Genomic DNA, 113,241 nt, shown 5'->3' with positions numbered 1-113,241 from the left:
AACCCGCAGGGCTGGTCGCTGGTGTCCCCGCAGCTCTCCGAGTGGTCGCTGCCCGATTTTTCCTTGATCGGCCAGGTCAATATTTTTGGCGCGTTCAGCAAGCTCGGCGCCCTGGCAGCAGTGCTGCTGGCGTTCGTGATCCTGCTGAGCATCTTCTTCGACGCCATGGGCACCATGGTGGGCTTGGCGGCGGAGGCTGGTTCACTGCGCGAGGACGGCACCATCCCCAACGTTGACCGCGTGCTGCTTGTTGACGCTTTTGGCGCCATTGCCGGCGGCGGCGCCTCCGGTTCCTCAAACCAGATCTATGTGGAATCCGGTGCGGGCATCGGCGAAGGTGCGCGCACCGGGCTGGCGTCGATTGTGACGGGCGTGCTGCTACTGCTGGCCATGTTCGTCACCCCGTTGATCAAGCTGGTTCCCTTTGAAGCCGTCGCCCCCGCACTGGTCGTGGTCGGTTTCATGATGGTCTCCCAGGTGGGCAAGATCGACTGGTCCGACTGGGGCATCGGCATCCCGGCCTTCCTGACATTCACCCTGATGCCCTTCACCTACTCCATCGCCAACGGCCTCGGCGCCGGCTTCATCGCCTTCGTCCTGATCCGCGTATTCCAGCGCAGGGCGAAGGAAATCCACCCCTTGATGTGGGCTGTGGCCGCGGCATTCGTGCTGTTCTTCGGCATCGGCCCCGTGGAGGCGCTGTTCGGAATCGGCTAATCCCGTCATTCCGCTCCCCCCGCTCCAACGGGGAAATCGAAAGCTGAGCAGTCGGCAATGTTCGTCGAAAACATTGCCGACTGCTCAGCTTTCGATTTTTTTAGGGCGGGATCTGTGGTTTGAGACTGCCATCCATGACGGCGGGTGGCGCTCGGGCTGCCCGTGCTGTTGGCTGGATGCATGGACTTTTCCACGCTCGCCGTTGATACTCCCGCCACTGCCTGGACCGGAAGGAACGACGGCGAGGCGCCCGCCCACCGCCGATGGTGGCAGGCCGTGGACACCGGCACCCCGGCGGCACTTGGCCCGGCGCCCGACGCATCGCAGCCGAGGCCAGTCGCACTCCTGGGCTTTTGCTCCGACGCCGGTGTGGCCCGCAACCGAGGCCGCACGGGCGCTGCCACCGGCCCGGCTGCCATCCGCTCTGCCCTGGGATCGCTGGCCTTCCACGGCACGCGCAGCATCATCGATGCCGGGGACGTGGTGGTTTCAGGGGACTGCTTGGAGGACGGCCAGGCCCGAGCTGGCGCTGCCCTGGCCTGCATGCTCGACGCCGGGCACCTCACCGTTGTGCTGGGCGGAGGCCACGAGAGTGCGTATGCCAGCTACCTGGGTGTGGCTGCCACAGCGTCCGTGGCCAGTGGCGCCCGCTTGGGCGTGCTGAACCTTGACGCCCACTTTGACCTGCGCGAGGCCCCAACACCGAGCTCCGGCACCCCGTTCCTTCAGATGGCCCATGCTGAAGCCGCCGCAGGACGAAAACTGAACTACGCCGTCGTGGGCATCAGCGAGCAGAACAACACCCGTGCGCTCTTCGAGACCGCCCACGATTTGGAGGTGAAGTACCTGCTCGACGAGGATTGCACGGCGGAGCGGACCGCAGAGTTCGTGTCCTCGTTCTTGGAAACCGTTGGCATTGTGTACCTGACCATCGACCTGGACGTGCTGCCTGCCGCCACCGCCCCCGGTGTCAGCGCACCGGCAGCGTACGGCGTGCCGCTGCCGGTGATCGTCGCCGTGTGCCGCCAAGTTGCTGCCAGCGGCAAGCTGTTCCACGCCGACGTGGCCGAGCTGAACCCTGCCTACGACATCGACAACCGCACGGCGAAGGTCGCAGCCCGCCTGATCGATACGCTCCTGCGGTGACCGGGACCTCGAAGGGCTCGATCACCGGCGGGGCGCCACCGGCTCCCGGAGCGGGGATGGATTCTGAAGGTCGCCCCGCGACCGAGAGAATCTTACTGCCCGCAGGGGAGCTGGTGCCGCCCCAATCAGTGCACCTCCGCCGCCAGTTCTTCGTCCAGGTCGCGACCGCCCTTGAACTGCGTCTTGTAGAGCTTGTAGTAAGCCCCGCGGCGGGCCAGCAACTGCTCGTGGTTGCCGTGTTCAACGATGTCGCCGTCTTCCATGACCAGAATGGTGTGGGCGTCGCGGATGGTGGAAAGTCTGTGCGCAATGACGAATGATGTCCTGTCGGTGCGCAATGCTGCCATGGCGTGCTGGACCAGCAGCTCAGTCCGGGTGTCCACCGAGGAAGTCGCCTCGTCAAGGATCAGCAGCGAGGGGTTGGCAATGAACGCCCGGGCAATGGTCAGCAGCTGGCGCTCACCGGCGGACACTGTCCCGCCGTCGGCGTCGACCACCGTGTCATAGCCATGGGGGAGCTGGCGGACGAACCTGTCCACCATGGTGGCTTCCGCGGCCGCCACAATTTCCTCGTCCGTGGCCTCCAGCCGGCCGTAGCGGATATTCTCCCGGATGGTGCCTTCAAAGAGCCACGCATCCTGAAGCACCATGCCCACCTGGGACCTGACTTGTTCACGGGAGAGCTCGCGGGTGTCCACGCCGTCGAGCATGACCCGTCCTCCGGTGACCTCGTAAAAGCGCATGACGAGGTTGACAAGTGTTGTCTTGCCCGCGCCTGTGGGCCCCACGATGGCTACCGTCTGTCCGGGCTCCACCGTGAAGGACACGTCGTGGATCAGCGGCGTTTCCGGCGCATAGCTGAAGGACACGTTCTCGAAGCGCACATGGCCGTCGGTGCTTGCCGGCAAAAGGGCCGAGTCCTCTTCTTCGTCCTGCTCGTCGGCGTCGAGAATTTCAAAGGTCCGTTCGGCGGAGGCCACGCCGGACTGGATCATGTTGGCGATGCCCGCCATCTCACCGATGGGCTGGGAGAATTCGCGGGAGTACTGGATGAACGCCGTGGCGTCGCCGAGGGTCATCTGACCCGTTGCCACGCGAACACCGCCGACGACGGCGACCAGCACGTAGGAGAGGTAGGAGACAAATTGCATGGCTGGCATGATCATGCCGGAGACGAACTGGGCACCGAAGGAGGCTTTGAAGAGGTGCTCGTTGCGCTCGTCGAATTCCGCCAGCATTTCTTGGTCGCGGCCGTAGGCGCGGACAAGTTCGAGCCCGGAAAACGTCTCTTCCACATGCCCGTTGAGTGATCCGGTGTGCTTCCACTGGGCCGCAAAGAGCTTCTGCGAGCGCGAACCGATCACCCCGGCAATGACGGCCGAGAGCGGCAAGGCGATCAAGGCGATCAGCGCCAACTGCCAGGACACGATGAACATCATCACGCCGATGCCGATGACCGTCAGGGCCGATTGCACCAGTTGCGAGAATGCCTGTTGCAGTGCGGCCTGAATGTTGTCGACGTCGTTGGTCACCCTGGACATCAAGTCCCCGCGTTGGCGCGTGTCGAAGTAGCCGAGCGACAGGCGGTTGAGTTTGCGTTCGATGTCTTCACGGAGCTTGTAGACAACGCGCATGACGAGGGCGTTGAGCAGAAAGCCTTGCAACCAGATGAGGGTCGAGGCCACCATGTACAGGACCAGCACAATCGCGATGAGTCGGCTCAGCTCAACGAAGTCGATGCCGGCGCCGGGGACAAGGTTGGTCTTGGCGAGCATGTCGGCGAACTGTTCATTCCCGGCGGCCCGCTGTGCGGCGACGAGCGTATCCAGCGGCACGTCTTGGGGCAGCTGGGAGCCAATCACGCCATTGAAAATGACGTCCATGGCCGCACCCAGGATTTTGGGGGCAATGACAGTCATGACCACGGAAACAGCCACGAGCGCCACCACCAGGGAGAATTGGGTGCGTTCGGGGCGCAGCAGGCCCAGCAACCGCTTGACCGAGGGCCAAAAATGTTGTGCTTTTTTGGCAGGCGCTCCGCCAAACATGTCCCCGTCGGCTTCGGTGGGCGTGTATTCCGGGATGAGCCCGTCCAACGCCTCCTCTTCGGCGGCAAGCTCGGCAGCAGTGTTGTTGGCCAAGACTTTGTCCGTGCCTTTAGTCCTGCCCTTGCCGCTCTCCTTGTCCCTGCGCGCCATTATGCGACCCCCTCAACACTTAGCTGTGATTCAACGATTTCCTGGTAGGTGCCGTTGTCTTCGAGCAGTTCCTCGTGGGTTCCGGCGCCCACCACTTCACCGCAGTCCAGCACAATGATGTGGTCCGCGTCCCGGATGGTGGAGACGCGCTGGGCCACGATGATGACAGTTGCCCCCGCGGTGGCCTCGTGCAGGGATTCGCGCAGCCGCTCGTCGGTGGCGACATCAAGGGAGGAGAAGGAATCGTCAAACAAGTAGATGCGTGGGCGCGCTGCCAGGGCCCGGGCGATGCACAAACGCTGGCGCTGACCGCCGGAGACATTGGTGCCTCCCTGGGCGATGGGCGTGTTCAACTTTTTGGGTTTGTCCTCCACAAAGTCTTGGGCCTGGGCCACGCGCAGTGCCTCCCACAAGTCCTCATCGCCGGCGCCGGGACGGCCAAACTTCAAGTTGCTGGCCACGGTGCCGGAAAACAAGTACGGCTTTTGCGGCACGAGCCCCACCAGCTCCGCCGTTTGGGCGCGGCTCAGTTCGCTGACCTCCACCCCGCCTATGCGCACGGTTCCTGCCTGTGGATCGAAAAGCCGTGGAATCAGGTTCAACAGCGTCGACTTGCCCGAACCGGTGGAGCCGACAATCGCCGTCGTCTGTCCCTGGCGGGCTGTGAAGCTGACATTGTTCAGCACCGGCCGTTCTGCACCGGGATAACCGAAGGACACGTTCGAGAATTCAACCTCGTGGCGTTCAGGCTGCGACACTCCGGCGGGCACGGCCAGGCTGGGTTCCGCGCTGAGCACCTCGTCGAGGCGTTCGGCCGAGATCGCGGCACGAGGAATCATCATGACCATGAAAACACCCATCATGACGGCCACCAGGATCTGCAGCAGGTACTGCAGGAACGCTGTCAGCGAGCCGATCTGCATTTGACCGGCATCCACGCGGTGCCCGCCAAACCAGAGCACGGCGGCGGTGGCCAGGTGCAGGATCATCATGATCACGGGGAACATCAGCACAAACAGGTTTCCCACCTTGACCGAGACCTTCGTCAACGCCAAGTTGGCGTCGCGGTAGCGCCCGGCTTCGAAGCCTTCCCGCACAAACGCCCGAATGACGCGAATGCCGGTAATTTGTTCGCGCAGCACGCCATTGACGGTGTCGATCCGGTCCTGCATTTCGCGGAACAGCGGCAGCAACTTCACCACGAGGACCCCCACCACCGCAAACAGCAACGGCACCGACACCCAGACGAGCCACGACAACCCGACGTCTTCGCGCAAGGCCATGATGATCCCGCCAATGCACATGATGGGTGTGGACACCATGAAGTTCAACGCCATTAGCACCAGCATCTGCACTTGCTGGACATCGTTGGTGTTCCGGGTGATCAACGTCGCCGTGCCAAAACGGCTCACATCCAAGGTGCCCAAGGCGTTGACCCGGTAGTACACCTCACGGCGCAGGTCGCGCCCTATCGCCATGGAGGTGCGCGCGCCAAAGTAGATGCCGCCAATCGCGCTGGTCACCTGGACAAAGCACACCACCACCATGGTCAGCCCGGTTGACCAGATGAAATCAGTGTCTCCGCGGGCAATGCCCTCGTCGATGATCCTCGCGTTGAGGCTAGGCAAATACAGCGCTGCAATAGTGGATATCAGTTGCAATACAAGTACTGCTGCGACCCATGCTTTGTATGGCTGTGCATGGCTGATGGATAGCCGGAGGAGTTTCAATGCGAGATCCCATTCGAATATATCTTTGAAGGATGGCGTTCCGAACATTAAACATGCTCAGCCCACCATGCACAAGAAATACTTTCAACGGTTCAGGATCGACGCCCGGACAGCACCGTTCCCCCTCCCCCACAAATCGAATGTGCAGTAGTTGGCAATGTTTTCGTAAAACATTGCCAACTACTGCACATTCGATTCAGCCATGCGGGGCCTCAGCGGCCTGCCGGTTTCAGTTCAGCGGGCCTGTCGCCTTTTCAGCTGCCGCACGGATGGCACCGGAGCCCACCAGGGCGTCCGCCTCCGCCAGTTCGGGCGAGAGGAACCTGTCCGGCCCGGGACCAGGCACCGTCTGGCGAAGCAGCTCAAGCACTGCGGCGCCGGCCGGGCCCGGGACCAGCGCGCCGTCGGACAAAGACGAACGCATGTCGATGGCCCGGGCGGCCGTGACAAGCTCAATGGCCAACACCCGGCGCAGGTTTTCCACGGAGCGTCGCAGCTTGCGCGCGGCGTGCCAGCCCATGGAGACGTGGTCCTCCTGCATGGCGGAGCTGGGGATGGAGTCCACGGAGGCGGGGACGGCCAGGCGCTTGGCGTCCGAGACCAGCCCTGCCTGCGTGTACTGGGCAATCATCAGACCCGAATCCACCCCGGGATCCCCGGCCAGGAAGGCGGGGAGTCCGTGCGAACGGGCGGGATCGAGCATGCGGTCGGTGCGGCGCTCGGCCATCGAGGCGACGTCGGCGGACACGATGGCCAGGAAGTCCAGCACGTAGGCCACCGGGGCGCCGTGGAAGTTGCCATTGGAGGACACCCGGCCGTCCGGCAGCACCACGGGGTTGTCAATGGCGGCGGCGAGTTCGCGGGTGGCCACTGTCAGCGCGTGCTCCACGGTGTCGCGGGCGGCGCCGGCCACCTGCGGGGCGCAACGCAGCGAATAGGCGTCCTGGACGCGCGAATCCCCCACCCGGTGCGAGGCCACGATGGGCGAGTTCGCCAGCACGCGCAGCATGTTGTCGGCGCTGGCGGCCTGGCCGGGGTGCGGGCGCAGTTGCATGTGCAGCTCGGGCAGGAACACCTGGTCGGTGCCCAGCAGCCCCTCGACGCTGAGCGCCGCGGTGATATCCGCCGTCGTGAGCAGCATCTGCAAATCGGCGATGGCCATCAACAGCATGCCGAGCATCCCGTCGGTGCCGTTGACCAGCGCCAGGCCCTCCTTTTCGGCCAGCTCGACGGGCTCGATGCCTGCCGCGGTCAGCAGCTCCGGGACGGGACGGACGACGCCGTCGGGCCCGGCCGCCTCACCCTCGCCCATGAGCACCAGCGCGCAGTGCGAGAGCGGGGCAAGGTCTCCGGAGCAGCCGAGCGAACCGAATTCACGCACCACCGGGGTGATGCCGGCGTTGAGCACGTCCACCATGGTTTGCAGCACCACGGGGCGCACTCCGGTGCGGCCGGACGCGAGCGTCTTGGCGCGCAGGAACATCAGCGCACGCACCACTTCGCGCTCAACAGCCGGACCCATGCCGGCCGAGTGGCTGCGGATCAGCGACTTTTGCAGCTGCGTGCGCATGCCCTCGGGAATGTGCCGGTTGGCCAAGGCGCCGAAGCCGGTGGAAATGCCGTAGGCGGGGGTGTCGGAGTGCGCCAGCTTGTCAATGTGCGCCCTGACCCGTGCGACGTCGGCCAGCGCCTCCTCGCTGATCGACACCTTCGCGTCGTGGCGGGCGACGGCGAGAACGTCTGCGGGAGTGACGCCGGAGGAGGAGAGGACAACTGCGGGCATGGCGGATTCCTTTGTGGTGCTGACAACTTGGGGTGCTGCTGGTCTTAGTTGCCACTATCCCCTGTTCAAGCACCGTAATCTGTCCACGCGCGGCTGCTCTGTCCGGGATTTCAGACATGCCGGCGGCGGAGTGTCCACGGGGCCGGATTAGCCGTTGCGGCGGCCGTAAATTCTTCCGGAAAGTTCCCCGGCTGCCTTCTTGACCCGCTCGGCAAGGTTGGGCCATTGCTCGGCCGGCACCTTCTCGGCGAGGAACGTCACGGCCACGGCTGCAACCGGCCAGCCCAAGTGGTCCGGGACGGCTGCCGCAAGGGAGGCAAAACCGTCCGTCACCTCCCCGTTTTCGGTGGCGTATCCGCGCAGCCGCACCTGGTCGAGGTGGGCCGACAGGGTGGAGTACTTCACGATGGGGTCGGGAGTCTCGGTGCGCGAGGAAAACGCGGCCGCGTTCGGATACAGGGCACGAACCTGCGACTTGGGCAGTGCCGCCAAAATGGCCCGCCCACTAGCCGTGAGGTGGCTGGGCAGCCGCACGCCGACGTCGGTCACCAGGGACGGGCGGTTCTTGGCCCGCTCCTCCACTATGTAAAGGACGTCGCGGCCATGCAGCACAGCCAGGTGGGCACTTTCGCCAATTTTGTCCACGAGCGCGGCAAGCAGCGGCCGGCCCAGGCGGGACAGGGGCTCCTGCCGGGAGTAGGCGCTGCTCAGCTCAAAGGCCGCAACGCCCAATCCATAGCGCCGCTCCTCGTGCAGGTGCATGACGAAACCGCTTTGCTCCATGACGCCGAGCAGGTGGTAGACGCTGGAGCGCGGCAGGTCCAAGGTGGTGGCAATGGTCGACGCCGCCAACGGGCCCCTTTTGGAGGACAGCAGCTTCAAGATGCGCAGCGTGTTTTCAGCGGCCGGAACTTTGGACGGCGGGCGTTCGGTGTTTGTCATGGCTCCCTCGGCGTCGAACTGAAATCGCCTTCAGTCTTTGCACAATATAGAATATTGTCGTCTGAAATCCCAGATTTTGGATAAAGTATGGGCACTTTTCGTCCAAAACCAGGCGTTGGAGTGAGATCCGCCACGGAAATTGTACCGACGGTGGGCCATTCGCCGCCGCGCACCCTGTAAGAAAGCTCACGCATGAACTCCAAGGGATCCGTCCTGACCCGTGGCTTGAACGCCCGCCACATTCGCTTCATGGCCTTGGGCTCCGCCATCGGCACCGGCTTGTTTTATGGCTCTTCCAGCGCCATCCAAAAGGCCGGCCCCGCAGTTTTGCTCGCCTACATCATCGCCGGCGCAGCGGTCTTCATGGTGATGCGCGCCTTGGGTGAGCTGGCCGTCCGCCACCCCGTTTCGGGTTCCTTCGGCCAATACGCCAGCCGCTACCTTGGTCCGTTGGCGGGATTCGTCACCGGCTGGACCTACGTTTTTGAGATGGCGATTGTGGCCATCGCGGACGTGACGGCTTTCAGCATCTACATGGGCTTTTGGTTCCACGACGTCCCGCGCTGGATCTGGGTGCTGGCCATCATCTTCTTCCTGGCCGCCCTCAACCTGCTCAGTGTGAAGGTTTTTGGAGAACTGGAATTTTGGTTCTCCCTGGTCAAGGTTTCCGCCATCATCGCCATGATCGCCGGCGGTGCGGCCATCATTGTTTTCGGCTTCCATGTGGAAGGTGACGACGCTGTTCCGGGGCTGGGCAATCTCGTGGCGCACGGCGGCTTCATGCCCAACGGCTGGGCAGGGCTGCTGGCGGCCTTTGCCGTGGTGATGTTCGCCTTTGGCGGCATCGAGACCATCGGCGTCACGGCCGGCGAAGCGGCGGATCCCGGCAAGAGCATCCCGGCAGCCGTCAACACCGTCCCCGTGCGCATCCTGCTCTTCTACGTGCTGACCATTGGCGTGATCATGAGTCTTGTCCCGTGGCAGGACATCACCGGCGAGAGCAGCCCCTTTGTCCAGATTTTCGAATCCCTCGGCATCCCGCTGGCCGGTCACATCCTCAACGCTGTGGTCATCACCGCCGCCCTGTCCGCCGTCAACAGCGACATCTTTGGCGCCGGGCGAGTGCTGTTCGGCCTGTCCCAGCAAGGCCACGCACCGCAAATTTTCGGCAAGGTCTCCCGCTCCGGTGTGCCGTGGATGACAGTTGTCCTCATGACAGGCGTGCTGCTGCTTGGCGTGGTCCTCAACGCCACCATCCCCGAGGACGTGTTCTTCCTCATTGCCTCGATCGCCATCTTCGCCACCGTCTGGGTGTGGATCATGATCCTCGCCTCGCATGTGGCGATGAAGCGCGAGATTGCACGCAACGAGCTCGCCCCATCGCAGTTTCCCGTCCCGTTCTGGCCGCTCGCCTCCCTCCTGACAGCACTGTTCATGGCGGGCGTGCTGGTGCTGCTGGGCATTTACCCCGACACCCGCGTGGCCCTCTGGGTGGGCGGCGCCTGGCTGGTGCTGCTCGCCGTCGCGTACCGCCTGTGGGTTCGCGGGGATGGACGACGCCGGGCCGTCCTCCCCGACGAGACACCAGGTTCCGCCGCGGATGCCGAGCCCGAGGCGCCAGCGCCGGTGCTCACATAACCCGCTTTCGAAGCGCCCGCCCCGCCATCGAAAGCGGAGCAGATGGCAATGCGGAGCTTGAACATCCACAACAAATGCAGTCTCGATGCGGGAAACCGGTCCGAAGCATGGATACCGGCCAGGTTGGACGTCAGTGCGGCTCTTCATCGGTGAGGACTGTGGCGCTGCGGCCGAAGTGGCGGACCTTGGCGTCGTCCCACAGCTGGGCGGGCATGGCACCGCCGAGCAAAACCCGGGCCAGCCCGGCGCCGTCGCCCAGGGGCGCATCGCTTCCGGCAATAATGACGTTGCCTGAGCGTCTTCCCTTGAGCATGGGCGGATCGGCGATGATCACCGTGTGCTTGAATCCGGCGGAAATCGTGGCCGCTTCACGGCGGGCCAGGGCAAGCGCGGATGAGTCTCCGCAATTCACAACATATACGCCGCCAGGAATAAGTACCTTGCGTGCTGCCTCCGTGAACTCGGCCGTGGTGAGCGGGTGCGGAGTCTTGGCCCCGGCGAAAACGTCGCGGATGATCAAGTCGCGGCTTGATTCAGTGAGCGATTCGGTGACTTCGCGGGCTTCGCCCACCCGGATCTTCAACAACGGTGCCCGGGGCAGCTCGAACCAGTCGCGGACAAGGTTGGCCAGCTTGCCGTCAATTTCCACCACAACATTGCGGGAGTTGGGGTAGGCGGCGACGAGGTAGCGCGGCATGGAACAGGCGGCCCCACCCAGGCTCAGCGTGCGCAGCTTCTCCCCCGCGCCCCATCGATCGTGCACCAGGGCGATGATCCAGCGCATGTACTCGAACTCGAGCCGAAGCGGATCGGCAAGGTCCACGTGCGAGCTTTGCACGCCGTTGAGCATGAGCAGCCAGCCATGGGGGTTGTCGCCGTCGGGGATCAGCTCCGCCGTGCCCGTGTCGGTTTGAAAAGTGCCGGCGATGGGTCCTTTCCGTGCCGTTTCAGGTTCCACAACAACATTTTTGGGTGTGCGCTGGCGTCCCATCAGAGGCTCCTGCGGTGGAGTGGGAGGGCGGCAGGCAGCGGAATAGTCACCCTGCCAGCGTAGTGCAGCCGGTGCAGGACAGTGTCTGCCCAGCGTCAGCGCGGTGTCTGACAGTGTCGGCCCAAGGTCAGCCTAATGTCAGCGGACGTCGGCGATCGCGAACCCGTCCCAGCCCTTGGTCCCCACCGTTTGAATGGCGGTGGCGTCAAGGTCGGCGCTGCTGCCCATGAACTCGAGCGCCGCCCGTATCGCAGTGGCATCGGGGTCCTCGCCCGGCGCCAGGACGGCGCCCTCCCAAATCGCATTGTCCAGAACAACCACGGTCCCGGGCCGCCCCAGCTTCAGCGCCCATTTCAGGTATTCAACGTTGTTGCCTTTGTCCGCGTCAATGAAGACAAAGTCGTAGGGTTCCCCGCCGACGAGCGCGGGCAGTGTGTCGAGGGCCGCGCCGATCCGGATGTCCACTATGTCTGCAAAGCCGGCGGCAGCAATGTTCGCCTGCGCCACGGCGGCGTGCTCGGGGAGAAATTCGCAGGTGGTGATGTGTCCGTCGTCGGGCAGTCCGCGGACCAGCCAGAGGGTGCTGAAACCGGCCAGCGTGCCAATCTCCAGCACCCGCTTGGCGCCTTGGATGCGAACCAACAACATGAGCAGTTTCCCGGCCGTCGGTGCAACCTCAATGTGCGGCATCGCTGCGTTGTCGATGCTGCGCAGTACAGCGTCCATGCCGGCTCCGCCCTGGACCAGGGTGGCCGACAAGTAGTCCTCAACCTTGGCCCAGCCGGGCTGGCTGCGATGCTCAACCATGGGCCCAGCCTAGCCCTGATCCGGCGTTCCCAAGAGTGAAAACAGCTACGGAGATTCGGCCGGCAAGATCAGGTCGCGAGTTCAACGCCGGCAAGGGCAGGGCCCGGACCCGACGCAATGCCGGTTCCGGGCCCTGCCGTACGTGTTGATGGCGGGAACCTGAGCTTCCCTGCTCCCCGCCGCCTGTGCAAGTCCTCGACGTTAGAGCGTCACCAGTTCCTTCTGCTCTGCGGGCTGCGCCAGCGGCTCGGCGTCGGGCTCGGCAGGAGCCCCGCCATGCGGGACCGTCTCGTTGCCGCCCACAGGCTTGAACCTGTCAATGACGGCCACAACTCCCAGCGACACGGCGCCCCAGATGGCGAAGTTGAGCAGCGCACCGGCCACCACGTCGCCGCCAAAGTACAGGATTGAACGCGTCGCCTCCACGGCCGCGGGCATTGGCAGGATGTCGTGCAGCACCCGGAAGGCCTCCGGTTGCATGTAGATCGACAGTGCCCCGCCCGAGGACGGGACGCCCAGGAACATCAAGATGGCGACCACGGGGAGGATGGAAAGCATGCCAATGAGCCGTTCAAACACTGTGGCGACCATGGCTGCGGCGAAGATGGCCACCGCTCCGGTTCCAAACAGGGCCCAGAAATGCCCGTCGATGGCGCCCACCATGGGTCCGGCAATCAGGTACAGGACGGCGGACATGAATAGCGACCAAGCGGCCACGATCGGCAGGAGCTTGCGCAGCGGTCGGGAGGCCGGTGCTGCATTGGCGCCCACCACGATGATTAGGAACCCTGCCATCATCCAGCCCATGGCCATGTACAGGGCCACTGTCCCGGCGCTGTCGCTGCCGGGCAGCGGCGCCACATTTTCGGTCTCCAGTTCCATGTTTTCGCTGGCGGCCACTTGGCCGAAGAGGGTGCTGACGAGCTGTTGCGCGCTTGAGCTGCCGGCCTCGTTGGTCAGCAACAGGGCGGAGCTGTTCTGCTCCGAAGGCAGCACCAGTGCGGCGGTCACGGTTCTGTCGCCAACCAAGGTGCGGGCTTCCTGTTCCGAGTCGACCGCGCTCAGCTCAAAGAGCCCCTGCATGCCCGAATCCAACCTGTCCACCGCTTCCTGACCGGCATCCGCTGTGGCACCGACGACGGCGACAGGCATGTCGTGCGGGGTCGGCTCGAACATGGCCCCGAGCATGAAGGAGATCATCATGGCCACCATGGCAAACGGGAAGAACAACAGCGCGGCATAGCGCCAGAATCGCGTCTTGGGGCGGGGCCCGCCATGCAGCGACTGCACGGCCACCACGGGAGGTGCCGCGTTGGGGTTCTTACGGCGCTTGTTCGCGTCAAAGCCAAGCGTCAGCAGCAGTGCCAGTGCCGCACCGACGGCGAGAACCAGCAAGTACGGCCCTGTTCCGGCTCCGTCGAAGTACATGACGGAGCGCAGTGCCTCGCCCAGCGCAGGGGTGGGCAGGAAGGAGTGCAGGAACGCATAGAGATCCGGCATGGTGTAGACGGACATGCCCATGTTGGAGGCCGGAACACCCAGCACCATCAGCAGGAACATGGCAGCGATGATGGCCAGGGGACCCAGCAGGCGGGTCAGCAGCAACTGCACGGCTCCGACGGCAAACACGCCGAGCCAACAAATTCCCAGAACCGCCCAGGCAGGCCCCTGAACCACTCCGAGCACGGGACCTGTCACAGCCCACACAAGGCCGGCCGCGAGGGCCGCCCACCCTGCCAGCAATGGCACGGCCCGGCGGAAACGCAGCAATTCCGGGGAATTTGAAAGCGTCAGGCTGAACGGCAGATACCCGGCCATGATCAAGGCCGTGGTCATGAACATGGCTCCCAGCCCGGACTTGTCGCTCTCCGGGAGCGGGGCCAGGTCCTCGGCAGTCAGCTCATAGCCTTGAGCCATGATTTGCGGCGCCAGCAGGCCGGTGACAGCCCCGGCTTGCGAGGCACCGGCTGCCCCTGCGGTGTACAGCGAGGCGTTGCCCTCACCGAGCACCACCGCTCCTGCAACGTCGCGGTCCACGACGAGTCGCTGCGCTTCCTCGGCAGTGGCCACCGTGCGGACATCCACGGCGTCCGGGTCGGCCGGTTCCAGTGCCTGGGCGAACTCCGCGGCCGCAGCAGGGGCACCGGCCACCACGACGGGCATGTTGTTCGGCGTCGGCGAGTGCATGGCGGCCAAGTATCCGCCCACCATCATGCCGACCATGATCAGTGGCATCAGGAACATGGCGGTGTAGCGCCCGATCGTCTCCGCTTTGGCCCGCTTGCGTGCTGCTGCTTCGGCGACGGCGGGGTCCTCCGCGCCGGAAGCCTTGCCCGTGCTGGTTTTGTCCGTGCCAGCCTTCTCCGTTCCCGGCGCTGGATCCTTGCCGGGCTCATCGACCGTGCGGAGGTCCCCGCCGGGCGGGTGGGTGTTGGGATTTTCTTCGGTGCTGCTCAAGTTCATACTCCTGTTGCTGCTGTCCAAGGTTGCACGGTGTGCCGCATTGCAGGGAAAGCGGCGTTTAGAAACCCGAAATTTGTCGGGGTTACGGTGCAATTAGATCATTTTACGCCACGTGACGTAAAATTGCATATCAAGAGTGCAGTGCCAGGCTCGCTCCTGTCCGCGATACGGTGGGAAGCTGAAAGGGAAGGTGGGTTTCATGGGACATCATGGAGACATGGCGCGCGAGGCTCTGCTCGATGCCGCGGAAGAACTTTTCGCCCTGCATGGCGTGGATGCCGTTTCGAATCGCAGGATTGCCGAACACGTGGGAACCCACAATCATTCCGCCGTGGCCTATCACTTTGGCAACAGGGATGAACTCATCAGGGCCCTGCTCCAACGTCACTTGCGAAGCATGGAGGGGCGGCGGGCCGAACTTTTCGCGGATCTTCCCGAAGACGCAGGATTGAGCGCCGTGATCGCGTGCCGAATACTGCCGTGGGTGGAGCAGCTGGCGGCGATGCCCCAGCCAAGTTGGCGCGCCCGCTTCCTGTACCAGGTGCGCACCGTCCCCTCGGTCTCCGAGGTGCTGGCGTCGTCCTTCGAGTTGAACAACGATTTCGATGACCTGCTACTACGCATGCGCGAAGGGCTGCGCGAAATTCCGTTGGATATTTTGCGGGCACGGGCCGGTGTGCTCGGGCATATGGCGCTCGGCATTTGCGCCGAATTCGAGGCACAACTTCAGGCAGGCACCCAGAAGGGCAACTGGACGTCCGTGGGCTACTTTCTCATCGACGCCGGGGCGGGCATGCTGGCGGCGCCGGTCACCCACAGCGGGGACTTCCTGACGCCACCGACGATCCCCAGCCTGATCTAAATCCCCGCCCCTCCGGTCACTGACGGCCGGAGCACGGACGTCCGGGACAGGCAGCCAGGCACAGGCAGCCAGGCACAGGCAGCCGGGCATGGACGGCTACGTCGCGCTGCTAGCCGAGCTCCCCGAGAGCGCTTTGGAGCCGGTCGATCTTTCCGGTAATTTCTCCCGTGTGGCCGGGGCGGATGTCCGCTTTCAGGACCAGGGAAACACGAGAGCCATACTCCCCGGCGGCCTCGGTGGCACGCTTGACCACGTCCATGACCTCATCCCACTCACCCTCGATTTCGGTGAACATGGAACTTGTCCGGTTGGGGAGTCCCGATTCACGGACCACTTTGACGGCTGCGGCCACGGCCGTGTGAACCGATGCGTCGTCGCCTGTGCCGGCCGGCGCTCCGTTGGGGGTGCCGCTGGGTGCCACTGAAAATGCCACAATCATGATTTCTCCTTGCTTTGGCGGCCAATGTTTGCGATCGGCCAAGTGTCCGCTTCCATTATGGGCAGTTCACCCCATGGGTACGAACCTGTTGTGCGGATAAAGTTGCGCTCATGCTTGCCTCATTTCTTCCATTGCCGCTGGCCCCTGCCCCGGATCCCTATGACTACCAGTACGACGGCGGCGCCTCGGCCGCCGCCTCCTTGGGCCTCTTTGTGGTGGTCATGGGCTTTTACCTGCTGATCTTCGTCGTCTTCTGGCTGGCGAACGGCTTCGCTTGGGCCGGACTGTTCCACAAGGCCGGCCACCCCAAGTGGGCTGCCTTTGTGCCGTTCTACAATTCATGGGTCATGGTGAAGATTTCGGGGCGCCCCGAGTCCAGTTTCTGGCTGCAGTTCATTCCTTACGCAGGAATTTATTGGGCGATTCTCACCCTCAACGACCTCGCCAAGTCCTTCGGCAAGGATGCCGCGTACACGGTTGGTTTGGTTTTTGTTCCGGTGGTGTTCGCCGCCATTCTCTCCTACGGCGACGCCCGCTATTGGGGACCGGCCTACATCTCCCCGGCACAGAAGCAGTACTGGCAGCAGTATCCGCCGCAGCAACACGTGCAGCAGTCGGCATACTTCCCGCAGTCCCCCGAACAGCAGTATCCGCAACAGCAATACTCCGGCCAGCAGTATCAGCCTCAGCAGTACCCGGGCCAGGGGCAGCCAGAACACTCCGGCCAGGTCACGTACGGACAGCCTCAATATGGTCAGCAGGCAGCCCAACCGCAATACCCAGGGCAGCAGGATCCCCCAGCGCACTACCCGTACGGTTCAGGGCCAGCCCAGCAGCCGTAGTCCGGCGGCGGCCAGGGCGCCGACCAAGACCACCACAAGGAACGGTGCCTTGAACCAGAGGGCAATTGCCGCCGCGACCAAGGCGCCGATTCTGGCATCAAGCACCAGCGAGGTGCCGCTGGCCGCGGCGTTGACAACGGTCAGCGACGCCAGCAGACCAATGGTCAAGGTGCCGGCCACCCGGGACATCCTCGGATTGGCCAGGACCTTGGCCGGCACAAGATAGCCCAGCAGCTTGGTCAGATAGGACAAAACGGCGGCCACAAGCAGCCAAAACCACATGCTCACGGCTGTTCCCCCTCGACGATTTCCACAGTACGATCAGTATTTGCCACGGCGTGGTCAATGCCTGACTCGGCATGCTCAGTGCCTGATGGGGCGTGCAGAGGGTGCGCAACGGCGTCGTTCCCGTATGGATCCAGGGTGGGCTCCATGCCGTCGCCGACGTGCCCGGGCGCGTGGTCGGGGGTTCCGCCGCGACGGAACCAGCCGATCAGCCCGGCCACCAGGGCAGCCACCAGGATCGGCACGCCGGGCGGCACCAACGGCACGGCGAGCAATGTTGCCACGGCACACACCAGGGCGATCGCGGCTGGCTGGAAAGCCTTGATGCGCGGCCACAACAAGCCCAGGAACGCCGCCACTGCCGCGCCGTCAAGGCCCCACTGCTTGGGATCGCCCAAGGCGTCGCCCAGCACGGCCCCGGCAGCGGTCATGAGGTTCCACAACACAAAAGTGCCCACCCCGGCCACCCAGAAGCCGCGCTGTTGCTCCCCGGGATCCGCTTGGCCGGTGGCCGTGGCTGTCGATTCGTCGATGGTGACGTGGGCGGCGGCAAAGCGACGCCAGCCCGCGGGTAGCAACAGCGTGTTGAGCTGCATCCCGTAGACCCCGTTGCGGATGCCCAGCAACGCCGAGGCGCCCATGGCGGCAACCCCCGTGCCGCCGGCGGCCACCACGCCAATGAACGCAAATTGCGAGCCCCCGCTAAACAGCAGGAGGCTCAGCACCATGGTTTGCCAAAAGCTCAGGCCCGACGCCACCGAGAGCGCGCCAAAGGACAGCCCGTACAAGCCGGTGGCGACGGCGATCGAGGCGCCAATCTTCGCGGCCGGGGAATCCTTGAGTTTCATTCCCGCCATGCTGCCATGGTGGGCGCCCTCGTCAGCACCGGTCCGTCCCCCGGGGAGACCGGTTTAGGGCTGCAAGACGACAATGGGCGTGGTGTCGGTTTCGATGGGTTCGGTGGAAAGGCTCAGGTGCTCGGTGCCATGGAGTGCATCGGCGGCCCTGACCAACGCCAGGTGGGAGAAGGCCTGCGGGAAGTTCCCTGCCATCCGCTTCTGGTCCATGTCATATTCCTCGCTGAGCAGCCCCACTTCATTGGCCAGCCCCACCAGCTTGTCCATTAGTGCGACGGCATCGGTGCGGCGGCCAGTGTGCGCGTACTGTTCAACAAGCCAGAAGGAGCAGGCAAGGAAAGGGTGCTCTCCCGGCTCCAGCCCGTCCAGCCCCGCGGCGGTTTCGTAGCGCAAAATCAGTCCGTGCCCATCCACAAGTTCATGCTCGAGGGCCGCTACCGTACCCAGCATTTCCGGGGAAGAGTATGGCACAAATCCAACTTGTGGAATGACCAGCAGCGACGCGTCCGTGGCTGTTCCGCCGTACGTTTGGGTGAAGGTGTTCAGTTCCTTGTTGAAGCCGTGCTCAAGTATTTCCGCCTTCAGCTGCGTGCACACGCTTTCCCAGTGCTCCACCGGACCCGGCAGCCCGTGGTTGCGCACAGCACGCACGGCACAGTCGAAGGCCGCCCACATCATGACGCGCGAGTGCGTGAAGTACCGCGGCTCGCCGCGCATTTCCCAGATGCCGTTGTCCTTGTCCGTCAGGTGGTTGTCGATGAAGCGGAGCATGGCCAGTTGCAGCGGCCACGAGAAGTCGTCTTCGTGCCCGCCGGCGAGCCGCAACTTTTCCAGGGCCACCATGACCTCGCCCACCACATCCCCCTGATACTGCCCCACAGCGCCATTGCCGATCCGCACCGGCAGGGCCCCTTCGTAGCCGTTCAAATGATCAACCTCGCGCTCAACCAAGTTCCGTTCGCCGGCGAGCCCGTACATGATCTGCATGTCTTCGGGGTCTCCGGCCACGGCCCGCAGCAGCCAGTCCCGCCATTCCAGGGCTTCGTTCGCATAACCGTGGGTGAGCATGGCCTCCAGTGTCAACGCCGCATCCCGCAGCCAGCAAAAACGGTAGTCCCAGTTTCGCGCCCCGCCAAAATCCTCCGGCAGCGACGTGGTGGGGGCCGCCACAATGCCTCCCGTGTCCTCATGCGTCAGCGCCCGCAACACCAGCAGGGACCGTTCCACGATCTTCGCGTACTTGCCGTCTTTGTTGAACCGTGCCGCCCAGTCCTCCCAGTACTTGCAGGTTTGTTCCAGCGACTTCTCAGTGTCAATAGCCGCGGGGACCGGCCGATGGGAGGGGTACCAGGTCAGTTCCTGTTCCACCCGGTCGCCGGCTTGCACCGTGAACACGCCGCTGTGTTGACGGTCCACGGCGTGGGGCAGGTGGTCTCCGCGCAACACGACGGCGTCGGGTCCGGCGACGGCGACAATGGCTTCCGTGCCGTCGTCTTCCTGTACGCGTCGCACCCACGGCAGTATCTTGCCGTAACCTGGGCGGACGGTAATCTCTTGGCAGAATTCAATGCTCCCGCTCAGGCCGTCAACTCGGCGAACCACCGAGGCCCGGCGATCCCCCACAGGCATGAAATCTGTGACTTTCGCCGTGCCTTCGGGTGTTTCCCAGAGCGTTTCCAGCACAAACGTCCTGCCGCGGTAGGAGCGTTGGAGCACCACTGCATCGGCATGTGCAGGTCCCAGCAACCAGCGTCCGTTGTCATTGGTGCCCAGGAGGGCGGTGAAGATTGCCTCGGAATCAAAGCGCGGAAAACACAACCAGTCGATGCTGCCGTCCCTCCCCACGAGGGCACTGGTGTGCAGATCGGAAAGCAGTGCGTAGTCTTCAATTTTTGATGCCATGGTTCCATTTTTCCACATGGAACCGGGGACCCCCTACTTGGGCGGCGAAGCTGTGGGCAGCGATCGGATCTCTCCGGGGATGTTGCTTGTCACCTCTGCCGCCCCGTTGGCCAGGCACAGCTGCAAGTCCTCGGCCGTGTCCACTGTCCAGACCCGCAGGACACGGCCTGCCTCCAGCCACCGTGCGGCGTTTGCCGGGTTCTCGCGCAGGTAGTCGATGCCGGGACCGGCAAGGTGGGCAACGCCGTCGTCCAACAACTTTTCCCCGGCAGCCGTGACGCTGTGCCGGTCCGCCTCGACGATCTCCAGCAACTGGCACAGCAGCTCCCCCGGAATCCGTTCGGCCAAATATTCCACGGCCTCCGGGTGGAAGCTCATGAAGCTCACATGGATGTTTCCGGCTGCTGCGCCCGCGGCAGCCCAGCCGTGGCGGCGCAAAGCCCGCAACGCGGCGTCGACAAGGGCAGGATCAAAAAACTCACCGTACTTGAACTCGATGGCCAGCCCCACGGGCCTGCCGGCGCCCGCGAGGATGTGCAGGAGCTCGGGCAGGGTCAGCAGCTGTGTGGCAATGGTTCCGCAGGCGGGCGGGAGGTCAGCGCCGTGCCAGCTGCTGAAATCCAACTCCCGCAGCTGCGCGAGCGTCAGTTCTGCCACGGGGCCTGTGCCGCTGGAGGTCCTGTCCACGGTCTCGTCGTGGAGGAGGACCAGTTCGCCGTCGGCACTGAGCTGGACGTCGCACTCGACTCCGTCGGCGCCGTCCGTCAGGGCTTGCAGGTATGCCGCGCGGGTATGTTCGGCAAACGCGGCGCTGGAACCGCGGTGGGCGTAGATCTGAACGGTCATGACACCACGCTACGCTTGGTTCATGGCGCAAACACAACAGCTTGGCACGGCGGGCTCCGCAACGGCTTCGAAAACCGACGCGGAGAAGGCCGCAGCCCTGCGCTGGATGAAACGCTTCGCGCTGAGCCTGTTGATCTTCATGGCAGCGGTGTTTTGCGTGGCCTTCGCCTTGGAGCACCTATATCCTTGGCTGTCCTACGTCCGCGCCGCGGCCGAGGGGGGCATGGTGGGAGCCCTGGCCGACTGGTTTGCCGTCACGGCACTGTTCAAGTACCCCATGGGCATCAAAATCCCGCACACGGCCATCATCCCGAACCGCAAGGACGAGATCGGCGTATCGCTGGCCGACTTTGTGGAGAACAACTTCCTGTCTGAAGAGGTTGTTTCCGAAAAGCTTGCCAGCGTCGAAATCGCACAAAAGGTGGGCGCCTGGCTGTCCAAGCCGGCAGGTGCCCAGCGTGTGGCCACCGAGGGTGCGGCCGCCATCCGCGGCGCCATGGCTGTATTGAAGGATGAAGACGTGAAGGACGTCATCGAGGCCATGGTGCGCAAGCATCTGCTTGACCCGCCATGGGGACCGCCTATTGGGAAAGTCGCCGAAAGGCTCTTCGCCGACGGCCACCACCATGCACTGGTGGACCTCCTGGTTGACCGATCCACCACCTGGATCCGCAGCAACCACACCACCATCAGCTCCCTGGTGACCGACCGCTCCCCCGGATGGGTCCCACAGTTCGTGGACGGGCTGGTGGGCGACAAGATCTACACCGAGATTTACAAGTTTGCCCGTGCCGTGCAGGACGACCCACAGCACGAAGTGCGCCTGAAACTCGACGAGTACCTCAAGGACCTGGCCCAGGAGCTCCAGCACGACCCGGCCATGATCGCCAAGGCCGAATCCATCAAGGACCAAGTCCTGGGCGACCCCGAAGTCCGCGAACTTGCCGGGCGCACCTGGTCTGCCATCAAGGCTGCTATCACCGACGCCGTGGAGGATCCTGATTCCGAACTACGCCTGAAATTCACTTCCGTGGTCCAGGAGTTCGGCACCAGGCTCCTGGAAGACTCCGAGCTGGCCGACAAGGCCAACAAATGGATTTCCGACGCGGCCGCCTATCTTGTCGGCACCTACAAGCACGAGATCACCTCGCTCATCTCCGACACCGTGGGGCGCTGGGACGCTGTGGAAACCAGCCAAAAGATCGAGCTGCAGGTGGGACGGGACTTGCAGTTCATCCGCATCAACGGCACCGTCGTCGGGTCCTTGGCCGGGGTGGCCATCTTCACCGTCGCAACACTCGTGTTCGGCTAACTCCGCGCGGGAGAGCGGACGCCGGTGCAGGCGCCACTAATCCTCGCTAGGTTGAGGCGCCTGCGGGGGCTTTGGACCCATGAGTTGTTTAGCCTGCTTCGCTGCTTTGGTCGGCTTCGGGGGTTTGAGCGCCTTCGTTTCCTTGAGCACCTTGGGCGCTTTGGCTGCCTTGGGCTGTTTTCCGGTGGCGTCCAGTTCGGCCAAGAGCTGCGTTGGAATCATCATGGGTGCCGGACCGAAGGCGCGGTTTGCCGAGGCAACAACCGCCCTGCCCATCATGTAGTTGCCCGCTCCGCCAACGACGGCACCGATGCCAAACGGCAGCGCCCTGCCCACCACGGATGCGCCACCTTTGACGGCCATCTTTCGCAGGAACTTTTTCTGCATGGGCGCTACCAGGGCCCTGACGGTTGTCAGTGGAATGCTCATGCTGACGGTCTTGCCCCATGCCTGCATGGGAGTGGCACCGGTGCCTAGTGCGTGTCCGGTCAGGCCCTTCAACATGGCCAACCCTTCATCGCCCAAAATGATGGCCATGACGGTCAGCTGGGCACGCTCTGGATCCTGCAGGCGCACGCCGTGCAGTTCTGCCACCGATTGAGCGTAGAGCGCCGTCGCTTCCAAAAAGACGCCCGCCGCGGCGGCGGAGATGGTCAGCGCAGCAACTGTGCCGACGCCGGGAATGATGGCCGTGGCACCAATGGCTGCGCCCCCGGTTCCAACTCCTGAGAGGAAGTCGCGCTCCAGCCGCTGGCTGAGCTCAAACGCCGTCGCATTCGGATGGCGCCTGCGCAGTCGCCGCAAGTTCGCCAACACCAGCGGCCGCTGAACTTCAACAGCTTTCAGCAGCAAGCTGTGAACTGCAGGCGCTGGCATGCCCTTCTCGTCGAACGCCGCGCCTGCGGCGATTCCCACCGCCGGATTGACCTTGCCGGTAGTTTTGGCGAAACCGGGTCCGGGCTCCATCCCCACGTGCTTGAGCTTCTTGCGTGCCATGGTTCCCCTGCCTGTCTGCGGCTGCCTGCCTGCGGCTGCTTGCCTATGGTTGTGTTGTCTGTGCTCAACGTTAGCGGCACTTCCCCACTATCGCCCGGACGTTCGCTCCGGGAAAAACCAGGCCAACCACGCGGGGACGTCAGCCTGCGAGCGCTGCCTGGGTGTCGGCGTCGTGCGTCACGGCCGTGCCAAAGAGGCGGGTGCGCAGGGCAAGGAACAGCAGCACCATGCCGACGCTGAGCAGAATGTGTCCCAATCCGGCAATGCCGGGGATGGCGGCGGAGACGTCGGTGGCGCCGTCCACCTGCAGGATCCCGTGAACCACCATAATGGCCGCCGTCAGCACGAGCCCGGCGTTGTAGGTCCAGAAGAACCAGCTGAAGAGGCGCGAGCCGGACAGTGCGAAGACTTTTTCAAGAACCAGCACAATCAGCAGGACGATGAAGCCGAGGGTGAGCAGGTGTGTGTGGACCACTGCGAGTTGGGTGAAGCCGGTGAAGTCCTTTCCCTTGGTGAACTCGCGGTAAAACAACCCCGAAAGTACGCCGATGACCATGTAGGCGAACGCTGAATAGAGGAGCTTTTTCATGAGATGTCCTTGGCTCGGGGCCCCGTGCGGGCCTTTGCTTCCAGCCTATGAACACGCACGACGCCGGCCATCAACCTTTTGGTTGAACCGGCAGCAACACTTGGCCCATGTTTGTCCGCGCGGCCCGTTCCCATGTTTGCTTGCGCGACCGCTCAGGCCGCTTGTCCGCGCGGCCCGTTCGGCCCGCTTAGCGGCGCCACCCGCTTAGCGGCGCCACCCGCTTAGCGGCCCCACCCGCTTAGCTGCGCCGACCGCCGTTGCGCGGGTGGTTTTTAGCGGTGCGCTCGTTCCCGCGCTTGTAGTTCCCGGTCAGGCGGGCCATCAGTTCCTGGGGGTCGGCGGCTTCCACGTCTTCGCGGAACTTTCTGGCCGCGCCGCGGCGCAGCGTCGTCGCGCTGCGACCGTGGTGGCTGATGACGACGTCGCCGTTGTCCGCCGTCGTGTACGCAAAGCCGCTGGGTTGGCTGGACATGTTCCAAAGCCTATCCGCGCGGCACGAACGATCCCGCCACGTGGCCGGTCAGGAAGGACGACACGTCGGAGAGCTCGTCGGCGCCGATCTTGTGGCCCAGCCCGGCATAGCGGGCGTTGCTCAGCTCGGTGTTGGCGGCCAACCAGTCGGCAGTGAACGCCGTGGCGTCGGGATTGATGACCATGTCTGCAGTATCCCGAGCCCAGAGGAACGGGATCCTGGCGGCCAAGGGCTCCATGGCCCCGAGAAGTTCGTTGTGGAGGACGAAGCCGGAGAGCCCCACCCCCACGGAAAACTGCTCCGGGCGCAACCGCATCAGCGTCGTGGCCATGGCCATCCCCTGCGAGAACCCCAACAGCGAAACCGAAGTGAAGGCGTATTTCGCCATGACAGTGTCCAGCCAGGCCAGGACGGAGGTGGCAGCACCGAGAACTTCGGCGAAGTCGTTGACCAGGAAATAATCCAGCAGGAACCAGCCCCTGTCTCCGGCGATGTCCCTCGGTGCCCGCGGGGCCGCGCAGCTGAAGCCTCTGGGCATGTCCTCGAACATGGCCGCCATGCGCGCTTCATCCGATCCGTAGCCGTGCAACATCAGCAGGAGCGGCGTGCCGGCGCGCTGGTCCTCGGGGCGGGACCACAAAACGGTGTCCATGGGCCAACACTACCCATTGGAGGGGGTCCCGGCGGCATCTCGCAGCACGGGAAGCTCTCGGTGGCGAACTACGGGGAGCTGCAGGGGATCTTCGGGCGGCTTCGGGCGGTCTTGGGTTTCTTTGCCGCCCACACTTGTGGTGGTTTCCCGCTTGTACGCATCTTGTCTGCTTATTCGCAGGGCGCAGACACCGCATAAGTGGGCAAGCTGCATTTCCGCGCCAAACCGGCCTTGGCGCCGCCGTTTCAGCCGGGAAACGCAAACCACATTCCACAGACTGCGGATGCCTGTCCACACCACCCTCCACCATCCAATACCCGCATTTCTGGGTTTATGTGGGGAAAACCTTGACAAACAAAGATAAACACAGATAAAGTCACTTGAATCAACATCGTGACACCCGTCACGCGCACCGTTTCAAGCCCCACAGCCCTTGAAACGGTCCCAGCGAAAGGAATCCCATGTTTGCGGAGGAACGGCACCAAAAAATCGCCGAACTCGTTGGTGCCCAGGGCCGGGCTGGAGTGAATGAACTGGCCGGACTGTTCTCCATCACCCAGGAAACGGTCCGCCGCGACCTGGCCGTCCTCGAGGAATCCGGTCAACTACGCCGCGTTCACGGAGGCGCCGTGGCCCCCGATCAGCTCAGCCGCTCCGAGCTGAGTCTTGGAGAACGCCAGGGCCGGCACATGGATGAAAAACAGCGTATCGCCACGGCAGCCCTGGCACTCATCCCCCACACCCCGACAGCATCGATCCTGCTCGACTCTGGCACCACCACGGCCGCGCTGGCCGACCGACTCGCCGGATGGTCGCCCGCCAAGGCCGGCGATGAACTGCTTGTCATCACCAACTCACTGCCCATGGCAGTTTCGCTGGGCACCAACACCAAGTTGCTCCTTGACATTGTGGGCGGCCGCGTCCGGGGCCTGACAAGCGCCGTTGTGGGAGCTAGAGCCACCGAACAACTCGGCGGTCTCCGCCCCGATATCGCCTTCATCGGCGCCAACGGCATCCATGAAGACTTTGGCTTGAGCACCCCAGACCCCGTGGAGGCTGCCACCAAGACCGCCATGGTCAAGGCCGCCCGTCAGGTGGTGGTCCTTGCCGACGCCTCTAAGCTGGGCGCCGAGACGCTTGTTCGCTTCGCCACCCTCGAGGAGATCGACACCCTCGTCACCACCGCCGAACCTGCCCCTGACCTCGCCGCAGCGCTGGCCGCGGCCGGCGTCGAGGTGGTACTGGCATGATCATCACCCTGACACCCAACCCCAGCCTGGATCACACCATTGAGTTATCGGCCCCGCTGGAACGCGGCGAAGTCCAGCGCGCAACCGCCGCCTCCCTGCACCCCGGCGGCAAGGGCGTGAACATTGTCCGCGCACTGTCAGCTTCACAAGCACCCGCACTGGCACTGCTTCCCGGGGACCCGGGCGACGCCGTTGTCCGCGCCCTTGAGCTCGAAGGCATCCCCCACACGGCACTCGCCATCGGCGCACCTTTGCGCAGCAATGTGGCCATCACCGAGCCCGATGGAACCACCACAAAAGTCAACGAACCGGGCCCTGCGCTCTCCACGGCCCAGGTTGCGGCGCTGCTGAAAATGACCGTGGATCAGTCCGACGGCGCCTCCTGGCTCGTGCTCGCCGGCTCGCTTCCGCCGGGGGCGCCGAATGATTTTTACGCCCGAGTCATCGACGCCGTGCGTGCCGCCCACGGGAAGCGCGCCCCAAGAATTGCAGTTGACTCCTCCGGTGCACCGCTGCGCGAAAGCCTGCGGCACGCCCCCGACCTACTCAAGCCCAACGGCGAGGAATTGGCCGAGCTGACGGGCTGTGCAGACGGGCCCGCCCTCGAAGCCGACCCGACGCTGGCTGCGAGCGCAGCCGGGTTGTTGGTGCACCAGGGTGTTGGCGCGGTCCTTGCCACGCTGGGATCCAAGGGCGCAGTCCTGGTATCCCAACATGGCAGCTGGCACGGTTCCGGCCCTGCCATTGAAGCAAAAAGCACCGTCGGAGCGGGCGATTCCGCGCTCTCCGGGTATCTGCTGGGCACGCTTCGCGGAGATTCCCCCGAAGCGTGCCTGCAGCAAGCAGTGGCCCATGGGGCGGCCGCCGCTTCTCTGCCGGGAACCCTTGTTCCCTCCCTTGCACAAACCAACCCCGCCGCCGTTGTTGTGACGGCATTGGCCTCAATCGAAGAGATCTGACATGACCACTCTCATTAATACCGGCCTGGTGCTCCTTGATGCCGACCTCGGCGCGGACACCACCTCCGTCATCCGCCACCTTGCCGAACTCGTGGCTAAGACCGGCCGCGCCTCCGAAGTCGCAGGCCTGTTTGCCGACGCTCTGGCCCGTGAACAAAAAACGGCTACGGGCGTCCCCGGCGGCATCGCCATCCCACATTGCCGCTCCGAGGCCGTTCTCGAACCCACCCTGGCCATGGCCCGCCTCGCACCGGCAGTCGACTTTGGAGCCAAGGACGGCCCCGCAGACATCGTCTTCTTCATCGCAGCTCCGGCAGGCGCTGACAACGCCCACCTCAAGCTGCTCTCCAAACTGGCTCGCTCGCTCATCAAGAAGGACTTCACGGCGGCCCTCCGCGCAGCGAAGACCCCGGTTGAAATAGTCGCCTTGGTCGAGGATGCCCTCACAGACAAGCCCAAGCCGGCCGCAGCGACGGCGACCTCGTCGACGCAGGCCGCCCCCTCCCGCCAGCAGCGGCTGGTTGCCGTGACGGCTTGCCCCACTGGCATCGCCCACACGTACATGGCCGCCGACTCGCTGGTGCTGGCAGCGCAGGAAGTCGGCGTGGACCTTCAGGTTGAGACGCAGGGCTCCGGTGCCGTGACACCGCTGGACCCTGCGGTGATTGCGGCCGCTGATGCCGTAGTCTTTGCCGTCGATGTGGATGTGCGCGGCAAGGAACGTTTCGCTGGCAAGCCGCTGGTGAGCTCGCCCGTCAAGCGCGGTATTGACGAGCCGGCCAAGATGATCCAGGAAGCACTGGCGGCAGCCGAGAACCCCAACGCCCACCGGGTACCGCACTTCGGTGCCGAGGAAGCCGCTGACCAGAGGGCCGCGGCATCGGGCGAAAGTCTGGGCAGCAAGATCAAGAAGGTACTGCTGACCGGCGTCAGCTACATGATCCCCTTTGTGGCCGGTGGCGGTCTGCTGATTGCGCTGGGATTCTTGCTAGGCGGTTTCCAGATTACCGATTTCGCGGACAAGATCCTGACTTCCAACAGCCTGGCAAACCTGCCCGTGGACATTCCCGCGCAGGCGATGGGCCCGCTCGGAGCATATTTGGGTGCCGTCGCGTTCAAAATCGGCTCCCTGTCCATGGCCTTTTTGGTCCCGGCATTGGCCGGATACATTGCCTTCGGCATTGCTGACCGCCCCGGCATAGCACCCGGCTTCACAGCTGGTGCCATCGCCGTCTTCATGGGAGCGGGCTTCCTTGGCGGACTCGTGGGTGGAATCCTGGCCGGCTTGGCCGCCTACTGGATCGGCAGCTGGAAGGTCCCACGCTGGCTGCGGGGTCTGATGCCAGTGGTCATCATCCCGCTGCTGGGCTCCATCATTGCTTCAGGGGCCATGCTGTTGTTCCTCGGCGCACCCATCGCGGCACTCACTGTAGGACTGAACAGCTGGTTGACAGGCATGAGCGGGGCATCCGCCGTGGTCCTGGGCATCATTCTGGGCCTGATGATGTGCTTCGACCTGGGCGGTCCCGTGAATAAAGTGGCTTACGCCTTCGCCGTTGCCGGCCTGGGTGCCGGCAGCATCGCCAACCAGGCACCATGGGAGATCATGGCAACCGTCATGGCGGCCGGCATGGTTCCACCGCTTGCGATGGCGCTGGCCACGGTGATTGACAAGAAGCGTTTTTCCTTGGCAGAGCGTGAAAACGGCAAGGCCGCATGGCTGCTGGGTGCATCGTTTATTTCCGAAGGTGCCATCCCCTTCGCCGCGGCAGACCCACTACGCGTTATTCCCGCAGCCATGCTCGGCGGTGCCGCGACAGGGGCCATGACCATGGCCTTCCATGTCACCTCGCAGGCACCCCATGGTGGTTTTTTCGTGTTCTTCGCGATCGGCAACCTAGCCATGTTTGCCCTATCCATTGTGGTGGGGACAGTTATTGCCGCGTTCGCAGTAGTAGCCCTCAAACGCTGGGTCGTCCGCAAACCCATTGATACTCTTGCCCCACAGCAGCTCGTTGCACAGAACAGCTAGAAGTGACTTTCAAAGGAACAGTAATGCAAAACTTTGTTGGAGTTGGCGTTTCCCGTGGCCGCGTCATTGGCCCGGTCCGGCACATGCCCGCCGCCCTGGCCGAACCACCCGTGGGTGAAAAGTTGGCCAGCTCGACGACACCGGAAACGGCTGCTGCCGCGCTTAAGGAAGCCGGTGCGGCTGTCAAAGCCCAACTGCTAGCACGCGCCGGCGGGGCGGAGGGCACGGGCAAGGACGTTCTCGAGGCCACCGCACTGATGGCCACCGATCCCATGCTGATCAAAGCCGCCGTGAAGCTCATCAATTCAGGCTCATCGGCTGAACGGGCCATCTGGGAGGCCGGGGAATCCGTGGCAGCCATGCTCAAGGGCTTGGGCGGCTACATGGCAGAACGGTCCCACGACGTCCAAGACGTCAAGTCCCGCATCGTGGCGCAGCTGCGCGGTGTTCCTGCTCCTGAAATCCCCGACTCCGACGCACCTTTCATCTTGGTGGCCGAGGATCTTGCACCTGCCGACACGGCCACCCTTGATCCCAACAAGGTGGTTGCGCTGGTCACAGCAAGCGGCGGGCCGCAGTCGCATACGGCTATCATTGCCAGGGCTTTGGGCTTGCCGGCCGTGGTGGCCGCCACGGGCGTCGGCGGGCTGGCCGACAGCGGTCTTGTCTTCGTCGACGGCTCCACCGGCCAAGTCAGCACCGATCCCGGCGATGCCGAGCATGCAGCTGTGGCCCTCTGGCAGGAGCAGGCTTCGCTGCTGAGCGTCTTTGACGGTGAGGGCCGCCTAGCGGATGGCACGCTGCTGCCCTTGCTCGCCAATGTTGGTGGTGACAGCGATGCCCGGGAGGCCGCCGCTGCGAACGCGCAGGGTGTGGGTCTGCTGCGGACAGAATTCTGCTTCCTGGGCAATGACACCGAGCCATCCCATGCCGTCCAGGTGGCCGCCTATAGGGGCGTTTTCGATGCATTCCCCGGCCAGAAGGTGGTGGTCAGGACGCTCGACGCCGGCGCCGACAAGCCGCTGCCCTTCTTGACGGACACCAGCGAAGCGAATCCTGCCCTGGGCGTGCGCGGCTACCGCACCGACACCACCACCCCGGGTGTCCTGGCCCGGCAGCTTGCCGCCATAGCCGACGCCGCCAAGCAGTCGCAGGCCGTGGTGTGGGTCATGGCCCCCATGATCTCAACCGCTGCCGAGGCAGCCCACTTTGCCGCCCTGTGCACCGCCGAGGGGCTAAAAATCCCCGGCGTCATGGTGGAAGTTCCATCCGCTGCGCTGACCGCCCGGCACTTGTTCGACCACGTGGAATTTGCCAGCCTGGGCACCAACGACCTCACACAGTACGCCATGGCCGCCGACAGGCAACTGGGGACCTTGGCCGCCCTCAATGATCCGTGGCAGCCGGCCGTGCTGGCCCTCATCCGGGCCACTGTTGAAGGTGCGGCTTCCCAAGCCAGGTACTCGGCCGCACACGCCCTCGAGGACTCTGCGCCCAGGGACTCTGCGCCCAAGCCGGTGGGAGTGTGCGGGGAGTCGGCGGCGGATCCCGTCCTCGCCGTCGTGCTGGCAGGGTTGGGCGTCACATCACTGTCGATGACCCCGCGCGCACTGCCGGCCGTCAGCGCAGTCCTGCGCACGGTCACACTTCCCCAAGCCCGTGCGCTGGCAATGGAAGCCGTGGCCGCAGCATCGGCAGCCGAAGCTCTCGAGCTTGTCCGCGCCGGACTGCCTGCACTTGCCGAGCTGGGACTATAACTTCATCACCTGCACAGCACCACACACAACGAGTTGGAGAACACCATGATTGAACGATCAGCCACCATTGCCAGCACTGTTGGTCTGCACGCCCGCCCCGCCTCGATCTTTGCCGAAGCGGCCGGGGAGCTGGGCATTGAGGTGACCATTGCCCGCGCGTCGGACCCGGTGGATGAGGCCGTGGACGCCGACAGCATGCTGGCCTTGATGGGCCTGGGAGTGGAGCACGGCGAGCTTGTTGTCCTCCGTACGGAGGACGACACAGCTGCCGAAGCCCTGGAATCACTGGTGCGCATCCTGGAAACCAACCACGACGCCTGATTGGTTCCCGTGCGCCGGGCTGGACACGCTTCCACCAGGTTTTGCCGACCAGAGTTGCCGATGAGGGTTGCCAGCTGGCTAGCGGCCGCGGTTCCCCACTGCTGCCGCCACCTTGTCCGGCACCAGGCGGCTCAGCGCCATGAGGACGGTGTAACGCTTGGACGGGATGGAGACGGCCTTGCCTGCGGCATTGTCCGTCAGTCCTTCGCGCACCACCGGCTCGGCATTGAGCCACATCCACGGCTTGACCCCGCCCGTGTCCGCGCCCATGCGCTGGTGGAATTCGGTGTGTACGAATCCAGGACACACGGCCGTCACCTTCACGCCCTGGGGACCGTACCGCAGATTGGCGGAGCGGCTGAAGCTTGTCACCCACGCCTTGGCTGCCCCATAGCTGCCTCGAGGAATGAACGCCGACACGCTTGAAACGTTGATGATCCGGCCGTGGCCGCGGACAAGCATTCCGGGCAGCACTGCATGCATGAGCTCCATGGGTGTGCGGGCCAGGATACGCAGATGCGCCACCTCGTCCTCCACCGTGTTCTTTTCAAAAGCCTTGACCAAGCTGAAGCCGGCATTGTTCACCAGCACCGAGACAGGCTGGACAGGATCCGTCAGGCGCGCGCTGACAGCAGCAACGCCGTGGTCCGTGGTGAGGTCCGCGGGCAGCACCTCCACCGCCACGCCAAAGTCGCTGCGCAGCCGCACGGCCTTGGCTTCAAGACGTTCGACGTCCCGGGCCACCAGCACCAGGTCGTGCCGGGACCGACCCAGCTGCTGGGCGAATTCGGCGCCCAGCCCTGAGGTGGCCCCCGTAATCAAGGCAACCGGACGTTTCATCTAAACCTCCTGCGGGAAGTCGGTGTACTGCGTGTACAGGTCCTGGTGTTTTTCAATGAACCGCAGGACATAGCTGCAGTGCGGAATAATGCGTTTGCCCGCTGCCACCACATCGTCGAGCGCATATCTGGCCAGCACCTTTGCCAGTCCGCGCCCCTCAAACCCGGGTTGGGCTTCGGTGTGGAGGAGCTCCGTGTGGCCAGGGCGGTCCTTGAACGCAATGACCACGGCCAGCTCATCGGACGCAAAAAGTTCGTACCGGTGCCGGGCATCGTTGCGTACCGTCCGCACATTGGCGTCGAAGGGCTCTGTTTCCTGGCCTGCGTTCACTCTCATAAAGCGAGCTTGGCACACTGTGCAGGTGCTGGCAACAGTGTTCTTGAACCGCGGTCAGGCGCCGGCTCCACCCTGCCACAGTGCGGTGAACGGGGCGCCGGATGCCACGCGGTTCTTGATGCCCTCGGTGACGAAGGCCTTGGCCGTGCGGGCAGCCTCCAAGGCTGTGGCGCCCTTGGCCAGTTCGGCGGTCACGGCGGCAGCCAGCGAGCATCCTGCCCCGGAGACGGCCACTTCGCCCACCTTGGGTGCAGAGAGGACCTCCAAGGTTTCCCCGTCAAAGAAAACATCGACGGCGTCCAGGCCGGCCAGGCGCACCCCGCCCTTGGCCAGCACAGCGGCACCGCTGATTTCGTGGATCTTGCGAGCCGCTGCCTTCAGGTCCTCGACGTTGTTGATTTTCAGTCCGGAGAGCGACTCGGCTTCAAAGTGGTTGGGTGTGACGAAGGTGGCCAGCGGCAGGATGTGGGCTTTCAGCGCCTGGTCGGTGTCCAGGGCATGTCCGGGCTCCTGGCCCTTGCAGATCAAGACCGGATCCAGCACGACGTTCTTGAAGGCTGCCGCTTTGAGTGCAGTTTCCACCGTCTTGATGGTGGAGGGGCTTCCCAACATCCCGATTTTCACCGTCTCCAGCTGCGTAGGTGCCCCTGAAGCGGCACCGTAGGCCGCCGTCGTGGCTTCCAATTGGTCGGCAATGACCTGCTGGTCCACCGGCACGAAGCGGTGGTTCCAGTTATCCTTGGGGTCGAAGGAGACAATGCACGTCAGGTTCACGATCCCGAAGACGCCCAGCTCCTGGAACGTCTTGAGATCGGCCTGGGCGCCGGCACCGCCTGTCGCTTCGGATCCGGCGATGGTCAGGGCGAGCGCGGGGGCATTTGTTGTCATGGACACTATCTTGCCACTTTGGCGCCCTACCAATGTTGAACGGCCAGCGGTAGATTCACTCGTGTGTGAGAAATTCCACCTCAACGAATCCACTCAAACCAAGGAGAATGCCATGGACACCGACTCAACAGCTGTGGTTTTCATTGAATTCCAAAACGACTTCGCCTCTGAAGGCGGCGTGCTGCACGACGCCGTCAAGGATTCCATGGCGGCCAACGGCACCTTGGACAACGCTGAAAAGGTCCTGGCCGCGGCCCGCGAAGCCGGCGCCACCGTGATCCACTCCCCCATCAGTTTCGCCCCGGGGTACAACGAAATCACCCAGCACCCCTATGGCATCCTCAAGGGAGTGGTGGACGCGACAGCCTTCGTGAAAGGTGCTTGGGGCGCTGAAATCATGGACCGCTTTGCCCCTTCCGAGTCCGACATCGTCATTGAAGGCAAGCGCGGCCTAGACGCCTTTGGCAGCACAAACTTGGATTTTATCCTGCGCTCAAAGGGCATCAAGACGGTTGCGCTGGCCGGCTTCCTGACCAACTGCTGCGTAGAATCCACCATGCGCACCGCCTACGAGCGCGGCTACAACGTGGTGACGCTGACCGATGCGGTGGCGGCAACCAGCGTTGAAGAGGGCGAATCCGCCGTGAAGTTCAACTACCCCATGTTCTCCACCCCCACCACGTCGGCGGACTTCATCGGTGCCTTGGAGTCCGCCGGAGACATCGATGATACTTCCCGGGGGTACGAGGGGGTCTCCTGAAGATGCAAAAGATCCCCTGCACCGCAAACGGTGCAGGGGATCTTTTTCGCTCGGTGGGCCCTGCGGGGCTCGAACCCGCGACCCACGGATTAAAAGTCCGATGCTCTACCAACTGAGCTAAAGGCCCGAGCTAGCGCCAGCCCTGCAGCAGCGAATCCGCTGTGCAAAAGTTGACGCATATTAGACTACCGCACGCCATGCACCAGAATGCAATTGCGACCCCGCACAACCCGAGGGACCCGCCTGTCCATCCGTTCCCTCGACCCTGCACCACAGCGGGAGTAGGGTCATGTCATGAACGATCAACCAGCCAGCAGCGCTCCCCGACCGCACAAGCCGGTGCCCTTTGCTCCGGCCGACTTCGAGTCGTATGCCGGGGGCACCGATCCCGCGCGCGTGTCTGAGGCAGCACACCTGGCCGCCCGTGCCCTTGTCCACAGCGGACGGGCCAGCAACGACCCCGAAATCACCAAGCGGCTGGTCAAACTTGCCGACAAGCAGGGCCTTGAGGCTATTGCCGAAATGTGGGCGGCCAGCCCGGCCCGCTCGCTTCCCGGCGCCTTGTGGCGCCTCTACGCACTGCGGGCAGCCACGTTGCAGGACCCCGAGGGCATCAGCGTCTTCTTCCGGGCAGGCCAGGAGAAAGCCCAGGTTGCCAATGCCGTGGCTGGAGTTGCAGAGCCACCGGGAGCCGAGGAAATTACCGCCATGTCCAATGCAATACTTTCCGGGGCCTTCGACGGCGAATTCGATGTAGCCCTTGAACGATCGGCGGCTTTTTGCCGCGTCATTGCCTTGGGCCAGGCCACCCTCGCCGAGGAGCGCGTGAACGCCCATGCCGAACATTCGGCTGCATTGGCCAAGAAGGCCCGCCAATTGGTGCGCACGGCCGAGGATCTTGAAGGCGCGGCAAAGTCATGGCGACAGGGCGAACTGGACTAGTGAAAGCGGCTCCAGTTGACAGCCGGGTCCTGACGTAGAAGACTGAAAGCGGTGTCGAACCGTGGAACCCCCGGGCTCCATTTTATAGCCGCTACGAGCGGCCCAGTGCCGAGAGGCGCTCCCGGTTCGGCACCACTTTTATGCCCTGATCCACACCGGATTTTGCGCCGGGATCCACCACAATAAAGGTCTCACAGTGAAGCTTCGACTTTTTCCCCAGGAGACGGCCGGGCTTGAGGCGCTGGCCCGCATGGCAGAGCAGATTTCGGCCGGCACGCACACCCTTGCGGAACTGCTCGGGGCGGGTCCGGGCGACTTTCCGGCCCTCACTGAATCGCTGCGCAAGCAGGAAGCAGCTTCCACGGCCGACTTTGCCACGCTCCTGACGCGCATGCGCACCAGCTTCATCAACCCGCTCCCGCGCGAGGATCTTTATGCCTTGGGCAGGCTGCTGAATGAAACCAGTGAAATTCTCACCGGCGCCGGGGAAGTCATCGAGCTGTATGCCCTGGACCGGATGCCGGCGCGCATTAGCGACCAGCTCGAAATTCTCTCCCGCCAGGCGGAACTGACCACTGCCGCCATGAAGTCCCTCAACGACCTGGACAGTTTGGAGGACTACTGGCTGGAGGTCCTGCGACTGGCCAAGCGCGCCGACCAGACGCACCGGGTGCTGGACTCCGAGTTGCTGACGGCGCACAGCCCCGCGACCTTCACCAAATACAGCACGCTGGCCGGCCAGTTCGCCGCCGCCAGCCGGCAAATGCGCACAGTCGCCATCCAGGTGGGCAGCATCATCGTCAAGGAATCCTGAGCTTGCTGGTTTTCCTGCTCAGTGCCGTGGTCGTCGCGGCGGCGGTCTTCGCCTTCCTGAACGGTTTTCGCGATGCCTCGGCCGCCGTCGCACTTTCCGTTCGCAACCGCGCCCTGACACCCTCCATCGCCGTTCTTCTGGCGGCGGTGTTCAATGCCTTGGGGGCCCTTGCCAGCGTGGGCCTGGCGGCGACGTTCGCCGACAAGCTGTTCACGGTTCCGCCGGGTCGCAGCGGTCTGATCCTGCTGCTCGCCGCCCTGATCGGGGCCAGCCTGTGGGGCATTTACCTGTGGTGGCGCGGTTTCCCGTCCTCCTCCACGCACGCCCTCATCAGCGCGGTGGTGGGCGCCTCCCTCGGCTCGAGCGCCGTGGGGTATCCCCCGCTTGAAGGCATCAACATCACGCTGCTGACGCTCGTGCTCCTGCCCCTGCTGATCTCCCCCGTGCTGGCTTTTGTGCTGGGCTTTGTGGCCGTCTACCCCACCTCCTGGGCGGCCAGGAACACCGCTCCCAACATGGTCAACCGGCGCAGCCGCCAGCTGCAGTCTGTGGCCGGGGCCGCCGTCGCTTTTGGACACGGCCTCCAGGACGGCCAGCGCACCACGGCGGTTGTGCTCTTTGCCCTTGTGGCCGCCGGCGCCGCCGGGGTCGGGGAAGTGCCGCTGTGGGTGCCGCTGTTCACGGCCGCGATGCTCGCCGCAGGCACCTTGTTTGGCGGTTGGCGAATCTCCTACACGTTGGGACACCGCCTGGTCAGGATGGATCCCATGCGCGGTTTTGTGGCGCAGATGGTGGCTGCCCTGCTGCTGTTTTTCGGAGCCATTGGTCTGCACATGCCGCTGTCCACCACCCACACCGTCACGGCCGCCATTGTCGGGGCCGGGGCAAACCAGCGATTTTCCGCTGCGAACGGTCGGATGCTGCTGCGGATTGCCGGCGCGTGGGTTGCCACGCCCCTTGTCTGTGCAGCGCTGGGCGCGGTGTTTTTCCTGGCCCTCTCGCCGCTGGCCTGACACCTGAATCCACCGGAGCACCCGTTCGTTCTGCAGCTCATGCGGGTTGGCCCCGCCGCACGTACTCCATACTGCAGCTCATGTGGGTGTTCCCGACCGCCACCCGCATCAGCTGCAGTATGAACGGGGCTGGGTCGACCGCCACCCGCATCAGCTGCAGTATGAACGGGGCTGGATCGACCGCCACCCGCATCAGCTGCTGATTCAGCTCGGCCACCTTGCCACCCGTCGCCAGGGTGGTGTGGGCGCCGTCGGGAGGGGAAAGGGGGGCGGAACAGCCCACGACCTCAGGCATTTGCCGCCTCGATGATGTCCGCGTGCAGGCGCAGCAGGGGTGCCGTGCGCTCTGCGGGGCCGCGGCCAAAACCGCATTCCGTGGCGATGCCAAACTCCTCGATTCCCGCTCCGGCAAGTGCGGGGCGGGCTGCTGCCACGCGGCGCAGGCCGCCTTCGGTACCGTCTTCGTGGTGCACCAGGCCCAGGTACAGCGCTGTTTCAGGGTGCAGCTCCAAGCCTGCCAGCGGCGCGAAGTAGGCTTCGTCGTCGCGCTCGATCGGCACCGGCAGCTGCAGGAACCCGATGGGGCGGGCCACGCGTGCCGACAGTGCATTGGCGACAGCCGCGAGGTTTGTGGTGTCCGCCGGCTCGACGAAGTGCTTCTCGGCCACGTCGCCGTAGCAAAGGTGGAAGCCAAGCTGCACGTGCTCGGGAACGGTTGCAGCAGTCTCGGCGGCCATCGTGGCAACGGCATCGATGATGTTTTCGGCGGGAGCCTCGGCGTCCTCGGCCAGTCCGTCAATGAACCATGGGAACGGCCGACGGGCGCCCATGGCCACCTGCTCGATGTAAGAGAACTCGGTGGCCAGATCGATCTGGATGGCCAAGTCCTCGGCGGGGATGCCTGTCGCAATGTCCGCGGTCTCCTTGCGGATCGCCGCGGCGTAGGCGGGGTAGACGGCCGCGCGGTCCTCCGGGGCCACATAGACCGAAAGCGGGGCCAGCGAGGTGGGCAGGCAGACCTGGAAGCGGGCACCGGAGGGGATGGCGCCGGCGTCGCGCAGTGCCTTGAAGTCGCTGTATCCGGCGAGCGCAGCTTGGGCGTAGCCCAGCGACCCGAAGGCCAGTTCCTCGGCAGGGACTGTGCCGTCGAGCGTCAGCGGCCGCACGTCGAAGCCGGCGACCATGATCGGGGCCCGCACGACGCGCTCGAGCCCGGCCACGGCGTCGAACCTTGTGCCCTGGAACAGTATCCAGTGGAAGCGCTCACCCACTTCGCCGTCGGGGTAGCGCGCGACGTGCCCGCCAAGGTTTTCAGCAACAATGGCCAACGAATCAGCGGCCGTGGGCTGGTTGATGGATCCGACGAGGTGGGCGCCGTGGACGGCGGGAAGAGAAGTCATCTTTCAAGCCTAGCGCCGGGGCGTCCGGACGCCGTTTTCTCCCACCGCCACACCACATGCCCGCGTCTGGCCCGCGAAACCGCTGTTGGCCAGCAGCAGTTTCGCTGGCCAGACGCGGGCACGCGACTTGGACGCGGTTTCACGGACGCGCCGGCGGCTGACGTTGGGGAGGGATGGCTGGGCCCACGCGCCCGAGGGACCCAGTGGGAGCTTGCGAGCAGTGGGAGGGCGTGGATGGGCCCACAGGCGCGAGGGGCCGCAAAGCCAGACGCGCCGGCGGTTGTCTTTGGGGAGGGCCTAGGGACTAGCCGAAGCGGCCGGAGACGTAGTCTTCCGTGGACTTTTCGCTGGGATTGTTGAAAATGGTGGCCGTTTCGGCGAATTCGATCAGTTTCCCGGGCTTGCCGGTTCCTGCAATGTTGAAGAAGGCGGTCTTGTCGGAGACGCGGGCGGCCTGCTGCATGTTGTGGGTGACGATGACCACCGTGTATTCGTCCTTCAACTCATTGATGAGGTCTTCAATGGCCAGCGTGGAGATGGGGTCCAGTGCGGAGCATGGTTCGTCCATGAGGATCACGTCCGGGGCGACGGCGATGGCGCGGGCAATGCACAAGCGCTGCTGCTGCCCGCCGGAAAGCCCGGAACCCGGCTTCTCCAGGCGGTCCTTGACCTCATTCCACAGGTTGGCCCCGCGCAGTGAGCCTTCCACCAGATCGTCGGCGTCGCTGCGTGAAATGCGGCGGCTGTTTAGCTTCACGCCGGCCAGCACGTTGTCGCGGATGCTCATGGTGGGGAACGGGTTGGGCCGCTGAAACACCATTCCGATCTGGCTGCGGACCTGCACGGGGTCCACGCCGTCGCCATACAGGTTGTCCCCGTCAAGGAGGACCTTGCCCTCCACGCGCGCCCCGGGGATGACCTCGTGCATGCGGTTCAGCGTGCGCAGAAATGTCGACTTTCCGCAGCCGGACGGGCCGATGAAGGCCGTGACACTCTTGGCGTCAAGGGTGATGTTGACGTCCTCCACAGCACGGAAATCGCCGTAGTAAACATTCAAGTCACTGACATCAATACGTTTGGACATGGCTAAAGTTCTTCTTTCACAGTCAGTTATCGGCCGGTTTTCGGCGCAAAGATTCGGGCCACAAGACGGGCGCCAAGGTTCAGGAGCATGACAAGGATGATCAGCAACAGCGCCGCGGCCCAGGCGCGCTGCGTGGACGGGTCCGAGTTCGACGGGGACGTGGGCGTCATGATCTGCGTGTAAATGAGCGTGGGCAGCGAAGCCATCCAGCCGGAAAAGACGTTCATGTTGATGGTGGTCGCGAATCCTGCCGTGACCAGCAACGGTGCGGTCTCGCCAATGACCCGGGCGATGGCCAAGGTGACCCCGGAGGCGATACCTGAGATCGCCGTCGGAATTACCACCTTGATGATGGTGCGCCATTTGCGCACCCCCAGCGCGTACGACGCCTCACGGAGCTCGTTCGGAACAATTTTCAGCATTTCCTCGCTGGAGCGGACCACCACGGGAATCATGAGCACTGAAAGGGCCACTGCGGCCACGAATCCGGTTTTGGTTCCCGGCCCCAGAATCATGGCGAAGAAGGCCGCCGCAAAAAGACCCGCAACGATCGAGGGGATGCCCGTCATGACATCGACCAGGAAGGTGATGATCTTGGAGAACCGGTTCCGCGCACCGTATTCCACCAGGTAGATGGCTGTCAGCAGGCCTACCGGCACGGAGATGATGGTGGCCCACAACGTGATGAGGACCGAGCCGACCAGTGCGTGGTAGGCGCCGCCCAGCACGGGGGTGCCGTTTTCCACGGACGCATTGTCCACGGCACCTGTCACACCGTTCATGGACGTGTTCAGAAAGCCCGGTGTCAGCAGGCCGGGCACGCCGTTGACAAGGACCGTCCAGATCACTGAGACCAGCGGCAGCAGCGCCACAAGGAAGGCCCCGGCGACGACCGAGGTGGCCAGCTTGTCGGTGGCCTTGCGGCGGCCTTCAACGAGCGCCGTGCTAACCACGTTGGCGGTGGCAAAGAGGACGGCGGACAACACTGCCCAGCCAAAGATGTTGAAACCGACGAGGGACATCAGGGCTGCTGCCACGACAACCGCGCTGACGGCGATCACATGCGGAGTGTATTTGGGGAGGCGGCCGCGGGTCAGGGCGGAGCGCTTGCGTTCAGTCATGAGCGTGACCATTAGTTGGCTCCCGAGAATTCGCTGTGGCGGTTGATGATCCAACGGGCCACCATGTTGACGGCGAGCGTGATGAGGAACAACACCAGGCCGGCGGCGATGAGTTCATGCATGCGCAACCCGAACGCCTCGGGGAAGTCCAACGCGATCTCGGCGGCAATGGTTTGGTTGCCGGAGCGGATCAGCGAGGCGATCAGGGGCCCGGAGGAGAGCACAAGCGCCACTGCCATGGTCTCACCGAGGGCACGGCCAAGGCCCAGCATGACGGCGCTGATGATGCCGCCGCGGGCAAAGGGTAGAACAGCCATGCGGATCATTTCCCACCGGGTGGCACCCAACGCCAACGCCGCTTCTTGGTGCAGCATGGGGGCCTGGAGGAAAATCTCCCGTGTCAGTGAGGCGATGATGGGCAGTACCATGACGGCCAGGACGATTCCGGCTGTCAAAATGGTCTTTCCGGTGCCCGATGCCGGCCCGCCAAAAAGGGGAATCCAACCGAGGTTGTCAGCAAGCCATTGGTACGGACCCTTTAGCTGTGAGGCCAGGTAGCTGGCGCCCCATGCCCCGTAGACAACTGAAGGGATCGCTGCCAGAAGGTCCACCACATAGCCCAGCCCGCGGGCCAGTTTCCGCGGGGCGTAGTGGGACGTGAACAAGGCCACGGCCACACCGACGGGCGTGGCGATGAGCAAGGCGATGGTCGCTGCAATCAAGGTGCCGATGACAATCGGGAAGATGTAGGAGAAGAATCCCCTGCCTCCCGTGATGTCCGCCGCTGGCGCGCCAAAGGTCGGCAGGGCCTGGACAACAAGGAACAACGCCACGGCGAACAGGACGGCAACAATCAGTGCGCCGGCGCCTAGGGCCGCACCGGAGAACACTTTGTCTCCGAGGCGCCCTGTGCCGGGGCCGCTTGCCGGGGCCGGCCCTTTTTTGGCCGGCCCCGGCCCCGGCTGGGGTGCGAGCTTTGTGGTGGACAATCTAGTACCTTCTACTGACTACTGATGCTTACTTTGAGGCGACGCTGATGGAGTCGATCGCCGACTTGGCCTTGGCTGCCAGTTCAGCTGAAAGGGGCGCGCTCTTGGCTGCGTCCGCTGCCTGCTGCTGCCCCTTGTCGCTGAGGACGAAGGTGCCGAAGGACTTGACCAGGTCTGCCGTGGCTTCGTCCGGGTAGGACGCGCAGAACAGGCCGTAGGAGACCAGGACTGCGGGGTAGGCGCCGGCCTCGGTGGTGGTGCGGTCCAGCTTAAGGGCCAAGTCGTTGGCGGAGCGGCCTTCAACAACGGTGGCGGCGTCGACGGCCTTGGCGGCGGCTTCTGCAGTGACGGGAACGTAGTCCTCGCCCACCTTCAACGCCACCTTGCCCAGGGCGTCGGTGACGGCTGAGTCGTCGGCGTAGGTGATGGCGCCGGCCGTCTCGGTGACGGTTTTGACTACGCCGGAGGTGCCCTTGGCATTTTCACCTGGCAGCGAGGCGGGCCAGTCGCCGGACTTCTCATCCGTCCACACGTCCGAGGCAGCCGCAGCCAGGTAGTCGGTGAAGTTTTCCGTGGTTCCGGAGTTGTCCGAGCGGTGTACGGGCGTGATGGCCAAGTCCGGGAGCACGGCATCCGGGTTGGCTGCCTTGATGGCGGCATCGTTCCAGTTCTTGATGTCGCCGCGGAAGATCTTGGCGACCGTGCCGGCGTCGAGCTTGAGATCCTTCACGCCCTCCACGTTGAATGCCACGGCGATCGGCGAAATGTACCAGGGGATGTCGATGGCGCCGTCGGGCCCGCACTTTGCCTGGGCGGCCGTGAGTTCCTCGTCCTTCAGGAATGCGTCGGATCCGGCGAATTGCACGGCTCCGGCGATCAGCGCCTTGCGTCCGGCTCCGGAGCCTTCGGGCGAGTACTGGATTTTGGCGTCGGTGTTGGCGGACTCGAAGCCGGCCTTCCACGCGCCCATGGCTGCTGAGATCGAACTGGCGCCGGTGCCCGTCAATGTTCCGGCGGCGCCGGTGCCCGCTGCCGAGCTGCCGCCGTCGGCGGGGCTCACCACGTTGTCAGTTCCGCAGGCTGTCAGTGCCAGGGCGCCCACGGTGAGAACTGCTGCCACACGTCCAATGTGAAGTACCTTCACGCTTTTACCTCTTCTACGTCTTCGTTGCGTCGATTTCGATTCATTACTCTTTGACGGTATGAGTTCGAAGTGAAGCAAGGGCCCCACCCAAGTGAACGGAAGGTTAACGCTGCGCGGACTCTTGGGATCCATGCACGACGCCGACCATTCCCCCACGCTGCGGGCCCGCCTTCCGCCGCAGTTACCTGCCGCTCAGCAGGCGTTCGCCCGCGGCCCGCGCAGCCTGTGCCGTTCCCGCTGTCAGTGCCCGTTGTCGGTGCCCGGCGATAAGGTTGGATCATGGCAACAAAGAGCGCAAAGACCAACACAGGGCAGAATTTCCGCTGCACCGAATGCGGCTGGACGGCAGTGAAGTGGGTGGGGCGCTGCGGCGAATGCCAGGCATGGGGGACGCTGGAGGAAATCGGCACGGTCGTCATCAGGACCACGGCCGCCACCACTGTGGTCCGACCTGCCCAGCTGATCAGCGAAGTCGACGCCTCCAAGGCCGCCCACAACCTCACGGGGGTGCCCGAGCTTGACCGCGTCCTGGGCGGCGGCATGGTGCCGGGGGCCGTGATCCTGCTGGCGGGGGAACCCGGCGTTGGCAAGTCCACGCTGCTCCTTGATGTGGCGGCCAAGTTTGCCCGCAACGAACACGGCAGGGCGCCGCAAAAGGTCCTTTACCTCACGGGCGAGGAGTCGGCTGCCCAGGTGAAACTGCGCGCCGAGCGGATCGGCGCTGTCGCCGACACCTTGTATTTGGGTGCTGAAACCGATCTTGGAACGGCGCTGGGCCAAGTTGAAGCTGTCCAGCCCTCCTTGCTGATTGTGGACTCCGTGCAGACCTTCAGCAGCGCCATGGTCGACGGCAGCGCCGGCGGGGTGTCGCAGGTGCGCGAGGTGGCGGCGTCGCTCATTGCCGCGGCCAAGCGATTGGGCATGACCACGTTGTTGGTGGGACACGTGACAAAGGACGGTTCCATTGCCGGCCCGCGCCTGCTGGAGCATCTGGTGGACGTTGTGTGCCAGTTCGACGGCGAGCGCCATTCCAGGTTGCGACTGCTCCGGGCCGTCAAGAACAGGTACGGGCAGACGGACGAGGTTGGCTGCTTTGACCTGACCGAAGACGGCATCGAGGGCCTGGCCGATCCGAGCGGGCTATTCACTTCCCGCACCTCCCAGCCGGTGTCGGGGACGTGCATCACCGTGACCATGGAAGGACGCCGGCCCCTGCTGGCCGAGGTGCAGGCACTGTTGACCCCATCCATGGGGTCCCAGCCGCGCCGAACTGTCAGCGGCCTGGATTCCACCCGCATCGGCATGCTGCTGGCCGTCCTGCAGCAACGGGCCGGGCTGCGACTGGACGCCGACGACAGCTATGTGGCAACGGTGGGCGGCGCCAGGTTGAGCGAGCCCGCCATGGACCTGGCCGTGGCCTTGTCGATTGTTTCGGCAAAGACGAACAAGCCCGTCCATGGCAAGCTGGTGGCGTTTGGCGAGGTGGGCCTGGCCGGGGAAGTGCGTCCGGTGCCCGGGATCAACCAGCGCATCCACGAAGCCAGCCGGCTGGGTTACACGCATGCACTTGTGCCATCGAGCACCACCGGGCCCGGTCCCATCCCCCCGGACTTCACGGTCAAGGAGATCGAGCACATTGCTGAAGCCACCGAGGTCATCCTGCACGGAACCCCAGGGCCGCACCGAGCCCAAAAATCGTCGTAGCCCGGGAAATGGCCGGACACATTGTGGAAAACTGCGTAATGGACACGGTTCCATCAAGATACCCCGTCCATGTGGCCCGGCCGCCCATGGTAGCCGGTGTTTCCCAGTATTATGGGCAATGTGACTTGCGCGGATTCCCGTGCCTGAAAAGAAGGAACCGTCAATGCTTCGCAGTCCCGAAGACGCCCTGAAGGCCACTCTCGCCCGTGTCGCGCCGGGAACGCCGCTGCGTGACGGGCTGGAACGCATTCTTCGCGGACGCACGGGCGCGCTCATCGTGCTGGGTTCGGATAAGACCATTGACAGCCTCTGTTCCGGCGGTTTTGAAATCGGCATTGACTTCGCCCCCACACGACTGCGTGAACTGGCCAAGATGGACGGCGCCATTGTGTGCGACAAGGACGTCACGAAGATTCTGCGTGCGGCCGTCCAGCTGGTGCCTGACCCCAGCATTGAAACCCAGGAGTCGGGAACGCGCCACCGCACAGCCGAGCGCGTTGCCATCCAAACCGGTGTGCCGGTGGTTTCGGTCAGCCAGTCAATGCAGATCATCGCCTTGTATGTTGACGGCCTGCGGTACGTTTTGGAGGGTTCAGAAAAGGTGTTGGCCCGTGCCAACCAGGCCCTGGCCACCCTTGAACGCTACCGCGCCCGCCTCGATCAAGTGACGAGTTCCCTATCCGCCTTGGAGATAGAGGCGATGGTCACCGTCCGCGACGTTGCCGTCACCTTGCAGCGCCACGAGATGGTGCGCAGGATTTCAGAGGAAATTGCCCAGTATGTCCTTGAACTCGGCGTTGACGGGCGCCTGCTGTCCCTGCAGCTGGAGGAACTGTCCACCACCCGCGGCTCGGGCGCCGACATGGTCATTCGCGACTACACCAACCCTGAAACCACCCAGGTTGATAAAGCTGTGGCGGCCCTGCAGGAGATCGACCAAGCCGACTTGATCGACTTGAGCCTCATTGCCGGCTCGGTTGGCCTGACCACCGGCCACGACTCCCTTGAGGCCATGATCCAGCCACGCGGATATCGTTTGGTGTCGGGGCTGAAGGCTGTTCCCGGCGCCGTTGCGGCTCGTCTGGTGGACCACTTTGGCGGCTTGCAAAACTTGATGGCAGCCACCATCGACGAGCTCATGGTGGTCGATGGCATTGGCGAGCTGCGTGCTCGCAACGTCCGCGAAGGCCTGTCCCGCATTGCCGAAGCGAGTTTGCTGGACCGTTTCTTGTAGCGACTCGTGCGAAACCCCTAGTTCAGCGTGAAAAGCACCTTTTCACTGGACCACTTGCCCATGGTCGCCACCAGGGCATAGGTTGCCCCGCCACGTCCAGGCTCAGCCGCGACCTTAGCGCATTCAGGGGCACTACGCTTGACCTTCCACAGGAAATTGGCTGTCTCCGAGGCACCCGGCTTCAGGTTCTTCACCAAATCGGTTGAATCCAGCTGGCAGTCCCTGGAATTGAAAATCACGTCGTCTCCACTGGTGATTTGATACTCCATTTGGCTGGTGCCCACATTGATGTCGCAGGGGGCCTTGCCGGTGTTTGTCACCCGCAGCGTCAAGACCGGGGACTCCTCCGGCCCGTACGCCTCCTTGTCAGTCGCGGCGGCGACCTTGATCCCGGCCTCGTCGCACACGGCCGACGGCGGCGTACCCGGTTTTCCGCCAGGTTTGGGTTTGGCCGTGCTGCTGTTTCCTGCGGCTTCGCCACCTTGTCCGGAATCCGGTCCGTTGCCAAACAGTCCGACGATGAAGAACCCGCCTGCAACCAGGCCGCCAATGACAAGCAATGCAAGGATGAGCGCCACAAGCCTGCGCCGGCCGTACACCTTCGCTGAAACCTTGGGCGCGGGCTCGGCTGCAGCAGCCCTGCCTCGTCCTGAATTTCCTGTTGTGCCCACGTCTTCAGTTTATCGAAGGCAGGAGAACGCGGGCACAAACCACGCCGCCCTACGCCGCAGCAGATGCATGCACGGACGCATGCATTCCAACGCCTGGAAGATGTGGGCCGCGCGTTCCGCCAACCTGCGGGGTCTTGCGCTTCGCTCCTTTCACCGGGCCAGCGCCCTTGAACCCGGCGCGTGGATTGGCCAACTTCCATGCACGAACCCGATTCGGCAAGCCCTTGTCCCGTTACACTCCCGGGCGCCGAGCCGTGCGCAACTGTGCCGTCTCAGGGCTGGCCGGTGGTTTTTGTTGCGATGGCTTCCGGGCGGGACGGGCCGGTCAGTCCGAGGGTCTCCCTGCCGGCCCGTCCGATGCAGGCCCCAAACATGGAGGGAAATTTGTGGGGGAAAAGCCGGGTGACAGTGCCGTTGGAGAATTCAATGGCGGTCGCCAGCATGGCGTTGCGGCCCACGAGTTGGCCTGTCGCGGCGTGCAGTGCCATGTCTGGGTGTCGCTCCATGGCTTTGAGCCGGTCGGTTGTGTAGGAAATATCACGCGGCGTGTAGTTGGCCACCAAAGGACCAATCCAGTGTGCCACCGCTTGGCCGGCATGGGTGCCGGGGCCGCCCAGTGATTGGCTGACGCCGTTGATGAGGTCTCCCATCCATTGCGTGGCTGCCGGTCCTGACATGGAGACCAGCCGCATGGTGTCGGGATGTCCGTCTTCGCCGGTAAACTCCAGGACGGAGAAGAGTGCGTCGCCAAGAAGGTTGGAACGGGTGGTGCTGCTCATGCCCAATTGAGCGTTGGAGACTCCGTTGATGAAACCGCGCATGGCTGAAATATTGGCGGAGAACAGGTTGTCGCCTCCTGTCACATGGCCCAGGCTGATCCCGTTGGATTGGCCGAACATCCGCATGGAGTGGTTGAGGGTTCCCACAATGGCACCGGATGTGTCCTGGTCGAAGTGACGTTGGAGTTCGACGACATTTGCCGTGCGGACACTCAAGCAGGAGGCGTCCGCGCTGAAGGCCGTTTCGTGGGGAAGATTGGCCAATGCGGTCAGTTCTTCATGGATGCTGCGTGAGTAGGCGAAGTCAGTTTCGTTGAACGCGACTGCTTTGCGCCAGGCATTGATGCCGCTCAGCAGCAAAGGGACGCCGATGACGGCGAAGAGTACGGTGGGGAACATCCACCCTGCGCCTTCGCTGGCACTGAGATAGAGAAAAAGCATCGCCAGTGCCGTGAGAACGACTCCCCAAACTGTTCGAGTGGTGCGCAGCATGGTGCGTGCATGGTGGGAGAAGGGGGCTCTGACTGACATATTCGTGCTCCTTGTGCGACGTGACGTCACTGTCGGTGTTCGCTTTTGATGCTACGGGGTGCCTAGGACATGGTGCGGGACCTTTGCGCCCGTAGGGTTGAGTGGGACAGAATTTGAAATAGACCTATCCCTTCCTACCTGTTTGGCCGGGACGGCCAAACAGCACACCAGCACACTGCAAGGAGATCGGGTGTATCAAAAAATCAAGGCATGGTTCCTGCACGAGGCCAGGGATTTGCCTTGGCGCGGGGGCTGTTCGGCCTGGGGTATCCTCGTCAGCGAAATCATGCTCCAGCAGACCCCGGTGGTGCGGGTGCAACCCGTCTGGGAGGAATGGCTGCAACGCTGGCCCGCACCTGCCGACTTTGCCGCAGCCCCTGCCGCGGACGTGCTGCGGGCGTGGGGACGGCTGGGTTATCCGCGCCGGGCGCTTCGGCTGCACGCTGCTGCACAACAAATTGTCGATCAGCACGGCGGGGCTGTGCCTGACACCTATGAGGAGCTTCTTGCACTGCCTGGGGTTGGCACCTACACGGCCGCGGCAGTGGCGGCCTTTGCCTTCGGCCGCCGAACAACTGTGGTGGATACAAATATCCGCCGGGTCCATGCCCGCCTTGTCATCGGCCAGGCCTTGCCAGCGCCGGCGCTCACGGCCGCTGAAATGGCGTTGGCAACAGAGCTGCTTCCCCTTGACACGAACGAATCGGTGTTGTGGAACGCCGCCGTCATGGAATTGGGGGCGCTCGTTTGCACGGCCAGAAGCCCCAAGTGCGACTCTTGCCCGGTCATGGAAAACTGCGCCTGGATCGCCGCCGGCCAGCCCGAACCCACCTACATTCCGAAGGGCCAGCCGTGGGCAGGCACCGACAGGCAGGTCCGCGGCGCCGTCATGGCCGTGCTGCGTGCTGCAAGATCCCCAGTGCACGCCGACCTTTTATGGAACGTGGAAGCCGCGCAAACTCAGTCTGGTCCCATGGCACAGCTGGCACCCCCGCTAAGCAAGCTGCACGAGCTGAACACGCATGCACCCCAGCTTGAACGCGCGCTGGCCGGCTTGGTGGCCGACGGTCTGGCACAACTTTCCGACGCCGGCTACCAGCTCCCTGCCTGACCCCACCCCTGGACGCTCCTGCAGTTTCGGGTCATTTTTCAACAACGCTCCTGCAAGGGATGCGGGAGCGTTCCCTTTTTGGGCCCCGAATGTGCAGGAGCGTCTGTTGGGCGGGCGGGGCGGGCGCGGGCAGGTCAGGTCTCCCCGAAACCGGCCTCGACTTCGGAGCGCACCAGGTCAACGGCCCGCTGCGCATCCGGCCCCGTGGCCGACACCGCCAGTTCAGTGCCCTGTGCCGCGCCCAACGTCATGAGCATCATGACCGACTGCCCGTCCACGCCATTGATCTCAATCTCCACATCCATGGCGCCCAGCTTGCCCGCCAGCGCCGCAGCAGGCCGCGCATGCAGCCCCATGGGGTTGATCAGCGTGAGCACCGCAGCCACTTCGCCACCGGTGTCCGCCCCATCGCTTTCGCAGCCACCCACGACGTCGGTCCCCGCGCCTTTCGCTGCCGGGTCGCCGGCAGCGGGCGGCCCGTCTGCAGCAGCCCCGCTCGGGTCCAGTGCCGTTTCGGCGGCCTTGCACACCACGTCGACGGACGCACCCGCTTGGGCAGCAACGGCTGCGGCGACCGTCCCCTCCACCAGCGGCGCGTCGGCCAGGCACACCTTTTCCGGGTTGCCCAGGAATTCAAGGGCCGATTCGGCCGTCATGACAGCCGAGCCCAGGTCGGTCAAGACCACGGCGCCGTCTCCGGCGTCTGCCATCCCCAAAGCGGACATGACCTTCTCCAGTGAGGTTCCCAAACCGCCGTCGTCCATGCCGCCGGCGGGAACGAGCACCACGTCCGGGGCCATCTGCGCTGCCAGCTCAACGACGCCTGCGGCAAGCTGGGCGCTGTGGGAGACCACCACCAGCCCAACGCTCACGACTCACCCCCCGCTGCCAAAGCGGCAGCCCGCAGGATCATCGCCGAGGACACGGCGCCCGGGTCGCGATGCCCGATGGCCCGCTCTCCCAAATAGCTTGCCCTGCCCTTGTGCGCCACGAGCGGGTCGGTCGAGACGGCACCGGCCTCGGCAGCAGAGGCAGCCGCGGCCAGTACCGCGGCAGGCTCGGCACCGTCGGCCGCAGCGTTGGCCGCCGCGTCGACGGCGGGGGTCCACGTATCGATCATGGTCTTGTCGCCCACTTCGGCCTTGCCTCGGGCCGCCACCCCGTCACGGGCAGCCGCCAGCGCTGCAGCAAGCGTGGCCGAGTCAAGGACGGGCGCGTCGCCCACCGCCGTTGCCGCGCGCAGATAGGCCGTGCCGTACAAGGGCCCGGCTGCCCCTCCAACCTTGGACATCAGGGTCATGGCTGCCAGCTTGAAGGCGGCACCCGGGGTGGTCGGCAGTTCGGCGTCAAGCTTTTCCACGACGGCGCTGAAGCCGCGGTCCAAGTTTTCCCCGTGGTCGCCGTCGCCGATGGCCCTGTCCAGCTCACTCAACAGCACCCGGTTTTCAGCGACAACGGCGGCACTTCGGCGCAGCCAATCGATCGCCCAGGCAACATCCAATGCAGTGGTGTTGCTCATTTACATCCCCCATCGCAGTGCCGGCGTGTTCACTGGCGCGTCCCACAGCTCGGTCATTTCATCATCAAGGCGCAGCACGGAAATCGAGCAGCCCTGCATTTCAAGAGCCGTGATGTAGTTGCCCACAAGCGAGCGCTCAACCACCAGCCCGGCCTCTGCAAGCACCTTCGCTGCGTGCCTGTACACGATGTACAGTTCGCTGATTGGGGTGCCGCCCATGCCGTTGACAAACAGCAGCACCTTCTCTCCAGCGGCCGGTTTAAGGTCCGTCAGGATGGGTTCCAGCAGCCTGTCGGTGATGCCGTCGGCGTTTTCCATGGGTATCTTGTGCCGGCCCGGCTCCCCGTGGATGCCGATGCCAATCTCAATCTCGTCCTCGGCCAGTTCAAAGCTGGGCACACCTGCGTGCGGAACGGTGCAGGCGGCAAGGGCCACGCCCATGCTGCGCACATTCTCGTTGACCCGGTTGCCGATGGCTGCAACGGCGTCGAGGTCGTCCCCTCGCTCGGCGGCCGCCCCGGCGATCTTTTCCACCAGAACCGTGCCCGCCACGCCCCGGCGGCCGGCCGTGTACAGCGAGTCCTCCACGGCGACGTCGTCGTTCACCAGCACTGTGCGCACGTCCACGCCTTCAGCCTCGGCCATTTCGGCGGCTGTTTCAAAGTTGAGCACGTCGCCGGTGTAATTCTTGACGATATGCACCACGCCGGCACCGGCGTTCGCTGCGATGGTGGCGGGGATGATCGCATCGGGCGTGGGCGAGGTGAACATGGGCCCCGGGACCGCGGCATCCAGCATTCCGTAGCCGACGTATCCGGCGTGTAATGGTTCGTGGCCGCTGCCGCCGCCGGAAACCAGACCGACTTTTCCGGCGCGCGGGGCGTCCTTGCGGGTGACGAACAAGGGGTCGGGATTGACTTTCACATGCGCTGCGTGCGCCTGGCCAAACCCTTCAACCGATTCATCGACCACTGCTTTGGGATCATTGATGAGCTTTTTCATGACGATACTCTCCGATTCACTCAGCGAACTTTTAGGCACTCAGAAGCCCGGCGCCTGCCTTGAACACTACCCGGACGTCGTTGCCGTTGGTAGCCTTCGCGCTACAGGTTGCAGATCATCCTGGTGTTGCCCAGCGTGTTTGGCTTGACCCTGGCCAGGTCAAGGAACTCCGCAATGCCTTCATCGGCCGAACGCAGCAGCTCCGAGTAGACGGCCGGGTCCACAACGCTTTGGTCGGCCATGACAGTGAAGCCGTTGCCGAGGAAGAAGTCCACCTCGAACGTCAAGCAGAACAAGCGGCGGATGCCCAGCGCCTGGGCATTTTCCATCAGCTTCTCCACAAGCGTCCGGCCAACTCCCTTGCCCCGCCAGGCACCGTCTGTGGCAAGAGTGCGGATTTCCGCCAAGTCTTCCCACATGACGTGCAGCGCCCCACAGCCCACAATCTTCCCGTCCACCTCGGCAATGAGGAACTCTTGGATGGCCTCAAAATAGGTGACGGATTCCTTGGAAATCAGGATTCGTTTTTCAGCCAGCGGGGCAACCAAGGCCTTGATCGCGTGGACGTCGGAGGTGCGGGCAGGCCGGAGGACAACAGCAGAGGCAGCGGTATCAACAGTCACGGCTTCAGTCTATGACCCTCGCAGCGCCATGTCCCGACGCTGCCGCCGGCGCCGCCAACTGAAACCGGGGCCAGCTTGCCAGCTATTGGCCACCTGTTCCATCACCCATCGCCCGCACAAACTGCCTCATCCGCCACTTGCCCTGCACCACCGAAAGTGGCCAAATCAGTATCCATCCGTACATGGCCCACACAGGGTCCACAAACGCTACAGGAATTGAAAGCAAGAATATGACCCACACGGGATCGGTGCCGTGCAGCACCAGCCGGTACAGCGGCTCGTCCACCCACTCGTGCAACAGCCCCGCATTGTGGGCATGCTGCCAGGTCCAGCTGCCGGCCAGCATGAGACCGGCCACCGTGATCGCATACAGAATTGGCGGTCAGGGCGAATTCGCCGCTTCCTTGAAAAGAATCGAGGCGGGCACTGGCAGGAAGACCACGAAGAAAAGCAACAGCAAGTTGAGCACCTGCAGTTTGCCGTCGTAGGCCCTGATCCCGCTGAAACGGCGGTGGTGGGTCATCCATATGCGACCCACCAGGACAAAGCTCAGGATGAAGGCCGCGAGGGACGGAACCCTCGCAAGCAACGCTTGGTCGTATCCGTGCCGCGAGATCTCAGCCGGCAGCTCCGGCAGTTTAAGGACCAGGGCCAGCAGCGTCATGGCGATGGCAAACACGGCGTCACTGAAGAACACGGTCCGTTCCGTCTCGATGCCGTGCTGCATGCGGCGGGCATGCTCCAGCGACCCGGCAGCCGCCGGCACCTTGGAGTGTCGTCCGAAGATACCCACAGTTTCCAACATAGGCGCCCAAGCGCCTCCCCGCCAGCCCCTTGGACCGGGCCGTACTGGAAGGCCATCGCAGCAGTCCCCGCCACCTGACGGCGAAGATGCGTAGTTTTCGGCGATGACGGGGCCACGCTGCCAGCTGACGGACAAGAAACGCCGTTTTCGCCAGTTGGCCCCTTCATTGGCGAAACGGTGTGGCGTGGACCCGTTTTCGGCAGGTAAAAGGGCGCACAACCCGCTGGTTGTGCGCCCTTCATCGTGCTCCACTGCCAAATTTCGCTGCGTTACCGCAATGGTGCGGAAGGGCCTTAGGCGGAGGCGGTGATGGCCTCGGGTACGTGCGGCTTGGCCGCGCCCACAAACGTGAACTTGGCTTCGTCTCCCTCGCCTTCAACATCCACCGTGATCATGTCCCCATCCTTGAGCTCACCAAAGAGGATCTTCTCGGAAAGGTGGTCCTCGATCTCGCGCTGGATGGTGCGGCGCAGTGGCCGGGCCCCCATTGCGGGGTCGTAGCCCTTGGTGGCCAGCAGGACCTTCGCCGCGGCGGAGAGCTCAATGCCCATGCCCTTGTCGGCCAGCCGGGACTCGAGGCGGGCAACCATCAGGTCAACGATCTCGATGATCTCGTCCTGAGTCAGCTGCGGGAACACCACCACGTCGTCCACACGGTTGAGGAACTCGGGGCGGAAGTGCTGCTTGAGCTCTTCAGTGACCCGTGCCCGCATCCGGTTGTACCCGGTCTGTGTGTCCGCACCCGACTGGAAGCCGGTGGGGATCGCCTTGGAGATGTCCCGCGTTCCCAAGTTGGTGGTCATGATGATGATGGTGTTCTTGAAGTCCACCACCCGGCCCTGGCTGTCGGTCAGGCGGCCGTCTTCGAGGATCTGCAACAAAGAGTTGAACAGGTCGGCGTGCGCCTTTTCAACCTCGTCGAAGAGCACCACGGAGAACGGGCGACGACGAACCTTCTCGGTCAGCTGTCCGCCTTCTTCGTAGCCAACATATCCGGGAGGGGCACCAAACAAACGCGAAACGGTGTGCTTTTCCGAGTACTCGGACATGTCAAGGGTGATCAGCGCATCTTCATCGCCAAACAAGAACTCGGCAAGTGCCTTGGCCAGCTCGGTTTTACCAACACCCGTGGGTCCAGCAAAGATGAACGAGCCGCCGGGACGCTTGGGATCCTTCAGCCCGGAACGGGTCCGTCGAATGGCCTTCGAGATCGACTTGATGGCCTCATTCTGGCCAATCACGCGCTTGTGGATTTCATCTTCCATCTTCAGCAGACGCGTGGACTCGGCCTCGGTCAGCTTGAACACGGGGATGCCGGTGGAGTTGGCCAGCACTTCGGCGATGAGTTCCTCATCCACCTCGGAGATTTCATCCAGGCCGCCGGACTTCCACTTCCGCTCCTTCTCACCACGCGCGGTGATGAGCTTTTGCTCGTCGTCGCGCAGGGACGCGGCACCCTCGAAGTCTTGGGCGTCGATGGCGTCTTCCTTGCGCTTCTTTACCTCGGCAATTTCACCGTCCATGGCCTTGAGTTCCGGTGGTGCCGTCATGCGGCGGATGCGCAGGCGTGCACCTGCCTCATCGATCAAGTCAATGGCCTTGTCCGGCAGGAACCGGTCCGAGACGTACCGATCCGCCAGGGTCGCCGCCGCCGTGAGTGCGCCGTCGGTGATGGAGACACGGTGGTGGGCCTCGTAGCGGTCGCGCAGGCCCTTGAGGATTTCAATGGTCAGCGGAACCGTGGGTTCCTGCACCTGGATGGGCTGGAAACGGCGTTCCAGTGCGGCATCCTTCTCAATGTGCTTGCGGTACTCGTCCAAAGTGGTGGCACCGATGGTCTGCAACTCGCCGCGGGCCAGCATGGGCTTGAGGATGGACGCAGCATCGATGGCGCCCTCGGCGGCACCTGCACCAACGAGGGTGTGGATCTCGTCGATGAACAAGATGATGTCCCCGCGGGTGCGGATTTCCTTGAGCACCTTCTTCAGCCGCTCCTCGAAGTCGCCGCGGTAGCGCGATCCGGCCACGAGGGATCCGAGGTCAAGGGTGTAAAGCTGCTTGTCCTTGATGGTTTCGGGCACGTCGCCGCGCACGATGGCCTGGGCCAATCCTTCAACAACGGCCGTCTTGCCAACGCCAGGCTCACCAATGAGAACGGGGTTGTTCTTGGTGCGTCGGGAGAGGACCTGCATGACGCGTTCCATCTCATGCTCGCGCCCTATGACGGGGTCAAGCTTGTTTTCCCGGGCTGCCTGGGTCAGGTTCCGACCAAATTGGTCAAGCACCACGGAACCGGCCGGCTGGCCTTCAGGCTGTCCGCCACCGCTGGCTACAGGCTCTTTGCCCTGGTAGCCGGAGAGCAGCTGGATGACCTGCTGGCGCACACGGCCCAAGTCGGCGCCGAGCTTCACCAGCACCTGCGCGGCAACGCCTTCGCCTTCACGGATCAGCCCGAGCAGGATGTGCTCGGTGCCAATGTAGTTGTGGCCCAGCTGTAGCGCCTCGCGCAGCGAAAGTTCAAGCACTTTCTTGGCGCGCGGGGTGAAGGGGATGTGCCCGCTGGGAGCCTGCTGCCCCTGTCCGATGATCTCCTGGACCTGTTCGCGGACGCCGTCCAGCGAAATGTTCAAGGACTCCAGGGCCTTGGCGGCAACACCTTCACCCTCGTGGATGAGGCCGAGCAGGATGTGCTCGGTGCCAATGTAATTGTGGTTGAGCATGCGGGCCTCTTCTTGGGCCAGCACAACAACGCGTCGGGCTCGGTCGGTAAATCGCTCAAACATTTTCGCCACACTCCTCTTACTGCGTACTTTGATGCTACGCAGTACCAGCCCGTCATGGGGGCTTGTTCGCCACAGGGGAAATATCAACATCTTGCGCCGGCGCACATTTCGAGCATTAAAGTGCGACGGCGGGACCTCCCTTGCGTGGAGGTCCCGCCGTAGCGCCGGGCTGCTTTGGCCCTGGAAAGTGTTGCGTTGCTACCCCTGTGCTGCGTAGTAGGCGTCACGGATCTCGGCCTGGATGCGGCCGCGCTCTTGGACTGTGTAGCCGTTGTCGCGGGCCCAGGCACGAATTTGTGCAACATCGCTTTTGCCCTTGGGTGCGGCGGGGCCACGGCCGCGAACAGCCCTTCCACCGGCACGGCGGCCGGCACCAATGTACTTATTCAAGGACTCGCGCAATGCCTGGGCATTGTCTGCGGAAAGGTCAATCTCATAACTGATCCCATCAAGCCCAAAGATGACATTCTCATCTGCCGGGCTCTGATCAATATCGTCAACGAGCGTGACATGAATTTTCTGTGCCATGGGTGGGTATCGCCTCACATTGATTTGATGAATACAACTCATCAAATTATGGGTTGAAAATCCCTTCACGTCAAAGAAAGATTCACGGAAACTCTCTTATCCTCCATGTTCGGAGCTGGAATCTGCTTCATGTTCGGCTTTCGCCAAAGCATCGCGCTCGGACTTGTCGGCATTGAATATTGCTTTCATGGCGAAGTAAAAAAGAGCTCCGACGCCTACTGAAGGCAGGATAACTGCAACATATTCCATAACCTTGTCGCTCCTACTCGGGTTTCATCAAGGGGAAGAGAATGGCTTCACGAATTCCCACTCCCGTGAAAAGCATGACCAGGCGGTCAACGCCCAGTCCCAGGCCACCCATGGGAGGGGCACCGTATTCCAGGGCTCGCAGGAAGTCTTCATCCAATTGCATGGCCTCGGGGTCCCCTGCTGCCGCAGCCAGCGACTGTTGGGCAAGGCGGTCGCGCTGGATGACTGGATCAATCAGCTCCGAAAATGCCGTTCCGGTTTCCCGGCCGTCAATAACCAGGTCCCAAGCTTCGATCAGACTCGGCTTCTCCCGGTGCGGGCGCGCCAGCGGTTGGGCCGAGGGCGGGTAATCACAAACAAAGGTGGGCTGAATAAGCGTCGGTTCGACAATTTCACCAAAGAGTTCGGTGACCAGCTTCTCCGCATCCCACGCCGGGTCAATTCCAATCTCGTGCTTCCCCGCAATGTCACGCAATTCCTGCGCGGTGGTGTCGGGGGTAATCTCAACGCCCACGGCATCGGAAAGACCCTTGTAGACCGGCAGCCACGGCCATTCGCCGTCAAGCTTGATTTCGCCGCGCTCAGTTTTAATGACACGGGAACCGGTGGCATCCGCCGCGGCAAGAATAATGCGCTGCATGGTTTTTGCCATCGTAAATTGGTCGCCGTACGCCTCATAAGCTTCCAGCATGGTGAATTCCGGACTGTGAGTTGAGTCAACACCCTCATTGCGGAAAATGCGTCCCACTTCAAAGACTTTGTCCAGGCCGCCCACCACTGCTCGCTTGAGGTACAGCTCAATGGCAATGCGCAGCGTCATCGGCTGATCGAATGCGTTCAGGTGCGTGTGGAAGGGTCGGGCCGAGGCTCCGCCGTGAACCAGCTGCAAGATGGGGGTTTCCAGCTCAATGTAGTCTTCGCCGTGCAAAGTGTCCCTAATGGCTTTGACGATCGCCGACCGGGTCTTGACCTGCTCGCGAGCGCTGTCGCGGACAATCAAGTCCACGTAGCGTTGACGCACCCGCGTTTCCTCGGAAAGTTCCGCGTGCAGCACAGGCAGCGGGCGCAGCGCCTTGGCAGCCATGGACCACTGCGTTGCCATGATGGAGAGCTCACCGGTGCGGGAGCTGATGACCTCACCCTTGATGAAGACATGGTCGCCCAAGTCAACCAGGGCTTTCCAGTCAGCCAGGGACTCTTCACCAACATTGGCCAGTGAGAGCATGATCTGCAGGCGCGCACCAGCCCCGGATTGCATCGTGGCGAAGCACAGCTTGCCCTTGTTGCGCACAAACACCACGCGGCCGCTGACACCGGCAATGTCACCCGTGGCGGTGTCGGCTTCCAGATCCGGGTACTTGGCCCTGATTTCTTCCAGTGTGTGGGTCCGAGCCACACCCACCGGGTAGGCCTCATTGCCTCGTTCAAGCAATTTGGCACGCTTGTCCAAGCGGACAAGCATTTGCTCAGAGGCGTCACTAAGTTCAGGGGTCAGGGTATTTTCTGCGCTCACGAGATACTAGCTTAGATGGTGAATCTGGGTGAATCCTACGTGCCTGCACTGGCGCCTTCATGGGCACCTGCATTGGCACCTTCACAGGGACAACGAATTGGCGGGCGTTCACGCTTCAGAATCCACCACGGTGGAGCCGCGGACCACCAAGGTGGCCTCGAGCGTCATGTGCAACTCGGTGATCTTCTCCCCCGCAATCAACTTCAACAATTGCGCTCCGGCCAGGCTACCCAGTTCCACTGCGGGCAGGTGAACTGTGGTCAGTCCGGGATTGGAGGTCTCCGAATAGGGCAGGTCGTCGAAGCCGGTGACCGCCAATGTTTCCGGCACTCGCACGCCGGCCACGCGGGCTTCCTGAAGCACCCCGTAGGCGTGCGTGTCCGTGGCGCAGACGACGGCGGTCACCCCGCCCACGGACCAATCCGGCCACAGCTTGGTGAATGCGAAGGCGGCCGCGCCAACGTCGACGGTTGTGGTTCCAGCGGCCACAACAGCCACTCCTAGCCGGTCGGCTTCGTGGTAAAAGGCGGCCCGGCGAACCCTGAACGTTTCGGTGCCTGTGGCACTGTCCAGGTAGCCGACCTTTTTGTGCCCTTGCGCGGCCAGGTGTCCGGCCAGCAGCTTGGCCCCGCGGGCCACATCGAAGTTGACCGACGGCGCATCGCTTTCGATCCCGGCCGCGTCCAGGAGCACCAACGGATCACTGGTTCGGAGCTCCGTTAGAAACCGCGCGCTGGGAGCGTCGACAAGCAGCCCTGCCGGCCGCAGGGCCAGCAGCCTTCGCACGTCGGCTGGCTCGGGAGTCTGCCCGGCTTCAGTGACCGAGAGCAACAGTTGGAAGTCTGTCCCGAGCGCCTCCCTGACACCGGAGATGACCTTTGCATAGAACGGGTTGGAGACATCCGGGGCAATCAGAAACACGATGCTGCTCCGACCCTTGGCCAAGGAGCTGCCCAGCCCATTCACCACATAGCCAAGCTCGGCCACCGCGGCATCCACCCTGGCGATGTTCCCAGCCGAGACCCTACCCGCCGTTTTCCCGCTTGTCACCAGGGAGACGGTGGCCGCTGAAACCCCTGCCCGGGCAGCGACCATGGCTGCAGTGACGCGGCGAGACGCGGCACTGCAGGACTGGGGTGTTGTTGGCGGCTGCATGGATAAATCGTATCGTTGCCGCCGATTTGTCGCCGCATCACGGCCGTATCACTGCGGCACCACTCCTGCACCACTCCTGCGCCACTGCTGCACCACTTCTGCCGGACCACTGTTCGTCAAGCGCTTGACGTAAAGTACGTTAAGCGCTTGACGTCGGGTTTGCCCGATGCCAGAATGAATCCGGCGCACGATCCCGGCTTTCCGGAATCGCCCCAACATCGCCCCAACGACGTGGAGAAAAAGTGAACACGGAACAACGCCCTGCCCTGCGGAACGCAGCCGCCAAGCCCCGCAAGATCATCCTTGACTGCGACCCTGGCCATGACGATGCCGTGGCCCTGCTGCTGGCCCACGGCAACCCGAACATTGAGCTGCTGGCAGTGACAACTGTGGTGGGAAACCAGACCCTTGACAAGGTCACCCGCAATGCACTGAGTGTTGGCACCATCGCCGGCATCACGGGAGTGCCTTTCGCCGCAGGCTGCGACCGCCCCCTCGTGCGAAGCATTGAAACGGCGCCGGACATCCATGGCGAAAGCGGCATGGATGGTCCGGAGCAGCCCAAGCCAACCATCGAGCTGGACCCGCGCCACGCCGTCGACCTCATCATTGAGACCATCATGGAGCACGAGCCCGGAACAGTGACCCTTGTCCCCACGGCGGGATTGACCAACATTGCCATGGCCGTTCGCAAGGAGCCGCGCATCGTTGAACGGGTGCAGGAAGTGGTCCTCATGGGCGGTGGCTACCACGTGGGAAACTGGTCCCCGGTGGCCGAATTCAACATCAAGATCGATCCCGAAGCAGCCCATATTGTGTTCAACGCCGGGTGGGAAGTGGTCATGGTTGGCCTGGACCTCACCCACCAGGCACTGGCCACCCCCGAAGTTGTTGCCGCCATCGAGGCCGTGGGCACCAAGCCGGCCAAGTTCGTCATGGAATTGATGGACTTCTTCACCAAGACCTACAAGGACAACCAGGGTTTCGACTACCCACCCGTCCATGACCCGTGCGCCGTCGCGTATGTCATTGACCCCACCGTCATGACCACCCAAAAAGTCCCAGTCGACATCGAACTGACAGGCACCTTGACCTTGGGCATGACGGTGGCCGATTTCCGCTCCCCCGCCCCTGCCGACTGCAAGACCGCCGTGGCAGTTGCCCTTGACCACGAAAAGTTCTGGAATCTTGTCACAGACGCCCTGGTGCGCATTGGCGAGGTTGGGCAGTGAGCTCCTCCCCCCTGCCGGGAAAGTCCGGGGCGCCCAGCAAGCCCGGCAACGTCACGGCCCTCATGGTCGCCCTGCTGAGCGCTTGCCTGGCCTTTCAACTCAACGCTTCCATGCTCAGTCCGGCGCTTGTCACCATGGGCGAAGAACTGCAGACCGACCAGGCCTCGATCGGGCTGTCCCAGACCTGGTTCTTCACGGCGGCAGCCGTCTTTTCACTGTTCCTTCCGCGCCTCAGCGACATCATCGGCCGCAAGAAGGTCCTCATTTTCATGATGGTCATGATGGGCATTGGCTCCGTCATTTCCGCGTTGGCTCCGGACATCACCTGGCTCTTTGTTGGGCGCATCATTCAAGGCGTCAGCGGACCCACCGTTCCGTTGTGCTTGATCATGCTGCGCTCGGCGGTCAAGGACCCCAAGAAGTACGGGGCATTCATGGGGCTGATCACCGCCGTCAACGGCGGCATCGCCGGCATCGATTCCTTCGTGGGCGGCTACTTTGCCGAACACTTCGGCTTCCGCAGCATCTTCTGGCTCATGGTCGCCATCGCCGCGATCGCCACCGTCCTGATCGTCCTCCTGGCCGGAGAAAGCAAGCCCGGCGAAGGCACCAAAATGGACTGGCTTGGAGTGTTCTTCATCGTCATTGCCGTTGGCGCCCTGCTGACGGGATTGAATGAAGCCACCAAGCTGGTGGGCGGCATGGCTGCCGGCCCGCTGGTGACCGCCTTGGTCCTTGCGGTGGTCGCCGTTGTTGCTTTCACGGCCTTCTGGACCGTGGAGAAACGTTCCACCCACCCCATGGTCGAGACGGTCCATCTGCGCCACCGTTCCACATGGGCCCCGCTGCTGACAACCACGCTGACAATGACAGGCATCTTTGCCGTCATCAACGGCATTGTGCCGGCATTCGTGCAGGCTGCGGATCCCGGTTTTGGGATCGGGGCAACCCAAATGAGCCTCTTGATTTTGACCCCCTACGCGTTGCTGGGCTGGCTCTTCGGACCCATCACCGGACGTCTGGCACCAGTCTTCGGCTACACCACGATGCTGCGGGTCGGCCTGCTGGGGCAGCATCGCCGCCTTGGCGATTGTCGGTTTCCCCGGGCTGCACAGCCTTCCATGGATGATCGCCGGCACGGTCTTGCTGGGCATCATGTACGCCGGTACCGTGAACATCATGCTCAACGGCCTGGGCGTGGTCCTCTCCCCCGAGGGCAACCCCGGTTTCCTTCCGGGCATGAACGCCGGAGCTTTCAACCTTGGCGCCGGGCTCAGCTTCTTGGTGCTGCCCGCCATCCTGGTGGCCACGGCCCCCTTGGGCGGCCAAGGATCATATGTGACGGTGGTCATCGTTTCCATTGCCATCACGGCTGCGGCCTTCGCCGCGTCCCTGCTTGTGCCCAAACCCCTTGATGCGGAGGTTGCACCATGACCACGAAAAAGATTGTGGTGGCCGGTTCACTCAACGCCGACCTGACCATCTACTGCCAACGGCTGCCCCTCCCGGGCGAGACCCTCCACGGCAGCGGCTTTGCCGTCAATCCGGGCGGCAAGAGCGCCAACCAAGCGGTGGCCGCCGGCAAGCTGGGCGGTCGCGTCACGCTGATCGGCGCCGTGGGCAGCGACCCCAACGGCGACATGCTGCTGGCCTCCACCGCCGGTGCCGGTGTCGACGTCGGCCATGTCCGCCGCGTCGACGAGCCGACGGGCGTTGCGGTCATTTCCGTGGAGGACAGCGGGGAGAACAGCATCATCATCTCCGCCGGTGCCAACGCCACTTTGGCCCCCGACGACATGGACCCGGCAGTGTTCAAGGGTGCCGGCGTCGTGTGCCTGTGCCTGGAAGTTTCCCCGGAAACTGTCTTGGCCGCTGCCCAGGCCGGGCACGACGCCGGTGCAACGGTGCTGCTGAACCTCTCACCCTACGCCCCGATTGACGACGCGCTGGCACGTCTCACCGACGTGCTGCTGGTCAACTCCCATGAAGCCTCGCAGTTTCTTGGCGGGATGGCCATGCCGTCTGCGGAGGCACCCGTCTCCGATTGGCTGGCTGCGACAAAAGAGTTTGCAGAACGCGGCCTGTCCAAGGTGCTGCTGACGCTGGGCGCAGCCGGCTCCGTGGTGCTGGATTCAACCAATACGGCCGAGCCCGCGGTGCGGATCGCCCCCACGAACGTGGTTGCGGTGGATACAACCGGCGCCGGCGACGCGTTCACCGGCGCGACGGCGGCGCGCCTGGCCGCCGGGGACACTCTCGCAGCGGCTGCGCGCCATGCCTCTGTGGCAGCAGCCCTGGCCACCACCAAAAAGGGCGCCCAGGCCGCCTACCCGAGTGAGGCGGAAGTGGCGGCAGCGCTCGGGTAGGCGGTGGACCGGCCCGTCCTTGGAACGCGCTACCCCAGCAGCATGTTGTCGATGAGGCGGACGGGGCCGACGGTGGCGGCAATGAGAACCAACGCGACGCCGGTGAACGGGGTGTCCTGGCAGTTTTCAGCCCGCACGGCCAAGGTCCGCGGGTCCACCACTTCCAGGTAGTCCAGTTCGACGCCGGGTGCGCTGCGCACCAGGGCTTCGGCGGAGGCCGTGTCCAGGGGTTCGTGGGCGTCCGCGCGCCGCTTGAGCATCCGCAGTGCGCGAGAGAGCACGAGGGCGGAGTCGCGCTCCGCAGCGGAGAGGAAACGGTTGCGGCTTGACAGTGCCAAGCCGTCGTCGTCGCGGACAATCGGCACTGCCACAATTTCCACGGGGAAGTTCAGCTCCTCCACCATGGAACGGACCAGGGCCAGCTGCTGCGCATCCTTTTGGCCAAAATAGGCCCGGTAGGAGGGACGCCCGGCGTCGGGGGCTGCCAGCCCGGTCTCGGGCATGCCCGCATGCAGCAATTTGGCAACGGCTGTCAGGGCCCCGTCAAAGTGCCCGGGACGGGCGGCACCCTCGAACGTTTCACCCATCTTTCCGGCCGCAATCCGGACGGAAGGCTCGCCGTTCGGGTACATCTGCGCCACGTCCGGGGCAAACATGAAGTCGACGCCGGCTTCCTCCAACAAGTCCAGGTCCGCCTCGGTGGTGCGAGGGTAGCGGGCCAGGTCCGCGGCGTTGCCAAATTGCAGCGGGTTGACGAAAACTGTGGCCACCACCACGGAGTTTTCCGCGACGGCTGCACGAGCCAGCTCGGCGTGTCCGGAGTGCAGGGCGCCCATGGTTGGGACAAGGCCAAGCGTCCCGGCCGTTTTGATTGCAGCAGTATTCTCCGGTGCTTTCTTCTCCGGGGCCGGCTTCCCTGGGGACGTGTTCTCCGGGCGTGCCGCCCCGCCCGTGGCACGTGTCTGCCCGGCCCGCAGATGCAGCAACGCCGCTGTCGCGGCCTGTAGTTCGGCAATGGTGGTCACCAGTGCAATGCTCATGGTTTCTGCTCTCCATCGCTGTCTTTGCGTACTCCGGCGCTCGGCCGGCTTCCTGCCGGTGTCTGCCAAGCCCGGACAGCCATGCCCCGGACCGGATCCATCCTAGGCGCCGCCGGACGCCTCGGGGATTTCGCCGTCGTCGTTGGCCAGGGCCGCCTGAACACCAAGATACGCCTCGGCGGAAAGCAGCCGGCGGCGGGCGGCGCGGGTGGCGGTTGCCGCCGACATGGCCAGATATGCCTCCAAGATGTCCGCGGACTCCGTGTCCAGGGCGTGTTCGCGCAGGGCCGCCGAATGGGCGGCCACCGTACCGGCGTCGCCGCGGGCCACCGGGCCGGTCAGGGCCGACTCCCCCGAAGCGAGCGCATTTTCCAGTGATGCGCGCAACAGCGGGCCCATCACTTGGTGGGGCGACTCCACGCCGATGTCGCCCAGGATTTGCGCGGCTTGGGCCACGAGCGTGACAAGGTGATTTGCCGAATGCGCCAAGGCTGCGTGGTACAGGACACGGTCGGCCTCGGCAATGACCACCGGCTCCGCCCCCATCTCCACCACCAGGGCCTGGGCGATGGGCAGCATGGCGGGCTCGGCCGTGACGCCAAAGCAGCAGTCGGTGAGTCGGGCCAAATCAAGGCTCATGCCGGTGAACGTCATGGCCGGGTGCAGTGCCAGCGGAATCCCGCCGGCGGCCTTGACCGGGGCGAGGACACCCGTGCCGAACCGCCCCGAGGTGTGCGCCACCAACTGCCCCACCTGCCATGCACCCATGGTGCCCAGCCCAGCCACCAGTTCAGCGAGAACGTCGTCCGGCACGGCGAGGAGGACAAGCTCGGCACGTTCCACGATGTCCGACACTTCGAGGACGGGAACCCCCGGAAGCAGGAGCTCGGCACGTTCCCTTGAGGCTTCCGAGACGGCGGAAACTCCGACGACGGCGTGTCCCGTTGCGCGCAAGGCGGCGCCCAGAACGGCGCCCACCTTGCCTGCTCCAATAATGCCAATGCCGAGTCGGCCCGGCTTAATCGCCACGATTTTGCTCCTGCGGGGGTAGGTCATGCGGATGTTCTTGCGGGGGCTCGGCACGCTCGGCCACCGGGTGGGCGGGTTCGGCATGCTCGAGCATTGGATCGGGCGACCCGGCAGGCTCGGCCACCGGTGCCGGATCGTCGTCCGGTGCCAGCCATTTTTCCCTGCGGTGGATGCGGCGGGCAGTGGCGGCGCGGGCTGCTTGCTCGGCAAAGAGCCGTTGTCCGTTTTCCACCGACAGGTGGTGCACGAGCGGGCGGACGGGGCCTGCGGTTGAATGCAGTTCAAAGTCCACCAGGCCCAGGGCAGCCATGAGTGGTCCCTGGCGCAGTCCCAGCGATTGGGTGTGTTCGTGGGGCACCACCTGGAGGTTGCGGAAAATCACCCCATGCCGACAGAGCAGGGCCGTCTCGGTGGCGCGAAAGGCGTTGTGGCGCCAGGCGAGGGGGTCGATCCACCGGGCAGAGCGCGGCGAGTGCACAAATCCTTCAGCGGACCCCGGCCCCTGCAGCCCGGCGGCAAACACCGCAAAGGGGTTATCCACGCCGGGGTCCGGGAACACCAGTCCCAGCACCGCCATGACCTCATCCAGGGTGCCGACCGGAAGCAGCACGGAACGGGAGCCCCCGTTCGAGGAATCCGCGCCGTAGCCTGCCACATTGATGTGGACCCGGTACCAGCCAAGGGGCCGCCACACTGGGCCCTGGCTGATGCCAACCGCTTGGACACGGCCGGGCGGAATGGTCTGGGCTCGGGTCTCCAGCATGCCGTAGTGCAGCCGCACGCCGTCGGGTGAAAGGGCCACCCGGAAGTTGAAGTCCCCCGTAATGCTCTTCCAGTAGCTGGCGCCAATGCCGATGAAAATCGGAACACCGGCCACCAAGATCGCGGGCTCCCCGCTCCAGACAACCGCCACCACGGCGGCCGCCACGACGCACAGTGCAAAAATCGTGGTGCTGCTGAATATTGCCGCAGCGATGATGCGGCCAGGCTTGAGCGCCAAGACATGCGTCTCCGGCGCCTCGTGCACCTCCCCCGGCGACTCAGGGTCGCCCGCCACCCCCGAGGCACGGGCAAGAATGGCCGCTCGGAGCCGTTGTGCCTCCGGGAGTTTGAGGAAGGAGAGCTTCATGGCCGACTTCCCGCCGTCGGCCACTTCAAACTTCAGTTCCGCCAACCCAAATACCCGCGCCAACAGCGGCTGCACCACATCGATGGCCTGGACCCTGTCAATGCGCGCCCTGCGCTGCTGCCTGAAGACAACCCCCGAGTTGATGTGCACGTGCTCATCCGTGACTTGGTAGCGAGTGAATCGCCAGGACAGGAAAAACGCGCTCCCGAAGACCACCACCGCGGCAGCCACCACGGCAGCTATGACAAGCACAGGCGCGCCTGCTGTCTGGGCCAAGGAACCGGGATTGCCGTCCCAGTGCCCCGAAAAGACGTTTTCAAGCGAGTTGCGGCCAAAAATAAAGATGACGGCAGCCACCGCGACCCAGCCACGGACCAGCGGGGAAACGGGGTGCACGCGGTGCCACGTAAGTTCATCGTCGGGGCGCAGGCCCACGCCGTTGCCGGATTGGTCTTGCACCGATTTCCCGTTAACGGCTTCATCCATCACAGGCCGGCCAATTTTGCCTCACCGCGGGCTGAAAGTTGTTCGCGCAATCGGGCGGCCTCGGGTGCAGGCAGCCCGTTGAGAAGTGCGTTCGTGCCGGGCGAAGCCGTGTGCAGGTGAATGGTGCTCAGCCCCAGCATGCGCTCCAGCGGACCCATCGTGACATCGACGTATTGCATGCGCCCGTACGGGACCACCATGACACGGTGGAACAATATGCCGCTGCGGATCAACAGGTCGTCGTCGCGCTCGGCGTAGCCGATGGCCCGCACCTGGCGTGGGATGAGGATCATTTCCCAGATCATCACTATGACCACCACTGCCGGTGCCGCCCAGGCCAGCCATGCGGGATAACCGGCCCAGACACCTGTCAGCTTCAGGACAAGTGGCACCGCCGTCAGAGCCAAAAAAATCAAGGCTCCGACACCGCTGGAGATGAACCGTGCCGTGATGAGCTTGTCCGACACCCGCAGGAACACCACGTCGCCGGGGTCGATCGCGCTGCTGAGCTGCTTAGGCAAATTCTTCCTCCCCGCGGCCGTCATGCTTGGGCCGAGTTTTCGTTGTGGGTTCGTTGTCCTCGGGTGGCAGCTTGCAAAAACGTTCCACGACAACCCCCACGACCACCATGACCACGGCCCCCGCCATGAGGGTCACCATCTGCCAGATCACGGCGAGGTCCGCGCGCATGGCGATGGTGGGGAACTGGTCAAGCAGGATCCCCGTGTGCCAGCCAAACAGCACGGCACCGGCATAGGCACAGGCCTGGGCCAGCACCACCGTGCGGGCCGCCAGCAGCGGATCGAGGACCTTGTCTCGTTTGCCGTCGCGCCAGCGGCGGACCTTGAATCCAAGAACCAGGCAGACAACAACTATCAGCCCCATGGTGATCAAGGAACTCAACGGCAAAACCGGCAAGGCAAGACTGGCGCGGGAGGTCAGTTCGGTGGCCGTCCAGCCGATGGCGGCCGTGACAATGCCCACGGCAGCCAACCATGCAGGCCTGATGGTCCGCATTGTGCTATTCATTGCTGCCTCATCGATTCGCGTTGGGACTACATAATTCAACCGTACTGGGTTTTTCCCAATTTGGAATTCCCGCGGCCCATGGTTTTTGGTGGCGGGTTTAAAGTTCCTGTGCCACGTCCCGCTCCAAGGGCTCATCCTGGGCATGGCTGATGCCGGCCATGTCTTGGGCGGCGGCTGCTAATTCGGACACCGGCTTCCCGGCCAAGATGGCATTGGGTTCCATCAGCGACCACGGGTACAGCACAAAAGCCCGCTCAGCTGCGCGGGGGTGCGGCAGCGTCAGCACGGGATCGGCACTTGCTTCGTCCCCGTAAACAATGATGTCAACATCGAGGGTGCGTGCCGCCCAACGCACTTCACGGGTCCTGTGATGGGACTGTTCAACGCTCTGGCAGTGCGCCAAAAGTTCCTTCGCTGCCAGCGTTGTATCCACGGCAATGACCATGTTCAGGAAGTCCGGCTGCCCGTCGGGTCCGCCTACGGGCTTGGTGGTGACCACGGGGGAAACGTTTTGCAGACGCACCTCGGGCCGGTCCACCAATTCGGCGACGGCGCTTTGCAGCGTCCCTTTGCGTTCGCCGAGGTTGCTCCCCAGGGCCAGGATGGCCCGTGTCAGCCGTCGCTCGGCAGTCATGCCGTGCCCGCGTGCGCCGCATCCAACCGCTCACCGGGCTGTTCCGTGCCCACGTGCTCCCGGGACCTGAAAACAGTGACGTTCACGTCGCCGAAGGGCACCTGGATGGGTGCCTTGGGCTTGTGGACGGTCACTTCAACGGCATTCAGCACGGGGAAATCGGCAAGAATCCGCTCCGCCATGCGGACGCTGAGCGTTTCAATCAGGTCGTATGCTTCACCTGTGACCATGGAAACTACCGTCTCCGCCACGGCTCCGTAGTTTGCGGTGAGCATGAGATCGTCCGTGGCTGCGGCCCCTGTGACGTCAAGGTGCAACACCACGTCGGTGATGAACGGCTGGCCATCCCGTTTTTCGTGTGCAAACACGCCATGGTAACCAATGGCCGTGACGCCCTTGAGCGTGATCAAATCCGTGTGGGTCACTGCTCGTCCCGGCTTGCCTGCTCATCGCTTTGCGCAGCCAAAAGCCGTGCTTCGCGGTTTTGCTTGCCCAGCGACAGCCTGGCCGCAACCTTGGCAGCGTCAAGGCTCGCTCCGACGTCGTGCACGCGAACACCCCATATGCCCTGCACCCCGACAAGGGCTGTCGTGGCGGAAGTTGCGTCGTCGCGTTCCTTGGGGGCGGCGGCCTTTCCGGCACTGGTCAGCAATGTGCCAAGGAAGCGCTTGCGAGAGGTCCCCACCAAAATTTTGTTGCCCATGTCCACTACTTCGTGGAGGTTCGCCAGCAGTTCCCAGTTCTGCTCGGCGTTCTTGGAAAAACCGATGCCTGGGTCGAGGATGAGTTTTTCCGGCACGACTCCGGCGGCATAGAACCTTTCACGCACCTCGCCCAGCTCGCGCACCACGTCCCGGACCACATCCGTGTACTGCGTCAAGGAGTCCATGGAACGGGAGTCCCCGCGGCTGTGCATCAACACATAGGGCACCTGGCGCTCGGCAACCAAGGCAATCATGTCCGGATGGACGTTGGCGCCGGAGACGTCGTTGACCATCCCCGCCCCGGCCTCGATGGCCAGGGCGGCCGTGGACGCGTGGCGCGTGTCGACGCTGACAAGCGCACCGGCCTTGGCCAGGATTGAAATGACGGGCAGGATGCGCCGCTGCTCTTCAACTTCGTCAACATACTCGGCACCCGGGCGGGTGGATTCCCCGCCGACGTCGATGATGTCGGCACCGCCGTAGAACATGCGCAACCCATGGGCAATGGCGGTTTCGGTGGAATCGTACTCGCCGCCGTCGCTGAACGAATCGGGGGTGCAGTTCAATATCCCCATGACAACTGCACGGTCCTTGGGCAGCTTTTCAAAGCTGGCAATGGACCGGCGGGCCCGCAGGACAGGCAGGGGTGAGGTGGCCGGGCCTGTACCCGGTGCGGCGGCGAGGGAGTCCATGGTGTGTTTAGTTACCTTCCGAGAATCAAGCTCATGGCTTCGGCCCTGGTCGCGGGCTCGTGAAGCAGGCCGCGCACAGCACTTGTGACTGTCTTGGCCCCTGGTTTGCGCACGCCCCTCATGGACATGCACATGTGTTCACACTCGATCACCACTATGGCGCCTCGAGGCTTCAGATGCTCCATCAGGGCATCGGCGACCTGACTGGTAAGCCTTTCCTGCACTTGCGGGCGCTTGGCAAAAATATCCACCAGCCGGGCGAGCTTGCTCAGCCCCGTGACCATGCCTGCCTCGGACGGAATGTAGCCAACGTGGGCGGAGCCGTGAAACGGCACCAAATGGTGTTCGCACGTTGAGTAGAACGGGATGTCCTTGACCAGCACCAGTTCTTCATGGGCAATGTCAAAGGTGACTCCCAAAACATCCGCCGGGTCCTGGTGCAGGCCGGAAAACACTTCGCGGTAGGCCTTTGCCACGCGCTTGGGCGTGTCAATCAGCCCGCTGCGTTCCGGGTCTTCGCCGATGGCCAGCAGAATCTCCCGCACTGCCGCCTCGATGCGCGGCAGATCCACTGGGTGTTGTTCTGCCGGGGGCAGGGCGTCACCTGCGGTGTCGCCCTGCCCGAACCCGGTTTCGTCGTCGTAATCAGTCACGGTGCCAATCCTATCTTTCGATTAGGGCTGGCCTGGCAGCTGCGGGGCGTCGCCCTTGCCCAGGTCGATGCCGGGCTGGTTGCCCGGCGCATCCAGCTCGCCACCCAGATGGGCATTGGCAAGTTGATCCTGGGGATCGACGCTTTCCGGAGTCGGTTCCCCGGCATCCTCGGCTTCGCGGCGTTCCCTGTCCGTGATGACAGGGGGCAGCTCGGAGACCGGGCGGCTGTCCTTGGACAGCCACACCTTGCGCTGCTCGGGGCGACGCAAACCGATGAAGATCTCGGCGATCTCGGCCTGGTTCAACGTTTCCCGCTCAAGCAGTTCAAGGGCCAGCCGGTCAAGGATGTCGCGGTTGGCGATCAGCGCCGCATAGGCATCGTCGTGGGCCTGGTCGATGAGCTTGCGTACTTCCGCATCGATCACTGCAGCGACGGATTCCGAATAGTCCCGATCGTGGCCGGCATCGCGACCCATAAAGGGCTCGCCTCCACCGGTGCCAAGCTTGACTGCGCCAATACGCTCGCTCATACCGTATTGGGTGACCATGGCGCGGGCCGTGCCGGTAGCCTTTTCAATGTCGTTGGAGGCACCTGTGGAGGGGTCGTGGAACACGATCTCCTCGGCCACGCGCCCGCCCATGGCGTACGCCATCTGGTCAAGCAGTTCGTTGCGGGTGATTGAGTACTTGTCGTCTTCGGGAACCACCATGGTGTAACCCAGGGCGCGGCCGCGGGGCAGGATGGTGATCTTGGTGACAGGGGCCGTGTTGTGCATGGCCGCTGCAACAAGTGCGTGGCCGCCCTCATGGTAGGCGGTGATCTTGCGCTCGAGTTCCTTCATGACGCGGGTGCGCTTCTGCGGGCCGGCCATGACACGGTCAATGGACTCGTCCAAGGCGCGGTCATCAATGAGCTGCGCGTTGGAGCGGGCTGTCAGCAGGGCTGCTTCGTTGAGCACGTTGGCCAAGTCGGCACCGGTGTAGCCGGGCGTCTTCTTGGCGACGGCGTTCAGGTCAACACCTGGTGCCATGGGCTTGCCCTTGGAGTGCACCTCAAGGATCTGCTGGCGGCCCAGTCGGTCCGGGGCTTCCACGGGGATCTGACGGTCAAAACGGCCCGGGCGCAGCAGCGCGGGGTCGAGGACGTCGGGACGGTTGGTGGCGGCGATCAGGATGACGTTTGTTTTGACATCAAACCCGTCCATTTCCACCAACAGCTGGTTGAGGGTTTGCTCGCGTTCGTCGTTGCCGCCGCCAATGCCTGCACCACGGTGGCGTCCGACGGCGTCGATCTCGTCAACAAAGATGATGGCCGGGGAGTTGGTCTTGGCCTGCTCGAACAGGTCGCGGACACGGGAAGCACCCACGCCAACGAACATTTCGACGAAGTCGGAACCGGAGATGGAGTAGAACGGCACGCCGGCCTCGCCGGCAACGGCGCGGGCCAGCAGCGTCTTGCCCGTTCCGGGAGGGCCGTACAGCAGCACACCTCTGGGGATCTTGGCGCCCACGGCAACGAACTTGGCCGGGTTCTGCAGGAAATCCTTGATTTCGTGGAGTTCCTCGACCGCCTCGTCCGCACCGGCCACGTCGTTGAACGTCACCTGCGGGTGGTCCTTCGTGAGCAGCTTGGCCTTGGACTTGCCGAACTGCATGACCTTGTTGCCGCCGCCTTGCATGCGGGAGAACAGGAACCAGAAGATGAGCCCGATCAGCACGAACGGGATCAGCAGCGAGAAGATGCTTGACCAGAAGTTGTTGGAGGCCGGCTGGTCGTCGAAAGACTTCAACTTGGCGTTGTCAATGGCGTCAACCATGGTGGTGGCGCGATAGCCACCAAAGTAGAACTGGACGTTCTTGCCGGCCTTGCTGCCCTCGGCCGTGGTGTAGTCGTCCTTGAGGACCATGTCCACGCGGCCTTCGGAGCCAAAGATCTTGGCCGAGACAACCTTGTCATTGTTGAGCAGGTCCAAGGCTTCAGAGGTGCCAACCCGGCTGGTCCCCGTGCCCGTCAACGTGAAAAGGCCGGCTCCAATGAGCACAACCACCACAATGATCCAGACAAATGGACCTTTGAAGAGTTTTTTGACTTTCATGTGTTCGAGGCCAGGCCTCGTCCCTCCCGCTCAACCAATTCGTACCTGTACAGGACGCAGCGACACATCCCCGAGTAATAGCTTTACACCGTTCGCCTTGCTACACGCACGGGACCTGCCTTTAGTTCCCTGAGGGCATAACGAATTCCCCCAAAATGACCCAGCTATGGTCATCCGCTCCCGAAAATTCCAGCAGCGAATGACCATAGCTGCGTCATGGACGCATTTCGCCGCTGTTATTCGTATATATGCGGTGCAAGCGTGCCGATGAAGTCCAGGTTGCGGTACTTCTCGGCAAAGTCCAGGCCGTAGCCCACCACGAATTCGTTCGGGATCTCATAGCCGACGTATTTGACGTCCATTTCAACCTTGGCCGCTGTGGGCTTGCGCAGCAGCGTGCAGATTTCCACCGATGCCGGTCCGCGCGACATCAGGTTCGCCCGCAGCCAGGACAGGGTCAGGCCGGAGTCGATGATGTCCTCGACGATGAGGACGTGCTTGCCCATGAGATCGGTTTCAAGGTCCTTCAGTATCCGCACAACACCCGAGGACTGGGTGCCGGAACCGTAGGAGGAAACTGCCATCCAATCCATCGTGACGTGGCTGTGCAGGGCCCGGGAAAGGTCCGCCATGACCATGACGGCGCCCTTGAGCACGCCAACAAGCAGGACGTCGCGGCCCTGGTAATCGGCATCGATTTGCGCGGCCAGTTCAGTGACGCGTGTTTGGATTTCTTCCTTGGTATACAGAACGTGCTTGAGATCGGCTTGGACGTCGTGTGAATCCACCCATGGCTCCTGTTTGTGAAGGTTGGTACTGGTTGAAATACTTCTCTGGCGCTTACGGACTGCGCCTAAGGACTAGCTTCCCATAGCTGCGGCCCTCTTGGGGAACCCCCTGGCTGCGGGAAATCCTGTAGGCGCTCACTTTTCCAGCCAATTGCACCGGTCCGGCGGAGCCCTGCCGGGCCAGCAAGTTTTCTGCCGATCCCAGCCGTTCAAGGCTTGGCTGCACTCCTCCAAGCTCGACGGCGGCCAGCGCCAAGACTCTCATCCGCAGGGCCGGCGGAAGCCCGCGCAGTGCTTCTTCGGACAGCGCGATCTCACCCGGGGCGCTGTTTGCTGCGCTGGTTTTCGCACCATTTTCTGCGGGATTTCCCGCCTCGCTTCCTGCGTTTCGTTCTGCCAGCTTGCCGTATTCGACAGCGGCGAGCTGGTCCAGGCAGTCGGCGTCATGGCCCAGGATGCTGGCCGAGCGGGCCAGTGATTCCGCAATGCCTGGCCCCAGCTCGCGGCCAAGGAACGGAATGACGTTCGCCCTGACGCGGACCCTCAGGTAGGCGGGGTCCTGGTTGGCCGGGTCGTGCCACGGAGCCAGTCCCAGGGCCTCGCATATGGCCAATGTCTCATCCCGGCGCAGCCCCAGGAACGGGCGCAGGTGCATGCCGCGACGTTCGCGCATGCCGGCCAGCGAACGGGTGCCGGAGCCTCGGGCCAAGCCCAGCAGTACCGACTCGGCCTGGTCGTCAAGGGTGTGGCCCAGCAGCACGTTCCGTGCACCGAGCTCGCGCGCCGTCGCCTCCAGTGCGGCAAAGCGGGCCGCGCGGGCGGCAGCTTCCGGGCCCACGCCGTCGTCATCCAAATCGACGGTCCGCACCACCACGGGGTCCAGGCCCAACGAGCGCAGTTGGGCGGCGGTGGCCCGGGCCACCTCGGCGCTGCCGTTCTGCATCTGGTGGTCAACAACGACGGCGCCGACCCGCACCTCGCCGCGGCGGGCAAAAAACGCGCAGACGGCGGCCAAGGCCAGGGAATCGGGACCGCCACTGCAGCCGACAAGGACCAGCGGCGGGTTCTCCACCACGCGATTCTTCCCGGTGGTTTTCACCCCCAGCAGGTTCCCCACCATCGCCCGGGCCTTGCCCACGGTTGGGTCAAGGCGGCGCCGGGGGTGTCCAGCGGCGAGCTCGGGCTCCATCTACAGGCCCATCCGTTCCACCCAGAGGCGGGCGTTGTGGATTTCCTTCTCGGTGGGCAGGTTTTCAGCCGTGGTCCAGACGTTGTTGAAACCATCCATGCCCACCACGTCCACCGTGTCGCGGACAAACTTGGCGCCGTCGCTGTACTGGCGCATTTTGGCGTCCAGGCCCATGAGGTTGCGCATGAACTTCTCAATGACGCCACGGTCCTTGCCCCTGTTGTTGAAGCGTTGGCGGATGGTGCGCACCGTGGGCACAATGCTCTTGTCCACGCCGTCCATCACCACGTTAGCGTGGCCTTCAAGCAAGCTCATGACAGCTGTCAGGTGGGACAGGGCCGCCTTTTGGGCCGGGTCTTGGAGCAGGTCCAACACGCTTCCGCGATGGGGTTCCTCGCCCCCGTTCGTATCCTTTGCGTGCTTGCCGCCAAGCTGTTTGGCCGATTGCAGAAGGCGTTCGCCCAAGTTTTCCGAGTCGCCGACAAGCAGTGCCCCGAGTTTTTCAATTTCGGCCAGCATGTGGTGGCGCAACCACGGTGCAGCAGCAAATTGCACCCTGTGGGTCTGCTCGTGGAGGCACACCCACAGCCGGAAGTCCGACGGGTCGACCTTGAGTTCACGTTCGACGGTGATGATGTTCGGTGCCACCAGCAGGAGCCGCCCGCCCGCGGCGTGCGGCTCGGATGCCCGGGTCGGGGCAAGTGCGGCGAAGGGGTCGTATTGGCCCAGGACCTTGCTGGACAGAAATGCCAGCGCCCCGCCCAATTGCGCGCCCGTGACAGTGGCGCCAAACGCAGCGCCCGGGCTGCCCGGCGCAGGGGCGCTCCCGGAACCGGAGGCACCGGCCTGCTTGGCGGCGACAGCGCGCAGCACGGGGTCCAGCATGACGGCAAAGCTCTGCGTGTTGGCTTTCGCCCAGGATGCCCTGTCCACAACAAGCACTTGGGAATCGTGCAGGTCCCGGGCGGCCTCAAGCCTGCTGATTTCGTGCACATGCGGCACGGAACGCTCTGCCATGAGGCGCAGGTTTTCAACAGCTGCGGAGATTTCCGAACCCGACAGGGCCGGTCCGGCAGGTGCCAAATTTGCCGCCGTGCGGGCGGCAAGTTCCCAATTGACCATGGCGGGCGGGGCTGGTGCGACGGCTGCGGAACTGCTCTTTTGGGTCATGCCTCCATCACATCACAAATCCCTGACAGCCCGCTGGCGCCGCAGGCTCCGCAGGCTTAGCTGCGGGCCAGGACGCTTGCCGCGGTGTCCACGACGGGGCGGGCTGCGGCACCGCCGCCGGTGAGGCCGTTGCCGAGGACGGAAAAGACCAGCAGCCGTCCCTGGGAATTGATGACGTAGCCGGACAATGATGTGACTTGGTTCAGCGAACCGGTCTTGGCCCGCACCAGACCGGCGCCGCGAAGCTCGAGCTTCTGCACGAAGCGATCGTCGAGGGAACCGGTAAGTCCGCCGATGGGCAAGCCGGGAAGTGCTTGGCCAATGTCTGCTGCCGGGTCCGCGAGCATGAGCGAGAGAAGTTCCACCAGTTGCCGGGGACTGATCAGGTTGCTCGCGGACAGTCCGCAATTGTCGGTGGTGGTGATGGTGCCCATGGCGAGCCCCAGCCCACCCACAACCTCGCGCACGGCGGCCACGGCACCGGCATTGCTGGCATCCCGGCCCAGCTTCACTGCGACCATGCGGCCCAGTACTTCCGCCGTGTAGTTGTCGGACTCTTCCAGCATGTACCGCGTTTGTTCGGCGACGGTGGCCGATTCCACGGAGGCCAGCACTGTTCCTGGGCTTCCAACGGCGGCGCCTTGGGCGGCGGCAGGGGCTGCGCCGCGGGTGATGGTCCCGGTTGTGGCGACTCCAGCGTCCTCCAGGGCTCCGGCAAAGGCCTCCGCCACGGCGACTGCCGAATCCTGCGGGCGGGGCCCGCTCAAGACGCCCGGGCTTGTTCGTCCCGAGTACAAGGCCATGGGGTAAATCGGGGCGATCTCGCCGGCATCAACATCTTCCGCAGCCCAGGTGGGGTTGAGCGGGGAACCTGTGAACAAGGTGTCGTCGATGCTGATGGTGACAGGGCCGGTGGCCCCGGCGGCTGCGAGCGCGGCGGCGGTGTTGCGGGCCAGGGTGGCCAGCCCGGCGTGCCCCATGGCCAAATCCTGTGCGCTCCCGCCGGCAGAGAGCATGGAGTCGCCGCCTGCGAGCAGCACAATCTCATGTGCGTCGGCCCCGGCGATGGTCCGGGTGCTGAACCGGGCGTCGGGCCCCAGGGTCTTTAGGACGGCGCCGGCGGTGAGCAGTTTCAGGTTCGACGCCGGGATCCTGGGCGATTCCCCTGCTTGGGAAAACAGCTCCTGCCCGGTGAGGGCATCGGCGACATACATGCTGAACGTGCCTGCGCCGTCGAACATCAAGGCCTTTTGCAAGTCCACGGAGAGCTTGGCGGCGTCGGGCAGCGGTGCCGTGTCAAGCAGCGGGGCCACATCGGAGATTTCCGCCAATGCGGTGGGAGGCTCCTGGGCTGCGGGCAACACGGCGACCACGGCCGGATCTTTGGGCAGGAATGCAGGCGCCAACGCCATCCCCACTGGGACGCTGACGGCGGCGAGCGCGCAGATGAGCAAGCCGCTCGTCACCACTTTTGACGTGCGTCCCATAGAGCAGGCAATTCCTTCGAAACTGGTGGACCCGGCGCGCAACAATCGGCAGGAGAAAGGCAAGTACTGTGCCAGGAAGAACCGGGCGGGTTTTTAGCGCAACGAAAGCGCCTATATCCTCATACTAGACGGATTTCCCGTGCGCAGCCCTGTCCGGCCGCGCACACCACATCATGAGGAGCATAACGATGAAGCACGACGTCACCATCGAGATCCCCCGCGGATCACGCGTCAAGTACGAAGTTGACCACGAGACCGGCCGGGTCCGCCTGGACCGCGTGCTGTTCACCTCGATGCAGTACCCCACGCACTACGGCTTCTTCGACGACACCCTCGGCGAAGACGGCGACCCCTTGGACGCACTGGTGCTATTGCAGGACTTCGACCTGCACCCCGGCGTGGTGGTGGATGCCCGCCCGATCGCCGTGTTCAACATGACCGACGAGTCCGGTGGAGACGCCAAGGTGCTGTGCGTCGTCGACGACAAGCGCTTCGACCACATCCAGGAACTTGCCGACGTCGACGAATTCCTCATCAAGGAGATCGAGCACTTCTTCACCCGCTACAAGGACCTGGAGCCCGGCAAATGGGTCAAGGCCGAGGGCTGGGCCGACAGGGCAGCCGCCGAAGCCGAGCTGGAAGCGTCCATCAAGCGCTTTGCGGACACCCAGCACTAATCCACACTTGCTGGCCCGGTTCTTCCTGGGCATGGTGAAGCACGACGGCGGCGCTCCCCCTTGGCGGGAAGCGCCGCCTTTGTTTTCTCCCACCAGCCGTCCCCGTCAAGGCCCCGCGCAGGCAAATGCCGGGCCCATTCTTCCCCGAGGTAGTCATGGCCAAAAAGCCTGAATTTGCAGGGCCAACCCAGCTGATCGATTCCGGCACAAACCGCCCCGTTCGGCAATACACGATGAGCGGACAGTATTATGTGCGCGCCACCGCAAGCCGCCACTTCTGGGGCCGCGTCCTGGACGGGGTCGTGTTCCTGGCCGCATTCTGCGTGTTCTCGCTGCTGGTGGTCTGCACGCAGTTGGCTATGAAGAATAGTCCTGCGCTGTGGGAACTGGCATACGAAGACAGCTTCTTCATGGCACTCGTGGCCTTGGCCTGGTTCCCTGCGCTGTACGTTTACGGCATGATCTGGGGAAAGTGGGGCTTGTTCGGCGACAAGGCGGCGCACATGCGCAGCGTCCGCATCAAGGACGGCACCATCTCCGGTGCATGGATCGGCGGATGGCGGGCGGTGGCTTGGTCCTTCTTCCCGTTCTATGTGGTGCTGCTGATCGTCAGCGTGTTTGACGGCGGAATGGACCACACGCCCGGTTATGTCCCGCTTGGCCTGGATTCCGGCTTCGCCAAGGGCCAGGCGCCGTTTCTGAACCCGTCATCCGTCGACGGTGCACGAGCCCAGGCCAGCTGAACCAACGCGGTTGGGACTAGACCAGGCTGCGCAGGACGGCGACAACCCCGTCGTCGTACACGGAGGCCGTCACCTCGTTGGCGGCAGCCTTGACCACGTCGTCGGCCTGCCCCATGGCTACGCCACGGCCGGCCCAGCGCAGCATTTCGATGTCGTTGCTGCCGTCGCCGACGGCGACCGTCAGCGCAGCATCGATGCCCAACGTAGCGCGCAATGATTCCAAGGCGGAGGCCTTGGTGACCCCGGCGGCGGCAATGTCCAGCCAGGCGCTCCAGCCAATAGCATAGGTGACCCCGCTGAGCCCGGCTTCGGCAATGGCGTCGGCGAATTCCTGCGTGCTGGCTTCGGTGCTGTTGACCACCACGCGCACGGCCTCGGCGCTGAGCAGGTGGTGGAAATCTACGCCGCGCGCCTCGATGCCAAAGCTGTCGTCCTGGAAGCGCGAGGTGGAGAGGAAGTTCCCTTCGGCGTCCTCCAGGGCAAAACGAGCTCCGGGGACACGTTCCTGCAGGGCTGTCAGGGCGGGGCCAGGGTCGAAGGTCACCTTGTCGATGATCTCCCAGCCTTCGGCTAGAGATGGGTCCAGGCGGATGGTCACGCCGCCGTTTGAGCACACGCCGTAGCCGCTGCGCAGGCCGATGGCCTCCACGATGGGAACCAGGGCACCCAACGAGCGGCCAGTGGCGATGATGACCTCGTGGCCGGCGTCAACCACGGCACGGGCTGCCTCGCGAACAGCACCACTCATGATGCCGTCGTGGTCCACCAGTGTGCCGTCGACGTCGAGGGCCACGAGGTATTTGGTGGTGTTGCTGACCCGGTCGTCGGTGCCGGGGGTTGCACTATTTACAGTAATTGTCATGCCTCCAGTAGACCAGACCACGCTCCAAAATAGCCATGGCCTGGCCCACATCCCAGAATGAACAGTGGGTAAACAGCTCCGGCAACCTTGGCGGCACACACGGGAATGCACGCGTTGACACAGAAAACCCGCTCCAACCGTTCGGGCTGTCCCGACTACAAACGTCATGCCGGAACGTGACGAAAGTCGCAAACAAATTCAGACTATCGATGGATGGTGCGCAAACACCCGCCATATAAGAATCAAAGTGCCACACGGGCAGGGTTTGGTCCACCACCAGTCGCACCACCACAAGGGGATCCCATGAAAATTGCAGCCATTGTTCTCACGGCCGTCCTGTTGGGGGCTCCCGCCCCACTTTCGCCCGTGCCGGCAGCACCGCCGCCGTCTGCAGTCTCTGCCCAGACGGAAGCAACCCGGGGAATAGCGGCCCCCTATGGCGCCGGTCATGGTGTTCGAAGCTTCCTCTGCCGCTGGGTTTCTTGGTGTTGATTCTTTTTCTGACACGGTATTTCCCCACTTGGCATGCCACAAAGGGCCATCTCAACGCCGCGTTGTCATAATGGGAGCATGCAGCAACATACAGTGACACCAAACACTTCGGGCAGCGGCACGCACTCCACGGCCGGTTTTTGGCACGACCGGCCGGCGACCACGGCAACGAAGATCCTGCTTGTCGCCGTGGCGGCGTTTTCACTGGCCTCGGATGTGCTGCTGGTCGGATGGGACGTGTCAAAACTGGGTTCAGGAATGGTGCCGTCACTAATTTTTATCACCCTGGGACTTGTTGTCCAAGGCTGGAAAGCGACCGCTGGTACGGTGATCGTGGCCGCTGGCGCTTCTTACTGCATCTTCGTTGACAACGCCTCCTACGCAGCAGCGTGCCTGGCAGTGACTGCAGGTTTTGTAGTCGCTCTCACGACGCGACGATTCTTCCTCGCCTACGTGGGTTTCGTGGCACTTTGGTGCATCATTCTCGTCTGGGTCCAACCTCGCGAACTCGCACTGCTGCCGGCTTATCTCCTGATGGTTGGCATTGGAGCCGTCATCGGCAACTTCTTTCGGCACTCCATCAGCAAAGACCAGCAGCATGCGCAGGATCTGCAGGCCCTCGAGCAGCGGCGCCTGCGCGCGATTGACGAGGAACGCAGACACCTGGCTCGGGAACTCCATGACGTCATTGCCCACGACCTCACGATAGTCGCGATGCACGCCAGAGTATTGGACATCGCGGATTCCCCGTCGGATCGTGCATCCTCGCAACAGGCGATAGGCGATTCGGCACGCAATGCGCTGTTGGATTTGCGGAGGATGCTGGGCGCACTTTACGGTCCCGGCTGGGATGCCGACGCTCCGGTCGCTGAGGATTCATCAGTGACGCTGACTGATCAAATCCAAAGAATTTCCGCCAAAATGGAATCGTTGGGCATTGAGGTGACCACCCGGTTGGCGGACACCGCCGGCATTCCACGCAGCATTGAACTGGCATTGCTGCGCACGGTCCGTGAATCAACCACCAACATTCTCAAGCACGTGGGGGATTCCACCCGCGTCACCATCGAAGTGACGCGCAGCCTGCAAACCGTCGAGTTGAGCGTTTCCAACACTCCGCCGGAGCACTCCCGGCCCATGCACCTGCCCGAATCCGGATTTGGCCTCATGGGGATGCGTGAGCGAATGGCTCTCTTTGCCGGAACATTCAGTGCCGGCCCGGACAACCACGGTTGGACCGTCCGGGCCAGTATCCCCCTGCAGTAGCGTCCCGCACAGAACGGCCTCCGGGCACGAAAGGCAGCACTCCGTGCATACGCAGGGGTGCCGCCTTTGCTGTTTGTGGTGGGGTTTCTCCAGGCTTCCCAGCGGTGCCGTTGGCCGTGGGGCACCCCTGAGCCGAATTCACCCAATCACTGAATCCAAATCCACCCCGCCGCTCGGGTTCATCAATTCGTCGCACCATCTCAAAACGTTTGATGGATACCCCACGCTGCGTGTTTCGGGAAACGTAGTGGGTGAAGGCCGGCCGGACCGGCACTTCGCTGCAAGCCAAGACTTGCGGGTCGTCCCGCATCCAGAGACCGCTGGGAGGTGAAAAACATGATCTCAACTCTTGGACGTGCCGAAGAGAAGCATTTCACGGGCGAAAACGCCGTGGCCCCCGGTGGCTGGTGCTGCTCCTGCTGCTGTTGGTGCTGGGCTTCCGTCTTCTAGCCCCAGCCGGGGATGACACGACTCCGGCGCCTGGGCCGCGTCATCCCCATCCCCTCCCCACCGAAAGGCAAAATCATGGCCGTCGCTACGCTGTCCAACATCCATAAGCGGTACAAAGGGATGCCGACCCCCGCACTCGATGGCATCAATCTGAGCGTCGATCCGGGAAATATTGTCGTTCTTGTGGGGCCAAACGGATCAGGGAAGACAACGGCGATGGAAATCCTTTCGGGTTTGCGCACCGCCGATTCGGGGTCCGCAACGATCAACAACCGCGAGGTTGTCCCCGGCGGCCGCCACCGATTCGACGTCGGTGTCCAGCTTCAAGAAGCCGGGCTGCCGCAGCGGCTCAAGGTTAAGGAAGCCGTCCGATCCGTGTCATCGCTCTACCGGGATCCGGGCCCGGTCGACTCCATCCTGGATTCACTGGGCCTCTCGGACCGGATGAACCAGCTGATTGACCGACTTTCCGGAGGCTGGCAGCGCCGTTTGGACATCGCACTGGCGTGCATCGGCCGACCCCGGCTGCTGATCCTGGACGAACCCACCAGCGGTTTGGACCCGACCGCCCGTGCAGAGCTGTGGGAGTTCCTGCGCGACCTGCGCTCGAGGGGCATGTCCGTGTTGGCCTCCACCCACGACCTGAGCGAAGCAGAGGCATTCGCCGACCGAATCGTGGTCCTGCACAGCGGACGAATTATTCTCGATGGCCCCGTTGCTGAGGTGCTCGCCGTTGCCGGCGGAACGTGGCGGCTGCGCCTGACCGGAGTTGTGCCTGGAACGGCAAGCTCCCTTGCGGCCTTCGGTGTGCGCCCCTTGCAGCAAGGCGACAACATCAGCATTGTCGGCGAACGCGAGGAGCTGACCCAGATCGCAGGCCGGATCGAAACCGAACGCGCCGACGGAAGAATTTCCTACATCGACCTTCTCAGCGGGCCCGTTCGTTTGGAGGATGTGTATGCCTTTGCGGCTGCCCCCACGAACAACGGGCCGGAACACGAAAGGAATCGACATGACGGCTAAGGTACAGCACCCGCACCCGGACGGCGGGAATCCGGCAGACGGCAGCCCACGCCCCTTGGACGAGACAAGATCACCCGCGGCCCCGGCCCTGCACATCCTGACGGCCTGGTTCCGTCAAGAACTCGTCCTTCTCCTGCGCGAACCCGTGGCGATCTTCTTCTCTCTCGGTTTTCCGCTGGTCATCTATGTGTTCATCGGCATTCCTTACGCCAATGAAATATTGCCCGGCGGAGCCAGGTTCATAGACGTGATGTTTCCAGCCCTGCTGGGAACAGTTGCGGCAAATCTGTTGCTAATGGGGCTTCCCATCTATTTGGCGGAACTTCGTATCCGCTCGGTGGTCCGCAGGTACCGGGTGCTGCCATTGCCAGGCGCGATGTTTGCGCTGGCCACGCTCCTGTCGATGCTCGTGTTGGTGGCAGCCGCCTGTGGCATTGTCATGGCCGTCATTGCCAGCCAGCACGGGCTGCTGCCGACCGTGTGGGGATGGCGGTTCATCGCACTGACGCTTGGATTGATCGGCTGGCTCAGTGCCCTTGGATTCCTCATCGGCACACTCCCGGCGGGTTCGCGGACCATTCAAGCACTCAGCGCCGCGTTGTTCTTCATACTGTTTTTTGGCTCCGGGGCCGCGGCCCCCATCGATGGACTGCCGTCAGCCATCCAATCCATCCTTCAATGGAACCCGCTCAAGCAGTGGTTTGACGTCATGATCGGCGTTTATGCCGGCCTGGAAGTCACCACAGTGCAGTGGCTTCGCCTATGGATTTCCCTGCCGTTGAGCATTGTTTGCGTCTTCTTGGGCTTGCGTTTCTGGAAACGCGCCTAGCACATGATCCGTCCCGTTCCCTGCCCTCAAGGAGATACCGTGAAACACACCGTCTACAATCACTCGGTGACCTGGGCGCCGCCGTCCCAGGACAGCGACCGTTCAGCCGCATTACAGGAAATGCTCGATGTCTACAGCCCCTTCGGCCAGATACGAAATGTCCTGACGACGTTCCGCTCAGGTCTAGGCACTGGCGGCTACCAAGGTTCGGCCGCCCCGTTCTCCCTGGACCACACGTTCCGGCGCATGCTTGGACTCGGAGCCTTGAATGCCGGCCTGGACCGGGACATCTACGGCGGCGGAAAGGGACTCGCGCTCTTCGACTCAGTGGCTTCTTCCTTGGGAGAAGCCATTGAGCGCATGCTCGGGTCGTTTTCGTCGATGGAGATGCTCGGGCCGGAGAACCGCACCGTCGCCACCGCCCGGCAGATGGAACAACGTGGATTCACCATTGTCCATCCCAAGGACTACAGCATCTTCACCGACGAACAGTTGGACGAAGTGGGCTTCCGCTGTCAGCGGTGGACTCCCGACACCACGCTGACCTGGCATCGCGGCACCAACCTTTTGACGGGAGGGAGCCACTGGGTTCCCGCACAACTGGTGCACCTTTTCTACATCTCTGAGCCGGGCGAAGCCCGGATTGGCGCTTCCAGTTCCGGTGGCCTGGCGACCCACGTCACCGATGAAGAGGCACTCAGCCACGGATTGTTGGAAGTCATTGAACGTGATGCCGTGAATCTGTCCTGGTTTTGCAAGGTGCCCCTGTCCCGGATTGTCGTGGACCGGCCCTTTGCCGATCCTGCCATCAACCAGTGGCTCACCGACGCCGAACGGGCGGGGGTGGGCATGGACTTTTATCTCCACCGTCTGGACATTGAGGACGTTTACGTCGTCACCGCCATCAACTTTGAAGAAGACTTGGATGAAAACGCCTACATGGCCGGCGGCGGAGTCGGTTTAAGCATCGAAGCAGCCATACGCAGCGCCCTGAGTGAAGTGGTCCAGGCCGAACGCATGGTCCGCACGCCGATGTTGGCCGAGGACTGGGAACTGGCCATGGGCTTTAGCCGCATGTTTGGCATAAACAGGGATGCCAAACCTGCGGATTTCAAGAATTTCATCCAAGTGGTTCCTTACTACGGATACCAGGAAAACCAGCCCAAATTGGACTGGTACTTCCGTTCTCCGATGCAGCCCACAGTCCTCTTGTCGGAGTTGCCCTCCTCCAATCCTTCCGACGAGTATTCGGCCGTGCTGGAACTTTTCCGTCACAACGGCTTCACCCCCATCGCCTTTGACCTCACCCCGGAGTCATTCCGCAAGGTGAGGCTGCGCAAGGTCTTCGTCCCCGAATTGGTCCCTGCATTTCCACCGAATTTGCCCATGCTGGGCCACCCCCGTTACCGGACGCTGCGCACCAAACTTGGTCTCCAGGAACACGACTGGACCCTCGCCGACATGCCCACTGATCCTTTGCCCTACCCCTGAGGAGAAGCCATGGCGACACTTCGAAGCACCGCATCCACCCCGTCCGGCTCCTTCTTTGTCCGGGCGGCAATCGTCTCACTTTCGCTCAAGGCGCCACTTGTTGTGGTGGGGGTGCTAAATCCCGTCGGTGTCCCGGGAGCCATCCCTCCCACCGCAATCGATGCAGGTTTGTTCCTCACCTTGGCGTTTCTGGCCTCCGGAATCGTATTCCTGGCCCGCAGGCACTGGTTCGGGGTGGTCTCCACCGCCGCCTACTGCATGTACTCCCTGGTGGGCGGGTTCATGCTGGCCCCCTCCTACCCGCTGTGGGCCGGTGCCATCATCGCCACCAGCACGGGAGCCTTGATTTTCACCGCATTCGCACTTCGATCCAAGGCATTTATCCGGCAAAGCAGCAGAAACCTCTGAACATCCACCTCGGGCATCCACGTCCCTTCACCAGGAGGAAATTCCATGACCCAGACCATCATCAACCAAACCGACACCACCCAGGCCCCCGCCGACGCACCGCGACTTCTCGTCAACCCTGCTGTGGCGATCATCCGTTGTTCCGACAATGAGGTCTTTATCCGCCATGGGTCAAGGTCGGCCACCTCCCACAGGATCGAGGACACGAAAGGGCGGGGTAGGCTGGCCAACTTCGCTGAAGCATTCGCCGTCCCGCGAACTGTAACCGAGGCGGCGTCGTCTACGGACACGGATGCGCTGGACGCAGCTGAGTTCACCCAACATCTTCTGGACGGGCATGCCTTGATCCCCGATGCCGACCGGAACTACGGCTACGCGATCGCAGGACTCGGCAGTCCAGGGATTCCAGCGGCCGCCCAACTCGCCGTGGTGGGAGAGGGGCGGGTCGGCACTGCCGTTGCACGGCAGCTTACGGACCTGCTCCGACGCCCGGTTGAGCAGGCCGCAGAGCTGATAACTGCATTTGAGGACTGCGATTTTGTGGTGGTCGCCGCAGACGCGCTGAACCCTGGACTTTTTTATGACGCTGACGAGGCCGCCATGGAAACCGGGACACCCTGGCAGCTGGTTTACGTTGACGGCGGGGAGGTCATGGTGGGCCCGACATTTATCCCGGGCATGACCGTCGGCTACTACGACCTGGACACCATGGACGAGTCCGGCCGAACTATGCGAATGGACTACCAGTTCCTCAAGACCGCAACCGCGGCCGTACCGGCAACGGCACCGGTGCCGTACGCAGTCGCCGACCTGGCCGCATCCTACGCCTCGCTTTCCGTGCTTCAACATCTCACAGGCAAGGGCAGCTTTCTGGAGAACCATGTCCTGCGCTTGGATCTGGAACGAATGCACGTGATCCGTGACCGAGTCATGCGCCTTGCCAGGACACCCCGCGACCTGGCCAACCGCAACGACCTCCGTCACCCGTTCCTGTAGTCATCCGAGCCACCACCGCCAGAGGAGCCCTGCCATGAGAACACGCCCTGAGGATCAGCTCAAACGCATGCTTGAGCAGACCCTGATTCCCCCGACTACTGTGACCGAACTGGATCCGGACACCATCGACGCGACAACCAGCCGCATCGCCTCCTTGACCGGTTCCCTTTCAGAGGCCTACCAGTTCAATTCCCAACACACCCATGCCAGTTTCAACCGCCTGCCGGACGCCGCCACCCGGGCAACCGTGCGCAAATTTTATTTTGAAACCACCCTTTCGGCATTCACACGGTTGCACCGCGACGGCTCACGCTGGAGCATGCACGCACAGAACCTGCCCCCGCGCTTCCAGCAGTTGTTGAGCCCGCTATGGAGCAATGCCGCAGCCGTGGACGCGATGTACACGGTGGATGTCCTCTTGCTCGCAGAAGGCATCCTTTGGCGCAGCGTGCCCGGGGCGCCTGGTTTCATTAGCGAGAAGCAGTGGAGCGATGTTCAGGCGGGGGAGCTGCAGGAGGCATTCCCCGACCGCGACCTCGCGGCCAGCGACGGCCTGCTGTTCGTGGTCGGACATTTGACCCGGGCTTCATATCTCACCGGCGACCGCGCCGCACGAAGTGTTGGGTTGGCAGCCGGGGTAGTCGCCGGGGCCTTGTTCGCGGCCGGTGCGTCCGCGAACAGCGGGATCTCCATACAGATTGTGGATGCGTTCATCGATGCCCTGGCCAATCGGGCGTTGGGATGCGACGGGGTTGAACGGTCGCTGGCGGCAGTGCTCACTCTGTCAGCGGAATCGGAAGAATTTTCTCCTCCGCCACCGGAGACGGATGACGCGACAGCGACGGATGGCGTGGGCGCCCTCTCGGGCAGCACCACCGATAGGGCTGAAGACGAAGCTGCAGGGCCCGGCGCCGAGGCCCTGGCAGTGGCCGTCCGCTGGGAGGCGCTGCCTGCCAGCGGACGGGACGCCGTGGCCGAGGCACTGGACTCTGCGACGGATGTTTCCGAATCCGGTCAGGACCCCGTTCTGCGTCGGGTGGCCCACCGCATCTTTGAACGCTCCGTCCAGGAGTTCTTTGGCGCGGAGCAGTCCAGCACCCAGCTCCCGGCGGACCTTGTTCACCACACGCTGCCGGACCCTTTGGGCATCCCGCTTCCCACTGGCGATCCAGACACGGAAGAAGCGTCGCTTGCCCAGGTTTTGGCTGGCCGGCGTGTGGTCCGCAGCTACGAACGTGGAGCGCTGGCGTTGGAAGAGCTTTCCACCGTTTTGCGCCTTGCCGCCGGTTCCACAGACACCGAAGACGGCTACGGGGTGCGCGGAATTCCTAAATTCCCATACCCGAGCATCGGCGGGCTGGACAGCAATGAACTGGGCGTGATCATCAACAACGTCAGCGGGATCGAGCCCGGCTATTACGTCTACGACAAAGTGGGGCACGCCCTGTCTCCCCGGCTGAAAGGGGATATGCGCCTGTCCCTGGTCACAGCTACCTTTGAATCCGAGTGGCTGTTTTACGCACCGGCAGTCCTGGTGCTGGCCAATGACCAACAGAAGGTTGCCTGGAAGTACAAAACCCGCGGATACCGCATTTCGCACCTTGACCAAGGCGCGCTGCTGCAGAACCTCTCCCTGGTTGCCACAGCACAGGGACTGGGTTCCTGCCCGGTTGCAGGCTATTTCGACGAAGTGCTCAACCGCATACTCGGATACACCGGCCAGGACAAATTTGTCGCTTCGCTGCTGGCGCTCGGCCGCCCCAACAGGCTCGGTCACGGAGGCTGAGGCCATGAATGCGGTATTGGGCGCGGCCCTGGCCGTTTTCATCCTGCTGGGCCTGACTGCAGCGGTGTGCAGTGCACGCCCGGGGTGGAGGAAGCATTTGTCGGTGGCCGCCCCTGTTGTCCTCGGCGCTGCGTGCCTCGCCGGTGCAGGCGCCCTGCTGCACCAGTTCCCGGGGTCCTGGGACAACGGGGAAATCATCGCCTGGCTTGCGCTGGGGCATCTGGGGTCACCCTTGGCCACCCTCCTGGCCGCCGCGGCCGCCGTCGGCTTGGCACGGGTCTCATTCCGCACCGAACATGATTTGGTTGGGCTTCTGCATCGGCCGGCCGGGACCCGCACCAATGCACTTCCGGTGGAGCTGCTGTCATTGAATCTGCCAGGGCGGGCAGAAACGATGCGCGACGTTGCACGAACAGCGCGGGCACCTGTCCGGTTTTGGGGGCTCTCCCTGCTTACCGTGCTGGGCGAGGAGTCGTTTTTCCGCGTGGCCATGCCGGCGGCACTCATCACTGCCGGGTTCCCCGCCTGGCTTGCCGTGCTCCTGCCCGCTGCCGCTTATGCGCTCAACCATGTGGGTTTCGGCACCGCCTCTGTCGCGGGTAAATTACTGCTCGGTCTGGTTCTCGGAGCCGGCGCATGGGCCGGGGGTGCTGCCCTCGTCTCAGTTCCGGCACATATGCTCTATCAGCGCTGGGTCCAGCGTCAATTCGTCCACTCACCGGCAAGGAGCCGACATGACCACGCGACGCCCTCTCCCAGACCACGCCCCAGAACATGAATCCGGCAGCAGCCCTGTCCATGCCGTGGATTCCTCCGCCGGAATAGGCGGCTACCGTCTTGCCCAAACCGACCCGCTGGACCGGGCCCCACGGAAGATCCTGGAGCTGTGGGCGGACAACGGACTGACTGGAATCAGAATCGAGGGTTCCAGCTGGGAAGAACTGGCCATTTTGCGCGAGTTGGTCCGCCTCCGTGTCAATGACGGCCAGCCCGTCCCCCGGATCGCCGGAGGCGGCCCGGTCCTGGTCGACACAGTCCCCGCTTCCGACCGTGAGTACTGGATCGGGGACCGGCGCTCGCTCCGGGCCGCCCTGGAAACCGTCTTGGCACACGGGGTCGGATGGGTGGGAATGCGACTCCGTGGACCGGACTGGGTGAGGCCGTTGATTGAGGCAGCACACGCTGCCGGGCTCCGGGTCGCATACAGAGGTCCGTGGGAAGGAACCGCCCACCTGGCACCGGGAGACCACCTTCCTGCTGCTGCAGATGTCCTGGGGGGCCTTGGACAAGCACCCCTTCAACTCCTGCACCGCTGGGCCCAGGAACCGGAGAAAGGTGAAGACCGGCTTGCATGGGCCCGCTCGGCGGGCCTCACCGTCGGCAGTGGGCTGATGGCGCTGCGACGGTCAGTATTTCTGCGCGAGGCTCTGGATGCACCTTTTCTAGAGGAGCTGGAGCCGATCCTGCCGCATTCGGCCCATCTGCGGGAAATGAAACGTCCTGGCGGCTATTTGGCCGGCAAACGCCTGCTGCGCCAGCACACCGGGTTGGCCGAGCCCTCACGCAGTGATGGCTCGCTGGCCGAGGATGGGTGGGGCCGCCTGCTCTCCGCACTTGGTTCCGTCCCCGAGCCTCTGGTCCCCGCCACCCGCACCCCGCAGCTAACTTCCCTGCCCGGGTACGCGTGGCACGAGGAATGTGCGCTGCTGAAACACGCAGGTGTCCCAGATCCCGGCTCCCGCGGCGCAGGACTGTTGACCGGCCCGTTCGCCGCCCCCGTTGACACTGTTGATACGGAAATCCAATGAGACATGCACGGCCAGCAGCGGCAAGTTCGCCCACCCGGCGTCAGTCGATGCAGATCAGGCCGGCCCTGGCGGCCTTGATGACGACCTGAACCCTGTCACGCACCTTCCACTTGGCCATGATCCTGCCCATGTGAGTCTTGACGGTTGCTTCGGAGAGGTGGAGGCCGGCGGCGATTTCCGCATTCGACATGCCCCTCCCCAGCAGGCACACAACCATCTCTTCCCGTTCGGACAACGGTTCGACGCTGTCGTCGGCGCTGCCTACCCGCGGGGCCGGTGTCTGGCGGATCGAGGAGATCAGCTGCTGTGTGACGAGTGCGGAAAGCACGGACCCGCCGCCATGCACCTGGCGAATCGCTGTCACAATCTGTTCAGGTTCGGCGTCCTTGAGCAAATATCCCGAGGCCCCGGCCCGCAGCGCCGGCACCAAGTAGAGTTCGGAAGAAAAAGTGGTGACCGCAATGACACGCACCTCTGGGTGGGCCTTCACAATGTGCCCTGTGGCTTCGACACCGTTCATGACTGGCATCTGCATGTCTATCAGCACCACATCAGGGCTCAATGCAGCACATTGCTGGACCGCCGCCTGTCCGTCACAGGCCTCCCCCACCGTCTGCATTCCGGGCGCGGCGTTGACAAACATCATTAGCGCGCGCCGCATGAGTGGCTGGTCGTCTGCGACCAACACGTTGATTCCCTGTGCATCGTTGCCCCACATACACCCAGTCTAAGCTGGTGGAAATGCCAAACGCCGGGTAAACACTCACGCTTTCATCCACACTGTGAGTATTTGCCCGGCGTTCACCCCGACACGGCAACTACAGCACGGGGAACACTTCCATGCCGCCCAGGTACTTGCGCAGGGCCGCCGGGACGGTGACGGAGCCGTCGACGTTCTGGTGGTGTTCCAGGATGGCAACGATCCAGCGGGTCGTGGCCAGGGTTCCGTTGAGGGTGGCCACGGCGCGTGTGCCGCCCTTGCCGCCGTCGTCCGCTGGCTGGCGCTCACGGATGTTCAGGCGGCGGGCCTGGAAGGTTGTGCAGTTGGAGGTGGAGGTCAGCTCGCGGTAGGCGTCCTGGGTGGGGACCCACGCCTCACAGTCGAACTTGCGGGCGGCGGACAGGCCCAAGTCGCCTGCCGCCGTGTCGATGACGCGGTACGGCAGTTCCACCTTGGCCAGCATTTCCTCTTCCCAGGCGAGCAGGCGGGCGTGTTCCTCGGCAGCTTTTTCCACCGTGGTGTACACAAACATTTCCACCTTGTTGAACTGGTGGACGCGGATGATCCCGCGCGTGTCCTTGCCGGACGCGCCCGCCTCGCGGCGGTAGCAGGAGGACCAGCCAGCGTACCGCACGGGCTCCTGGACGTTGATAATTTCGTTGCCGTGGTAGCCGGCCAGCGCCACCTCGGAGGTGCCCACCAGGTAGAGGTCGTCCTCGGCCAGGCGGTAGATTTCGGCGTCGTGCTCCACGTCGAAGCCGGTGCCGGCCATGGTCTCCGGGCGCACCAGGGTGGGTGTGATCATGGGGGTGAACCCGGCCGCAATGGCCTGGTCCATGGCCATGTTCAGCAGCGCCATTTCCAGGCGGGCGCCCACACCCTTCAGGAAGTAAAAGCGCGAACCGGAGACTTTGGCGCCGCGTTCCATGTCGATGGCACCAATGAGCTCGCCAATTTCCAGGTGGTCGCGAGGGGCGAAGTCGGGAAATTCGCGCGGCGTGCCAACAGTTTTTACCACAATGAAGTCGTCCTCGCCACCTTCCGGGACACCAGCGGAGACCAAGTTGGCCATGCTGCGCACCAGCGCATCCTGGGTGCCTGCAGCCTCATCCGACGCTGCGGAGGCTGCCTTGACGGCGGCCGCCAGGTCCTTGACTTCGGCCAGCAGGGCCTGCTTTTCCTCGCCCTTGGCCGCGGCGACCTTCTTGCCGAAGGTCTTTTGCTCGGCGCGCAAGGACTCAAAGGAGCTGATCGCAGACTTGCGGGCGGCGTCGGCGGCCATGATGGAGTCCACCACGGACACATCGGCACCACGGGCACGCTGGCTGGCACGGTAATTTTCAGGATTTTCGCAGAGGTCTCGTACATCGATCACTTGCTAAGCCTATCCAATCAAAACAAGTTCACGGGCTAAGGTTGGATAATCATGCCAACTGAAATTCTCGTTATCGTCATTGTGGCCGCCATTGTGCTGGCCGTCGCCTTCAGCTGGCTGGGTGTGCGCAAGCTCGCCCAAAAACACACGCGCAGTGCGGTGGCCGACTCCCCGCACAAAATTCACTTGGCAAAACAGCAGGTGGCGTTCATCTACAACCCCACCAAACACGGGGCCGAGGCCGCCACGACCCTCATCACCCGTTCGGTTTCCAAGGCCGGATGGCCGGCACCCATCTTCTTGGAAACCACCGAAAACGACCCGGGCTTCGCCATGGCTGCCGCGGCGCTGGCAGCCAAGGCCGACGTCGTGATTGCCGGCGGCGGCGACGGCACGGTCCGCGCCGTGGCCCAGACCCTGCGGCACACCGAGATTCCGCTGGCCATCATCCCGCTGGGCACCGGAAACCTGCTGGCCCGCAACCTGAACCTCAATGTCACGGACATTGCCGACTGCGTCCAGACTGCCTTGTTTGGACACCAGCGCCACATCGACGCCGGCTTGATGGAAATTCAGGACGAGATCACCGGGTCCGCTTCCAGGCACTCATTCATGGTGATTGCCGGGCTGGGCATGGACGCCGACGTCATGAACGACACAAATTCCAAGCTCAAGGAACACGTGGGTTGGCTTGCCTACAGCGAAGCCGGGTTGCGGCACATGGCCGGGCGGCGCAAGAAGATCAGCATTGCCCTTGACGACGAACCGGCCCAGCAGCGCAAGGTCCGTTCGGTGTTGTTCGCCAATTGCGGGCTGCTTCCCGGCGGGATCGACTTTGTGCCAGGCGCCTTGATTGACGACGGCGTCCTGGACGTTGTGGTGATCAGCCCCCGCAGTGCCATTGGCTGGGCGGCGATGGCCACAAAAGTGCTCTTTCAGCACAAGACCCACTTGCCAGTCATTGATTTCTACCGTTCCCAGAAGCTGATTATCCGCACGGTCATGCCGGTGGAGACGCAGATCGACGGCGACCCGTCGGGGCCGGCGACCTGCGTGAAGATCAGCGTGGAGAACAAGGCCGTGCTGGTGCGCGTGGCCTCGCCGGACACGCTCCAGTAGGCGCCTGGCAGGAAAAGTCGCGCCCCGAGAACACGCCCCGAAAACACGAGGCCGTGCGGGAACGGGATCAGTCCGTTTCAGGGCGGTGCGACTGCTCCTCAATGAGTCGCGCCTCTTCGTCAAAGCGCAGCTCGTTGGCGTCGTCGCTCTCGTCACCCACAGAAGTGTCCTTTTCGTCCCCCCGTCCGGGGTTCACAATGGTTCCCTCTTGGCTGTCGTGCTTGCCTGTGGTCGGATCCATGGTTGCATCGCCTCTTCCGTGCTGGGAGCTGTGTTTCCCTCCGCAAAACAACGGTTTGTGGAGATATGCATAGCATAGGCTTGCCCGCCCCCGAGCGAAAGGGGACCCGCCGCGGGCAACGCACTGCGAGAGGAGATTGTTCAGTGCTGCACCCGCCGTTGCCTATCCGGCCGCAGCTTGTCCAGCCAAGGCCTCAACCCAGGCACCTGCCTCGGCGAATGCCGTGTCCGAGTTGTAGGCACGAATCGATGGCGGCTGCTGGTCGGCCCGCGGGTAAGAGCCCAGGAAACGGATGCCGGGGCTCACCCGATGCAGGCCACGCAGCGCATCGGCCACCCGTGCGTCGCGGATGTGCCCGTCCACATCGACACTGAACGTGTAGTGGCCCAGGAATTGGCCCGTGGGCCGGGACTCAATCCTGCTCAAGTTCACGCCGCGGCTGGCAAATTGCTCCAGGATGGCCATCAAGGCGCCGGGGTGGTCCTCGGGCAGCGGGATCGCCAGAGTGGTCTTGTCCGCCCCTGTCGGTTCGGGCAGCGAACCGGGCTGGCCCACCAACACAAACCGGGTGACGGCACCAATATTGTCCTCAATGCCTGCGGCAAGAATGCTAAGCCCCGTTTGCTCGGCAACGAGGGGTGCGCACACTGCGGCTTGGAAAGCATCGGTGCCGGCCACCAGCTCATGGGCGGCAGCCGCCGTCGAATTTGCCGGCACATGGGTGGCCAACGGCAGGTGTTCGCCAAACCACTCGCGGGTTTGCGCCCAGGCATGCGGGTGCGTGCCCACGGCCCTGATGTCGGCTAGGGAAACACCCGCCCGGGCCACCAGCACGAAGCTGACAGGCACCACCACTTCATGGAGTATCCGCAGCTCGACGCCGTTGGAGATGGCATCCAGCGTGGCCGGAACCCCTCCCTCAATGGAGTTCTCAATCGGCAACATGGCCGCAAAGGCTTCCCCCGTGCGCACTTTGGCGAGGGCTGCAGCCGCATTGCTGGAAGGTATCCGCTGCGCTCCGGCGGCACCGGGTACCTGCAACAGGGCAGATTCGGTAAAAGTCCCCTCCGGCCCAAGGAATGTCAGGGGCAGGGCGGAATCAAGAGGCACGGAAGTCATAAGGACCTGTCGGTTGAAATGGAGGGAAGGACTAGAGGACGCGCGGAGTTTCACCGTCGGTGGAGATCATCGGCTTGTCTGCTTCAAACCACGCCCCCATGCCACCAACCACGTTGAACGAGCTGTAGCCGTTCTGGGTAAGCCATGTGGTGGCGCGGAAAGATCGCCCGCCGGTGCGGCAGATGACGTACAGGTCGATGTCCGGGTCCAACTCGTCCAGGCGCTCCGGAAGTTGCTCCAACGGAATGTGGATGGCACCGTCCACATGTCCGGCCGCCCACTCGTAGTCTTCGCGAACATCCAAAATCACGGCGCTGCCGGGCAGCTCGGCAACAGTGGCATTCATGACTTCTGACATGTGTTTTCTCCTTGCAACTAAAGACATATTCGGCTTAAGCGTATCCCTCGAGGGAGCCGTTTATCCTGCCCGAATATGACGAAACGTTGCAACAGTGCGAAAATTGGCGCTGTGAGCTCACAAAACAGCCCCGCCGATCCGGCCACGGCACCCCAAACACCCCGCGATACATCATTCTTTGGACAACCGAAGATGCTGCTGAACCTCTTCAGCGTTGAGCTGTGGGAACGGTTCTCGTTCTATGGCATGCAGGGCATTCTTGCCTACTACATGTACTACTCAGTCACCCGTGGAGGCCTCGGGATTGACGAGGGCACCGCCCTCGGGATTGTGGGAGCCTACGGCGGTGGCGTGTACCTTTCCACCATTTTGGGTGCCTGGGTTGCCGACCGTCTCCTGGGATCCGAGAAAGTCCTGTTCTACAGCGCCATCATGATCATGGCCGGCCACTTGTCCTTGGCGTTCCTGCCGGGTGCGGCCGGCCTGGCGACTGGCTTGATCCTCATTGGCGTGGGCTCCGATGGGCTGAAAGCCAACGCCACCTCACTGGTGGGAACCCTGTACGCGAAGGACGACGAACGGCGCGACGCCGGTTTCTCCATCTTCTACATGGGCATCAACATTGGCGGCCTGATTGGCCCGCTGGTCACCGGCTGGCTGCAAGTCACCTGGGGATTCCACGTTGGATTTGCCGCAGCCGCCGTGGGCATGGCTTTCGGCCTGCTGCAGTACGGACTGACCCGCAAGAACCTGCCCGAGGCCGCGCACCGCATCGCCAACCCACTGCCCAAGTCGGAGCGGGCCAAGTTCGCCGCCGCGGCCGTCGCAGCCGTCGCGCTGATTGCGGTGGCCGTGGCCTTCAAGCTCATCACCGCCGAGAATCTGAAGTGGATCATCGTCGCCGTCGTTGTCATTGCGACCGTCGCCTACTTTGCCGTGATCTTGGCGAACAAGACGGTGACCGGCGTCGAACGCAGCCGGGTGTATTCCTTCATGCCGCTGTTTTTGGCCAGTGCCGTCTTCTGGTCGCTTTTCCAGCAGCAATTCACCGTGATTGCGTTGTATTCGGACAAGCGTCTTGACCGAACCATCCTCGGCTGGGAAATTCCCGCCAGCTGGGTTTCCTCCATCAACCCGGTGTTCATCATCGTGCTGGCCGGCGTGTTTGCCGCGATTTGGACCAAGTGGGGAGCGCGGCAGCCCGGCACTCCGGTGAAATTCTCCGTCGCCCTGGTCGTGATGGGCCTGGCCTATCTCTCCTTCATTCCGTTTGCCGGGATGGCGGCGGTGCCCATGCTGGCGATCGTGTTCATTTTGCTGCTGTTCACAATCGCCGAACTTCTGCTGTCCCCTGTGGGGCTCTCGCTGGCCACCAAGCTGGCCCCGGACGCGTTCCAGACCCAGATGGTGGCCTTGTTCTTCCTCTCGGTGGCCCTCGGCACCGCCATGTCGGGCGTGCTGGCCCAGTGGTACAACCCCGAGCACGAGACCCCGTACTTCCTTGTGGTCGGCCTGGTCTCCATTGCCTTTGGCGTCTTGTTGTTCCTGGTCAAGAAGCCCATCAAGAAACTGATGGCCGGCGTGATCTAAGTTCTTTTCCCAAGAACGACGGCGGCACCTTACCTTTCGATTTTACCGAAAGTAAGGTGCCGCCGTCGTTTGTGGACGCATGCACGCGTTTGCGCAGGGGGGTCTACAGCCGGCTGAAGTCGCTTCCGCTGGTGCCCGCCACAGCAACAATGATGAAGATGTAAAACAGGTAGATGCCGCCCCAAACCAGCAGGGCCAGGTAGTTGGTGATAAGGCCGGTGATGGAAAACGCCTTTCCCTGCGGGCTCTCCTTTTTCAGGCCCATGTGTCCCAGCACGATCCCCACAATCTGCGGAACAATGAACCATCCCAACAAGAACAGCGAGGTCAGACCAATGATCATGCTGGCAAGGCTCATGCCCCGAGGTCCGCTATTGGGCACCACATAGCCTGGGCCGCCCTGGTAATAGGCGGGCGGCGGGTACTGCTGCTGGTACTGCGGCTGCTGGTATTGGGGCTGGCTGTACTGGGCAAGCGGCGGGTTCTGGACCTGCTGCTGGCCGTATGGGGCAGGCTGCGCGTACTGGTCTTGCAGATTCGGGTCTTGCGGGTTCCGGTACTGCTGGTTTTCTCCGCTGTTCATGTCCTTGGGCGCCGGGACGGGATACCGCGGCGGCACAACTGGGGCGTTGTAGCCGGGAGGGGTGCTCTCTGCTGGCTCTCCTGTATACGGTTGCGGCTGGTCCGGATGATTCGACACTGCTGGCTCCTGCTAAAAATTGTGCTTGGGCACGGGAAGATTGGCTTGCACTGTCTCCCATCGTAATGCAGGGCATCCGTGGTTCACAGTATGGGCGGTGGGTGCCAAATTACCCCGTGCTCTGTCATGCTGTGGTTATGGCTAGTCGCGCGGGCACAGTTGCCCTTCCCCAGGACCTTGTTGATCTTTCTGCGTTGATGGACGCTTACTACGATCTGTCCCCGGATATGGGCGATCCCGCCCAACGTGTTGCCTTCGGCACTTCCGGGCACCGTGGCAGTTCCCTGAAGTCCTCGTTCAACGAGGGACACATTGCCGCCATTACCCAGGCCATTGTGGAGTACCGGGCAGGTCAGGGCATCACGGGGCCGTTGTTTATGGGCAAGGACACGCACGCCCTGAGCGAGCCGGCGCAAAACACCGCCCTTGAGGTGCTGGCCGGCAACGGTGTTGAGGTGCTGATTGACGCCCGCCACGGCTACACGCCCACCCCTGCCGTTTCGCACGCCATCCTGTCCCACAACAAGGGCCGCACCGAGGCACTGGCCGACGGCATTGTCGTCACCCCTTCACACAATCCGCCCGGCGATGGCGGCTTCAAGTACAACCCCCCGCACGGCGGACCGGCCGACTCCGACGCCACGGGCTGGATCGCCAACCGCGCCAATGAGCTGTTGGAAGCCGGTCTGCGCGGTGTGCGCCGCGTTCAGCTGCCCGAGGCCATGGCAGCATCAACGACGGGGAAGTTTGATTTCCTCTCCGGCTATGTTGACGATCTCCCTTCGGTCCTTGACTTGGACGCCATCCGTGCTGCCGGAGTCCGCATCGGCGCAGACCCCATGGGCGGCGCCTCGGTTGATTACTGGGGAGAAATTGGCGAACGCCACAATCTTGACCTGACAGTGGTGAACCCCACGGTTGACCCGCAGTGGTCGTTCATGACCCTTGACTGGGACGAGAAGATCCGCATGGACTGCTCCTCGCCTTCGGCCATGGCCTCCCTGATTGGCAAACTGAAGGCTGGGGCGCCGTATGACATCGCCACCGGAAACGACGCCGACGCCGACCGGCACGGAATTGTCACCCCCGACGGCGGGCTGATGAACCCCAACCACTATTTGGCCGTGGCCATCCAGTACCTGTACACGCACCGTTCGCAGTGGCCTGCCACCGCCGGTGTGGGCAAGACGCTTGTCTCCTCCTCAATCATTGACAGGGTTGCTGCAGATCTTGGCCGCCAACTCGTCGAAGTGCCTGTGGGGTTCAAGTGGTTTGTGCCCGGCCTGCTCTCCGGCGAGGGAGTGTTTGGCGGGGAGGAATCCGCCGGCGCATCCTTCGTGAAGAAGGACGGCTCCGTCTGGACCACAGACAAGGACGGCATTCTGTTGGCCCTGCTGGCCTCGGAAATCACGGCAGTGACGGGTAAATCACCCTCGGCGCACTACGGGGAGTTGACAGCCCGCTTCGGGGCGCCGTCGTACGCGAGGATCGACGCCGTGGCGACGCGGGAGCAAAAAGCTGCGCTGGGAAAGCTCTCTGCTTCCGACGTCACCGCCACCACGCTGGCCGGGGAGGACATCACAGCCAAGCTGACCGAGGCGCCCGGCAACGGTGCTGCGATTGGCGGGCTCAAGGTCACCACCGAAAATGCTTGGTTCGCTGCCCGCCCCTCCGGCACGGAGGACGTATACAAGATTTACGCCGAGTCCTTCAAGGGCGACGAGCACTTGGCCCAGGTCCAGGCAGAGGCGAAGGCCCTCGTGGACGGCGTGATCTCCTAAGCGCAACGACCGGCGGTCGAGCCGCGCTCTTTTTGGCGGGAGATTCGGACACAGCCGTCTCTTTGGCAGCTAATGCGGGTGCGGACCGATTCCGGAATTCCGTTTGGCAGCTAATGCGGGTGTTTGGCAGAAGTACCCGCATTAGCTGCCAAATAGATTTGGCGAGGCCAATCCGATGCACTTTTTCAACCAAGCGAACGCGGCAGTGGCGGCAGGCGGCAGGTCCGGGACTGGGTCGGCCCATGAACACACGACGGCGGGGACCAATTTAGTGGTGGGCGCCGAGTTCGTGTTCTGCGTGGCTTGCAGTTTCCAGCTGGAACGTGGAGTGCTCAATGCTGACTTCGAAATGGCTGGCCACGCAACTTTGGAGCGCGTCGAGCATCTGTGGAACGTGACCGTCATGGAAGCAGGAATCATCGACCACCACATGGGCGGACAGGATGGGCAGGCCGGTGGCGATCTGGCTCGCGTGCAGGTCGTGGACGCCTAGCACGTGCTCAAGGCCCATGATGTGCCGGCGAACGTCGTCCAAATCGAGACCAGACGGCGTGGACTCCAACAGCACGCTGATGGTCTCGAGCAGTAGTTTCACTGTGCGTGGCAGAATCAGCACTCCGATGAGCATGGCCACCACCGCGTCGGCCTGCATCCAGCCGGTCGTTGAAATCACAATAGCCGCCACAATCACCGCCACCGACCCCAGCGCGTCGTTGACAACCTCAAGGAACGCCGCCCGCATGTTGAAGTTCTTGCTGCGTCCTCCCATCAGTACGAACATCGAAACGACGTTGCCCAGCAAACCGATCGCTCCAAAAACGATCATCTCGTTGGAGGCGATCTCCGTGGGGTTGAAGAGCCGCTGGACGCCTTCAACCAAAACGATGAGCCCGACGGCGAGAAGAATGGCGGCTTGTGCTGTTGCCGCCAGCACTTCGGCGCGCGCAAAGCCCCACGTGCGCTTGCTCGTGGCCGGGCGGACCATCAGGCGCGCGGCCAGCAGCGCCATGGCCAGCCCGCCAGCATCGGTCAGCACATGGGCCGAATCAAAAAGCAGTGCGAGCGATCCGGTCAGGATTGAACCGACCACCTGGAAGACGAAAACGACAAGCGTGATGCCCAGCGCCACGGCAATGCGGCCCTGGTGGCTTTCACCGGGGGCGCCCGCGTGGGAATGGGTGTGGATGTGACCAGACATGACTCAATAGTACATTGTTGACTGAATTCATCAACTACTGTATGATATTGAGAATGAAGCCCATTAGCAATGCAGCGGTGCTTGCCCGCTTTGGCTACGCACTCTCGGACCCCACCCGGGCCGAGATTCTCATGAAACTGGCTGCGCATCCGCAGTACCCCGGGGAACTTGCAACCGAGCTGGGCGTCTCCCGCCAGAGCATGTCCAACCACCTCTCCTGCCTGCGCGAATGCGGCTTGGCCATTGCGGTCCCCGAGGGCCGCCGGTCCCGGTATGAGCTGGCCCATCCGGACTTGGCCCACGCACTCAACGACCTTCTCGGCGTCGTGCTTCTGGCCAGTGAAGGCCACGTGCCGCACCCGTAGGCCCGCGTGCTCCTATATTCTTATCCGCGGACCACATTCAGGTTTCGGGCAAGAGCGGGAGAGAAATAGATGAATTTGCTGGGCACAAAATGGACTGTTCACGGGGATGGCAGAACCATCACCCCCGGGCAGGTGGTCACCCCGGACGAGCGGCTGAGCTGGCCGCGCACCATTGGCATAGGCCTGCAGCACGTGGTCGCCATGTTCGGGGCCACGTTCCTGGTGCCCCTGATCACCGGCATGCCGCCGGCGACCACGTTGTTCTTTTCCGGCATCGGCACCTTGTTCTTTCTAATCCTGACCCGGGGGCGCGTGCCCAGCTACCTTGGCTCAAGCTTCGCGTTCATCGCCCCGATCATGGCCTCACAGCAGCAGTTCGGCGTGGCCGGGGCCCTCGGCGGCGTGGTGGTGGCCGGTGTGACACTCGCTGTTCTGGGCTTGATTGTGCAAAAGTTTGGCGCGGACTGGATCAACCGGCTCATGCCCGCACCCGTCACGGGAACCATCGTGGCCCTGATCGGCCTGAACCTGGCACCGGCGGCGCGCAGCAACTTTGAAAAAGCGCCCATCACGGCGCTGGCAACACTGCTGGTGATCATCCTTGTCAGCGTGCTGTTCCGCGGTATCTTGGGCCGCCTCGCCATCCTGGTGGGCGTGCTTGCGGGCTACGGTGTGGCTGTGCTGCGGCATGAGGTGGACTTCTCGCAGGTCAACGATGCCGCCTGGATCGGCCTGCCACACTTCCAGACCCCCACCTTCCATCTGGCCGTTCTTGGCCTCTTTATCCCCGTGGTGCTGGTGCTGGTTGCCGAGAACATTGGCCACGTGAAATCGGTGGCACTCATGACGGGCGAGGACCTTGATCCGTACGCCGGCCGTGCCATCATTGCCGACGGTGTGGCCACCACCCTGGCCGGTTTTGGTGGCGGTTCCGGCACCACCACCTATGCGGAGAACATTGGCGTCATGGCCGCCACCAAGGTCTACTCCACGGCCGCGTACTGGGTGGCCGGCATGGCAGCACTGCTGCTGAGCTTCTCGCCCAAGTTTGGCGAGCTCATCGCCACGGTGCCCGTGGGCGTGCTGGGAGGTGCGGCAACCCTGCTCTACGGCATGATTGGTGTGCTCGGCGTGCGGATCTGGGTACAGAACAAGGTCAGCTTCTCCAACAACATCAATCTGACAACCGCCGCCGTGGCACTTATTGTCGGCATCGGCAACTTCACGTGGACCACGGGAAACCTCACCTTTGAGGGTATTGCGCTGGGCACTGCGGCCGCGCTGATTGTCTACCACGGCATGAGTGCGCTGGCTAAGTGGCGCGGCACCGCCCCGAATCCGCTGGACCCCGAAACTGCGCAACCGGAACCGCACCTGAGCAAGGCCAGTTAGTCCCCACCGGCCGGCCGGATAAATCGCTGGCGCGATTTCCCCGGAACCTGGCCGGCGTGGGCCCAACCACTCTTTCATCTAGCTTGCAGCGGGCCCCTCGGGCGCGTGGGCCCAATATCAATCACACCCACCAAACCCCTGGCCGGCGTGGGCCCAACCACTCTTTCATCTAGCTTGCAGCGGGCCCCTCGGGCGCGTGGGCCCAATATCAATTACACCCACCAAACCCCTGGCCGGCGTGGGCCCAACCACTCTTTCATCTAGCTTGCAGCGGGCCCCTCGGGCGCGTGGGCCCAATATCAATCACACCCACCAAACCCCTGGCCGGCGTGGGCCCAACGCCGCAGCTGGAGGGGCTCGGGGGCTAGATGCCGTTGAGGGCTTCGGAAGTCGCCAACGTTGTGTACTTGGCGGCGTCGGCCAAGGCGGCCTCACCCGATCCGGCCACATCGGTTGCGCTGACGGCAGACACAACGCCGTGCTCGGCCAATTGTTCGGCTGTCACCGTGATCCGTCCGGCCACCACAACCACGGGGATGCCCCGCTCGTGGGCGGCGTCGGCGACTCCCAGTGGGCCCTTGCCGGACAGCGATTGCACATCCAGCGAACCTTCGCCGGTGATGACAAGGTCTGCATCGTCCAGGTGGGTGTCCAGGTCGATCAGAGCAGCCACAAGATCGAACCCGCGCTCAACAGTGGCGTCGGCGCAAGCCACAAACATGGACGGGAATCCGCCAGCAGCTCCTGCGCCCGCAATATTGATGTCGATCCCCATGGATGACTGCACCACTGCCGCAAGGTTGCGGAGCCCGGCGTCGAGCAACTCGACGGCCTGTGCGTCGGCCCCCTTCTGCGGGCCAAAAACGTGGGCCGCACCGTTGGGACCGTGGAGCGGATTGTCCACATCAACTGCCATCCGGACCTTCACAGCTGCCAGTCGCGGGTCAAGCCCGGCGGTGTCCACTGACACCACGTCCACGAGGGAACCGCCACCCAAGGGAACTAGGTTCCCGTTGGCGTCGTGCAGTTTGAGCCCCAGGGCACGCAAGGCGCCCGTTCCGCCGTCGGTCATGGCGGATCCGCCCAGACCGATGATGATTTCAACGGCCCCGGCGTCCAGCGCAGCGGCCACCAATTGTCCCGAGCCATAGGAGTGGGCCCGCAGGGAATTCTCCACGGTCGGTTCGCTCAGCAGATATCCGCTGGCCTGGGCGGTTTCAATGACAGCGACTTTGCTGTCTTCCCTGAAACCCCACACGGCGCCAACCGGCTTCAGGATGGGACCGACCACCGAGTCCAACCGCTCTGAAAAACCGGCAGCCACGGCGGCCTCAACCGTCCCCTCCCCGCCGTCGGCAATGGGAAGGGCCGTCACCACGGCATCGGGATAAACCCGCAAGGCACCCTCTGCCATGGCGGCAGCGGCCTCCGGACCAGTCAGGGTTCCCTTGAATTTATCGGGGGCTATCAGGATTCGCATAGGTCCATCCTCCCATCGCCCGGCAACTGGGATGAATCATTACGCCCAATAGCCGCGCTGGCGCATCACTTCGGCCAAAACATCGGCCCTGTCCGTCATGATCCCGTCCACCCCCAGGTCGAAAAGTTCGTGCATTTGCGCCGAATCATTGATGGTCCAGACATGGACTTTCAGCCCCAACCCATGCGCGCAGCGCACCTTTGCCGCAGTGACAAGAGCCAAGCCCTTGAAGCTGCGCGGGATCTGCAGCACATCCACAGTACGCATCATGGACCGAATGAATGCCTTTGGTAGCCATGGACTGAACAAAAAATATGTCACCAAAAGCCACTGGCCCGGTGAACTGGCCACCGGGCGGCTCAACTGCGCCAGCACCTGGCGGCGCCGCCTTTCCGAAAACGACGCGACGCAAACCCGCTCGTGCAGGCCAAGTTCCTCGATGGCGTCCACCAGCGGCGCCACGGATCCGGCATCCTTCACGTCGATGTTGAAGCGCGTCGTGGGCAGCGCTGCAAAGAATTCGTTGAGCGTGACAATTGGTTCCCGACCGCCAATGCGCGCTTGGCACACCACGGAGTACGGCAGCTCGGAGATGGTTCCGTCTTGATCCGTGGTGCGGCCAAGGGTGGGATCGTGGAAGACCACGGCAACGCCGTCGGAGGTGGTGTTGATATCAGTTTCAACATATTTGTAGCCCAGCTCGCTTGCTGCCTTGAACGCGGCCAAGGAGTTTTCCAAGCCCCCCTGGGAAAACCCCCTATGGGAAATGGCCAGCGGCTGGGGGCCGGCCAGATAGGGTTTGGGGGCTTTGGACTGCGCCATCATTGCCCCCTTGATCGACTGGAACTCATGCCAGGTGCAGCGCTGCAAGGCGGGATTCGATGACCTGAGCCACGCCGTCGAACTCAAAGCGCGGCGCCTGCAGGGCAGCGGCCGCAAGCGCATCGGGGTGTCCGCTGGCCATGGCATACCCCGCACCGGCCCAGCCAAGCATTTCAATATCATTGGGCATGTCGCCAAAGGCAACAACGTCCGCAGCGTCAATACTCCGTGCTGCGGCGTATTGTGCCAGCGTGACGGCCTTGTTCACGCCATGCGGGCCCATCTCCAGCAGGGCCACGTCCGGTGCCGAGTGGGTCACCCCAACCATGGAGCCCACACTCGGGGTGACAAGTTCAAGGAATTCGTCGGCGTTTCCGGAGTGGAGCACGGCAAGTATTTTCACAATCCCGCCATCGGCCATGTCCGGAGTCAGCACGGAGGGCACAATGCCGGCGGCACCGGCAGGGGCTCGAGTGCCGTAGAAGCCCCTTTCAACGTGGAACCCGCTGAGCGATTCCAGCGCAAAGTACGGTTGCGGGGCGATTTCGGTGATGATCCGACGGACTTGGTGCACCGTGTCCCAGCTGAGCACATGGGAATCAAGCACTTTTTCGCGCCCGAGATCGTAGCTCACGGCGCCATTGGAGCAAATGACGGTGCCTGTATGGCCGATCTGCTCACGAATGGGATCAAGCCAGCGCGGTGGCCGACCAGTCACAAACACAATGCCAATGCCTGCTTCCGCGGCAGCAGCAAACGCCTCCACGGTGCGGGTGCTGATCTTTCCATCATGGCCCAGAATGGTTCCGTCAATATCACTGGCAATTAAACGCATACCCAAGGCTATCCAACTTCGCGCTGCCGCGGGCCGAGACCGCGCCTGCAGCGCTCAACCGCCCCTGCAGCGCTCAACCGCCCCTGCCCCGCGAAACCGCAGCCGGGCAACAGCGGTTTCGCGGGGCAGGCGCTGGCATGCGGGCGAGGGGCGGTTTCGTGGTCCCGCAGGGGAGCCAAGGGACCCTCACGTCCGGCTAAACCTCGAACAGGCCCGTCAGCCGCGCCCTGGCCAGGGTGTGGAAGTGCAGGTTGAAGCCCAAGGTGGCCACAGTCGCATCGGCTTCCAGGCCCAGGGACTGCACATCCACCGCATGGACCACCACCATGTACCTGTGCGGGCCATGCCCGGCCGGAGGCGCCGATCCCATGTAGCCGGGGAGCCCCGCGTCGTTCTTCAGGGCCAGTGACCCGGCTGGCAAGGCGGACTCCCCAGCAGCAGCCGGGGTCCCGGCACCCTCGGCCAGCGACGTCACCGAAACAGGCAAGTCTGCCACCGCCCAATGCCAATATCCGCTGGCGGTGGGCGCATCCGGGTCAAACATCGTCACGGCAAAACTGCGCGTTCCTGCGGGGAACCCTGACCAGGTCAACTGCGGGGACAGATCGAGTCCGCCGGGATGCGCTTCGGAGTGGACTTGAGCCGGAGCGAAAACGGCCCCGTCGATGAACGACTCGCTGGTCACCGCGAACTCGGGAACGGGCTCCAGAAACGAATAAGGGTCATAGTTGAACATGGCATCGCCTTTCACTGGGTGGGTCTTGTCACTGCACAGCTCTGGTTTCGGGGCAGGCCTGTGCAGCGTCGGTCTTGTAACGGGCTTAGTCGTGCAATTCGGCGCGGGTGGGCGGGTTGGCCCCGGCGCGGGACACTGTAATGGCTGCTGCCCGGGCGGCGTAGCCGATCACGTCCGCCAGGGTGGAGGTGCTCATGGCACGCAGCTCGGCACGGCGTTGGGCGCCGTCCAGCTCCCTGTCCACCAACGTGGACAGCAGCGCCGCCATGAAGGAATCCCCCGCCCCCACGGTGTCCGCCACTTTGACCGGAGGCGCAGCGCAGGACGCCTCGCCTGCCGCGCACACCGCCCAAGGCCCCGCACTCCCCTGCGTCAGAACTACGACGGCGGGACCTTCAGCCCCGCCGAGTCCAAGCCACTTGCGGGCCGATTCCTTCGGGTCCACCCCGGGATAGAGCCACGCAAGATCCTCATCCGAGGCCTTGACGACGTCGGCCAGTGCCACGAACTTTTCTGCCTGCGACCGCGCAAGGTCGACGTCGGTAATGATGCTGGGGCGGCAGTTGGGATCGTAGCTGATGATGGCCCGCGGGTGCGCCTCAATGACTGCGGCCAAGACTTGCTCGGCCCCGGGAGCCAGCATCGTGGCAATGGATCCTGTGTGGAGCAGAGTGGTTGCCGCGACCATAAAATTTGCTGCACCGTTGCCGGGGCCCAGATCGGGCAGCGACCAGTCCAAGTCAAACTCATAAAGTGCCGCTCCGTCGGAATCCAGCATGGCCCGTGCCACGGAGGTTGGTTGCGAGTCCGGCGGCATCGGCACCATGACGTCGTTGCTGCGCAGGTGCCCGGCGACCATGTCGCCATAAGCGTCCCGGCCGAACCTGCCAAGGAACTGCACGGGGTGCCCCAACCGCGCCAACCCCACTGCTACGTTCATGGGACTGCCGCCCACGTGCGGAACGGGGACCTTGCCTGGAAGCACCACTTCATCGATCAAGGCCTCGCCAATAACAGTCAACATGGCACCAGCCTACGGGGTGGCGGCAAGGGAAGCAGGGCGACGGAGTGGGGGGCGGGGAACCCCCAGCCTGTGTCTTGCGCGAAGAAGCCCCATCGCCTGTGGCGCTGGTCGCTTGGGCCTGGAGGGGTTATGCACAACCTGCACGGTGACTGACGCCCAGCTCCTCCCCCACGCAGTCAAGGCTCCCCGTTCATGACGAAGATTTGGCCACAAGTAGCGATGGTTGCCGCTGTCACTCTGCCCCAGGTCGGCATCGGTGCACTCTCCCCGGACCCGACTGCCCCGCGAAAGGTTTCCGTGCATTCGCCGTCAACTACAGTTCCGTCGCTGCCGGACCGGCGTATTTTCTTGGTTTGCGGCGCTTCGGCTCGCGTGCCGCCCACCCGGGAGTTTAGGCTCAAGGGCATGGGTACCAATTGGGATCGACTTGATGAATCGCTAAGGCCTGCCGTCAGCGCCTCAGTGGCCGACTATGAACGGACCTTGCCGGCGCTGGCGAAAGTCACGGCAGAAATGGAATCGCTTGTCTACGAGGTCCTGACCGAGGCGGAAGACAAGCCGCTCTTTGTCACGAGCCGCACCAAGTCCTTGGAGTCGTTCCGCGAAAAGGCCTCCCGCATGGTGTCCGAGCCGGATACAGCCCCCGCCTTGCAGTTCCCCGATCCGCTAAGAAACCTCACCGACATGGTGGGCGTCCGCGTCATCACCACCCTGCCCGGAGAAAACGCCCAGGCCGCCAACCTGATCAAGCGTCAACGGAGCATTTTCGACTGCCGCGGAGACACGGAAAAGGACATCGGCTCCATCGAATCCGGCACCTACGGGTATTCAAGCCGGCATTTGATCCTGCGCACCATCCAAAGCGATGTTGTGCGCAGCTACCAGGAACTTCTTGACCCTGAAGCCAAGGCCAATGGCAGCTATTTCTTTGAGGGCCAGATCCGCACCATTTTTGCGCACGCCTGGAGCGAGATTGAGCATGACATTCGTTTTAAATCCCAGGACCCGCGAGCGTGGAGCCCATACTTTGACCGGCAGTTCACTGCCACTGCGGCGATGCTTGAAACCGTGGAGTCGGCGTTTTCCGAACTGCACGACAGATATGAGACCGTCACCAGCTATTGGGATGCCGACGGCGAGGGGAACGTTTCGCTGACCCCCAACCGCATCAAGGCGGTGTGGCAGACGCTGCTGCCGCATGTCGACAGGAAGTCCGACGACGACTGGGGCTGGGCTGCCGAGCTGGTTGCCGCACACGGGCTGGGCAAGACAGTGGATCTCGCGGCATTGCTGCAGCCGGAGATCATCTCAAACGTAAGGAAGGCACTGGACCACAGGTACTCCCCCGGCCCGGACAGGCTGCTCGATGACCTGCTCCTGTGGCAGTTTGGCCAGAGCCACATTGACTTGACTGCAGAGGAGGCCTCGACGGAGCAGACGCCCCGCCGGGACAGTCTAGTACGCCGCCACCAGCAGATGCAGCGCTACCGCAAGGCGCAGGGAATCTAAACAGCTTCCCTGCGACCCACGGCAGCATCATTAGGACTTGCAAGCATCCGCTACCGGCGGTTTAGCACCAGCGGAACCCGAACAAGTAGCACGGAAGCGTCCCAAAGCCATAGGTGCTGGCCACGGGGCCCTGCATGATCGAAGTAGTACTGGTGCTGCTTGTATCGTTGGTGCCAGCCTGGGCCGGGGACAGGCCGGGGGCCAAGAGAAGACTCGCGGCCAGAACTGTTGCTGCACCTACGGAAACAAGGGGTGATTTCACGAAAAGGGCCTTCCTAAAGGGGTTTCGCCATCACGATGGCATGGATAAACCAAGCATAGGGCGTCTTTGGCTCTCGGCATACACCAAAAGGACAGTCACCCCCTGTCCTTTTGGACAGTCTTTTTCGCAATTCAGTCTACTTGTTCGCCCAAGCAGTTCCGTGGCGTCAGTCGACAACGCCTGTGCGGAGCGCAGTGATGACCAGTTGCAGGCGGTCCCGGGCGGAAAATTTCCTGCCCAAGCGAACCAAATGGTATTTGACCGTTGACTCCGACAAGTACAGTGCCGAGGCGATTTCGCTGTTGCTCCGGCCTTCGCACAGCAGCTTGAGCACGTCCTCTTCCCTGTCCGAAAGCTCAACTCCGGCAGCCTGGCGCACCTCCGGGAGAGTTTTTCGGATGTCGTCAACAAGCACATGGGTGACGGCCGGGTCGATGGGGCAGTCTCCGGCGTGGACCTCACGGACCGCTGTGACGATTCGCTCGGGCTCGGCGTCCTTCACCACATATCCGCTGGCACCTGCAATCAGGGCCGCCTTGAGGTAAATGTCGGAGATATGGCCTGTGACAACAAGAATTCGGATCTCTGGCATGTCTGCCACGATCTGCCGAATGGCAGTGATGCCGTCCATGACGGGCATTTGAATGTCGATCAACATGACCTGGGGACGGATTTCGTGGGCCAAGCGAACGGCGTCAGCGCCATTCTCGCCTTCAGCCACCACCATGATGTCCGGCACCTGCGAAAGGTAGGTTCGCAACGCGCCTCGGACGAATTTTTCATCGTCGACGATGACCACGTCAATTGTTTCAGTTGTTGTCACATTGGCATTCATGGTGACAGTCTACGTACAGGAATTCATGCCGCCAGCAATTGCCAGGCTGGCACCGTAAAGCGTCTCCCGGGGTTTCAGTGGGCTGGTGTGGGAAAGGAGCCTGAGGGCCAAATGCCGGCGGGCTTGGTCTTGGGCTGCTTCGCCGAGGCGGCGGCACCAAGCAGTTGCAGTTCATTCATGGCGTTCTCCTAGAGTCTGGGCGAGTCATCAGCACGGCCGTTCTGACGTGCCAGCGCGGTAGCTGTGCACCGCGTCTTTTTGACGCTACGCAGCCAGTTCAGCATCGGCAATATCATCGGCAAGAGTCTGACCAATGGGACCATGGAAAGCACCGCAAAATGACGAAGACTGCCCAATGGGACAGTGGCGTGCTCGGCGGCGGCACACGCAGCCGACGATCCCTAGTGGAGGGTTTGCCGCCCCTTGAACGGAAGGACCGCCTGCAGGGTCCACCATCCGTCCACCGGACCGGTGTCTATGGTGCCACCCAGCCGGGACACCCGTTCCCGCAAACCCACCAGTCCAGTGCCTGACACAGGCAGACGTGGTTTCCCAGAGGTCGTGAGATTGCGAATAACCACTTCAATCTGATGGCCCCTGGCATCCATGGAGATCTCACATTCGCTGTTTCCGCCAGTGTGCTTCACTACATTGGTGGCACCTTCCTGCAAAATCCGCTCCACCGTGGATCGGAGGCCGTTCGGCGTCGCGTCCAGATCTCCCGACGTAGCGACCCGGGTGGGAACGCCCAAGTTGTTGAGCCGTTTTTGGGCATCTCCCACACTCTGGGCCAGGTCGATGCACGCAGAACTGGGCGAGACGCTGGTTTCCAGTTCGGCTTTGTCCGCACCGGGTTCGTCCGCACGCATGGTTTGGAGCAGCCGCCGCAAGTCGTCGAGCGATCGTCTGGCCATTGAGCCAATTTCCGACAGTGCGTGCTGTTTCGCCTGGGCGTCCTGGGAGAGTGTGCCCAGGTTCGCCTGCACGGCAATCATTGTCAGCCCATGCGTCACCACATCATGCAACTCCCTGGCCAGTTCGGCGCGCTCCTCCAGTGCGGCTTTGGCAGCTGCTTCCGCCGCAGCCTTCCGAGCACGCTCCGTCTGAAGGTTCACCTCTCGCAGCAATTTCACGGCAAGTCCCGGGGCGGCCAGCAACAAAGTCACTGGAACGTAAGCCCACAATTGAGCTGCCCCCAGCATGGAGATGAAAGGCACCCATATAAGCTGCCAGAGCAGAAGGCTCGCTACCATCACCAGGAACCCGCGGGTGGAGACGCGATAGCCAGCAACCGCAATAGCGGCGAACGCCAGCGGCAAGGCACCGCCCGGTTCGGAGTTCAGAAACAGTATTGCCAGCATCAACACAAAGGCGATGACCGTGAAGCGTGGCCAAAACGCCAGTGTCATCCACACGGTCCAGTACGCCAGAGAGACAGCCAGACCCCACCACGGGATCTCCCCGTCCGGGACAGCCTGAATGAACACACGCACATCATCGAACGCCGACACCGTCACGAAGACGGCCAACACGAAGGAAAGCCACGAAGGTATGGGCGAGCTGCCAACCTTCAGGGCGTCGGCAAATGTGAAGGACGTGTCGAGGCGTCGCATCTGTCCACGCATCCTAGAACAGCCGCTTCGAAGCCGACAGGGCATGAGCACCGATGCAGTCGGCGATGTGCGGAGCAGGCGTGGGCCGGCTGAAATCAGTCATGGGCCAATCGTGCCAGCTTTCGCCACATACTGTGCAACGATTCACATGCGCCGATCAACGCAGCACAAACCCCAGGCCCAATTCGTCGTCGGCGTCCAGCGTGAATTTTCCTTCCCCGACTGGAAACGCACGCCCGCTGACCTCCACCACCAGGCCGCCGTCGGGGCCGGTGACCCGGTCAACAACGCGGGCGGTGAAGTGGGAGTCAATTATTGAATAGTGGTCCAACACTTCACCTTCGGCCAGCTCCCCGGAATCGCTGAGCAGCGCAACACGGGCCGCCGTGCCGGAGCCGCTGGGAGACCTGTCCACCTGTCCATCCGCAAAAACACTGACATTGCGCTGCGCCAGCCCTGCTCCCTTTTGCTTCATCGGCTCGTGGAATATGGTGCCAAACACGCCCTCAAGCCGGGTGTCCGCCGGATGGTGAGCGGCCGAATGGTTCACCAGCCCCGCAGCCACCTGGTGGCCTGCCGCCACCACTTTTGCCAAGTTAGACGGCGTGACCTCGAGGCCCGCCGATGCGGCCGGGAGCGAGGCGTACAGCGCCCCGCTCCAGGCCAGATCCACCCGCAGTCGGCCAAAGTCGGCGGTTTTGACCTCAATGTCGCGGTCCACCACATAGGAGGGAACATTGTGGAAAGCGACGTCGCCAACCTTCCCGTCGATCATTCTAACGCGGGCTGTCACGCGGCCTGAGGGTGCATCAATGACAACGTCGGTCTCGCCGTCGTCCGGGGCCCTGACCAAACCACTGCGCACGGCCCACGTCCCCAGCGCCATGGTTCCGTGGCCGCAGACGGTGGAGAATCCCTCACGATGCCAGAACAACGCCCCAAAGTGGGCTCCGGGGTCATTGGGCGGGACAACAAATCCGCCGTACATGTCGGCATGCCCGCGCGGCTCGTTGACAAGAAGTTTGCGGATATTGTCTGCGTCCCCTACTTTCGCGTGCTCTCGCCGTTCAATCGCCGTTGATCCTTCAATGAGGAAGGGAAGAGCCGGCACAATCCGGAACGGCTCCCCGCCCGCGTGATAGTCAAAGGTCTCAATTTCCCACAGTGCAGCTTTCACGAAACGTCTCTCCTTTGAGCTGTCAAACCTTTGCTTGGGCGAACCCTGAGCCGTTGTTTGTCACAATGGCACGGCGAATTTGGCCTGTCAACGATTGCTGCCGATCCGTTATGCGGCATGATGCGGCAGGGGCAGTGCCGGCAAGGGCAGTGCCGGCATGGGGAGGGCTACATGGGGAGCTCGCCCCATCGACGGTGGTGGCGGGATCGGGATAGATTCATATCAATCGCTTGGCCGGAACCCTCCGGACACGGTGAAACAAAAAAGCGGGATGGCCCGCAAATTTTGAACAAGCAAATTTCTAGCAAAGGATGTGCATCATGGCCGGTATGCTCGGTAACGATCCCCAGGACATGGCCGATTTGGCCTCCAAGCTTGGCAACGCGATTGACCAGATCACCCAGGTCATGGGGACCTTGGACGGCAAGGCCCAGTCGGTTCGCTGGGAAGGCCCCGACGCGACCCGCTTCAAGGGTACGCAGTGGCCCACCTCCAAGAAGTCGCTGTCCCGCGTCATCGCCGACCTGGGCGATGTGAAGACCATTGTGAACAAGCAGAAGCAGCAGCAGATGGACGCTTCCAAGTAATTCACCACCAAATGCCGGTTTCCGCCCGAGGGCGGAAACCGGCATTTTTTGTTCTCTGTCAGCGACGCATGGTTAGCGGCGCCCGCGTTTTTGCGCCCTCGCCTTGCCACCAGGCCGGCCACCGCCGCGCAGGTTGGGCCCGCCAGACTTGCTGGCGCCCGACTTCCCCGTTCCCGACTTGCCGCCGGTCGCCTGGCCGCGTGCCGACGTCGTGCTTTTGTCAGCCTTGGAGCCTTTCTTGGGGGTCGCATCCTGTTTGGCCTGCACCGAGGGCTGCCGGGAGCTTTGCGCGCTGCGTCCGCGCACCACGCCGATGAACTCCTGGATGACGGCCTCGTCTTCCTCGGGCAGCGGCAACTTCGAATCCGGCCACGCCAGGCCAATGCCGGAGTCGGGGACGCCATGCAGCAGCCGTGAGCGCAGGGTCTTGCGGCTGAGCTGCCGGGCCACCGACATGGGCAGGATCAGGATGCCCAGTCCGGCCTCGACAAGGTCAAGGGCTTCGTCGATGCTGGTCATGGGAGGCAGCGGCTTGCGTGTGCCGGCGGCTATTTCGGAGGAGATGTCCCGCCAGGCGGGAAAGTCGTCGGGGTCTGCCAGCAAGTACTCGTCGGCCAGATCGGCCACGTCCAGCTCGTCGAAGGCGGCAATCGGATGATCCTTGGGCGCCACGACAACCGAGAGCTCTTCGTAGAGCGGAATCACGTGCAACCCGGACTTGTCCACGGGCAGACGGACAAACGCCATGTCCGCCTCGCCGGCGCGCACGGCCTCCAGCTGCCGCTCCTGCGGCACGGGATTGGACACGAGCGGGACGTCCGGCATGCGCTCCTGCCAGCGGTGGATCCACTTTCCGGGGGTCACGCCCGGGACAAAGGTCACTGTTAATTCGCGGGATTCAAGCACTTGTTTACCCTAACGCACTGCACCGCCACCGGTACCCTTGAGAGTATGAGCATTAAACCTTCCTCCCAAGCCATGAAATCCGCCACCGCGGCCAAGAAGTTGGGCATCCACCTGCCCGCTGCCCCCGCCGAATTCCAAGAAAACGCGCTGAGCCGGGAGGAATTCAAGGATTTGCAGGAGAACCCGCCGGAGTGGTTGGCCGAGCTGCGCCGCAATGGCCCCCACCCTCGCCCTGTCATTGCGCAAAAACTCAATATCTCCATTGGCGGACTGAACCGTTCAAACATCACCGAGGCATTGACGACGGCGGACATCACCGCGCTGCTGCAGGCTCCCCCCGCGTGGTTGGTCGAGGAACGCGCCGTCCAGGCGAAGGCCCGTGCCGAAGCCAAGCTGGCCAAGGACCGCCAGGCGGAGCGACGCCCCAAGAGTTAGGACCGCAGCAACCCCGTCGGGGGGGCCAGGGTGCGGGGGGGGGGGATTGTATAAGCCCCCCCCCCCCAGGGACGCCCGCGGGGGTGTAAGATGGGGTGAAAGGTTTGAGGCCACCACACGGACCCTGGGTCACATCCCCACACGCCCCCCACCCCCACGCGGGAAACACACAACCCTAT

108 protein-coding genes, 1 tRNA gene and 1 pseudogene (1 of these 110 only partly in view) are annotated in these 113,241 nt (G+C 63.4%); 40 read left to right on the top strand and 70 right to left on the bottom strand.

Annotated elements, in window-relative coordinates; genetic code table 11:
* On the top strand, positions 1–717 hold the final stretch of the coding sequence (locus QMG25_RS03270; RefSeq protein WP_283457264.1) for an NCS2 family permease. Its footprint begins 747 nt before the window's first position; only the last 717 of its 1,464 coding nucleotides appear in the window; the start codon falls outside the window, past its left edge; the stop codon is at positions 715–717.
* A 180-nt stretch (positions 718–897) separates the two neighbouring features.
* Entirely contained in the window at positions 898–1,863 is a 966-nt protein-coding gene (hutG, locus tag QMG25_RS03265; RefSeq protein ID WP_283457263.1) for a formimidoylglutamase, read from the top strand.
* A gap of 125 nt (positions 1,864–1,988) precedes the next feature.
* On the opposite strand, the gene QMG25_RS03260 is transcribed toward hutG, so the two are convergent.
* The 4 genes from QMG25_RS03260 to QMG25_RS03245 all read right to left on the bottom strand — a co-directional run bounded on the left by QMG25_RS03260 (position 1,989) and on the right by QMG25_RS03245 (position 8,516).
* The gene (locus tag QMG25_RS03260) at positions 1,989–4,061 is read right to left on the bottom strand and encodes an ABC transporter ATP-binding protein (RefSeq protein ID WP_502866329.1); all 2,073 of its coding nucleotides are present in this window, start codon (positions 4,059–4,061) and stop codon (positions 1,989–1,991) included.
* A complete protein-coding gene (locus tag QMG25_RS03255) occupies positions 4,061–5,791 on the bottom strand; it encodes an ABC transporter ATP-binding protein (RefSeq protein WP_283457260.1) in 1,731 nt (576 codons plus the stop codon). Before QMG25_RS03255 ends, QMG25_RS03260 begins: the two co-directional genes overlap by 1 nt.
* A 229-nt stretch (positions 5,792–6,020) precedes the next feature.
* Entirely contained in the window at positions 6,021–7,574 is a 1,554-nt protein-coding gene (gene hutH, locus QMG25_RS03250) for a histidine ammonia-lyase (RefSeq protein WP_283457258.1), read from the bottom strand.
* Positions 7,575–7,721: 147 nt separating this feature from the next.
* A complete protein-coding gene (locus QMG25_RS03245) occupies positions 7,722–8,516 on the bottom strand; it encodes an IclR family transcriptional regulator (RefSeq protein ID WP_283457256.1) in 795 nt (264 codons plus the stop codon).
* Between the two features lie 192 nt (positions 8,517–8,708).
* On the opposite strand from QMG25_RS03245, the gene QMG25_RS03240 reads away from it, so the two are divergent.
* Entirely contained in the window at positions 8,709–10,154 is a 1,446-nt protein-coding gene (locus QMG25_RS03240; protein ID WP_283457254.1) for an amino acid permease, read from the top strand.
* Between the two features lie 130 nt (positions 10,155–10,284).
* Here the strand turns inward: QMG25_RS03240 and QMG25_RS03235 are convergent, their stop codons facing one another.
* The 3 genes from QMG25_RS03235 to QMG25_RS03225 form a co-directional block, all read right to left on the bottom strand.
* Positions 10,285–11,145 carry a spermidine synthase gene (locus QMG25_RS03235; RefSeq protein ID WP_283457252.1) on the bottom strand — a complete coding sequence of 287 codons (861 nt, stop codon included), beginning with the start codon at positions 11,143–11,145 and terminating at the stop codon, positions 10,285–10,287.
* Positions 11,146–11,283: 138 nt separating this feature from the next.
* A complete protein-coding gene (locus QMG25_RS03230) occupies positions 11,284–11,952 on the bottom strand; it encodes an O-methyltransferase (protein WP_283457250.1) in 669 nt (222 codons plus the stop codon).
* Between the two features lie 201 nt (positions 11,953–12,153).
* Complete coding sequence (locus QMG25_RS03225; protein ID WP_283457248.1) at positions 12,154–14,409, bottom strand: ABC transporter permease; 2,256 nt, start codon at positions 14,407–14,409, stop codon at positions 12,154–12,156.
* 205 nt (positions 14,410–14,614) lie between these two features.
* On the opposite strand from QMG25_RS03225, the gene QMG25_RS03220 reads away from it, so the two are divergent.
* The gene (locus QMG25_RS03220) at positions 14,615–15,277 is read left to right on the top strand and encodes a TetR/AcrR family transcriptional regulator (RefSeq protein WP_283457246.1); all 663 of its coding nucleotides are present in this window, start codon (positions 14,615–14,617) and stop codon (positions 15,275–15,277) included.
* A gap of 109 nt (positions 15,278–15,386) precedes the next feature.
* Here QMG25_RS03220 and QMG25_RS03215 read toward each other — a convergent pair whose 3' ends face one another.
* Positions 15,387–15,716 carry a thiamine-binding protein gene (locus QMG25_RS03215; RefSeq protein WP_283457244.1) on the bottom strand — a complete coding sequence of 110 codons (330 nt, stop codon included), beginning with the start codon at positions 15,714–15,716 and terminating at the stop codon, positions 15,387–15,389.
* Positions 15,717–15,826: 110 nt separating this feature from the next.
* On the opposite strand from QMG25_RS03215, the gene QMG25_RS03210 reads away from it, so the two are divergent.
* On the top strand, positions 15,827–16,558 hold the full coding sequence (locus tag QMG25_RS03210; RefSeq protein ID WP_283457242.1) for a DUF5684 domain-containing protein: 732 nt from the start codon (positions 15,827–15,829) through the stop codon (positions 16,556–16,558).
* On the opposite strand, the gene QMG25_RS03205 is transcribed toward QMG25_RS03210, so the two are convergent.
* From QMG25_RS03205 to QMG25_RS03190, 4 genes are all read right to left on the bottom strand, one after another.
* Positions 16,535–16,846, bottom strand: coding sequence for an AzlD domain-containing protein (locus QMG25_RS03205; RefSeq protein ID WP_283457240.1), 312 nt, complete (start codon positions 16,844–16,846; stop codon positions 16,535–16,537). The two genes, QMG25_RS03210 and QMG25_RS03205, sit on opposite strands and share 24 nt — an antisense overlap.
* Positions 16,843–17,691: an AzlC family ABC transporter permease gene (locus tag QMG25_RS03200; RefSeq protein WP_283457374.1), complete on the bottom strand. Its 849-nt coding sequence runs from the start codon at positions 17,689–17,691 to the stop codon at positions 16,843–16,845. Before QMG25_RS03200 ends, QMG25_RS03205 begins: the two co-directional genes overlap by 4 nt.
* A 63-nt stretch (positions 17,692–17,754) precedes the next feature.
* Positions 17,755–19,620 (bottom strand): glycoside hydrolase family 15 protein, encoded by a 1,866-nt coding sequence (locus tag QMG25_RS03195; protein ID WP_283457238.1) that lies wholly within the window; start codon positions 19,618–19,620, stop codon positions 17,755–17,757.
* 15 nt (positions 19,621–19,635) lie between these two features.
* Positions 19,636–20,448, bottom strand: coding sequence for a glycerophosphodiester phosphodiesterase (locus tag QMG25_RS03190; protein WP_283457237.1), 813 nt, complete (start codon positions 20,446–20,448; stop codon positions 19,636–19,638).
* A gap of 22 nt (positions 20,449–20,470) precedes the next feature.
* Between QMG25_RS03190 and QMG25_RS03185 the strand changes: the two genes are divergently transcribed.
* Complete coding sequence (locus tag QMG25_RS03185; RefSeq protein ID WP_283457235.1) at positions 20,471–21,760, top strand: DUF445 domain-containing protein; 1,290 nt, start codon at positions 20,471–20,473, stop codon at positions 21,758–21,760.
* A 36-nt stretch (positions 21,761–21,796) separates the two neighbouring features.
* On the opposite strand, the gene QMG25_RS03180 is transcribed toward QMG25_RS03185, so the two are convergent.
* The 4 genes from QMG25_RS03180 to QMG25_RS03165 all read right to left on the bottom strand — a co-directional run bounded on the left by QMG25_RS03180 (position 21,797) and on the right by QMG25_RS03165 (position 24,469).
* On the bottom strand, positions 21,797–22,756 hold the full coding sequence (locus QMG25_RS03180) for a hypothetical protein (RefSeq protein WP_283457233.1): 960 nt from the start codon (positions 22,754–22,756) through the stop codon (positions 21,797–21,799).
* 139 nt (positions 22,757–22,895) lie between these two features.
* Positions 22,896–23,345: a DUF2871 domain-containing protein gene (locus QMG25_RS03175; protein ID WP_283457231.1), complete on the bottom strand. Its 450-nt coding sequence runs from the start codon at positions 23,343–23,345 to the stop codon at positions 22,896–22,898.
* A gap of 238 nt (positions 23,346–23,583) precedes the next feature.
* Positions 23,584–23,817 carry a hypothetical protein gene (locus QMG25_RS03170; RefSeq protein ID WP_283457230.1) on the bottom strand — a complete coding sequence of 78 codons (234 nt, stop codon included), beginning with the start codon at positions 23,815–23,817 and terminating at the stop codon, positions 23,584–23,586.
* Between the two features lie 10 nt (positions 23,818–23,827).
* Positions 23,828–24,469 (bottom strand): alpha/beta hydrolase, encoded by a 642-nt coding sequence (locus QMG25_RS03165; RefSeq protein ID WP_283457228.1) that lies wholly within the window; start codon positions 24,467–24,469, stop codon positions 23,828–23,830.
* A 461-nt stretch (positions 24,470–24,930) separates the two neighbouring features.
* Between QMG25_RS03165 and QMG25_RS03160 the strand changes: the two genes are divergently transcribed.
* Genes QMG25_RS03160 through QMG25_RS03140 form a run of 5 tightly spaced genes read left to right on the top strand, consistent with a single transcriptional unit; the run spans position 24,931 to position 30,788 of the window.
* Positions 24,931–25,719, top strand: a complete 789-nt coding sequence (locus QMG25_RS03160; RefSeq protein ID WP_283457226.1) for a DeoR/GlpR family DNA-binding transcription regulator — start codon at positions 24,931–24,933, stop codon at positions 25,717–25,719.
* Entirely contained in the window at positions 25,716–26,678 is a 963-nt protein-coding gene (locus tag QMG25_RS03155; protein WP_283457224.1) for a 1-phosphofructokinase family hexose kinase, read from the top strand. Before QMG25_RS03160 ends, QMG25_RS03155 begins: the two co-directional genes overlap by 4 nt.
* A 1-nt stretch (position 26,679) precedes the next feature.
* Positions 26,680–28,710 (top strand): PTS fructose transporter subunit IIABC, encoded by a 2,031-nt coding sequence (locus QMG25_RS03150; RefSeq protein ID WP_283457221.1) that lies wholly within the window; start codon positions 26,680–26,682, stop codon positions 28,708–28,710.
* 23 nt (positions 28,711–28,733) lie between these two features.
* Positions 28,734–30,467 (top strand): phosphoenolpyruvate--protein phosphotransferase, encoded by a 1,734-nt coding sequence (locus tag QMG25_RS03145; RefSeq protein WP_283457219.1) that lies wholly within the window; start codon positions 28,734–28,736, stop codon positions 30,465–30,467.
* A gap of 45 nt (positions 30,468–30,512) precedes the next feature.
* Positions 30,513–30,788 (top strand): HPr family phosphocarrier protein, encoded by a 276-nt coding sequence (locus QMG25_RS03140; RefSeq protein ID WP_283457217.1) that lies wholly within the window; start codon positions 30,513–30,515, stop codon positions 30,786–30,788.
* Positions 30,789–30,866: 78 nt separating this feature from the next.
* Here the strand turns inward: QMG25_RS03140 and QMG25_RS03135 are convergent, their stop codons facing one another.
* The 3 genes from QMG25_RS03135 to QMG25_RS03125 are packed head-to-tail and all read right to left on the bottom strand — an operon-like array spanning position 30,867 to position 32,852.
* Positions 30,867–31,628 carry an SDR family NAD(P)-dependent oxidoreductase gene (locus QMG25_RS03135; protein ID WP_283457215.1) on the bottom strand — a complete coding sequence of 254 codons (762 nt, stop codon included), beginning with the start codon at positions 31,626–31,628 and terminating at the stop codon, positions 30,867–30,869.
* On the bottom strand, positions 31,629–31,964 hold the full coding sequence (locus tag QMG25_RS03130; protein ID WP_283457213.1) for a GNAT family N-acetyltransferase: 336 nt from the start codon (positions 31,962–31,964) through the stop codon (positions 31,629–31,631).
* A gap of 54 nt (positions 31,965–32,018) precedes the next feature.
* The gene (locus QMG25_RS03125) at positions 32,019–32,852 is read right to left on the bottom strand and encodes a hydroxymethylpyrimidine/phosphomethylpyrimidine kinase (protein WP_283457211.1); all 834 of its coding nucleotides are present in this window, start codon (positions 32,850–32,852) and stop codon (positions 32,019–32,021) included.
* 112 nt (positions 32,853–32,964) lie between these two features.
* Here QMG25_RS03125 and QMG25_RS03120 point away from each other — a divergent pair, with 112 nt between their 5' ends.
* Complete coding sequence (locus tag QMG25_RS03120; protein ID WP_283457209.1) at positions 32,965–33,612, top strand: cysteine hydrolase family protein; 648 nt, start codon at positions 32,965–32,967, stop codon at positions 33,610–33,612.
* Positions 33,613–33,666: 54 nt separating this feature from the next.
* On the opposite strand, the gene QMG25_RS03115 is transcribed toward QMG25_RS03120, so the two are convergent.
* Positions 33,667–33,739: transfer RNA gene (locus QMG25_RS03115), tRNA-Lys, on the bottom strand.
* A 167-nt stretch (positions 33,740–33,906) separates the two neighbouring features.
* Between QMG25_RS03115 and QMG25_RS03110 the strand changes: the two genes are divergently transcribed.
* The 3 genes from QMG25_RS03110 (at position 33,907) to QMG25_RS03100 (ending at position 36,381) form a co-directional block, all read left to right on the top strand.
* A complete protein-coding gene (locus QMG25_RS03110) occupies positions 33,907–34,554 on the top strand; it encodes a hypothetical protein (RefSeq protein WP_283457207.1) in 648 nt (215 codons plus the stop codon).
* Between the two features lie 196 nt (positions 34,555–34,750).
* Positions 34,751–35,368, top strand: coding sequence for a DUF47 domain-containing protein (locus QMG25_RS03105; RefSeq protein ID WP_283457205.1), 618 nt, complete (start codon positions 34,751–34,753; stop codon positions 35,366–35,368).
* A 2-nt stretch (positions 35,369–35,370) separates the two neighbouring features.
* Entirely contained in the window at positions 35,371–36,381 is a 1,011-nt protein-coding gene (locus QMG25_RS03100; RefSeq protein ID WP_283457203.1) for an inorganic phosphate transporter, read from the top strand.
* Between the two features lie 287 nt (positions 36,382–36,668).
* On the opposite strand, the gene QMG25_RS03095 is transcribed toward QMG25_RS03100, so the two are convergent.
* The 5 genes from QMG25_RS03095 to pstS form a co-directional block, all read right to left on the bottom strand.
* Positions 36,669–37,781, bottom strand: coding sequence for a hypothetical protein (locus QMG25_RS03095; protein WP_283457201.1), 1,113 nt, complete (start codon positions 37,779–37,781; stop codon positions 36,669–36,671).
* 304 nt (positions 37,782–38,085) lie between these two features.
* Entirely contained in the window at positions 38,086–38,865 is a 780-nt protein-coding gene (pstB, locus tag QMG25_RS03090; protein ID WP_283457200.1) for a phosphate ABC transporter ATP-binding protein PstB, read from the bottom strand.
* Positions 38,866–38,891: 26 nt separating this feature from the next.
* Positions 38,892–39,986 (bottom strand): phosphate ABC transporter permease PstA, encoded by a 1,095-nt coding sequence (gene pstA / locus QMG25_RS03085; protein ID WP_502866328.1) that lies wholly within the window; start codon positions 39,984–39,986, stop codon positions 38,892–38,894.
* 11 nt (positions 39,987–39,997) lie between these two features.
* Entirely contained in the window at positions 39,998–40,876 is an 879-nt protein-coding gene (pstC, locus tag QMG25_RS03080) for a phosphate ABC transporter permease subunit PstC (protein WP_283457373.1), read from the bottom strand.
* A gap of 127 nt (positions 40,877–41,003) precedes the next feature.
* Positions 41,004–42,119 (bottom strand): phosphate ABC transporter substrate-binding protein PstS, encoded by a 1,116-nt coding sequence (gene pstS, locus QMG25_RS03075; protein WP_283457195.1) that lies wholly within the window; start codon positions 42,117–42,119, stop codon positions 41,004–41,006.
* A gap of 279 nt (positions 42,120–42,398) precedes the next feature.
* On the opposite strand from pstS, the gene radA reads away from it, so the two are divergent.
* Positions 42,399–43,823, top strand: coding sequence for a DNA repair protein RadA (gene radA / locus QMG25_RS03070; RefSeq protein WP_283457193.1), 1,425 nt, complete (start codon positions 42,399–42,401; stop codon positions 43,821–43,823).
* 163 nt (positions 43,824–43,986) lie between these two features.
* On the top strand, positions 43,987–45,057 hold the full coding sequence (disA, locus tag QMG25_RS03065) for a DNA integrity scanning diadenylate cyclase DisA (protein ID WP_283457191.1): 1,071 nt from the start codon (positions 43,987–43,989) through the stop codon (positions 45,055–45,057).
* A 17-nt stretch (positions 45,058–45,074) separates the two neighbouring features.
* Here the strand turns inward: disA and QMG25_RS03060 are convergent, their stop codons facing one another.
* Both QMG25_RS03060 and QMG25_RS03055 read right to left on the bottom strand, forming a co-directional pair.
* Positions 45,075–45,728, bottom strand: a complete 654-nt coding sequence (locus tag QMG25_RS03060) for a hypothetical protein (protein WP_283457189.1) — start codon at positions 45,726–45,728, stop codon at positions 45,075–45,077.
* A gap of 272 nt (positions 45,729–46,000) precedes the next feature.
* Positions 46,001–47,038: a hypothetical protein gene (locus QMG25_RS03055; RefSeq protein WP_283457187.1), complete on the bottom strand. Its 1,038-nt coding sequence runs from the start codon at positions 47,036–47,038 to the stop codon at positions 46,001–46,003.
* Between the two features lie 190 nt (positions 47,039–47,228).
* Between QMG25_RS03055 and QMG25_RS03050 the strand changes: the two genes are divergently transcribed.
* Positions 47,229–48,149 carry an iron-sulfur binding domain-containing protein gene (locus tag QMG25_RS03050; protein ID WP_349307102.1) on the top strand — a complete coding sequence of 307 codons (921 nt, stop codon included), beginning with the start codon at positions 47,229–47,231 and terminating at the stop codon, positions 48,147–48,149.
* 134 nt (positions 48,150–48,283) lie between these two features.
* On the opposite strand, the gene dhaM is transcribed toward QMG25_RS03050, so the two are convergent.
* The 11 genes from dhaM to QMG25_RS02995 form a co-directional block, all read right to left on the bottom strand.
* A complete protein-coding gene (gene dhaM, locus QMG25_RS03045) occupies positions 48,284–49,021 on the bottom strand; it encodes a dihydroxyacetone kinase phosphoryl donor subunit DhaM (protein ID WP_283457185.1) in 738 nt (245 codons plus the stop codon).
* Complete coding sequence (gene dhaL / locus QMG25_RS03040) at positions 49,018–49,668, bottom strand: dihydroxyacetone kinase subunit DhaL (RefSeq protein WP_283457183.1); 651 nt, start codon at positions 49,666–49,668, stop codon at positions 49,018–49,020. Before dhaL ends, dhaM begins: the two co-directional genes overlap by 4 nt.
* Positions 49,669–50,670, bottom strand: coding sequence for a dihydroxyacetone kinase subunit DhaK (gene dhaK, locus QMG25_RS03035; RefSeq protein ID WP_283457181.1), 1,002 nt, complete (start codon positions 50,668–50,670; stop codon positions 49,669–49,671).
* Positions 50,671–50,771: 101 nt separating this feature from the next.
* On the bottom strand, positions 50,772–51,293 hold the full coding sequence (locus tag QMG25_RS03030; protein ID WP_283457179.1) for an amino-acid N-acetyltransferase: 522 nt from the start codon (positions 51,291–51,293) through the stop codon (positions 50,772–50,774).
* 82 nt (positions 51,294–51,375) lie between these two features.
* Positions 51,376–51,651 carry a hypothetical protein gene (locus QMG25_RS03025; protein ID WP_283457177.1) on the bottom strand — a complete coding sequence of 92 codons (276 nt, stop codon included), beginning with the start codon at positions 51,649–51,651 and terminating at the stop codon, positions 51,376–51,378.
* A gap of 24 nt (positions 51,652–51,675) precedes the next feature.
* Positions 51,676–52,098, bottom strand: a complete 423-nt coding sequence (locus QMG25_RS03020) for a TMEM175 family protein (protein WP_283457175.1) — start codon at positions 52,096–52,098, stop codon at positions 51,676–51,678.
* Positions 52,099–52,391: 293 nt separating this feature from the next.
* Positions 52,392–54,881 carry an ATP-dependent Clp protease ATP-binding subunit gene (locus tag QMG25_RS03015; RefSeq protein ID WP_283457173.1) on the bottom strand — a complete coding sequence of 830 codons (2,490 nt, stop codon included), beginning with the start codon at positions 54,879–54,881 and terminating at the stop codon, positions 52,392–52,394.
* Between the two features lie 198 nt (positions 54,882–55,079).
* A complete protein-coding gene (locus tag QMG25_RS03010; RefSeq protein WP_283457172.1) occupies positions 55,080–55,409 on the bottom strand; it encodes a histone-like nucleoid-structuring protein Lsr2 in 330 nt (109 codons plus the stop codon).
* A gap of 96 nt (positions 55,410–55,505) precedes the next feature.
* Positions 55,506–55,658, bottom strand: a complete 153-nt coding sequence (locus QMG25_RS03005; protein WP_283457170.1) for a hypothetical protein — start codon at positions 55,656–55,658, stop codon at positions 55,506–55,508.
* Positions 55,659–55,671: 13 nt separating this feature from the next.
* Positions 55,672–57,120, bottom strand: coding sequence for a lysine--tRNA ligase (gene lysS, locus QMG25_RS03000; protein WP_283457371.1), 1,449 nt, complete (start codon positions 57,118–57,120; stop codon positions 55,672–55,674).
* Positions 57,121–57,279: 159 nt separating this feature from the next.
* Positions 57,280–58,326: a LacI family DNA-binding transcriptional regulator gene (locus QMG25_RS02995; RefSeq protein WP_283457168.1), complete on the bottom strand. Its 1,047-nt coding sequence runs from the start codon at positions 58,324–58,326 to the stop codon at positions 57,280–57,282.
* Positions 58,327–58,568: 242 nt separating this feature from the next.
* Between QMG25_RS02995 and uriH the strand changes: the two genes are divergently transcribed.
* The 3 genes and pseudogenes from uriH (at position 58,569) to QMG25_RS02980 (ending at position 61,924) form a co-directional block, all read left to right on the top strand.
* On the top strand, positions 58,569–59,558 hold the full coding sequence (uriH, locus tag QMG25_RS02990; protein ID WP_283457166.1) for a uridine-preferring nucleoside hydrolase UriH: 990 nt from the start codon (positions 58,569–58,571) through the stop codon (positions 59,556–59,558).
* Between the two features lie 62 nt (positions 59,559–59,620).
* Positions 59,621–60,992: pseudogene (gene uriT, locus QMG25_RS02985) on the top strand (uridine transporter UriT).
* Positions 60,989–61,924: a ribokinase gene (locus tag QMG25_RS02980; protein ID WP_283457164.1), complete on the top strand. Its 936-nt coding sequence runs from the start codon at positions 60,989–60,991 to the stop codon at positions 61,922–61,924. Before uriT ends, QMG25_RS02980 begins: the two are co-directional and overlap by 4 nt.
* Before the next feature lie 29 nt (positions 61,925–61,953).
* Here the strand turns inward: QMG25_RS02980 and panC are convergent, their stop codons facing one another.
* The 14 genes from panC to dacB all read right to left on the bottom strand — a co-directional run bounded on the left by panC (position 61,954) and on the right by dacB (position 76,051).
* Entirely contained in the window at positions 61,954–62,964 is a 1,011-nt protein-coding gene (gene panC / locus QMG25_RS02975) for a pantoate--beta-alanine ligase (protein WP_283457162.1), read from the bottom strand.
* 102 nt (positions 62,965–63,066) lie between these two features.
* Positions 63,067–63,993, bottom strand: coding sequence for a Rossmann-like and DUF2520 domain-containing protein (locus QMG25_RS02970; RefSeq protein ID WP_283457160.1), 927 nt, complete (start codon positions 63,991–63,993; stop codon positions 63,067–63,069).
* Positions 63,983–65,608, bottom strand: a complete 1,626-nt coding sequence (locus QMG25_RS02965) for a PH domain-containing protein (RefSeq protein WP_283457157.1) — start codon at positions 65,606–65,608, stop codon at positions 63,983–63,985. The genes QMG25_RS02970 and QMG25_RS02965 overlap by 11 nt, the downstream gene beginning before the upstream one ends.
* Entirely contained in the window at positions 65,608–66,129 is a 522-nt protein-coding gene (locus QMG25_RS02960; RefSeq protein ID WP_283457155.1) for a PH domain-containing protein, read from the bottom strand. Before QMG25_RS02960 ends, QMG25_RS02965 begins: the two co-directional genes overlap by 1 nt.
* A complete protein-coding gene (locus QMG25_RS02955; protein WP_283457153.1) occupies positions 66,122–66,637 on the bottom strand; it encodes a DUF3180 domain-containing protein in 516 nt (171 codons plus the stop codon). Before QMG25_RS02955 ends, QMG25_RS02960 begins: the two co-directional genes overlap by 8 nt.
* 97 nt (positions 66,638–66,734) lie before the next feature.
* Positions 66,735–67,271, bottom strand: coding sequence for a 2-amino-4-hydroxy-6-hydroxymethyldihydropteridine diphosphokinase (folK, locus tag QMG25_RS02950; RefSeq protein WP_283457151.1), 537 nt, complete (start codon positions 67,269–67,271; stop codon positions 66,735–66,737).
* Positions 67,268–67,696 (bottom strand): dihydroneopterin aldolase, encoded by a 429-nt coding sequence (folB, locus tag QMG25_RS02945; RefSeq protein ID WP_283457149.1) that lies wholly within the window; start codon positions 67,694–67,696, stop codon positions 67,268–67,270. Before folB ends, folK begins: the two co-directional genes overlap by 4 nt.
* Entirely contained in the window at positions 67,693–68,667 is a 975-nt protein-coding gene (gene folP / locus QMG25_RS02940; RefSeq protein WP_283457147.1) for a dihydropteroate synthase, read from the bottom strand. Before folP ends, folB begins: the two co-directional genes overlap by 4 nt.
* A gap of 11 nt (positions 68,668–68,678) precedes the next feature.
* Positions 68,679–69,263 (bottom strand): GTP cyclohydrolase I FolE, encoded by a 585-nt coding sequence (gene folE, locus QMG25_RS02935; protein ID WP_502866339.1) that lies wholly within the window; start codon positions 69,261–69,263, stop codon positions 68,679–68,681.
* Positions 69,264–69,341: 78 nt separating this feature from the next.
* On the bottom strand, positions 69,342–71,417 hold the full coding sequence (gene ftsH, locus QMG25_RS02930) for an ATP-dependent zinc metalloprotease FtsH (RefSeq protein WP_283457145.1): 2,076 nt from the start codon (positions 71,415–71,417) through the stop codon (positions 69,342–69,344).
* A 236-nt stretch (positions 71,418–71,653) separates the two neighbouring features.
* Entirely contained in the window at positions 71,654–72,205 is a 552-nt protein-coding gene (gene hpt / locus QMG25_RS02925; protein WP_283457143.1) for a hypoxanthine phosphoribosyltransferase, read from the bottom strand.
* A 52-nt stretch (positions 72,206–72,257) separates the two neighbouring features.
* A complete protein-coding gene (gene tilS, locus QMG25_RS02920) occupies positions 72,258–73,394 on the bottom strand; it encodes a tRNA lysidine(34) synthetase TilS (protein WP_283457141.1) in 1,137 nt (378 codons plus the stop codon).
* Positions 73,395–74,564 (bottom strand): Rv3626c family coenzyme F420 biosynthesis-associated protein, encoded by a 1,170-nt coding sequence (locus tag QMG25_RS02915; protein WP_283457139.1) that lies wholly within the window; start codon positions 74,562–74,564, stop codon positions 73,395–73,397.
* A 56-nt stretch (positions 74,565–74,620) separates the two neighbouring features.
* Entirely contained in the window at positions 74,621–76,051 is a 1,431-nt protein-coding gene (dacB, locus tag QMG25_RS02910) for a D-alanyl-D-alanine carboxypeptidase/D-alanyl-D-alanine endopeptidase (protein ID WP_283457137.1), read from the bottom strand.
* A gap of 188 nt (positions 76,052–76,239) precedes the next feature.
* On the opposite strand from dacB, the gene QMG25_RS02905 reads away from it, so the two are divergent.
* Together QMG25_RS02905 and QMG25_RS02900 are read left to right on the top strand one after the other, a co-directional pair.
* Positions 76,240–76,728, top strand: a complete 489-nt coding sequence (locus QMG25_RS02905) for an inorganic diphosphatase (RefSeq protein WP_283457135.1) — start codon at positions 76,240–76,242, stop codon at positions 76,726–76,728.
* Between the two features lie 125 nt (positions 76,729–76,853).
* Positions 76,854–77,471: a hypothetical protein gene (locus QMG25_RS02900; protein WP_283457133.1), complete on the top strand. Its 618-nt coding sequence runs from the start codon at positions 76,854–76,856 to the stop codon at positions 77,469–77,471.
* A gap of 16 nt (positions 77,472–77,487) precedes the next feature.
* On the opposite strand, the gene QMG25_RS02895 is transcribed toward QMG25_RS02900, so the two are convergent.
* Entirely contained in the window at positions 77,488–78,333 is an 846-nt protein-coding gene (locus QMG25_RS02895; protein ID WP_283457131.1) for an HAD family hydrolase, read from the bottom strand.
* 570 nt (positions 78,334–78,903) lie between these two features.
* Between QMG25_RS02895 and QMG25_RS02890 the strand changes: the two genes are divergently transcribed.
* From QMG25_RS02890 to QMG25_RS02850, 9 genes are all read left to right on the top strand, one after another.
* On the top strand, positions 78,904–80,091 hold the full coding sequence (locus QMG25_RS02890; protein ID WP_283457130.1) for a sensor histidine kinase: 1,188 nt from the start codon (positions 78,904–78,906) through the stop codon (positions 80,089–80,091).
* Positions 80,092–80,616: 525 nt separating this feature from the next.
* Entirely contained in the window at positions 80,617–81,564 is a 948-nt protein-coding gene (locus tag QMG25_RS02885; protein WP_283457127.1) for an ABC transporter ATP-binding protein, read from the top strand.
* Positions 81,554–82,393, top strand: coding sequence for an ABC transporter permease (locus QMG25_RS02880; RefSeq protein ID WP_283457125.1), 840 nt, complete (start codon positions 81,554–81,556; stop codon positions 82,391–82,393). Before QMG25_RS02885 ends, QMG25_RS02880 begins: the two co-directional genes overlap by 11 nt.
* Before the next feature lie 39 nt (positions 82,394–82,432).
* Positions 82,433–83,884 (top strand): YcaO-like family protein, encoded by a 1,452-nt coding sequence (locus QMG25_RS02875; RefSeq protein ID WP_283457123.1) that lies wholly within the window; start codon positions 82,433–82,435, stop codon positions 83,882–83,884.
* Positions 83,885–83,893: 9 nt separating this feature from the next.
* Positions 83,894–84,292 carry a hypothetical protein gene (locus tag QMG25_RS02870; protein ID WP_283457121.1) on the top strand — a complete coding sequence of 133 codons (399 nt, stop codon included), beginning with the start codon at positions 83,894–83,896 and terminating at the stop codon, positions 84,290–84,292.
* Positions 84,293–84,337: 45 nt separating this feature from the next.
* Positions 84,338–85,288, top strand: coding sequence for a hypothetical protein (locus QMG25_RS02865; RefSeq protein ID WP_283457120.1), 951 nt, complete (start codon positions 84,338–84,340; stop codon positions 85,286–85,288).
* A 34-nt stretch (positions 85,289–85,322) separates the two neighbouring features.
* The gene (locus QMG25_RS02860; protein WP_283457117.1) at positions 85,323–87,074 is read left to right on the top strand and encodes a SagB/ThcOx family dehydrogenase; all 1,752 of its coding nucleotides are present in this window, start codon (positions 85,323–85,325) and stop codon (positions 87,072–87,074) included.
* Between the two features lie 4 nt (positions 87,075–87,078).
* Positions 87,079–87,852, top strand: coding sequence for a CPBP family glutamic-type intramembrane protease (locus tag QMG25_RS02855; RefSeq protein ID WP_283457115.1), 774 nt, complete (start codon positions 87,079–87,081; stop codon positions 87,850–87,852).
* Complete coding sequence (locus QMG25_RS02850; protein ID WP_283457114.1) at positions 87,809–88,882, top strand: hypothetical protein; 1,074 nt, start codon at positions 87,809–87,811, stop codon at positions 88,880–88,882. The genes QMG25_RS02855 and QMG25_RS02850 overlap by 44 nt, the downstream gene beginning before the upstream one ends.
* A gap of 40 nt (positions 88,883–88,922) precedes the next feature.
* Here the strand turns inward: QMG25_RS02850 and QMG25_RS02845 are convergent, their stop codons facing one another.
* Complete coding sequence (locus QMG25_RS02845) at positions 88,923–89,600, bottom strand: response regulator (protein ID WP_283457112.1); 678 nt, start codon at positions 89,598–89,600, stop codon at positions 88,923–88,925.
* Positions 89,601–89,700: 100 nt separating this feature from the next.
* Entirely contained in the window at positions 89,701–90,978 is a 1,278-nt protein-coding gene (gene serS, locus QMG25_RS02840) for a serine--tRNA ligase (protein WP_283457110.1), read from the bottom strand.
* Between the two features lie 51 nt (positions 90,979–91,029).
* Here serS and QMG25_RS02835 point away from each other — a divergent pair, with 51 nt between their 5' ends.
* On the top strand, positions 91,030–92,097 hold the full coding sequence (locus tag QMG25_RS02835) for a diacylglycerol/lipid kinase family protein (RefSeq protein ID WP_283457107.1): 1,068 nt from the start codon (positions 91,030–91,032) through the stop codon (positions 92,095–92,097).
* Between the two features lie 67 nt (positions 92,098–92,164).
* Here QMG25_RS02835 and QMG25_RS02830 read toward each other — a convergent pair whose 3' ends face one another.
* The 3 genes from QMG25_RS02830 to QMG25_RS02820 all read right to left on the bottom strand — a co-directional run bounded on the left by QMG25_RS02830 (position 92,165) and on the right by QMG25_RS02820 (position 93,815).
* Positions 92,165–92,338, bottom strand: coding sequence for a hypothetical protein (locus tag QMG25_RS02830; protein ID WP_283457105.1), 174 nt, complete (start codon positions 92,336–92,338; stop codon positions 92,165–92,167).
* Positions 92,339–92,500: 162 nt separating this feature from the next.
* Complete coding sequence (pheA, locus tag QMG25_RS02825) at positions 92,501–93,457, bottom strand: prephenate dehydratase (RefSeq protein WP_283457103.1); 957 nt, start codon at positions 93,455–93,457, stop codon at positions 92,501–92,503.
* Between the two features lie 31 nt (positions 93,458–93,488).
* Positions 93,489–93,815: a rhodanese-like domain-containing protein gene (locus QMG25_RS02820; protein ID WP_283457102.1), complete on the bottom strand. Its 327-nt coding sequence runs from the start codon at positions 93,813–93,815 to the stop codon at positions 93,489–93,491.
* 192 nt (positions 93,816–94,007) lie between these two features.
* Here QMG25_RS02820 and QMG25_RS02815 point away from each other — a divergent pair, with 192 nt between their 5' ends.
* Entirely contained in the window at positions 94,008–95,405 is a 1,398-nt protein-coding gene (locus QMG25_RS02815) for a peptide MFS transporter (RefSeq protein ID WP_502866338.1), read from the top strand.
* A 103-nt stretch (positions 95,406–95,508) separates the two neighbouring features.
* On the opposite strand, the gene QMG25_RS02810 is transcribed toward QMG25_RS02815, so the two are convergent.
* Positions 95,509–96,105, bottom strand: a complete 597-nt coding sequence (locus tag QMG25_RS02810; protein ID WP_283457098.1) for a DUF4190 domain-containing protein — start codon at positions 96,103–96,105, stop codon at positions 95,509–95,511.
* Between the two features lie 137 nt (positions 96,106–96,242).
* Here QMG25_RS02810 and pgm point away from each other — a divergent pair, with 137 nt between their 5' ends.
* A complete protein-coding gene (gene pgm, locus QMG25_RS02805; protein WP_283457096.1) occupies positions 96,243–97,886 on the top strand; it encodes a phosphoglucomutase (alpha-D-glucose-1,6-bisphosphate-dependent) in 1,644 nt (547 codons plus the stop codon).
* Positions 97,887–98,154: 268 nt separating this feature from the next.
* Here the strand turns inward: pgm and QMG25_RS02800 are convergent, their stop codons facing one another.
* Positions 98,155–99,084 carry a cation diffusion facilitator family transporter gene (locus tag QMG25_RS02800; RefSeq protein ID WP_283457094.1) on the bottom strand — a complete coding sequence of 310 codons (930 nt, stop codon included), beginning with the start codon at positions 99,082–99,084 and terminating at the stop codon, positions 98,155–98,157.
* Between the two features lie 53 nt (positions 99,085–99,137).
* On the opposite strand from QMG25_RS02800, the gene QMG25_RS02795 reads away from it, so the two are divergent.
* Together QMG25_RS02795 and QMG25_RS02790 are read left to right on the top strand one after the other, a co-directional pair.
* Positions 99,138–99,449 carry an ArsR/SmtB family transcription factor gene (locus QMG25_RS02795; protein ID WP_283457092.1) on the top strand — a complete coding sequence of 104 codons (312 nt, stop codon included), beginning with the start codon at positions 99,138–99,140 and terminating at the stop codon, positions 99,447–99,449.
* A 69-nt stretch (positions 99,450–99,518) separates the two neighbouring features.
* Positions 99,519–100,841 carry a uracil-xanthine permease family protein gene (locus QMG25_RS02790; protein WP_283457090.1) on the top strand — a complete coding sequence of 441 codons (1,323 nt, stop codon included), beginning with the start codon at positions 99,519–99,521 and terminating at the stop codon, positions 100,839–100,841.
* A gap of 364 nt (positions 100,842–101,205) precedes the next feature.
* Here the strand turns inward: QMG25_RS02790 and QMG25_RS02785 are convergent, their stop codons facing one another.
* The 5 genes from QMG25_RS02785 to QMG25_RS02765 form a co-directional block, all read right to left on the bottom strand.
* On the bottom strand, positions 101,206–102,321 hold the full coding sequence (locus tag QMG25_RS02785) for a glycerate kinase (RefSeq protein WP_283457088.1): 1,116 nt from the start codon (positions 102,319–102,321) through the stop codon (positions 101,206–101,208).
* Between the two features lie 39 nt (positions 102,322–102,360).
* Complete coding sequence (locus QMG25_RS02780) at positions 102,361–103,143, bottom strand: glycerophosphodiester phosphodiesterase family protein (RefSeq protein ID WP_283457086.1); 783 nt, start codon at positions 103,141–103,143, stop codon at positions 102,361–102,363.
* Positions 103,144–103,168: 25 nt separating this feature from the next.
* Positions 103,169–103,978: an HAD-IIB family hydrolase gene (locus QMG25_RS02775; protein WP_283457083.1), complete on the bottom strand. Its 810-nt coding sequence runs from the start codon at positions 103,976–103,978 to the stop codon at positions 103,169–103,171.
* A 196-nt stretch (positions 103,979–104,174) separates the two neighbouring features.
* Positions 104,175–104,714, bottom strand: a complete 540-nt coding sequence (locus QMG25_RS02770) for a YbhB/YbcL family Raf kinase inhibitor-like protein (RefSeq protein WP_283457081.1) — start codon at positions 104,712–104,714, stop codon at positions 104,175–104,177.
* Between the two features lie 85 nt (positions 104,715–104,799).
* Complete coding sequence (locus QMG25_RS02765) at positions 104,800–105,738, bottom strand: carbohydrate kinase family protein (protein WP_283457080.1); 939 nt, start codon at positions 105,736–105,738, stop codon at positions 104,800–104,802.
* 405 nt (positions 105,739–106,143) lie between these two features.
* Between QMG25_RS02765 and QMG25_RS02760 the strand changes: the two genes are divergently transcribed.
* The gene (locus tag QMG25_RS02760; RefSeq protein ID WP_283457369.1) at positions 106,144–107,247 is read left to right on the top strand and encodes a GTP pyrophosphokinase; all 1,104 of its coding nucleotides are present in this window, start codon (positions 106,144–106,146) and stop codon (positions 107,245–107,247) included.
* Positions 107,248–107,308: 61 nt separating this feature from the next.
* On the opposite strand, the gene QMG25_RS02755 is transcribed toward QMG25_RS02760, so the two are convergent.
* The 4 genes from QMG25_RS02755 to QMG25_RS02740 form a co-directional block, all read right to left on the bottom strand.
* Positions 107,309–107,509 (bottom strand): hypothetical protein, encoded by a 201-nt coding sequence (locus tag QMG25_RS02755; protein WP_283457079.1) that lies wholly within the window; start codon positions 107,507–107,509, stop codon positions 107,309–107,311.
* Between the two features lie 166 nt (positions 107,510–107,675).
* A complete protein-coding gene (locus tag QMG25_RS02750) occupies positions 107,676–108,344 on the bottom strand; it encodes a response regulator (RefSeq protein WP_283457078.1) in 669 nt (222 codons plus the stop codon).
* Positions 108,345–108,745: 401 nt separating this feature from the next.
* Positions 108,746–109,957 (bottom strand): sensor histidine kinase, encoded by a 1,212-nt coding sequence (locus QMG25_RS02745; protein WP_283457077.1) that lies wholly within the window; start codon positions 109,955–109,957, stop codon positions 108,746–108,748.
* Between the two features lie 157 nt (positions 109,958–110,114).
* Complete coding sequence (locus QMG25_RS02740) at positions 110,115–111,134, bottom strand: proline racemase family protein (RefSeq protein ID WP_283457076.1); 1,020 nt, start codon at positions 111,132–111,134, stop codon at positions 110,115–110,117.
* A 320-nt stretch (positions 111,135–111,454) separates the two neighbouring features.
* On the opposite strand from QMG25_RS02740, the gene QMG25_RS02735 reads away from it, so the two are divergent.
* Positions 111,455–111,721, top strand: coding sequence for a hypothetical protein (locus QMG25_RS02735; RefSeq protein ID WP_283457075.1), 267 nt, complete (start codon positions 111,455–111,457; stop codon positions 111,719–111,721).
* Positions 111,722–111,793: 72 nt separating this feature from the next.
* Here the strand turns inward: QMG25_RS02735 and QMG25_RS02730 are convergent, their stop codons facing one another.
* Positions 111,794–112,627: a substrate-binding domain-containing protein gene (locus QMG25_RS02730; protein WP_283457074.1), complete on the bottom strand. Its 834-nt coding sequence runs from the start codon at positions 112,625–112,627 to the stop codon at positions 111,794–111,796.
* Positions 112,628–112,699: 72 nt separating this feature from the next.
* Between QMG25_RS02730 and QMG25_RS02725 the strand changes: the two genes are divergently transcribed.
* Entirely contained in the window at positions 112,700–113,062 is a 363-nt protein-coding gene (locus QMG25_RS02725; RefSeq protein ID WP_283457368.1) for a DUF5997 family protein, read from the top strand.
* Positions 113,063–113,241: the final 179 nt, after the last annotated feature.

Source organism: Arthrobacter sp. H35-D1, from assembly GCF_030063185.1.
GTDB lineage: Bacteria > Actinomycetota > Actinomycetes > Actinomycetales > Micrococcaceae > Specibacter.
The sequence above is the reverse complement of the archived record's forward strand: the minus strand, read 5'-3'. Positions and strand labels throughout refer to the sequence as shown.

Excerpts from the sequence above, each read along its gene's own strand:
- QMG25_RS03150 (WP_283457221.1), top strand. The coding sequence starts at position 26,680 with ATGACCACTCTCATTAATACCGGCCTGGTGCTCCTTGATGCCGACCTC.
- QMG25_RS02770 (WP_283457081.1), bottom strand. The coding sequence starts at position 104,714 with ATGTTCAACTATGACCCTTATTCGTTTCTGGAGCCCGTTCCCGAGTTC.
- dacB (WP_283457137.1), bottom strand. The coding sequence starts at position 76,051 with ATGGGACGCACGTCAAAAGTGGTGACGAGCGGCTTGCTCATCTGCGCG.
- hutG (WP_283457263.1), top strand. The coding sequence starts at position 898 with ATGGACTTTTCCACGCTCGCCGTTGATACTCCCGCCACTGCCTGGACC.
- pgm (WP_283457096.1), top strand. The coding sequence starts at position 96,243 with ATGGCTAGTCGCGCGGGCACAGTTGCCCTTCCCCAGGACCTTGTTGAT.
- QMG25_RS03120 (WP_283457209.1), top strand. The coding sequence starts at position 32,965 with ATGGACACCGACTCAACAGCTGTGGTTTTCATTGAATTCCAAAACGAC.
- QMG25_RS02865 (WP_283457120.1), top strand. The coding sequence starts at position 84,338 with ATGACCCAGACCATCATCAACCAAACCGACACCACCCAGGCCCCCGCC.
- QMG25_RS02775 (WP_283457083.1), bottom strand. The coding sequence starts at position 103,978 with ATGCGTTTAATTGCCAGTGATATTGACGGAACCATTCTGGGCCATGAT.
- QMG25_RS02745 (WP_283457077.1), bottom strand. The coding sequence starts at position 109,957 with ATGCGACGCCTCGACACGTCCTTCACATTTGCCGACGCCCTGAAGGTT.
- QMG25_RS03260 (WP_502866329.1), bottom strand. The coding sequence starts at position 4,061 with ATGGCGCGCAGGGACAAGGAGAGCGGCAAGGGCAGGACTAAAGGCACG.
- QMG25_RS03235 (WP_283457252.1), bottom strand. The coding sequence starts at position 11,145 with ATGGGACGCCAGCGCACACCCAAAAATGTTGTTGTGGAACCTGAAACG.
- folK (WP_283457151.1), bottom strand. The coding sequence starts at position 67,271 with ATGACTGCCGAGCGACGGCTGACACGGGCCATCCTGGCCCTGGGGAGC.
- QMG25_RS03195 (WP_283457238.1), bottom strand. The coding sequence starts at position 19,620 with ATGTGGAAAAATGGAACCATGGCATCAAAAATTGAAGACTACGCACTG.
- QMG25_RS02750 (WP_283457078.1), bottom strand. The coding sequence starts at position 108,344 with ATGAATGCCAATGTGACAACAACTGAAACAATTGACGTGGTCATCGTC.
- QMG25_RS03110 (WP_283457207.1), top strand. The coding sequence starts at position 33,907 with ATGAACGATCAACCAGCCAGCAGCGCTCCCCGACCGCACAAGCCGGTG.
- QMG25_RS03165 (WP_283457228.1), bottom strand. The coding sequence starts at position 24,469 with ATGGACACCGTTTTGTGGTCCCGCCCCGAGGACCAGCGCGCCGGCACG.
- radA (WP_283457193.1), top strand. The coding sequence starts at position 42,399 with ATGGCAACAAAGAGCGCAAAGACCAACACAGGGCAGAATTTCCGCTGC.
- QMG25_RS03210 (WP_283457242.1), top strand. The coding sequence starts at position 15,827 with ATGCTTGCCTCATTTCTTCCATTGCCGCTGGCCCCTGCCCCGGATCCC.
- ftsH (WP_283457145.1), bottom strand. The coding sequence starts at position 71,417 with ATGAAAGTCAAAAAACTCTTCAAAGGTCCATTTGTCTGGATCATTGTG.
- QMG25_RS03170 (WP_283457230.1), bottom strand. The coding sequence starts at position 23,817 with ATGTCCAGCCAACCCAGCGGCTTTGCGTACACGACGGCGGACAACGGC.
- QMG25_RS02760 (WP_283457369.1), top strand. The coding sequence starts at position 106,144 with ATGGGTACCAATTGGGATCGACTTGATGAATCGCTAAGGCCTGCCGTC.
- QMG25_RS02870 (WP_283457121.1), top strand. The coding sequence starts at position 83,894 with ATGGCGACACTTCGAAGCACCGCATCCACCCCGTCCGGCTCCTTCTTT.
- QMG25_RS03185 (WP_283457235.1), top strand. The coding sequence starts at position 20,471 with ATGGCGCAAACACAACAGCTTGGCACGGCGGGCTCCGCAACGGCTTCG.
- panC (WP_283457162.1), bottom strand. The coding sequence starts at position 62,964 with ATGAGCATTGCACTGGTGACCACCATTGCCGAACTACAGGCCGCGACA.
- QMG25_RS03175 (WP_283457231.1), bottom strand. The coding sequence starts at position 23,345 with ATGAAAAAGCTCCTCTATTCAGCGTTCGCCTACATGGTCATCGGCGTA.
- QMG25_RS03130 (WP_283457213.1), bottom strand. The coding sequence starts at position 31,964 with ATGAGAGTGAACGCAGGCCAGGAAACAGAGCCCTTCGACGCCAATGTG.
- QMG25_RS02765 (WP_283457080.1), bottom strand. The coding sequence starts at position 105,738 with ATGTTGACTGTTATTGGCGAGGCCTTGATCGATGAAGTGGTGCTTCCA.
- pstB (WP_283457200.1), bottom strand. The coding sequence starts at position 38,865 with ATGTCCAAACGTATTGATGTCAGTGACTTGAATGTTTACTACGGCGAT.
- QMG25_RS02780 (WP_283457086.1), bottom strand. The coding sequence starts at position 103,143 with ATGGCGCAGTCCAAAGCCCCCAAACCCTATCTGGCCGGCCCCCAGCCG.
- QMG25_RS02835 (WP_283457107.1), top strand. The coding sequence starts at position 91,030 with ATGCCAACTGAAATTCTCGTTATCGTCATTGTGGCCGCCATTGTGCTG.
- QMG25_RS02850 (WP_283457114.1), top strand. The coding sequence starts at position 87,809 with ATGACCACGCGACGCCCTCTCCCAGACCACGCCCCAGAACATGAATCC.
- QMG25_RS03200 (WP_283457374.1), bottom strand. The coding sequence starts at position 17,691 with ATGAAACTCAAGGATTCCCCGGCCGCGAAGATTGGCGCCTCGATCGCC.
- QMG25_RS03145 (WP_283457219.1), top strand. The coding sequence starts at position 28,734 with ATGCAAAACTTTGTTGGAGTTGGCGTTTCCCGTGGCCGCGTCATTGGC.
- QMG25_RS02885 (WP_283457127.1), top strand. The coding sequence starts at position 80,617 with ATGGCCGTCGCTACGCTGTCCAACATCCATAAGCGGTACAAAGGGATG.
- pstA (WP_502866328.1), bottom strand. The coding sequence starts at position 39,986 with ATGACTGAACGCAAGCGCTCCGCCCTGACCCGCGGCCGCCTCCCCAAA.
- QMG25_RS03240 (WP_283457254.1), top strand. The coding sequence starts at position 8,709 with ATGAACTCCAAGGGATCCGTCCTGACCCGTGGCTTGAACGCCCGCCAC.
- QMG25_RS03055 (WP_283457187.1), bottom strand. The coding sequence starts at position 47,038 with ATGTCAGTCAGAGCCCCCTTCTCCCACCATGCACGCACCATGCTGCGC.
- QMG25_RS02795 (WP_283457092.1), top strand. The coding sequence starts at position 99,138 with ATGAAGCCCATTAGCAATGCAGCGGTGCTTGCCCGCTTTGGCTACGCA.
- QMG25_RS03140 (WP_283457217.1), top strand. The coding sequence starts at position 30,513 with ATGATTGAACGATCAGCCACCATTGCCAGCACTGTTGGTCTGCACGCC.
- QMG25_RS02965 (WP_283457157.1), bottom strand. The coding sequence starts at position 65,608 with ATGGATGAAGCCGTTAACGGGAAATCGGTGCAAGACCAATCCGGCAAC.
- QMG25_RS02880 (WP_283457125.1), top strand. The coding sequence starts at position 81,554 with ATGACGGCTAAGGTACAGCACCCGCACCCGGACGGCGGGAATCCGGCA.
- disA (WP_283457191.1), top strand. The coding sequence starts at position 43,987 with ATGCTTCGCAGTCCCGAAGACGCCCTGAAGGCCACTCTCGCCCGTGTC.
- QMG25_RS03230 (WP_283457250.1), bottom strand. The coding sequence starts at position 11,952 with ATGGTTGAGCATCGCAGCCAGCCCGGCTGGGCCAAGGTTGAGGACTAC.
- tilS (WP_283457141.1), bottom strand. The coding sequence starts at position 73,394 with ATGGAGCCCGAGCTCGCCGCTGGACACCCCCGGCGCCGCCTTGACCCA.
- pheA (WP_283457103.1), bottom strand. The coding sequence starts at position 93,457 with ATGACTTCCGTGCCTCTTGATTCCGCCCTGCCCCTGACATTCCTTGGG.
- QMG25_RS02820 (WP_283457102.1), bottom strand. The coding sequence starts at position 93,815 with ATGTCAGAAGTCATGAATGCCACTGTTGCCGAGCTGCCCGGCAGCGCC.
- QMG25_RS03010 (WP_283457172.1), bottom strand. The coding sequence starts at position 55,409 with ATGGCACAGAAAATTCATGTCACGCTCGTTGACGATATTGATCAGAGC.
- QMG25_RS02725 (WP_283457368.1), top strand. The coding sequence starts at position 112,700 with ATGAAATCCGCCACCGCGGCCAAGAAGTTGGGCATCCACCTGCCCGCT.
- folP (WP_283457147.1), bottom strand. The coding sequence starts at position 68,667 with ATGGACTCCCTCGCCGCCGCACCGGGTACAGGCCCGGCCACCTCACCC.
- dhaL (WP_283457183.1), bottom strand. The coding sequence starts at position 49,668 with ATGAGCAACACCACTGCATTGGATGTTGCCTGGGCGATCGATTGGCTG.
- QMG25_RS03245 (WP_283457256.1), bottom strand. The coding sequence starts at position 8,516 with ATGACAAACACCGAACGCCCGCCGTCCAAAGTTCCGGCCGCTGAAAAC.
- QMG25_RS03005 (WP_283457170.1), bottom strand. The coding sequence starts at position 55,658 with ATGGAATATGTTGCAGTTATCCTGCCTTCAGTAGGCGTCGGAGCTCTT.
- QMG25_RS02735 (WP_283457075.1), top strand. The coding sequence starts at position 111,455 with ATGGCCGGTATGCTCGGTAACGATCCCCAGGACATGGCCGATTTGGCC.
- QMG25_RS02815 (WP_502866338.1), top strand. The coding sequence starts at position 94,008 with ATGCTGCTGAACCTCTTCAGCGTTGAGCTGTGGGAACGGTTCTCGTTC.
- QMG25_RS02915 (WP_283457139.1), bottom strand. The coding sequence starts at position 74,564 with ATGACCCAAAAGAGCAGTTCCGCAGCCGTCGCACCAGCCCCGCCCGCC.
- QMG25_RS02895 (WP_283457131.1), bottom strand. The coding sequence starts at position 78,333 with ATGACAATTACTGTAAATAGTGCAACCCCCGGCACCGACGACCGGGTC.
- QMG25_RS03160 (WP_283457226.1), top strand. The coding sequence starts at position 24,931 with ATGTTTGCGGAGGAACGGCACCAAAAAATCGCCGAACTCGTTGGTGCC.
- QMG25_RS03220 (WP_283457246.1), top strand. The coding sequence starts at position 14,615 with ATGGGACATCATGGAGACATGGCGCGCGAGGCTCTGCTCGATGCCGCG.
- QMG25_RS03135 (WP_283457215.1), bottom strand. The coding sequence starts at position 31,628 with ATGAAACGTCCGGTTGCCTTGATTACGGGGGCCACCTCAGGGCTGGGC.
- QMG25_RS03015 (WP_283457173.1), bottom strand. The coding sequence starts at position 54,881 with ATGTTTGAGCGATTTACCGACCGAGCCCGACGCGTTGTTGTGCTGGCC.
- QMG25_RS02855 (WP_283457115.1), top strand. The coding sequence starts at position 87,079 with ATGAATGCGGTATTGGGCGCGGCCCTGGCCGTTTTCATCCTGCTGGGC.
- lysS (WP_283457371.1), bottom strand. The coding sequence starts at position 57,120 with ATGCTTGTCCGCTTGGACAAGCGTGCCAAATTGCTTGAACGAGGCAAT.
- QMG25_RS02845 (WP_283457112.1), bottom strand. The coding sequence starts at position 89,600 with ATGTGGGGCAACGATGCACAGGGAATCAACGTGTTGGTCGCAGACGAC.
- QMG25_RS03190 (WP_283457237.1), bottom strand. The coding sequence starts at position 20,448 with ATGACCGTTCAGATCTACGCCCACCGCGGTTCCAGCGCCGCGTTTGCC.
- QMG25_RS02785 (WP_283457088.1), bottom strand. The coding sequence starts at position 102,321 with ATGCGAATCCTGATAGCCCCCGATAAATTCAAGGGAACCCTGACTGGT.
- QMG25_RS03215 (WP_283457244.1), bottom strand. The coding sequence starts at position 15,716 with ATGATTGTGGCATTTTCAGTGGCACCCAGCGGCACCCCCAACGGAGCG.
- QMG25_RS02830 (WP_283457105.1), bottom strand. The coding sequence starts at position 92,338 with ATGGATCCGACCACAGGCAAGCACGACAGCCAAGAGGGAACCATTGTG.
- QMG25_RS02860 (WP_283457117.1), top strand. The coding sequence starts at position 85,323 with ATGAGAACACGCCCTGAGGATCAGCTCAAACGCATGCTTGAGCAGACC.
- QMG25_RS02995 (WP_283457168.1), bottom strand. The coding sequence starts at position 58,326 with ATGCAGCCGCCAACAACACCCCAGTCCTGCAGTGCCGCGTCTCGCCGC.
- QMG25_RS03125 (WP_283457211.1), bottom strand. The coding sequence starts at position 32,852 with ATGACAACAAATGCCCCCGCGCTCGCCCTGACCATCGCCGGATCCGAA.
- QMG25_RS02790 (WP_283457090.1), top strand. The coding sequence starts at position 99,519 with ATGAATTTGCTGGGCACAAAATGGACTGTTCACGGGGATGGCAGAACC.
- QMG25_RS02800 (WP_283457094.1), bottom strand. The coding sequence starts at position 99,084 with ATGTCTGGTCACATCCACACCCATTCCCACGCGGGCGCCCCCGGTGAA.
- QMG25_RS02905 (WP_283457135.1), top strand. The coding sequence starts at position 76,240 with ATGAAGCACGACGTCACCATCGAGATCCCCCGCGGATCACGCGTCAAG.
- QMG25_RS02890 (WP_283457130.1), top strand. The coding sequence starts at position 78,904 with ATGCAGCAACATACAGTGACACCAAACACTTCGGGCAGCGGCACGCAC.
- hutH (WP_283457258.1), bottom strand. The coding sequence starts at position 7,574 with ATGCCCGCAGTTGTCCTCTCCTCCTCCGGCGTCACTCCCGCAGACGTT.
- QMG25_RS03180 (WP_283457233.1), bottom strand. The coding sequence starts at position 22,756 with ATGGCACGCAAGAAGCTCAAGCACGTGGGGATGGAGCCCGGACCCGGT.
- QMG25_RS03155 (WP_283457224.1), top strand. The coding sequence starts at position 25,716 with ATGATCATCACCCTGACACCCAACCCCAGCCTGGATCACACCATTGAG.
- dhaK (WP_283457181.1), bottom strand. The coding sequence starts at position 50,670 with ATGAAAAAGCTCATCAATGATCCCAAAGCAGTGGTCGATGAATCGGTT.
- QMG25_RS02900 (WP_283457133.1), top strand. The coding sequence starts at position 76,854 with ATGCCGGGCCCATTCTTCCCCGAGGTAGTCATGGCCAAAAAGCCTGAA.
- QMG25_RS02955 (WP_283457153.1), bottom strand. The coding sequence starts at position 66,637 with ATGAATAGCACAATGCGGACCATCAGGCCTGCATGGTTGGCTGCCGTG.
- QMG25_RS02980 (WP_283457164.1), top strand. The coding sequence starts at position 60,989 with ATGACCACGAAAAAGATTGTGGTGGCCGGTTCACTCAACGCCGACCTG.
- QMG25_RS03020 (WP_283457175.1), bottom strand. The coding sequence starts at position 52,098 with ATGTTGGAAACTGTGGGTATCTTCGGACGACACTCCAAGGTGCCGGCG.
- QMG25_RS03095 (WP_283457201.1), bottom strand. The coding sequence starts at position 37,781 with ATGACTTCTCTTCCCGCCGTCCACGGCGCCCACCTCGTCGGATCCATC.